72 protein-coding genes and 2 tRNA genes are annotated in these 83203 nt (G+C 68.7%); 42 read left to right on the forward strand and 32 right to left on the reverse strand.

The features are described 5' to 3' along the window. The first annotated feature begins 196 nt into the window (after window positions 1–196). Together LK10_RS11815 and lhgO are read left to right on the forward strand one after the other, a co-directional pair. Complete coding sequence (locus tag LK10_RS11815; protein WP_043123924.1) at window positions 197–2623, forward strand: PEP/pyruvate-binding domain-containing protein; 2427 nt, start codon at window positions 197–199, stop codon at window positions 2621–2623. Continuing rightward, window positions 2620–3819 (forward strand): L-2-hydroxyglutarate oxidase, encoded by a 1200-nt coding sequence (gene lhgO / locus LK10_RS11820; RefSeq protein WP_043123927.1) that lies wholly within the window; start codon window positions 2620–2622, stop codon window positions 3817–3819. The genes LK10_RS11815 and lhgO overlap by 4 nt, the downstream gene beginning before the upstream one ends. 228 nt (window positions 3820–4047) lie before the next feature. Here the strand turns inward: lhgO and LK10_RS11825 are convergent, their stop codons facing one another. After that, window positions 4048–6672 carry an ATP-dependent Clp protease ATP-binding subunit gene (locus LK10_RS11825; RefSeq protein ID WP_052207255.1) on the reverse strand — a complete coding sequence of 875 codons (2625 nt, stop codon included), beginning with the start codon at window positions 6670–6672 and terminating at the stop codon, window positions 4048–4050. A 107-nt stretch (window positions 6673–6779) separates the two neighbouring features. Here LK10_RS11825 and poxB point away from each other — a divergent pair, with 107 nt between their 5' ends. The 3 genes from poxB (at window position 6780) to LK10_RS11840 (ending at window position 10688) form a co-directional block, all read left to right on the forward strand. Then, complete coding sequence (gene poxB, locus LK10_RS11830; RefSeq protein WP_043123930.1) at window positions 6780–8504, forward strand: ubiquinone-dependent pyruvate dehydrogenase; 1725 nt, start codon at window positions 6780–6782, stop codon at window positions 8502–8504. A gap of 434 nt (window positions 8505–8938) precedes the next feature. Further along, a complete protein-coding gene (locus LK10_RS11835) occupies window positions 8939–9667 on the forward strand; it encodes a glycosyltransferase (protein WP_197061922.1) in 729 nt (242 codons plus the stop codon). A gap of 7 nt (window positions 9668–9674) precedes the next feature. After that, complete coding sequence (locus tag LK10_RS11840; protein WP_043123932.1) at window positions 9675–10688, forward strand: acyltransferase family protein; 1014 nt, start codon at window positions 9675–9677, stop codon at window positions 10686–10688. Window positions 10689–10691: 3 nt separating this feature from the next. Here the strand turns inward: LK10_RS11840 and LK10_RS11845 are convergent, their stop codons facing one another. After that, a complete protein-coding gene (locus tag LK10_RS11845) occupies window positions 10692–11036 on the reverse strand; it encodes a winged helix-turn-helix transcriptional regulator (protein ID WP_052207275.1) in 345 nt (114 codons plus the stop codon). A 122-nt stretch (window positions 11037–11158) separates the two neighbouring features. On the opposite strand from LK10_RS11845, the gene LK10_RS11850 reads away from it, so the two are divergent. Then, complete coding sequence (locus LK10_RS11850) at window positions 11159–11770, forward strand: NAD(P)-dependent oxidoreductase (RefSeq protein WP_043123934.1); 612 nt, start codon at window positions 11159–11161, stop codon at window positions 11768–11770. Between the two features lie 34 nt (window positions 11771–11804). On the opposite strand, the gene LK10_RS11855 is transcribed toward LK10_RS11850, so the two are convergent. From LK10_RS11855 to LK10_RS11880, 6 genes are all read right to left on the reverse strand, one after another. Continuing rightward, window positions 11805–13226: an alkaline phosphatase family protein gene (locus LK10_RS11855; RefSeq protein ID WP_156144147.1), complete on the reverse strand. Its 1422-nt coding sequence runs from the start codon at window positions 13224–13226 to the stop codon at window positions 11805–11807. Between the two features lie 108 nt (window positions 13227–13334). After that, entirely contained in the window at window positions 13335–14528 is a 1194-nt protein-coding gene (locus tag LK10_RS11860; protein ID WP_043123936.1) for a globin domain-containing protein, read from the reverse strand. A 116-nt stretch (window positions 14529–14644) separates the two neighbouring features. Then, window positions 14645–15199 (reverse strand): RrF2 family transcriptional regulator, encoded by a 555-nt coding sequence (locus tag LK10_RS11865; protein WP_081998482.1) that lies wholly within the window; start codon window positions 15197–15199, stop codon window positions 14645–14647. 103 nt (window positions 15200–15302) lie between these two features. Then, window positions 15303–15755: a hypothetical protein gene (locus tag LK10_RS11870; protein ID WP_043123938.1), complete on the reverse strand. Its 453-nt coding sequence runs from the start codon at window positions 15753–15755 to the stop codon at window positions 15303–15305. Then, complete coding sequence (locus LK10_RS11875) at window positions 15752–17185, reverse strand: phosphomannomutase/phosphoglucomutase (RefSeq protein WP_231567744.1); 1434 nt, start codon at window positions 17183–17185, stop codon at window positions 15752–15754. Before LK10_RS11875 ends, LK10_RS11870 begins: the two co-directional genes overlap by 4 nt. Window positions 17186–17378: 193 nt before the next feature. Beyond that, complete coding sequence (locus LK10_RS11880; RefSeq protein ID WP_081998483.1) at window positions 17379–19103, reverse strand: thiamine pyrophosphate-dependent enzyme; 1725 nt, start codon at window positions 19101–19103, stop codon at window positions 17379–17381. 151 nt (window positions 19104–19254) lie between these two features. On the opposite strand from LK10_RS11880, the gene LK10_RS11885 reads away from it, so the two are divergent. Together LK10_RS11885 and LK10_RS11890 are read left to right on the forward strand one after the other, a co-directional pair. Beyond that, the gene (locus LK10_RS11885; protein WP_052207257.1) at window positions 19255–21417 is read left to right on the forward strand and encodes a RecQ family ATP-dependent DNA helicase; all 2163 of its coding nucleotides are present in this window, start codon (window positions 19255–19257) and stop codon (window positions 21415–21417) included. Window positions 21418–21564: 147 nt separating this feature from the next. Next, window positions 21565–21653: transfer RNA gene (locus LK10_RS11890), tRNA-Ser, on the forward strand. Between the two features lie 164 nt (window positions 21654–21817). Here the strand turns inward: LK10_RS11890 and LK10_RS11895 are convergent. Continuing rightward, entirely contained in the window at window positions 21818–23914 is a 2097-nt protein-coding gene (locus LK10_RS11895) for a prolyl oligopeptidase family serine peptidase (RefSeq protein ID WP_231567745.1), read from the reverse strand. A gap of 103 nt (window positions 23915–24017) precedes the next feature. On the opposite strand from LK10_RS11895, the gene LK10_RS11900 reads away from it, so the two are divergent. After that, window positions 24018–25991 (forward strand): FAD/NAD(P)-binding protein, encoded by a 1974-nt coding sequence (locus LK10_RS11900; RefSeq protein WP_043123941.1) that lies wholly within the window; start codon window positions 24018–24020, stop codon window positions 25989–25991. Between the two features lie 34 nt (window positions 25992–26025). On the opposite strand, the gene LK10_RS11905 is transcribed toward LK10_RS11900, so the two are convergent. Further along, on the reverse strand, window positions 26026–26826 hold the full coding sequence (locus LK10_RS11905) for a VOC family protein (protein ID WP_043123943.1): 801 nt from the start codon (window positions 26824–26826) through the stop codon (window positions 26026–26028). A gap of 302 nt (window positions 26827–27128) precedes the next feature. Between LK10_RS11905 and LK10_RS11910 the strand changes: the two genes are divergently transcribed. Further along, entirely contained in the window at window positions 27129–28049 is a 921-nt protein-coding gene (locus LK10_RS11910) for an endonuclease domain-containing protein (protein ID WP_231567746.1), read from the forward strand. A gap of 80 nt (window positions 28050–28129) precedes the next feature. On the opposite strand, the gene LK10_RS11915 is transcribed toward LK10_RS11910, so the two are convergent. After that, window positions 28130–28220 (reverse strand) — tRNA-Ser (locus LK10_RS11915). Between the two features lie 84 nt (window positions 28221–28304). Between LK10_RS11915 and LK10_RS11920 the strand changes: the two genes are divergently transcribed. From LK10_RS11920 to LK10_RS21390, 6 genes are all read left to right on the forward strand, one after another. After that, entirely contained in the window at window positions 28305–29288 is a 984-nt protein-coding gene (locus LK10_RS11920) for an NAD(P)H-quinone oxidoreductase (protein WP_043123947.1), read from the forward strand. Window positions 29289–29374: 86 nt separating this feature from the next. Beyond that, entirely contained in the window at window positions 29375–30025 is a 651-nt protein-coding gene (locus LK10_RS11925; RefSeq protein ID WP_043123949.1) for a bacterial proteasome activator family protein, read from the forward strand. 8 nt (window positions 30026–30033) lie between these two features. Further along, a complete protein-coding gene (locus tag LK10_RS11930) occupies window positions 30034–30474 on the forward strand; it encodes a hypothetical protein (protein ID WP_043123951.1) in 441 nt (146 codons plus the stop codon). Window positions 30475–30541: 67 nt separating this feature from the next. Continuing rightward, window positions 30542–31003 (forward strand): very short patch repair endonuclease, encoded by a 462-nt coding sequence (locus LK10_RS11935; RefSeq protein WP_052207259.1) that lies wholly within the window; start codon window positions 30542–30544, stop codon window positions 31001–31003. A gap of 70 nt (window positions 31004–31073) precedes the next feature. Then, window positions 31074–31685, forward strand: a complete 612-nt coding sequence (locus tag LK10_RS20890) for a hypothetical protein (protein ID WP_052207260.1) — start codon at window positions 31074–31076, stop codon at window positions 31683–31685. Continuing rightward, entirely contained in the window at window positions 31682–31975 is a 294-nt protein-coding gene (locus tag LK10_RS21390; protein WP_081998485.1) for a DUF2795 domain-containing protein, read from the forward strand. Before LK10_RS20890 ends, LK10_RS21390 begins: the two co-directional genes overlap by 4 nt. A gap of 156 nt (window positions 31976–32131) precedes the next feature. Here LK10_RS21390 and LK10_RS11950 read toward each other — a convergent pair whose 3' ends face one another. Genes LK10_RS11950 through LK10_RS11975 form a run of 6 tightly spaced genes read right to left on the reverse strand, consistent with a single transcriptional unit; the run spans window position 32132 to window position 38731 of the window. Further along, entirely contained in the window at window positions 32132–33241 is a 1110-nt protein-coding gene (locus tag LK10_RS11950) for an enolase C-terminal domain-like protein (protein WP_043123954.1), read from the reverse strand. Beyond that, complete coding sequence (locus LK10_RS11955) at window positions 33238–35028, reverse strand: thiamine pyrophosphate-requiring protein (RefSeq protein ID WP_043123955.1); 1791 nt, start codon at window positions 35026–35028, stop codon at window positions 33238–33240. The genes LK10_RS11950 and LK10_RS11955 overlap by 4 nt, the downstream gene beginning before the upstream one ends. A 1-nt stretch (window position 35029) precedes the next feature. Continuing rightward, window positions 35030–36730 (reverse strand): GMC family oxidoreductase, encoded by a 1701-nt coding sequence (locus tag LK10_RS11960; protein ID WP_052207261.1) that lies wholly within the window; start codon window positions 36728–36730, stop codon window positions 35030–35032. Further along, window positions 36727–37344, reverse strand: a complete 618-nt coding sequence (locus tag LK10_RS11965; protein ID WP_052207262.1) for a gluconate 2-dehydrogenase subunit 3 family protein — start codon at window positions 37342–37344, stop codon at window positions 36727–36729. Before LK10_RS11965 ends, LK10_RS11960 begins: the two co-directional genes overlap by 4 nt. Then, entirely contained in the window at window positions 37341–37826 is a 486-nt protein-coding gene (locus tag LK10_RS11970; RefSeq protein ID WP_231567747.1) for a hypothetical protein, read from the reverse strand. Before LK10_RS11970 ends, LK10_RS11965 begins: the two co-directional genes overlap by 4 nt. Before the next feature lie 14 nt (window positions 37827–37840). Then, entirely contained in the window at window positions 37841–38731 is an 891-nt protein-coding gene (locus tag LK10_RS11975; protein ID WP_043123956.1) for an SDR family oxidoreductase, read from the reverse strand. A gap of 140 nt (window positions 38732–38871) precedes the next feature. Here LK10_RS11975 and LK10_RS11980 point away from each other — a divergent pair, with 140 nt between their 5' ends. Then, the gene (locus tag LK10_RS11980) at window positions 38872–39852 is read left to right on the forward strand and encodes a DNA topoisomerase IB (protein WP_043123958.1); all 981 of its coding nucleotides are present in this window, start codon (window positions 38872–38874) and stop codon (window positions 39850–39852) included. 174 nt (window positions 39853–40026) lie between these two features. Here the strand turns inward: LK10_RS11980 and LK10_RS11985 are convergent, their stop codons facing one another. Further along, complete coding sequence (locus tag LK10_RS11985; protein WP_043123960.1) at window positions 40027–40353, reverse strand: hypothetical protein; 327 nt, start codon at window positions 40351–40353, stop codon at window positions 40027–40029. Between the two features lie 65 nt (window positions 40354–40418). Next, window positions 40419–40682 carry a GlsB/YeaQ/YmgE family stress response membrane protein gene (locus tag LK10_RS11990; RefSeq protein ID WP_043123961.1) on the reverse strand — a complete coding sequence of 88 codons (264 nt, stop codon included), beginning with the start codon at window positions 40680–40682 and terminating at the stop codon, window positions 40419–40421. A gap of 280 nt (window positions 40683–40962) precedes the next feature. Between LK10_RS11990 and LK10_RS11995 the strand changes: the two genes are divergently transcribed. Continuing rightward, a complete protein-coding gene (locus tag LK10_RS11995; protein WP_043123963.1) occupies window positions 40963–41637 on the forward strand; it encodes an SDR family oxidoreductase in 675 nt (224 codons plus the stop codon). Between the two features lie 22 nt (window positions 41638–41659). On the opposite strand, the gene LK10_RS12000 is transcribed toward LK10_RS11995, so the two are convergent. From LK10_RS12000 to LK10_RS12015, 4 genes are all read right to left on the reverse strand, one after another. Further along, complete coding sequence (locus LK10_RS12000) at window positions 41660–42754, reverse strand: glycosyltransferase family 4 protein (protein ID WP_052207264.1); 1095 nt, start codon at window positions 42752–42754, stop codon at window positions 41660–41662. Beyond that, window positions 42751–43188, reverse strand: a complete 438-nt coding sequence (locus LK10_RS12005; RefSeq protein WP_043123966.1) for a 6-pyruvoyl trahydropterin synthase family protein — start codon at window positions 43186–43188, stop codon at window positions 42751–42753. Before LK10_RS12005 ends, LK10_RS12000 begins: the two co-directional genes overlap by 4 nt. Next, window positions 43176–44222, reverse strand: coding sequence for a zinc-dependent alcohol dehydrogenase (locus tag LK10_RS12010; RefSeq protein WP_408021456.1), 1047 nt, complete (start codon window positions 44220–44222; stop codon window positions 43176–43178). Before LK10_RS12010 ends, LK10_RS12005 begins: the two co-directional genes overlap by 13 nt. A gap of 85 nt (window positions 44223–44307) precedes the next feature. After that, on the reverse strand, window positions 44308–45285 hold the full coding sequence (locus LK10_RS12015; protein ID WP_331377473.1) for a glycosyltransferase family 9 protein: 978 nt from the start codon (window positions 45283–45285) through the stop codon (window positions 44308–44310). Between the two features lie 143 nt (window positions 45286–45428). Here LK10_RS12015 and LK10_RS12020 point away from each other — a divergent pair, with 143 nt between their 5' ends. The 7 genes from LK10_RS12020 to LK10_RS12050 all read left to right on the forward strand — a co-directional run bounded on the left by LK10_RS12020 (window position 45429) and on the right by LK10_RS12050 (window position 52488). Then, the gene (locus LK10_RS12020) at window positions 45429–46025 is read left to right on the forward strand and encodes a D-glycero-alpha-D-manno-heptose-1,7-bisphosphate 7-phosphatase (RefSeq protein ID WP_043123971.1); all 597 of its coding nucleotides are present in this window, start codon (window positions 45429–45431) and stop codon (window positions 46023–46025) included. Beyond that, on the forward strand, window positions 46022–47050 hold the full coding sequence (locus LK10_RS12025) for a glycosyltransferase family 9 protein (RefSeq protein ID WP_043123973.1): 1029 nt from the start codon (window positions 46022–46024) through the stop codon (window positions 47048–47050). The genes LK10_RS12020 and LK10_RS12025 overlap by 4 nt, the downstream gene beginning before the upstream one ends. After that, entirely contained in the window at window positions 47050–48078 is a 1029-nt protein-coding gene (locus LK10_RS12030) for a glycosyltransferase (RefSeq protein WP_052207265.1), read from the forward strand. The genes LK10_RS12025 and LK10_RS12030 overlap by 1 nt, the downstream gene beginning before the upstream one ends. A gap of 43 nt (window positions 48079–48121) precedes the next feature. After that, complete coding sequence (locus tag LK10_RS12035; RefSeq protein ID WP_043123975.1) at window positions 48122–49411, forward strand: glycosyltransferase; 1290 nt, start codon at window positions 48122–48124, stop codon at window positions 49409–49411. Then, window positions 49408–50103 (forward strand): D-sedoheptulose-7-phosphate isomerase, encoded by a 696-nt coding sequence (locus LK10_RS12040; RefSeq protein ID WP_231567748.1) that lies wholly within the window; start codon window positions 49408–49410, stop codon window positions 50101–50103. Before LK10_RS12035 ends, LK10_RS12040 begins: the two co-directional genes overlap by 4 nt. A 1-nt stretch (window position 50104) precedes the next feature. Then, window positions 50105–51487, forward strand: a complete 1383-nt coding sequence (locus LK10_RS12045) for a PfkB family carbohydrate kinase (protein WP_043123976.1) — start codon at window positions 50105–50107, stop codon at window positions 51485–51487. 275 nt (window positions 51488–51762) lie between these two features. Beyond that, entirely contained in the window at window positions 51763–52488 is a 726-nt protein-coding gene (locus LK10_RS12050; RefSeq protein WP_043124034.1) for an SDR family oxidoreductase, read from the forward strand. A gap of 1096 nt (window positions 52489–53584) precedes the next feature. Here LK10_RS12050 and LK10_RS12055 read toward each other — a convergent pair. Beyond that, window positions 53585–54700 (reverse strand): glycosyltransferase family 9 protein, encoded by a 1116-nt coding sequence (locus LK10_RS12055; protein WP_043123977.1) that lies wholly within the window; start codon window positions 54698–54700, stop codon window positions 53585–53587. A 115-nt stretch (window positions 54701–54815) separates the two neighbouring features. Between LK10_RS12055 and LK10_RS12060 the strand changes: the two genes are divergently transcribed. From LK10_RS12060 to LK10_RS12095, 8 genes are all read left to right on the forward strand, one after another. Then, window positions 54816–56300 (forward strand): aldehyde dehydrogenase family protein, encoded by a 1485-nt coding sequence (locus LK10_RS12060; RefSeq protein WP_052207266.1) that lies wholly within the window; start codon window positions 54816–54818, stop codon window positions 56298–56300. Window positions 56301–56302: 2 nt separating this feature from the next. Next, the gene (locus LK10_RS12065; protein ID WP_052207267.1) at window positions 56303–57841 is read left to right on the forward strand and encodes a PfkB family carbohydrate kinase; all 1539 of its coding nucleotides are present in this window, start codon (window positions 56303–56305) and stop codon (window positions 57839–57841) included. Continuing rightward, complete coding sequence (locus LK10_RS12070; RefSeq protein ID WP_052207268.1) at window positions 57838–58743, forward strand: glycosyltransferase family 2 protein; 906 nt, start codon at window positions 57838–57840, stop codon at window positions 58741–58743. The genes LK10_RS12065 and LK10_RS12070 overlap by 4 nt, the downstream gene beginning before the upstream one ends. Window positions 58744–58751: 8 nt before the next feature. Continuing rightward, a complete protein-coding gene (locus LK10_RS12075; protein ID WP_231567749.1) occupies window positions 58752–59144 on the forward strand; it encodes a CBS domain-containing protein in 393 nt (130 codons plus the stop codon). 375 nt (window positions 59145–59519) lie between these two features. Then, window positions 59520–60158 (forward strand): DUF6328 family protein, encoded by a 639-nt coding sequence (locus tag LK10_RS12080; protein WP_197061923.1) that lies wholly within the window; start codon window positions 59520–59522, stop codon window positions 60156–60158. A 17-nt stretch (window positions 60159–60175) separates the two neighbouring features. Then, complete coding sequence (locus LK10_RS22855) at window positions 60176–61675, forward strand: aminotransferase class I/II-fold pyridoxal phosphate-dependent enzyme (RefSeq protein WP_052207269.1); 1500 nt, start codon at window positions 60176–60178, stop codon at window positions 61673–61675. 41 nt (window positions 61676–61716) lie between these two features. Then, window positions 61717–62496 carry an ANTAR domain-containing protein gene (locus tag LK10_RS20895; protein WP_052207270.1) on the forward strand — a complete coding sequence of 260 codons (780 nt, stop codon included), beginning with the start codon at window positions 61717–61719 and terminating at the stop codon, window positions 62494–62496. Window positions 62497–62711: 215 nt separating this feature from the next. Further along, a complete protein-coding gene (locus tag LK10_RS12095; RefSeq protein WP_043123981.1) occupies window positions 62712–63068 on the forward strand; it encodes an SPW repeat protein in 357 nt (118 codons plus the stop codon). A 50-nt stretch (window positions 63069–63118) separates the two neighbouring features. On the opposite strand, the gene LK10_RS12100 is transcribed toward LK10_RS12095, so the two are convergent. Continuing rightward, on the reverse strand, window positions 63119–65074 hold the full coding sequence (locus LK10_RS12100; protein ID WP_043123983.1) for an alpha-amylase family glycosyl hydrolase: 1956 nt from the start codon (window positions 65072–65074) through the stop codon (window positions 63119–63121). Window positions 65075–65264: 190 nt separating this feature from the next. Between LK10_RS12100 and LK10_RS20900 the strand changes: the two genes are divergently transcribed. From LK10_RS20900 to LK10_RS12120, 3 genes are all read left to right on the forward strand, one after another. Then, window positions 65265–67631: a hypothetical protein gene (locus LK10_RS20900; protein WP_052207271.1), complete on the forward strand. Its 2367-nt coding sequence runs from the start codon at window positions 65265–65267 to the stop codon at window positions 67629–67631. A gap of 93 nt (window positions 67632–67724) precedes the next feature. After that, entirely contained in the window at window positions 67725–67928 is a 204-nt protein-coding gene (locus LK10_RS12115) for a cold-shock protein (protein WP_043123986.1), read from the forward strand. Window positions 67929–68096: 168 nt separating this feature from the next. Continuing rightward, window positions 68097–69203 (forward strand): fatty acid desaturase family protein, encoded by a 1107-nt coding sequence (locus LK10_RS12120; protein ID WP_043124052.1) that lies wholly within the window; start codon window positions 68097–68099, stop codon window positions 69201–69203. Window positions 69204–69251: 48 nt separating this feature from the next. Here the strand turns inward: LK10_RS12120 and LK10_RS12125 are convergent, their stop codons facing one another. Further along, a complete protein-coding gene (locus LK10_RS12125; protein ID WP_043123988.1) occupies window positions 69252–69566 on the reverse strand; it encodes a hypothetical protein in 315 nt (104 codons plus the stop codon). Window positions 69567–69624: 58 nt separating this feature from the next. On the opposite strand from LK10_RS12125, the gene LK10_RS12130 reads away from it, so the two are divergent. Next, a complete protein-coding gene (locus LK10_RS12130; RefSeq protein WP_043123990.1) occupies window positions 69625–70758 on the forward strand; it encodes a glutathione-independent formaldehyde dehydrogenase in 1134 nt (377 codons plus the stop codon). 10 nt (window positions 70759–70768) lie between these two features. On the opposite strand, the gene LK10_RS12135 is transcribed toward LK10_RS12130, so the two are convergent. Further along, complete coding sequence (locus LK10_RS12135; protein WP_043124053.1) at window positions 70769–71809, reverse strand: NAD(P)-dependent alcohol dehydrogenase; 1041 nt, start codon at window positions 71807–71809, stop codon at window positions 70769–70771. Window positions 71810–72004: 195 nt separating this feature from the next. Between LK10_RS12135 and LK10_RS12140 the strand changes: the two genes are divergently transcribed. Then, window positions 72005–73450 (forward strand): MFS transporter, encoded by a 1446-nt coding sequence (locus LK10_RS12140; protein ID WP_043123992.1) that lies wholly within the window; start codon window positions 72005–72007, stop codon window positions 73448–73450. Here the strand turns inward: LK10_RS12140 and LK10_RS12145 are convergent. The 5 genes from LK10_RS12145 to LK10_RS12165 form a co-directional block, all read right to left on the reverse strand. Continuing rightward, window positions 73447–74187 (reverse strand): IclR family transcriptional regulator, encoded by a 741-nt coding sequence (locus LK10_RS12145; protein ID WP_052207272.1) that lies wholly within the window; start codon window positions 74185–74187, stop codon window positions 73447–73449. The two genes, LK10_RS12140 and LK10_RS12145, sit on opposite strands and share 4 nt — an antisense overlap. A 109-nt stretch (window positions 74188–74296) precedes the next feature. After that, a complete protein-coding gene (locus LK10_RS12150) occupies window positions 74297–75553 on the reverse strand; it encodes a M24 family metallopeptidase (protein WP_043123994.1) in 1257 nt (418 codons plus the stop codon). A gap of 58 nt (window positions 75554–75611) precedes the next feature. Then, window positions 75612–76955 carry an MFS transporter gene (locus LK10_RS12155; RefSeq protein WP_043123997.1) on the reverse strand — a complete coding sequence of 448 codons (1344 nt, stop codon included), beginning with the start codon at window positions 76953–76955 and terminating at the stop codon, window positions 75612–75614. A 92-nt stretch (window positions 76956–77047) separates the two neighbouring features. Then, window positions 77048–77845 carry a creatininase gene (locus tag LK10_RS12160; protein ID WP_043123998.1) on the reverse strand — a complete coding sequence of 266 codons (798 nt, stop codon included), beginning with the start codon at window positions 77843–77845 and terminating at the stop codon, window positions 77048–77050. Continuing rightward, window positions 77842–79332: a purine-cytosine permease family protein gene (locus LK10_RS12165; protein WP_081998489.1), complete on the reverse strand. Its 1491-nt coding sequence runs from the start codon at window positions 79330–79332 to the stop codon at window positions 77842–77844. The genes LK10_RS12160 and LK10_RS12165 overlap by 4 nt, the downstream gene beginning before the upstream one ends. A gap of 143 nt (window positions 79333–79475) precedes the next feature. On the opposite strand from LK10_RS12165, the gene LK10_RS12170 reads away from it, so the two are divergent. From LK10_RS12170 to LK10_RS22635, 4 genes are all read left to right on the forward strand, one after another. After that, on the forward strand, window positions 79476–81011 hold the full coding sequence (locus LK10_RS12170; protein ID WP_043124000.1) for a PucR family transcriptional regulator: 1536 nt from the start codon (window positions 79476–79478) through the stop codon (window positions 81009–81011). Window positions 81012–81028: 17 nt separating this feature from the next. Continuing rightward, the gene (locus LK10_RS20905; protein ID WP_052207273.1) at window positions 81029–81487 is read left to right on the forward strand and encodes a DUF2087 domain-containing protein; all 459 of its coding nucleotides are present in this window, start codon (window positions 81029–81031) and stop codon (window positions 81485–81487) included. Window positions 81488–81548: 61 nt separating this feature from the next. Continuing rightward, window positions 81549–82481, forward strand: a complete 933-nt coding sequence (locus tag LK10_RS12180) for a helix-turn-helix transcriptional regulator (protein ID WP_052207274.1) — start codon at window positions 81549–81551, stop codon at window positions 82479–82481. A gap of 525 nt (window positions 82482–83006) precedes the next feature. Continuing rightward, window positions 83007–83203, forward strand: a 197-nt coding sequence (locus LK10_RS22635; protein ID WP_231567750.1) for a hypothetical protein, incomplete at its 3' end; no start/stop codon positions are given.

Below are 83203 nucleotides of genomic sequence, written 5' to 3' on the forward strand. Positions count from 1 at the left end.
CCGTCGGGAGGTGACGCTTGGACGGGTGGGCACCGTCGGGAGGTGACGCTTGGACGGGTGGGCACCGTCGGGAGGTGACGCTTGGACGGGTGGGCACCGTCGGGAGGTGACGCTTGGACGGGTGGGCACCGTCGGGAGGTGACGCTTGGACGGGTGGGCACCGTCGGGAGGTGACCCTTGGATGTAGCGTGGGGCCATGGACGACGGCGCCCCCTCCCCGAGCCTGACGCTGCCCCTCGGATCGCTGCGCACCACCGACCTGCCGCGGGCCGGAGGAAAGGGAACGAACCTCGGCGAGCTTCTTTCGGCCGGTCTTCCAGTCCCGCCTGGCTTCGTCGTGACGACGGCGGCCTACCAGGCTCAGGCGGAGGCCGCGGGCGTCGTGCCCGAGAGGGCTGCAAAGGATCCCGCCGCGGCCCGTGCGGCGCTTGAGGGCGAATCGCTCGACCCGGCTCTCCGCGACGCCATCTCGTTGGCGCTCGCCACGCTCGGGCCTGCGGGGACGCGCGTGGCCGTCCGCTCGAGCGCCAACGCCGAGGACCTCCCCGGCGCGGCTTTCGCGGGCCAGCAGGACACCTTCCTCGACGTCGAAGGTGACGAGGCAGTCGTGGACGCGGTCCGTCGCTGCTGGGCATCGCTGTGGACCGACCGCGCCGTCCAGTACCGCGAGCGGCAGGGGATCGCTCCGGCGGACGTGGCGATCGCCGTCGTCGTTCAGCGCATGGTCGACGCCGAAGCCGCCGGAGTGCTCTTCACCGCCAATCCCCTCACCGGTCGCCGGTCAGAACTCGTCGTGGATGCGGCACGCGGACTCGGCGAGGCGGTGGTCTCGGGCCAGGTGACGCCCGAACACCTCGTCCTGAACCGCGACGGCGAGATCCGCACGCGGGTGCCAGGTCAGGACGGGCAGCCCGTGCTGCCCGAGGACTCGGCCAAGGAGCTCGCGGCGCTCGCCGTCCGTGCGGAACAGCACTTCGGCACCCCGCAGGATATTGAATGGGCGATGGCCGGCGGGCGGATCATGCTGCTCCAGGCGCGCCCGATGACGGCGCTTCCGCTCGAGCCTCCCACGCTCGACGGGGTCCAGCGCGTCGTCGCCCCGTTCTTCCTCGAGATGTTCACGGTGCGCCCGTATCCACTGGACATCACAGGCTGGCTCGGTCCCGGCATCCTCCGCATGCTCGATCTCATGGCGGGCAGCGTCGGTGTGCGGTTCCCGCCGCTCGCGGAGCTCCTTCGCGAGCGTGACGGCGTGGCGCTGCAGCTCGTTCCGCCCCAACCACGCCCGACCCTCAGCACAATCGGCGCACCGCTCGCCCTGATCCGACGGGTTCGGCGGTACCGGTCTGAGCGCTGGGCCGAAGACCCGATGGTCCGGGACTTCGCCAGGGCGGTCGAGGAACTCGACGCCGAGGATCCCTCGAGCCTGACCTGGCGCGAGCTCCTCGACCGAGTGAACAGCTGCAACGAGGCGATGGTCTCGGTCGGCCTGCTCCGCGCGGCCTATCTGCCCGGCGCACTCCTACCGCTCGCCCCGCTGCGGGCCCTCCTCGCCGTCATTGGGCTCGGCCGGCTTGCCTCGGCACTCGTCGCCGGCGCTCCGACGAGCACCCGTGCCGGCAACGATGCGCTCGAGGCGCTCGCCGCCGTCGTACGCGGCGACCCGACGCTCGCGGACGCGGCCCGGGACCTCAAGCCGAATGAACTCCTCGAGGCGATCCGCACGCGTCCCGAGTTCGCGGGCTTCAACGCCCAGTTGACCGCGTTCCTTGCCGAGTACGGGCACCGGGAGTCGGTGAGCGTCGTCATCGCGACGGCCCCGTCCTGGCGGGACGACCCGACGCCGGTCGCGGCCCTCATTCAATCCCTCGCCCAGACGCCACCCCCCGAGCCCGCGGCGCCGGGGGAGGAGGCCCTCCGTGAACTCCTCGCGCACCCCCTCATGCGAGGCCCCGCAGCCCGCTTGGCGAAGGAGCTCGTCGAAGCCTCGCAGCGCGGGTTCGCCTTCCGGGAGGACACTCACGCCCTCGCGACCAAGGTCATGCCTCCCCTGCGCGCCACGTTCCTCGAGCTGGGGCGCCGGCTGTCCGATGTCGGAGCACTCGCCGCACCTGAGGACGTCTTCCACCTCCGGCTCGAGGAACTCCGGGCACTGCCGGAACCGCAGGCGACGGACGACGGCGACCGGTCCCGTGTGCGCGAACTCGCCGCGCGCCGCGCCGCGCTTCGGCGAGAATACGCGCATGTGCCGCTGCTCGATCTGGCGGCCGTCCTTCCCTGCGGGGCCGGGCAGGGCAGTGCAGGCGCACTTCTGACGGGCACCGCCGCGAGTGGTGGGGTCGCGGAGGGGCCGGTTCGGATCATTCATGGGCCAGCGGAGTTCGGCGAGCTGCGTTCGGGCGATGTGCTTGTGTGCCCGAACACGAACCCGTCCTGGACGCCGCTGTTCGCGCGGGCGGCTGCCATCGTCGTCGACACTGGCGGGCTTGGCTCACACGCGGCGATCGTCGCGCGAGAGTACGGGGTGCCAGCGGTCATGGGAACGGGACGGGGAACATCTGTGCTCACGGACGGGCAGCGGGTTCGGGTGGACGGAAGCAGAGGAAGGGTGGAAGCCGCATGACGGAACGCATCGGGGTGGTCGGGGGCGGCATCGTCGGCATGGCGATCGCAAGGGCGCTCGCGCTCACAGGCGAGGCCGACGTCGTCGTCCTCGAGAAGGAGCGCCGGGTAGCGGCGCACCAGACGGGGCACAACTCCGGCGTCGTGCACGCGGGCCTGTACTACCAGCCCGGCTCGCTCAAAGCCGTGCTGTGCGCGCGCGGCCGCTCGCTGACTCGCGAGTACTGCCAGGACCGTGGGCTCCCGTACCGGGAGGTGGGCAAGCTCGTCGTCGCCGTGACGCCGGAGGAGGTGCCGCGGCTCGACGACATCGAGCGCCGAGCCCGCGCCAACGGCGTGCCCGACCTCGCTCGGATCGGATCCGAGCGGATGCGGGAGATCGAGCCGCATGTCGCGGGAGTGGCCGCCGTGCATTCGCCGCACACCGCCGTCGTCGACTACGCCGCAATCACCGAGGCGATGGCCGACGACGTCCGCCGCTCGGGCGGCCAGGTCCTCCTGGGCACCGAGGTCACCGGAGTTCGGGCGGGGGAGCGCACGACGGCGGTCGCCACCACCGCGGGGAGCCACACCTTCGATCGCCTCGTCGTGTGCGCGGGGCTGCAGTCCGATCTTCTGGCGCGCATGGTCGGAGCCTCCCCGTCACCCCGGATCCTGCCCTTCCGCGGCGAGTACTGGACGCTTGCGCCGTCCCGCACAGACCTTGTGCAGGGGATGATCTACCCCGTGCCGGACCCGCGCTTCCCGTTCCTCGGGGTTCACTTCACGCGCGGCGTGTACGACGACGTGCATGTGGGCCCCAACGCCGTGCCAGCTTTGGCGCGCGAGGGCTACGGGTGGGGCGACGTGTCGGCGCGGGACACCTTCGGCTCCCTCGCGTGGCCAGGGGCGCCCGCGCTGTTCCGCCAGCACTGGCGGATGGGAGTTCGGGAAATCTCCGCGTCGCTGCTCAAGCCTCTGTACTTCCGGCAGGCTCGCGCGTTCGTGCCCGAGCTTCGGCCCTCGGATCTGGCGGAGAAAGCCGGCGCCGGGGTCCGCGCACAGGCGTGGGCGGCCGACGGCGCACTCGTCGACGACTTCGCCGTGGACCAGGTCGGTTCCGTGACGCTCCTGCGCAACGCGCCCTCGCCCGCCGCGACGTCGTCGATGGCGATCGCCGAGTACGTGCTGCGCGAGCACCTCGGCCTCCCCGTTTGATGGTCACCTTCCGCGGGTGCGTAGAGGCGGAAGGTGGCTCTTGGATGGAGCCCACTGTCGTTAGGTGACCAACGGACGACGACGGCGCCGCGCCCTTCTCGCCGCCCTTCCATCCATTGGTCACCTTCTGCGGGTGTGCGCTCGTTCAGACGTCACCTCCCGCGGGTTGAACCCGCGGAAGGTGACGTCTGGATGGTGGGGCACCGTCGGGAGGTGACCCTTGGATGGCTAGGCGGCGGGGGCCAGCTCCTCCGCACGGACGGCGAGCTCGCCGCCGTCGGAGCCATGCTCGACCGTGACGGCGACCCGTCCGCCGTCGCCGACCGCGCCCGCTACGAGGAGGTCCGCCACGCGGTCCTCGAGCTCGCGCTGGATCACGCGGCGCAGGGGCCGCGCCCCGAACTCGGGCTCGTAGCCGCGCCCGGCGATCCAATCGACGGCGGCCTCATCGACGTCGAGCTCGATGCCCTGCGCCGCGAGCCGCGCCTCGGTCCCGCGGAGCTGGAGCCGCACGATCTCGTGCAGCTGCTCACGCGTGAGCTTCCGGAACAGCACGATCTCGTCGATGCGGTTGAGGAACTCTGGCCGCATCGTCTCGCGCAGGCGGCCCATGATCCGCGCCCGCAGCTCACTGTCCGAAGGCCCGCCGTCGGCCCCGCCCGGAGCGAAGCCGAGCGAAGCGCCGCGGGTCGCGAGGAACTCGGAGCCCAGGTTCGAGGTCATGATCACCACGGTGTTGCGGAAGTCCACGGTGTGGCCTTGGCCATCGGTGAGCCGCCCGTCGTCGAGCACCTGCAGGAGCAGGTTGAACACGTCGGGGTGCGCCTTCTCGACCTCGTCGAGCAGCACCACGGAGTACGGGTGACGCCGCACGCGCTCGGTGAGCTGCCCGGCCTCGGAGTAGCCGACGTACCCGGGAGGGGCACCGACGAGCCGGCTGACCGTGTGGCGCTCGCCGAACTCGCTCATATCGAAGCGCACCATCGCGGACTCGTCGCCGAACAACGACGCCGCGAGGGCCTTCGCGAGCTCAGTCTTGCCCACGCCCGTCGGGCCGAGGAACAGGAAGCTGCCCACCGGGCGACCGACGTCGCCGAGGCCGGTCCGGTTGCGCCGCACGGCCTTCGCGATCGCGGTCACGGCGTCATCCTGCCCCACGACGCGCCCATGGAGCTCGTCCTCGAGGCGCGCGAGCCGCTCGCGCTCGCCTTCCGTGACGCGCGCCGCCGGAATGCCCGTGGCGCGGGCGACGACGGCGGCAATGTCCGGCTCGTCAACCACGGCGTCCGCTTGGGGCGCCTGAGATTCGGCGGCGTCCGCAATCTTGAGCGCGACCGCCTCGATCGCGTCGCGAAGCCGCGACGCCTCCTCGTAGTCCTCGCTGGCCACCGCGGCAGCCTTCTGCTCTTCGAGGCGAGCCGCCTCGGCGTTCAGCGCCTCGAGGTCGTTCCGCGGTCCGCGCGCGAGGCTCTTCCGGGCACCGGCCTGGTCGATGAGGTCGATCGCTTTGTCGGGCAGGTACCGATCCGTGATGTACCGGTGGGAGAGTTCGACGGCGGAGCGGATCGCGGCATCCGTGTAGGTGATCCCGTGGTGCTCCTCGTACCGGGACTTGAGCCCGTCGAGGATCGCGACGGCGTCCTCGACGTTCGGCTCGCCGACAGTCACGGGCTGGAACCGGCGCTCGAGGGCCGGATCCTTCTCGATCTTGCGGTACTCGTCGAGCGTGGTCGCACCGACGAGGTGCAGCTCGCCCCGGGCAAGCCGTGGCTTGAGGATGTTGCTCGCGTCCATGCCGCCCTCGCCGCCACCGCCCGCGCCGACGACCGTGTGCAGCTCGTCGACGAACGCGATGACATTCCCGTCGGCCGCGATCTCGTCCATGGTCTTCGTGAGGCGCTCCTCGAAGTCGCCCCGGTACCGGGTGCCCGCAAGCATGGCCGGGAGGTCGAGCGAGATGACGGTCTTGCCGTGCAGCTGCGCCGGGACGTCTCCGGACGCGACGGCCTGGGCGAGGCCCTCGACGATCGCGGTCTTGCCGACGCCAGCTTCGCCGATGAGGACGGGGTTGTTCTTCGTGCGCCGAGCGAGGATCTCAATGGCCTGCTCGATCTCGGAGGCGCGACCGATCACGGGATCGAGGCGCCCCTCGCGGGCGAGTGCCGTCAGATCGGTCCCGAACTTGCCGAGCATGCTCTCCTTGCCGCGCCCGCCCCGGCCTTGGCCGCGAGCGCCCGGCGCATCGGTCCGGGCGCGCCGGGCGCGCTGACCCGCAGCGGGGGCTGCGTCGTCGTCCGCGGGCTCCGGCTCCGCCCCGCCGTCGCCGGCTTGGAACGACTGCGGAGTGATCCCGTGAGCCGCGAGGATTTGGCCCGCGGGAGCGTCCGAGGCGAGGACGAGCGCAAGGAAGAGGTGTTCGGGGTCGATGTAGGTCGAGCCGAGCGAGCGGGCGACCTTGTAGGCGTCGAGCAGTGCGTGCTGCGCGGATTGGGTGAGCTGCGGCATCGCGCCGTCCTCGTCGCCTGTGGAAGCTCCCTCAGGGAGCCGCTGCTCGGTCGCGGTGACGATATCTTCAGCGTGAATGTCGGCTGCGGCACCGGCGAAGTCGATCATGCCCGCGACGGACTCCGTCTCGGCGAGGGCGCGCAGGAGGTGCAGCGCGTCGACTTCGCGGTGCCCATGTTCGAGCGCGTAACGTCCAGCGGCGCTCAGGACCTGCTGACTTCCGCGGCTCAAGAGCCGTGTGAGGTCGAGGGGACGACCAGTCCGGCGCGACCCCTGGCCCTGCAGGTAGCGGGCAAGGAAGTCGTCGAACGAACCGTTGCCAGCAGTCGGGCCGAAAAAGATAGGCAAACTATCCTCCAGAAAGTTGAGTGACTGTCACTCAAGTCTAACGCTGTGGCGAACGAGATATTCCCGAGAGCTATCCCCGGGCCACAGACCCGGGCTAGCGTGACGGAATGACGACCATCGCGCAGAACATCGTCGATACCCTCGCCGCCAACGGAATCCGCCGCGTCTACGGCCTGCCCGGAGACTCGCTCAACGGCTTCACCGACGCCCTCCGCGGGACGCCGAGCATTGAATGGGTCCACGTCCGCCACGAGGAGGCCGGCGCCTTCGCCGCCGCCGCCGACGCCGCCCTCACAGGGGAGGTCGCCGTGTGTGCCGGCTCCGCTGGCCCGGGAAACCTCCACCTCATCAACGGCCTCTACGACGCGAACCGTTCGCGAGTACCGGTCCTCGCCATCGCCGCCCACATCCCAAGCGGTGAGATCGGGTCAAATTATTTCCAGGAGACGCACCCGCAGGAAGTGTTCCGCGAGTGCAGCGTCTACGCCGAGCAGGTCACCGACCCCGCCCAGATGCCGCGGATTCTCGAGATCGCGCTGCGCACAGCCATCGAGAAGCGCGGCGTCGCCGTCGTCGTCCTCTCGGGCGACGTCGGGCTCACCCAGGTCGAATCGGAGCGCATCGCCCTGGTGCGCCGCACGACGCCGCATGTCGTCCCGAGCGACGACGAGCTCCGCGAGGCCGCGGGGATCCTCAACCTGGCCGGGAAGGTGACGATCCTCGCCGGGGCGGGGGTGGAGGGCGCGCATGACGAGGTGATCGCGCTCGCCGACGCACTCGGTGCGCCGATCGTGCACGCACTGCGGGGCAAGGAGTTCATCGAGTACGACAACCCGTTCGACGTCGGCATGACCGGCCTGCTGGGGTTCAGCTCCGGCTACCGGGCGATGGAGACGTGCGATGCGTTGCTCATGCTGGGGACCGATTTTCCGTACCAGCAGTTCTATCCGGACCACGCCAAGATCATCCAGGTCGACCTGCGCGGCGACCAGCTCGGACGGCGCACCAAGCTCGATCTCGGGCTCGTCGGCGACGTCAAGGACACCGCGACCGCCCTCCTGCCACTGCTCAAGCGCAAGCACCGGCGCACGCACCTCGAGGCGTCGCTCAAGCACTACGCGAAGGCACGCGCGAAGCTCGACGACCTCGCCACGCCCACCAAGAAGGGGCAGGCGCTGCACCCGCAGTACATCACGCGGGTCATCGATCAGCTCGCCGCCGACGACGCGGTCTTCACTGCCGACGTCGGCACGCCCGTCATCTGGGCGGCGCGCTACCTCACCATGAACGGACGACGGCGGTTGGTCGGCTCATTCACGCATGGCTCCATGGCAAACGCCCTCCCTCATGCGATGGGTGCGCAGGCCGCCTACCCGGGGCGGCAGGTCGTGGCGCTTGCGGGAGATGGCGGTCTCTCGATGCTCATGGGCGAGCTCCTCACGATCGTGCAGAACAAGCTCCCCGTCAAGCTCGTGGTGTTCAACAACGCCTCGCTCAACTTCATTGAGCTCGAGATGAAGTCCGTCGGCTTCGTGAATTTCGGGACGGGACTGGACAACCCGAACTTTGCCGGGGTGGCCGAGGCGCTCGGGATCAAGGGGGTAAGGGTCAACGACTCGTCCGAGCTCGAGCAGGGGCTCAAGGAGGCGTTCGAGCACGATGGGCCGGCGCTGGTCGACGTCGCCACCATCCGCCAGGAGCTCGCCATGCCGCCCACGATCACTGCACAGCAGGCCGGGGGCTTCACGCTTTACGCGCTCCGGACCGTGCTCTCGGGCCGTGGGGACGAGGTGCTCGACCTCGCCAAGACGAACTGGCGGCGGGTCTTCTAGCTCCTCTTGCCAACCCCGATCGGTCTCGGTGCCCGAACACCGAGACCGATCGGCGTCTCCACGTACTCCGCTTCCCCTCTGGTCGACTAGAGCAGTTGGCGGGGTACCGGTGGAGGATACGTATGGGTTTGCAGGCTCGCATCAAGTTGGCACGCGCCGAGCGCCAACGACGCCGAATGCGCGAGGGCCGTCAACCTCCAAGCCTCGAGGTACTCCCGCTGAGCGGCGCTCCTTCCATCTACTACCTTTCGCCTCACTCCGAACGGCCGACTGGGGGCATTCGGGTGATCTACAGGCACGTCGACCTTCTCAATGCGCTCGGAATGAGCGCCGCAGTATTGCATTCTGAGGGCTATGCCCGGATGACGTGGTTCGAGCATGAAACGCGGATCGAGACGCCGAGGAGCATACGTCTAAAACGCGATGATTTGCTGGTGGTTCCGGAGTACTACGGTCCGGGACTGGACTCGCTGCCGAAGGGCGTCGGCAAGATCATCTTCAACCAAGGCGCTCACCATACGTTCGACAGACTCGACTTCGAGGCGACCGCGCCTGGGGCGCCCTACCGAGACTTGCCGGATCTGCGAGGGATTCTGACCGTGTCCGAAGATTCACGGCGTCTTCTCTCGCTCGCGTTCCCGGATCTCTCAATTTCGATGGTCCGCAACGTTGTCGACCAGAAGATTTTCCACGCTGGTGCCCAAGAGCGAAAGCGCCAGATAGCCTTCGTGCCCAGCCGGCGCTTCGAGGAATTCGAGCAACTGCGCCATGTGCTTCGCTCGCGTGGGCTGGGCTGGGAGCTCATGCCTATACGTGGGCTTGCGGAAGTCGAAGTCGCCCGAGTCCTTCGCGAGTCCGCCATCTTCCTGAGCCTGAGCGACAGGGACGGCTTTGGACTACCAGCGGCCGAGGCGATGGCGTGCGGCTGCTACGTGGTCGGCTACACGGGCGGGGGAGGAGACGAGTTCTTTGATCCGGCGTTCTCAGCACCGGTTTCCGGATTCGTCGAACTCCTCGAGAATCTCATCAGGGCCACCGAGCAGCCTCTCGAGGTGCTTGCGGATCGCGGCCTTCAAGCTTCTGCCGCAATCCTCTCTCGGTATACCGCGGAGGGGTTGAGGGGCGACTTGATGGAGTTCTACGGCCAGCACCTTGGGAGCTGATCGCGCCATGGCCTATGTTCCGGCCTTGGACGGGCTGCGTGCGGTCGCGGTCACGCTGGTTCTCATGGCCCATATCATCGGGGACGACTGGCACGGCGGAATGCTCGGAGTTGACATCTTTTTTGTGCTCTCGGGATTCCTCATCACGCGAATCCTGCTGCGGAGCCTCGAAGCAACCGACACTATCCGGCTTGGCCGGTTCTACCTTCGCCGACTCGTGCGCCTGTATCCCGCATTGCTCGCCAGCTTGGCAATTTTCGCTGTCCCGGGACTGATGTTCGCCCCGCTTGCACGATATTTCGTGCTGGAGAACGTGTTTGCGCTCAGTTACACGACACCGTTCTTCATGGAGGCGGGCTGGAATGTATCGAAGGCATGGAGTCACACGTGGTCGCTGGGTGTCGAGGAATTGTTTTATCTTGCTTGGCCAGCGGCATTGCTCATTTGGCGAAACACGCTCTTGTGGTCAAAGGCCCCCGCCGTTCTTGCTGCGATTGCGGGAGCGATGCTGACCGTGAACGTCGTCGTCGATTCGCTCGATTACCGCGCCTCGTGGTTCCTCCGGGCGGGTGGTCTTCTGCTCGGTTGCGCTCTCGCGATTGCCCAGAATCGAGGGTCTCTCCTTCGCGTGCCCGTGCAGGGAGCCATCTGTGGGACCGCTCTCCTGATCGCGGGGTTTGGGTGGGCGTCCTCGTCGCCGACGAACGAGGTTGGGGGCCCGGCCCTGCTCGGCGCATTCGGTGCAGTATTGTTCATCGGCCATGTGGGCTCGGCGGAGTCGGGCCCACTGGTAGGCCTGCTGGGCTGCGCGCCGCTGGTCTTCCTCGGCACGATTAGCTACGAGTTGTATCTCGTGCACTACCCCTTGGTGATCATCGTCGAGTGGGCCTTCGGTTGGGATGCTCCGTTGCCGTGGCTGGCAGGAGTCTCGGTCGTCCTTGTTTCCGTTCTGCTCGCTGCCCTCGTGCATAGGGTTCTGGCTCGGAGCGTTGAGAATTGGAAGGCCCGATTTGCTTCCTGAGGCCTAGTCCGTCGCAGCGTCGAAGGCGTCCCGCGCCGCGAGGATCTTGTCGGCGTGGCTCTCGGCCCATTCCCGGACGGCGTTGAGGGGGTCGAGGAGGCTTTCGCCGAGCGGAGTCAGGCGGTACTCGACCCTCACGGGCACCTCCGCGAAGACCTTGCGGAGCACGAGTCCGTCGCGTTCAAGGGCGCGGAGCGTCTGGGTCAGGACCTTGGGCGTGATGCCGCCGACCGCGACGCGTAGTTCGCTGAAGCGAAGTGGCCCGTCCTTGAGAGCCTGGACGATGAGAGGGGTCCACTTGTCGCCGATCCGCTGGAGCACGACGCGTGAGGGGCACGCGGGATCCATGACGTCGAACGGGATGCTTTCCACCGGGTAACCATAACACTTTGAAGTACTTGGTATCTTTTGGATACTCTGACGGACACCAGCATCGAAATGGTGCACAACGGGATCGACAGGGAGCTTTCATGAAGATTGCCGTCTACGGGGCCACCGGCATGGTCGGGAGCCAGATTGTTGCCGAGGCAGGGCGCCGTGGTCACGAGGTGACCGCTCTCAGCCGGAAGGGCGCCACAGTGGAGGGCGCCGCCGTCGTCCGCGCCGCTGACCTGGCCGACCTCGAAACGTACCGTTCCGTGGCCGAGGCGAATGACGCCGTCGTGCTCGCGACGTCTCCTGACCGCGCCGGCGGCTCCCGCGAGCCCTATCTCCAGGCACACCGCGCGATCGCGGAAGTCCCGACCGATGCACGCCTCTACCTCGTGGGCGGTTTTGGGAGCCTGCAGGGCCCGGATGGGGCTCGGATCAAGGACCTCCCGGACTTCCCTGCGGAGTACAAGGCCGAATCGGACACGGTCTTCCGGGCGTATGAGGCGCTGCGTGATTCGTCCGCCGGTCTCAACGTCACCGTCCACGCACCGGCCGCGGTCATCCAGCCGGGCGAGCGCACCGGGAAGTACACGACGGCCGTAGGCGTCCCTGCTGGGGACTTCATCTCCGCCCAGGACTACGCCGTCGCCGCGGTCGACGAGCTCGAGAAACCCCAGTTCCAGGGGAAGATCTTCACGGCTGCGAACTAATGCCGAGAACTAGCCCGCCTGAGCTAGCGCGTCGCTAGTATGTCGTCGCATTCGGCAGGATGAGCGGCGGCGAGGGCTTCTGGCTGAAGTCGAAGTCGTTCGCGAGGTTCCCCAAGAGCGGATTGTCCTCGCGCACGTCGGGGCGGGGATCTGGGCGGCCGTCGGTCGCTGGGTCGAGGCGCTGGCCGTGGAGGAAATCGTCTTCGATGAACTTCACGTACGCGTCTTGGCTCAGCGTCTGATGATCGATGTATCCCTTTTTGGCATACGGGCTGATGACGATGCCTGGGACGCGGAGCCCGTAGCCGTTCTGATCGACGACGGGAGGTGCCACGTGGTCGTAGAACCCGCCCCAGTCGTCCCACGAGACGAAGATCGCGGTGCTGTTCCAGTCCGGGCCTGACATGATCGAGTTGATGAGTCCGGTCACGTAGGCCTGCCCCGAGCTGACGAGCGCCGGCGGGTGCTCGCTCACGGCGCTCGTCGGGTCGATCCAGCTCACCGAGGGGAGCGTGCCGCTCTTAGCGGCCGAATAGAAGTTGGTCAGCGACTGGATGTTCCCGAGCTGACCGTCCTGCTTGACGGTATCGAAGTACGGGAGCGGGTTCCAGATGCCCGGCGTCTTCGCGTTCTGCTTGACCGGCGCGCAGGTCATGGCTGAGTCGTTCTCGCAGTCCGGCTCGGTTCCGTTGAACACGTAGTAGCCCCACGAGACCTTCTGCTGGTAGAGGAGGTAGGTGAGGTCCGTCCAGGCGTAGTCGGGTGCTGGCCTTGGTGGGGCTGTCTTCTTGCCGAAGTCGGGTGGGAGCTGGGGGCCCTGAGGTGCGTTGGTGCAGGACTCGGCATCGCCGGGGATGCTGCACTTGGCGGACCACTCGGAGACCATGTAGAGGTGCGAGGGCAGGCTCCATGAGGCATCGGACTGGAACAGGTGGTCCTGGAGCGTGAAGTCCTTCGCGTACGTCCAGTAGTTCGGGATGTCACGGGCGTCGTGGTAGCCCATGACGTCGGTGCCCTTCGTCCCGGTGCAGTTGGGATCGTTGGCCGCGCAGTTCGACGACGCGTGCTCGGCCTGCGCGATGAACCCGTTCATCTGGCCGCCGTTGACGTCCGCCTTCGCGTTGGACTGGCTGTGCGGACCGCCGGCGTTGCGGTCCGCCGGATCGTAGTACGGGCGGACACATGCGTGCTTCTCTGGGTCAGGGACGCATACGGTCGGGACGCCGTTCTGCATCGGAATGCCATCGGCTCCCGGGAAGGTGCCGAAGTAGCTGTCGAACGAGCGGTTCTCCTGCATGATGATCACTACGTGCTTGATCTTGGAGATGCCTGCAGGCGTAGCACTTTGGGCAGGGCGCCCGACGGCGCTGCAGGCGGCGGCGATGAGAAGGACGACGACGGCGAGTGCGGCACTGACTGCGAACCAGCGGCGCATTGCCACAGCCTGCTCCTCCATCACTCGCATCCGAGGGGGCACCTGCCGATGAGGGCACGATACCCCCTCGGAGCGAGGGCAAGCTGTGACTTTGCTCCGGCCCGATTGGCCGAGCTCGCCTCGGCCGGCTCAGTTGGCCGAGGCGAGCCAGAGGTCGGGGCCGAAGACCTCGTAGTGAATGCGCTGGGCGGGAATCCCGAGCGCGATCGCCTCGGAGCGGATCTTCTGCATGAACCCGAGCGGGCCGCACAGGTACAGGTTCGCGTCCGCCGGTACGTCCACCTCGGACAGGCTCATGTAGCCTTCTCGTGCCGCGGTCGCGCCCTCAACGGGCCCGGCCGCGGGCTGCTGGAGCCAAAGGTGAAGCTCGGCGTCGTCGATCTTCTCGATGTCGCCCAGCATCTGGTCGCTCAGGGCCCACGCTTCGAGGCTGCGCTCGGCATGCAGGACGAGGACTTCTCGGTCCGAACCCGCGTTTGCGAGGGAGCGGAGGATCGACGCGCTCGGGGTGCAGCCGATGCCCGCCGAGGCCAGGACGAGGGGGCCGTCGCTGTCGTCGAGCGTCACGTCCCCGTAGGGGTTGGAGAGCTCGACGACGTCGCCGACCTTGACCTTCTCGTGCAGGATCGGGGAGACCTCGCCGCCGTCGTTGTACTTCGTGGTGAACACACGGCGCTCCGTGGACTCCGCGTCGGCCGAGAGGGAGTACTGGCGAACCTGGAGGAGGCCGTCCTCGACGGGCACGCGCACGCTCAGGAACTGGCCGGGCTGGCCGGGAGTGACGGGGCTATCGTCCGCGGGCTCGAGGACGAAGGTCACCGTGGTGGCGCTCGAGGCCTTCTTCTCGACAACCCTCCACGGTGCCCACATGACGTTGTTCGCCTGCCGTGCATAGAGGCCCGACTCGATCTTCATGAGGGCCTCCGCCATGAGCCAGTAGACCTCGGACCAGGCCGCGGCGACCTCGGGCGTGACAGCCTCGCCGAGGTCCTCGGCGATGGCCTCGAACAGGTACTTGTAGACGATCTCGTACATGTCCGGTGTGATGCCGAGGGACGCGTGCTTGTGCGCGATGCGGGCCAGCACGGCCTCGGGGAGCGTCCCGGGGTTCTGGACCAGATGCGTTGCGAAGGCGGCGATCGCCCCCGCGAGGGCCTTCCGCTGTTCGCCGTTGGCCTGGTTCGCGCGGCTGAACATTCCGTTCAGGAGCTCGGGATGGGCCGCGAACATCTTCTCGTAGAAGAGCGGGGTGATCTCCCCGATACGGCTTCCGACCAGCGGGAGGGTCGCTTCGATGATGGGGCGGGCTGTGTCCGAGAGCATGGGGACTCCTCAGGGTTGGAGGTTAATCAAGCATGATCCGTACTTGATTAACTCCAAGTCTTCTACGTGTCGTAGAAAACGCCAAAACGAGGAGGAGTGGCGTTGGCCACAGATGTCTAGACCGGGTCGGGCTGAGGATCGACGCTGTGACATGCCGGGGCGGCAGGAGCGGTCGTGGCGCTCTCCTCGGAGGGCCCGAACGCCGCAGGCTCGTACGACGCGGCAGACGGCGGCAGGCCGAGTTGCACTAGAACTGGCCCCATCTGGCGGGGGTTCGGAAGGGAGGAGATCTTCACTGCGTCGAGTTCCCGGTAGAACGCCTCTCGCGCTCGGCGCAGGGCAGAGCGTAGGCCGCACTGGGCTATGAGCGGGCAGTCGCCCGCTGCTCCGCCCTCGCAGTCGGGGAGATCCCGGCGCGTATCGAGCGCCCGCAGGACAGAACCGATCGTCGCCTTGCGGCCCGCGTCGCTGAGTTGGACGCCCCCGGACCGCCCGCGGGTCGCCTCGATCAACCCGAGCTCACGGAGCTTGAGCACCGCCTTGCTGACGTGGTTGTAGGGCGTACCGACGCCCTCGGCAATGGCACGCGTCGCGAGGGGCTCGGAGCCGTCAACAGCGCTCAGGAGCATGAGGGCTCGAAGGCTGACGTCCTCGAAAGCGGTCATGCGCATTTCGCCAGTGTACGCCGAAATACCAAAACATCCGTTCGCCGAATCGGCGTCTCAGTGGCGCCCTCAATCGCGGCGGCGGACGCCAGTAGCTCGGGGGCCCGGGCTAGGCAGTGAAAATGAGAGCCTCGTGCCCGTCGGGTTCGATGTCTCCGTAGACGTAGCCGGTCGCGGTCATCTCGTACGGGAGGACCGCGGCGAGAAGGCCCTCGTCCCGGTGCTCTGCCGCCGCATGGATGCCGTCCGTGCCGTTCTCGGGGAGGGTCACATCGCTTGCGATGGCGAAAGCCCGGATCTGTTCCCGGCCCTGCTTGAGGAGCTCGACGAGATCCTCAAGCATCGTCTCGGCGTCGAAGTCTGCTTCGGAGTCGAAGTCCTCCGATGACGGTGGTGTGACGAGGACGAGCCGCAACTCGCCGTCGTCGTCCAGCGTCACCGCAAACGGGAGGAAACCCCCGTTCTGTTCGAGGTGCTCCTGGGCCATGCCCAGGGCCGTGCCGAGAACGTCGTGGAGCTCACGGAGGATGGACTCGCCGTCCGAACCGGTGCCTGCGTTCATGCGCGCACGATCGCAAGCACGCTGTCACGCACCGAGGCGAGCGTCTCGCGGTCCTTGGCCTCTCCGTTGAACCGAAGGTACGGCTCAGTGTTGGACGGGCGAAGGTTGAACCACCACGAGCCGTCGGCGGCCGAGAAGGTCGTGCCGTCGAGCTCGTCGATCGCCACGTCTGGGCCCTCGTAGGCCTCCCGAACGCGCGCCACGGCGGCCGCCTTGTCCTCGATCTCCGAATTGATCTCCCCGGACGAGACGTACGGTTCGTATTCGGCGCCGAGCTCGGAGAGCGGTTGGTCCTGCCCACCGAGCGCGGCGAGAACGTGCATGGCTGCGAGCATTCCCGTGTCAGCGTTCCAGAAGTCGCGGAAGTAGTAGTGGGCGGAGTGCTCGCCGCCGAACACCGCGCCTTCCTCGGCCATGACCGCCTTGATGAACGAGTGGCCAACGCGCGTGCGGACGGGCCGGCCGCCGTCGTGCTCGACAAGCTCCGGCACCGCGCGGGAGGTGATGAGGTTGTGGATGATGATCGGCTCGTCCTCGCCCGCCGCCCTCGCGCGGGCGATCTCGCGCCGTGCAACAAGCCCGGTGATGGCCGACGGCGAGACGGGGTTCCCGTTCTCGTCGATCACAAAGCAGCGGTCGGCATCGCCGTCGAACGCGAGTCCGATGTCGGCACCGTGCTCGACGACGGCCTTCTGGAGGTCGCGAAGGTTCTGCGGCTCGAGCGGGTTGGCCGGGTGGTTCGGGAAGGTGCCATCGAGCTCGAAGTAGAGGGGCACGATCTCGAGGGGGAGCGCAGGCAGGAGCGAATCGCCCAGGACCGCCGGCGTCGTCATGCCTGCCATGCCGTTGCCGGCGTCGACCACGACCTTGAGGGGGCGAATCCCCGAGAGGTCGACGAGGCTCCGGAGGTGGGCCGCGTAGTCGGCGAGGACGTCGCGCTCAGCGACCGTGCCCCGGTTCTCGGCCTCGGCAACGGATCCGGCGGCGAGATACGCCTCCGCCGCCTTCTGGATCTCCTTGAGCCCTGTCTCCGATGACACGGGCTGTGCCCCGGGCTTGGCGAGCTTGATCCCGTTGTACTGGGCGGGGTTGTGGCTCGCCGTGAACGTTGCGCCTGCCGCCTTGAGCGCGCCGCAAGCGTAGTACAGCTCGTCGGTCGAGATGAGCCCGATCTTCTCGACGTTCCCCCCACGCGCCGCCGCTCCACGCGCGAATGCCTCGATGAACTCGGGCGACGAGGGGCGCATATCACCGCCCACGAGTACGGTCTTCCCGGCGAGGCCGAGGACATCCACGAACGCGGCCCCCACCGCCTCCACGATGCGCGCATCGATCGTCTCGCCCACAATCCCGCGCACGTCGTACGCCTTGAAGGATGCCGAAAGGTCGATCTGGGGCGCCTGGCCTGCAGGGGTGCTCACGTTGCTCACGGGCCGATTATGTCAAATGCCGGCGGACAGAGCGTCAGCTGATTGTTGGCGGGCCTCAAATCCGGGGCGTGGCTCCGCCGACGGGAGGCATTTTCGCCGGTGGTCGACAAGCGGACGACGGCGCGTCCCCGCTCACGTGGGGAACGCGCCGTCGTCCGTCATTGCCTGGGTGAAGGGATCTGCCGAGCCGGCCTCAGTAGGCCTTGACCCGCTGTTCGACGATGAGGTGGATGAGGGCGAAGGTGCCGTCCTGGTCGATTGCGCGGAGGGCGGCGTCGATCGCGGCGGGAACGTCTGCATCGCGCTCGACGCGAACCCCGTAGCCCCCGAAGGCCTGGGCCATGAGCGCGAAGTCCGGGTTCCTCAGCTGAGTGCCGGAGACGCGGTGGGGGTACTGGCGCTCCTGGTGGGAGCGGATCGTGCCGTACTCCTGGTTGTCCATGACGATCACGAGCGGGGTTGCGCCGTACTGGGCGGCGGTCGCGAGCTCCTGGCCGTTCATGAGGAACTCCCCGTCTCCCGCGATAGTGACCACGCGTCGGCCCGGGTTGGCGAGCGAGGCCGCGATCGCGGACGGGATCGAGTAGCCCATCGAGCCGTTGCGCGCGCTGATCATGGACGCATAGCGCTGCGTGGGGAAGTAGCGGTGCGCCCAGTTCGTGTGCTCGCCGGCGCCGAGGGTGATCATCGCGTCCTCGGGCAGGGTGGGGACGAGGTTGGCCATGAGGGTGTCCATGCGCGCCGGCCCGTCGGTGGGGGCCGCGGGCGGGAGGGCAGCGAACTTCTCCTGCTCGCCCCGCATGCGCTCGGTCCAGGCGGTCCACTCCTCGCGCACGGGCAGGTTGATCATGACGAGGTCGCGGACGAAGACGTCCGGCTTGGCCACGATCTGGTACGAGACGGGGCCCGAGCGGCCGCGCAGGGACGGATCGATTGTGACGAGGAAGTTCTTCTTCCCCCAGTCCTGCCGCACGAGGAACCCGTCCGTGATCACGTCGCCTGGGACCGTGCCGACGAAGATCAGGAGGTCGGTCTCCTCGAGGAGGTTGTAGGTGGGCTTGGGGCGGCCGTAGCCGATCGGGCCCACATACGAGGGCGAGTCGAAGGGGATGGTGCCCTCGCAGCGCCATTCGGCGGCCGCGGGAATGTTGTGCTCCTCGAGCCAGTTCGTGAGCGCGGTCGCGCCTTCCTGGGTCCAGTCGTTGCCGCCGACGACGAACAGCGGCTTCTCCGCCGCCTGCAGGGCGGCCTTGAGGGCCTTCCAGTCCGTGACCGTCATCCCGCCGGTCGCGACCGGGATCTTGGGGTGGATGGTGGCATCGATCTCCTGCTGGATGATGTCCTCGGGCAGGCCGACGACGACGGGGCCGGGCCGGCCGTTCATCGCGGCGAACATCGCCTCGGCGACGATCTCGGAAGCTCGCTCGGCGTGATCCAGGACCATGACGCGCTTCGCGCCCGTGTCGAACCAGGACTTGATGTCGAACTCCTGGAACGCCTCCCGGTCGCGGTGCGCGAACGGGATCAGGCCCACGAACAGGACCATCGGCGTCGAGTCCTGCCACGCGGTGTGCAGGCCCACGTGCGCGTTTGCGGCGCCGGGGCCGCGGGTGACCATGGCGATGCCGGGGAGCTGGTTCATCTTGCCGTCGGCCTCTGCCATGTACGCCGCGCCACCCTCGTGGCGGCACACAATCGTCTCGATCGGCGAATCATGCAGCCCGTCCAGCACATCCAGGAACGACTCGCCCGGAACCACGTAGCTGCGCGTGACGCCGTGGGCTACGAGCGAGTCGACGATGACGTGACCCGCGGACTTCTTCGTGGGACTTGCGGCCGGAGCCTGCGCGGCATCCGGAGCAGAACTCGATTCTTCGGGCAGGTTCGATTCAGAGCGGGGCGGCGCCGTTGCCGTCATGGAGAGACATCCTTCTGTTGGCACTGAGAATGGGTGTGTTTCCACCGTATCGGGCCGCCGGAACTCGCGGGAGCCAGAAGTGTCAGACGTCACGGGGATACTTGAAAGCATGGTCCGGAGTTCCAGTCACATCGCGCCCGCCGAAGGTTCTATGACGTTTTCTGACAGCGACGCTCCCGGCTCTGGCGAGCTGCGCGCCCAGGCGCTCGAGGTGCTCCGCAAGCTTGTGGGCCGCGAGGACGCCGCATTTCATCCGGGGCAGTTCGAGGCCATCGAAGCGCTCGTGGCGCATCGTCGTCGGACGCTCGTCGTTCAGCGGACTGGCTGGGGCAAGTCGGCCGTCTATTTCGTCGCCTCGCTGCTCCTGCGGGCCCGCGGCGCTGGCCCGACTCTCATCGTCTCCCCGCTCCTCGCGCTCATGCGGGACCAAGTCGAGGCAGCCGCCCGCGCCGGGGTACGCGCCGTCGCCATCAATTCCGCCAACCGGCTCGAGTGGGACGAAGTGCACGCCGCGCTCGCCGAGGACACGGCCGACGTCGTCCTCATCTCGCCCGAACGCCTCACCAATCCAGCGTTCCGCGAACAGCACCTCCCTGAACTCCTCGCTCGGACCGGCCTGCTCGTGGTGGACGAGGCGCACTGCATCTCCGACTGGGGGCATGACTTCCGGCCGGATTACCGGCGGATAGCAGCGCTCATCGAGGAGCTTCCGCCGTCTATTCCGGTGCTTGCGACCACGGCGACAGCGAACGCGCGCGTGGTTGCGGACGTCGAGGAACAGCTCGGAGCAGACGTGCTCACACTCCGCGGTCCGCTCGGCCGGGACTCGCTGCGGCTCGGGGTGCTGCGGATGCCAGACCCGGGCCACCGGCTCGCGTGGCTTCTTCAGCACCTCGGTGACCTGCCCGGGAGCGGCATCATCTACACGCTCACGGTCTCGGCCGCCGAGGACACCGCGCGGCTCCTGGCCAATGCGGGATACCGCGTTCTCGCGTACACCGGGAAGACCGATACCGGCGAGCGTGAGGAAGCCGAGCGGCTCCTCAAGGGCAACGAGGTCAAGGCCCTCGTGGCGACGTCCGCGCTTGGGATGGGGTTCGACAAGCCTGACCTCGGCTTCGTCGTGCACTTGGGGGCGCCGTCGTCGCCCGTCGCCTACTACCAGCAGGTGGGCCGCGCGGGCCGCGGTGCAGTGCATGCCGATGTGCTCCTCCTCCCTGGTGCCGAGGACCGGGAGATCTGGCGCTACTTCGCGACCACGTCGATGCCCGATCGTGCCAAGGCCCAAGCCGTCCTCGATGCACTCGCGGCGGCCGCGGGCCCACTCTCGACCGTGGCGCTCGAGGCGCAGGTTGAGCTCCGCCGCACGCAACTCGATCTCCTGCTCAAGGTGCTCGCGGTCGACGGGGCTGTCGAGCGGGTCGGCGGCGGATGGCGGCACACCGGCGCGCCATGGAAGTACGACGACGAGCGGTATCGCCGGATCGCTGCTGCCCGGGAGGCGGAGCAGGCTGCGATGGTCGCGTACGAGGAGACGACCGCGTGCCGGATGGAGTTCGTGACGACGCAGCTCGACGACGAGACGGCTGCTCCCTGCGGGCGGTGCGACAACTGCGCCGGCCGCTGGTTCCCCGAGGAGGTGGAGCCAGGGGTACTTGAGCGGGCGGGTGAACAGCTCCGGCATGCAGGTGTGCCTATCGAGCCGCGTGCCCAGTGGCCGAGCGGGATGGACAAGCTCGGCGTTGCCGCCAAGGGCCGGATTCCTGCTGGTGAGCAGCTTTCGGAGGGGCGGGTCCTCGCGCGTCTCACTGACCTCGGGTACGGGGGAGCGCTGCGCGAGCTCTTCGCGCCGTCGGCCCCAGACGGGGAGGTGCCAGCGGGGTTGCGGCCCGCCGTCGTCGAGCTCCTCGCGGGTTGGGCCCGCGGGGACGGGGCGGCCGGGCCTTGGAGCGGGGCAGGTCGGCCGGCGGGCGTCGTCGCGATGCCGTCTGCCACGCGCCCTCGGCTCGTTGATTCGCTCGCGCGGGGCATTGCGCAGGCTGGCCGCCTGCCGTACCTCGGCGCCGTGTCCAGGACGGCTTCCGCGCGGCCGGGCCAGGCCGGTGGCAATTCGGCCTTCCGGCTCGCATCGGTGTGGTCCGCGTTCGACGTCGGGCCCGAGCTAGCGGCGGCTTTGGCCGGCTTGGGAGGGGCTCCCGTGTTGCTCGTCGACGACCTCGTGGACAGTCGGTGGACCCTGACGGTCGCGGGGCGGCTCCTCCGCCTCGCCGGCGCCGGTCCCGTGCTGCCCCTCGCCCTTGGGCAGGCGGGCTGACCTTATGCCTTGTGTGGCTTCTGGGGTGGCCTCTGGGTAGGGGTTGCGCCGGCTCGCCGGTTGCGCGCGCCCGCTTGCGCGGGTCCGCGGGTTCGCTTTGCGTCCGTCCGGTCGTTCTAGGTACGCTTGGGGAGCTAGCGATAGCAAGGAGACGTGCCAGAGCGGCCGAATGGACTTCACTGCTAATGAAGGGTCCGGGGAAACTTGGACCGGGGGTTCAAATCCCCCCGTCTCCGCCGTGTGAACGCCCCCGGTCTTTGAGCCGGGGGCGTTCTACTTTTCTTCGGGCACCCACGTGAAGTTTTTCTTCGGGCACCCACTTGAAGTGCGGTTCTCGCCAAGCAGTTCGCTGCGAGTGCACTTCTCTGCGAGGAGGGGCTACGGTTCCTCCGCAGTCCGCCTATAGGGCGAGCGACCTCCACAGGAACGCTTGGCTCCGCGCCTGGAGGGCGGCGGCCTGGCGGTTGTCTGAAGCACCGGCATGGCCGCCCTCGAGCGCCTCGTGGTACCAGACGTTGGGGATGCCCATTGCGAGCATGCGTGCCGCCATCTTGCGTGCCTGCACGGGCCCGACTCGATCGTCCGACGTCGCGGTCCAGATGAACGTGTCGGGATAATCCACGCCGTCGCGGAGGAGGTGGTACGGCGAGAACGTCTTGATGAACTCCCACTGCTCGGGGACGTCCGGGTCGCCGTACTCCGCGATCCAGGAGGTCCCTGCGGACAGCTTCGTGTAGCGGCGCATGTCGAGGAGCGGAACTCCGCACGAGATCGCTCCGAAGAGGCCGGGGTAGCTCACGAGCATGTTCCCGACGAGCAGGCCGCCGTTCGAGCCCCCTGTGCAGCCCAGATGTGCGGGCGAGGTCACCTCGCGGCGGATGAGGTCGCGCGCGACGGCGGCGAAGTCCTCGTAGGCGCGGTGCCGGTTTTCCTTGAGGGCCGCCTGATGCCAAGCCGGCCCATACTCGCCCCCGCCGCGAATGTTGGCCACGACGTACACGCCCCCGCGCTCGAGCCAGGCTCGGCCGATCACGCCGCTGTACGCCGGGGTGCGCGAGATCTCGAAGCCGCCGTAGCCGCTCAGCTGGGTGGGGTTGCTCCCGTCGAGCTCGAGGTCCTTGGGCCCGACTTGGAAGTACGGCACCTGCGTCCCGTCCTCCGAGACCGCAAAATGCTGCTCGACGGTAAAGCGGCTCTCATCAAAGAACGACGGCGCCCGCTTGACCTGCTCGTGGCCCCCGCCGATGCTGCCGCGAAGCAGGGTGGTTGGCGTGAGGAAACCGGTTGCGATCAGCCAGTAGTCGTCGCCCGCCTCGGGGTCCTCGTCGTCGACCGCGTAGCTCTCGACGAGGTGCAGCGGCGGGCACGCGTCAAGCTCCTCGGCAGCCCATTCGGCCTGAGGAGAGGCCGGCGGCGTGAGGACGCGGATCTCCGACGACACGTCGCGGAGCAGATTCACCAGCAGATGATTCCGCGTCCAGCTCCACGACTGAAGGGACGTGTGCGCATCCGGGGAGAAAAGCAGCGTGACGTCTCGAGAGCGGCCCATGAAGGCCTCGAAGTCGGCGGCGAGCAACGATCCAGCGCGATGCACTGTCCCCTCGAGGTCCCAGTCGCGCTGCGGCCGGAAGAGGAGCCACTCGCGGTGGAGGTCGATATCGACGTCGGTCGGTACAGGAACGAGCTGCCACCCGCCGTCGCGCCACACCGAGTGCTGCACATCGAAGAAGCTGATCCGGTCGCTTGCGAGGAGCCGTTCGAACCCGGGCGTGTCATCGAAACCTGCACTCGCCATGAGGTGGTCGGCAGGCACCTCGAAGATCACCTCGGCGTCCTCGAGCGCCGTTCCGCGCGGCACCTTCCGCACGATCCGGGGGTACGAGGAGGTTGTGACGGCATCGGCGCCCAGCGTCGACGAAACGATGAGGGTATCGGTGTCGAGCCAGTCGGCGCCGCCCTTCGCCGCGGGCAGCGAGAAGCCGCCGTCGTGCGGGGAGACAAAGGCGCGGTCTTCGACGTCGTACTCCCGCAGGGCGGACGCATCGCCGCCGTCGGGGGAGAGCCGCACGATGCAACGCCGCCACGACTTCCCGTCGGCCGGCCGGAGGAAGCTCGCGCCGCCCCAGACCCACTCGACTCCCTCGCCCGCGGCGAGCGCATCGACGTCGAGCAGGACCTCCCACTCAGGCGATGCGGTCGCATAGCTCTCCCACCGCGTGCGCCGCCACAGCCCCTTAGGGTTCTGGGCGTCGCGCCAGAAGTTGTAGTACCAGTCGCCCCGCTTCGTGACCATGGGAATGCGGTCCTGCGAGTCCATCACCTCGAGGATCTCGGCCTCGAGTTCGGGATAGTCCCCGGTCTCGAGGAGTTCCTCGGTCCTCGCGTTCTGCTCCCGCACCCAATCGAGCTGCTCGGCCCCGTGGATGTCCTCAAGCCAGAGGTTCTCGTCCACCGGTTCCTTGGGGACAGGGGTGAGGGTCTGCGCCGGATCCGTCATGCTGCTCATCCTCGCACGGGGCACCGACAGCGCAAGAGGTGCGGCCTATGCATCGCCTGTGACGCCCGGAGGAGCGGCCTGACGAGCGGGCTAAGCTCGAAGGATGATCCGAGGAGGTGCACGAAGGCAGCTGCGCATCGCCGTCGTCGGCGGGGGCCCGCGCGGTGCGTCCGCCGTCGAACGCCTCCTGGCGAACTGGGCGACAGCCGATCTGGCCTCCCGAGGCGAGCGCGACCGCGAGCTTGAAATCGCGGTGTTCGACCCGTTCGAACCGGGTCCGGGCAAGGTCTGGCGGACGGAGCAGCCGCGCGAGTTCCTCATGAACACGCCGTCCTTCTTCCCCACGCTCATCCCGTCCGAGCCAGGGCTCGCCGAACCGCTCGCTGGCGCCAGCTTCGACGCGTGGCGGGAGGCACGCCAGACGGAACTTCGCCAGGGGGTGCCGACCGGGCTCGACCCCCAGGAGGAGGCCGAGCTGGCAGCCCTCGAACAGGCCGACTTCCCGCCGCGCGCGCTCTACGGGCGCTATCTCGCCGACACATTCGCCGCCGTCGTCTCCGGAGCCCCGCCCGGTGCGAGCGTCAAGCATGTCCGCGAGGAGGTCGTGCGCCTGGGCCGCACGCCCCACGGGTGGGCCCTCACCACCCGCGACGGCCGCGCGCGCGAGGCGGACGCGGTTGTCCTCGCGCTCGGCCATGTGCCCTCAAAGCTGAACCAGACCCAACACGCCCTCGCCGAAGCCGCAGCTCGGCTCGGCCTCATGTATCTGCCGCCTGCAGCCCCTGCCGACGTCGACTGGGACGCCCTTCCGGGCGGCAGCACCGTCCTCGTGCGGGGGATGGGGCTCAACTTCTTCGACGTCATGGTCCGGCTCACTGAGGGCCGCGGCGGGCGGTTCAAGGAGGCGCCAAACGGCCAGCTTGAGTACGTCGCGTCGGGGCGGGAGCCCCGCCTTGTTGCTGCCTCACGACGCGGGGTCCCGTACCGGGGCAAGGCCGAACTAGGGGCCTACTATGCACCCGGCGTCCGCCTGCGCTGGCTCACCCGGGCCGCCGCGCTGGCCCCCCGCGAGGCGGGCCTCACGCCGTCGTTCGACGCCGACCTCTGGCCCCTGCTGCACCGAGACACGCTGTGGGCGTACTACTCGACGCTCGCCCGGGTCTCCCCTGAGGAGGTCACGCCCGGTTTCCTCGATGCCCTCGACGCCGCGCTCGCAGTCCCGGGACCCGCCTGGGAGGAGCAGACCGAAGCGGTTGTCGAAGGCGCCGTCCGCGCGGAGCTCCGCCTCGACCTGCGCGGCCTCGGGGCCCCACTCGCCGGCCGTCACTTCGCCGACCGTGCCGAGCTCGACGGTGACGTCCTCGCGTACCTAGACGACGACGCCGCAGGCTCGGCCCGTGGCGAGGACGATCCCGTAAAAATGGCGATCGCGGCTTTGCATCGCGGCCGCGCGGTCCTCAAGGAGGCAGTCGCGGACGGGGGGATCACCGAGGAATCGTGGGTCGCCGGACTGCGGGGTTGGTTCGAAGGCCTCGTGGAGGGGCTCGCGAGCGGCCCCCCGCCCCTGCGCATCCGCCAGCTCGCGGCGCTGATCCGGGCCGGCGTGCTGAGCACCGTCGGCCCCGAACCCCGGTTCCGGGTGGATCGCGGGGCGGGCTGCTTCGTCGCCGAATCGCCTTGGGTCGGGGGGCCGCCCGTCTACGCCGCGGCCATGGTCGAGGCCCTCGCGCCAGCGAATGTCGTGGCTGCAGCGGACTCCCCGCTGCTCGCGGGGCTCCTCGCGGACGGGCTCGTGCGCCCCAAATATCTCGCCGGAGCCGACGGCGTTCCCCGACCGGCGAGCGGCCTCGACGTCACGACGCCGCCGTATCACCCCCTCGACGTCAACGGCCACCCCGTCCAGGGCCTTTACGTCCTCGGGCTCCAGCTCTCCGCCGTCCAGTGGGGCACCGCCATCGCTGCCGAGGCGCACCCTTTCGGTGCTCCCGGCGAGGCGGACGACGGCGCCCCTTACCCCAGCGCGCAGCGCACCCTGCGTGATGCGGACGCCGCGGCGAAGGACATTCTGGGGATCTAGGCGGCCCTCCTTGGCAGGACGTTTGGCCTACCGCTTAGGCCTGGCCCTCCGCCGAGGCCTGCGAGAGGTCCTGATGGATGAGGAAGACGGCGCCGAGCGGGTCGGTGAGCGTCGCGATGCGGCCGAATGGTGTGTCCTCGGGGTTGCGGACCACCTGCCCACCGAGCCGCTGCGCCGCCTCGACGGCCGCGTCCGCGTTCTCCACGCCCCAGTAGATCTGCCAGTTCGAAGGGACGCCCTCCGGCAGGATCCCCTCCGCGTCCATGACGCCGGCTTTCGCCTCACGGCCGCCCCCGAGCGTTGTGTAGCGGAAGTCGTCCGTGTCGCTCATCGTCTCGGTCTCCCAGCCCAGCACGTCCTGGTAGAACTTCACGGTCTGGGGGTAGGCGCGGGAGAGGACCTCGAACCAGACCGGCGAACCGGGCTCGGCGAGCTTGCCGAAGCCCGTGTGTGCGGTGGGCTGCCAGCCCCCGAAGGCCGCGCCGCCGGCGTCGCCGAACATCGCCATGTGCCCCTGCTCAGGGACCTCCATGGGCGGCATGAAGACCTGGCCGCCGCCTTCCTGCACCATGACCGCGGTCTTCTTGATGTCCTCGGTGAGGAGGTAGACAGTCCACACGTCCGGCATGGTGTCCTGTTCAGGCATCTTCGGCATGATGCCGGCTACCTGCTCGCCGTCCTTGAACGCGGTCGTGTAGCCGCCGTACTTCTCGGGATCGCTGCCCTCGAAGGTCCAGCCGAAAAGCTCGCCGTAGAAGGACTTGGCCTTCTCGAGGTCGCTTGTCATGAGGTCGGCCCAGCACGGGGCCCCTGGGGTCAGATCTGGCTTCGGCATTGCTGCTCCTTGCAATGGTTTTTGCAATGGTTGGTGGTGGTGGATGGCGTGTGCTCCCGACCTTGCCGACGCTATTCGTGCCCACCGACAGTTTCAAGGGGCGGCTTCAAGGGGCGGCTTCAGGGGGCGGCTTCAAGGGGTGGCCGGGCCGTAGGAGGCGCACCCTGCTCAGCGAGTGAGCAACAGACGAGGCTTCAGCGGCTCCCTATTCGCATTTGCTGCTCACTCGTGGAGGCTGTGGATAACTTCCGACGCCATCTGCTGAAAGCTGGCTCAATGAGCTCATGACTCGAAAACACCCTTTGCCCCCAAGATTCGCCTCGGCTTCGTTCACCGTGGCCGACGCGAAGGCCGCACAGTTGTCGCCGTCACGTCTCCGCGCCAGTGACCTCAGCCGCCCGAGTCGTGGGGTCCGCGTCCCCCGGGGCGCCCGTCAGAGCCTGGCCCAGCGGGCGGCGCCCTACCTCCGTCTCTCGCCGTCGGCGGTCCTTTCGCACGGCACTGCGTTACGGTTGCTCGGGTTGCCGCTTCCAAGGGTGATTGGCGATGATCAGCGCCTCCACCTCGCGACCCCGGGGGGCCGAGCGCAGATCCGGCGTCGGGGAGTGGCTGGCCATCGCGCGACCCTCGATGGAGGAGACATCCAGCAGTGTGAGGGGCTTGCAGTCACTTCGCACAGTCGAACCTTCCTTGACATCGCAGCTACCGACGGCGTGCTGCCAGACGAACTCGTCGTGCTCGGGGATGCCCTCGTGAATGAGCATCGCAGGTACGCCCATGCCCGAGAGCCGAAGATCTCGCTTGAAGAGCTCAAGGCCTATGTCGAAGCGGCTCGAGGGCGGCGGGGTGCGGCGAAGGCTCGAGCGGCGCTTGCGCTGGTCCGCGTCGGAGCCGACTCGCCGATGGAGACGCGGCTTAGGCTAGCTGTCCAGCGGGCCGGACTGCCCGATCCTGAAGTCGATTACCCGGTGATCGACGAACTCGGTCAGCCTGTCTTCGTCGAGCTTGCATTTCCCGAGTACCGTCTGGCCGTGCAGTACGACGGCGGCCATCACCTCACGCCTGAACAACAGCGTTTCGACGCCCTCAGGGCGCAACGTCTCGCCGGCGCGGGGTGGCGGCAGGTGATCATCACGAAGCTCGACATGGGCCGCGGAGCTGAGATCGCCGTCGTCCGTATCGCGGAGGCGCTCCGGCGGCTCGGGTGGGAAGACCTCCGGTGACTTGTGAGTGAGCAGCAGGCGCGAGTCGACGTTGCTGTCACTCGCGCCTGCTGCTCACTCACGAACCCTACGGAAGGGTGTGGCGGAAGGTAAGGGATTTGAACCCTTGGTACGGGGTTACCGCACACTGGTTTTCAAGACCAGCTCCATAGGCCGCTCGGACAACCTTCCTTGTGCCTAGTAGTGTTTCATAGGCATCAGACTTGACGAAACCGACGGCATCCGGAACCGATGCCGGATGCCTCGGGAGGAAGCATGAAGGCCGTGTACATCGCCGAGCCCGGCGGCCCGGAAGCGCTGCAGGTCCGCGAGGTCGAGGACCCCGTGCCCGGACCCGGCGAGGTGCTCATCGACGTCGTCGCCGCGGGGATCAACCGGGCAGACGTCCAGCAGCGGCGCGGTTTCTACCCTCCGCCCCCGGGCGCCTCCGAAATCCCAGGCCTCGAAGTCTCGGGCCGCATCTCAGCATTCGGGCCCGACGTCGTCCGCCCATTCTCGGCGGGGGACAGGGTCGTTGCGCTTCTGTCTGGCGGAGGGTACGCGCAGAAGGTCGCTGTCCCTGCCGAGCAGGTGCTCCGCATCCCCGAGGGCGTGGACCTCGTGACCGCGGCGAGCCTGCCCGAGACCGCAGCGACCGTGTATTCGAACCTCATGATGACGGCGCAGCTCCAGCAGGGCGAGCTCGTTCTGATCCACGGAGCCACGGGCGGGATCGGCACGATGGGGGTCCAGATGGCGAAGGCCTTCGGTGCGCGGGTTGCGGCGACGGCCGGCAGCGAGGAGAAGGTCAGCACGGCGAGGGCCTTCCTCGGCGTCGACGTCGCGATCAACTACCGCGAGCAGGACTTCGTCGAGGCCGTGCGCGACGCGACGGACGGCCGCGGCGCGGACGTGATCCTCGACGTCGTGGGTGCGAAGTACCTCGAGCGGAATGTCGAGGCGCTCGCCCCGTACGGCCGCCTCATCGTGATCGGGCTCCAAGGCGGGGCGAAGGCCGAGCTCAACCTGGGTCTTCTCCTCAACAAGCGCGCGGCGATTATCGGCACGGCTCTGCGGCCGCGGCCTGTGGAGGAGAAGGGCGTCATCATGTCCGCGGTGCGGGAGCACGTTTGGCCGCTCATCGCGGACGGCCGGATCAAGCCCCTCGTAGACAAGACCTTCCCGCTCGCCGATGTCCAGAAGGCCCACGAATACTTCGACTCGGGAGAGCATGTGGGCAAGGTCCTCCTGACCATGTAGGCCCGGCATTTCGACCTGAGTTCGTTCGCTTCGCGCGAAGCCTTCCGGCCCTTGGCCCGTCGGAGCGTCATGAGAGGATGGGCAGCATGAGCGAAGCGCACGGGAGCACGGCGCCACACGGCGGCCCACACGAGGAGCCTTTTGTGGGAACCACGCTTGACGACGACGGCGCCCAGTCCGATGGCCGTGCCGGCGACGGCGCCGCTCATCACAGCGAGCAAGGCGAGCGCCCGAAGCGGACGAGCGTTCAGGAACTCGTCGACGAGCCCGCGAAGGTCATGCGGATCGGGACGATGATCCGGCAGCTCCTCGAAGAGGTGAAGGGAGCCCCGCTCGACGAGGCCGCCCGGACCCGTCTGGCCGAGATCCATGACCGCTCCATCCACGAACTAGAGGACGGACTCGCTCCCGAGCTCGTGGACGAGCTCCACCGGATCTCCCTGCCGTTCTCCGACGACGCCGTCCCCTCAGAATCGGAACTCCGCGTCGCGCAGGCCCAGCTCGTGGGGTGGCTCGAGGGGCTCTTCCACGGCATCCAGACGGCCATCGCTGCGCAACAGGCCGCGCACCAGCTCGCGGCGGCGCAGGTGCAGCTCCGGCAGCTCCCGCCCGGGACGATGATCGCGCCTGGTGTTGTGATCGGCGAGAATGGCGAGCCCCAGCGTTCCCCCGTGGCCCCTGAACACGAGCGCCCGCGTTCCGACCGCCCGGAACACGGTCCGGGCCAATACCTCTGAGTTCTTAGGTGGGAGTTCTCGGTAACGTTCTGCGGGGGCGGCGGGACGACGCAGAGCTAGGCAAGGGCCTGTGGCGGCGTGCGCACGACCGCTTCCAGCGCGGGCTCGATCGTTACCACCAGGTGCTCGAAGGGGTCGACGACGACGCCCTCTACGCCGAGCTCGTGGTCATTGCAGACGCGCTATCGGACCTGCTGCCGCGCGTGCGCACAGTGTGCATGACGTGCCAGCGGCGCGCACCGAGCGACGGATTCGAGGTGCCGGGGGAGCTGGCGCCCGTCCATCGCGCGCTCTCGAAAGCGGGGAATGCGTTGGCGACGACGGCGGAGGCGGCCGCGATGCTCAGCCTCGCCGTCGGACCCGTGCCCGTCGGCGCGCTGTCAGTGCAGCGGCGCGCGGCGAGCGTTCTGGAGCAGGTTGAGCTGGCCGAGCGGTACGTTGCCGAGTGACTGGCCGTAGGTTGGCGGGGCTGTGCCTGAGGGGACGCTGCCTGTGGAGCCGCGTAGGCTGGCAATCATGAGCGAGGAGGCCGGCCCGGCTCAGGCCGGTGGTGAGGGGGCCGGCGTCGTCCTCTCTTGGGCCTCGACGCCGGCGATCAGGAAGACGATGCTCGGCAACCGCTCGCGCGACACCGCACCAGAGCTTCTGGTCCGCCGCGCTGTGCACGCCATGGGGCTGCGCTACCGCGTAGCGGCGCGCCCCGTTCCGGAGCTCCGCCGCACGGCGGATCTCGTCTTCACACGGGCGCGAGTCGCCGTCTTCATCGACGGCTGCTATTGGCACGGCTGCCCCGAGCACTACATCGAGCCCAAGCGCAACGTGGACTACTGGCGGCCCAAAATCGCGCGCAACCGTGAACGGGACCTGGAGACGACGGCGGAGCTGGCCCAGCGCGGATGGCGGGTGCTCCGCTTCTGGAGCCACGAGGATCCGCTCGTGGTGGCCGAGGCAATCCGGGACACGGTGACTGGCCGGTAGAAGGACCTTCACGGTGGTTAGAGGGCCTTTCGGCGGGTAGTGGGGTGATACCCGATCGAGGAGGGTTTCCGTGAACACCAGTCAGATCGTGTGGCTCATCGTGGCGATCGTTGTGTTCATCGCCGTGATCGTCGTGGCGCTGACCTTGACTCGCCGCCGCACCGCACGCCAGCAAGATCAGATGAGGGAGCGAGCCCGTAGCATGCGCGACGAGGCGGCTCAGAACGAGCTGGACCTCCGGGAGCGCGAGGCCCAGGGTCTTGAGGCTCGCGCCCGGGCCGAGAAGGCCCAGGTCGAGGCGGAACGACTGCGCCGTGAGGCTGAGGAGAAGACGGGCACGGCGCGCGAGGGCCGCGAACGCGTTGAAGAGCAGCGCCGCCGCGCCGACGAGCTCGACCCCGACGTCGAGGACCGCCCGGGCAGGAACAATGACTCGCGTGACGAGGGTGTGCGTGACGGCGGCGCTCGTGACGTGACCCGTGGTCGTGATCGCGGAGCCCACGTGCGCACGGAAGGCGTGGAGGGAGAGGCGGCCGGTTCCCAGGACGGCGATCAGAATCTGCGAGATGCGCAGTACCCAGACACACAGTACCGAGATGCCCAGTACCCAGACACACAGTACCGAGACGGGCAGTACAGGAACGCGCGGGATGCGCAAAACCCGAGTGAAGGAAGGTCATGACCGACACTGTCAACCCGATCCAGATCCAGAAGTTCCTCCAAGGCGTGGACTACCCCGCTGACAAGCAGGCCCTCGTCTCCGCGGCAAAGGACAACGGGGCAGACAGCAACGTGGTCCGCGCCGTCGAGGGTATCCCCGACCGCACGTACGAGAAGCCGACCGAGGTGAGCGAGGCGATCGTGGAGGCCGGGCGCCATCCCGAGGGCGGCAGCATGGGCCACGGCGGGGCGCCCGGCGGCGACTCCGATGACGACGCCGAGCGCGGGGACGAGCGCTTCGACGCCGGGTAAGCCACGGATCACCTCGTTCACGAGGATCGTCCAAATTCACGAGGATCCATCCAAAAGTCACGTCCCGCGGGTTGAACCCGCGGGACGTGACTTTTGAACGAACGAGAACCGTCGGGAGGTGACCATCAGACGGTGGGGGGCGGTGGGGCTCAGGGGTCAGGCGACCCGGTATTGCTCGGCATCCGCAGTGCGGAGTTCGAGGCCGTTGCCGGGTCGTTCGGCGTCCGGGGTGATGGTGCCGCCTTGGGGGTCGAGGGTCCCCTCGAAGAGCATCCCCTCGAGCCGGACGTGGTCGTGGAACCACTCGAGGTGCCGCAGGCGTGGAGCGGCGGCGGCAGGCGCGGCCGTGATCGCCGGTGCGCAGTGCCCCGAGAAGTCGATGCCGTGGGCGTCGGCGACGGCGGCCGCGCGCAGCCAGCCCGTGATGCCGCCGCAGCGGGTCACGTCGGCTTGCAGGCAGTCGACGGCGCCGGTAGCGCACATGCGTTCGACGTCGGCGGGCCTCGTGAGGTACTCCCCGGCGGCGACGTCCGCGGCGACCGATTGACGCACAAACCGGAGCCCCTCGAGGTCCTCGCTCGAGACCGGCTCCTCGAACCACGTGAAATCCGCGTCGCGCGCGGCCTGGGCGACACGGACGGCCTGTTTCGCCGAATAGGCGCCGTTCGCGTCAACGAACAGCTCGGCGTCAGGCCCCACCGCCTCGCGCGAGATGAGCATCCGTTCGATGTCCCGGGACTCGTCAGTTCCGCGGTCCTGGCCGATCTTGATCTTTGCGCGGGGGATGTTCTGCCCCAGGACCCACCCCGTGAGCTGCTCGGTGAGCCGCTCGTAGGAATAGGTCGTGAAACCGCCGCTCCCGTACACGGGAACCTCCGACCGGGCGGCCCCGAGGAACTGGTACAGCGGCAGGCCCGCGAGCCGTGCCGCGAGGTCCCACAGGGCGCAGTCGACGGCGGACGCCGCGTAGGAGGCCGCGCCCGACTGGCCGGCGTTGCGGAGCGCGCGGGCCATCGCCTCGGCGCTCGCCCTGACCATGAAGGCGTCGGTCCCCTTGACGGCGGGCTCCAACATGTCGGAGACGAGGCCCACGAGCGCCTTCGGCCCATAGGTGTAGCCGATTCCCGTCTCGCCGGCCGCCTCTGCGTGGACGACGACGATCGTGGTCGAGTCCCACGCGAACGTGCCGTCGCCTTCGGGCCCGTCGGTCGGCACTGTGTACGCCGCGGCGCGGATCGCCGTGACGGGAGACGTTTCGCCGCTCACTTCCGATGCCCCGGCAGGATCTCCTGGGCCTTCGTCTTGAGGCCTTCCTTGATGTAGCCCCATCGATGGGGATCGCCGTGGACGACGCTCTTGGCAGCGTTGAGCGCCTGTTCGAACGTCGCATGCGGCGGGATGGGCGGGACGTTCGGGTCCGTGCGGACGTCGAGGACTGTGGGCCGCGACGCGGTGAGCGCCTCGTCCCACGCCGAGCCGAGGGCATCCGGGTTGTCGACCGAGATCCCGCCTAGGCCGAGCCCCGCGGCGAAGCCCGCGTAGTCCACGCTGGGAATCGCCTGCGTCATCGGGACCGTCGGCGAGCCGCTGAAGGCCCGGAGCTCCCACGTCACCTGGTTCAGATCGTCGTTGTGGAGCACGACGACGACGAGCCGGGGGTCCTCCCACTCCTCCCAGTAGCGGGCGATGGTGATGAGCTCGGCCATGCCGTTCATCTGCATCGCGCCGTCGCCCTCGAAGGCGATGACGGGCCGGTCGGGATTCCCGAACTTGGCGCCGATCGCGTAGGGGACGCCGGGCCCCATCGTCGCGAGGTTGCCGGAAAGGCTTCCCCGGACGCCGGAGGGGAACCGGAGCTGCCGCGCGTACCAGTTGGCGGCGCTTCCCGAATCGGCGGCGATGATGGCGCTCGCAGGCAGCCTCTCGGAGCACTCGGAGAACACGCGGAGCGGATTGATCGGCTCGGCCTCGACGAGGGCCTCGTCGTGCATGGTCTCCCACCACCTCGAGACCTTGTCCTCGAGGTCGTCGCGCCAGCCGCGGTCCTCCTTGCGGACGAGGAGCGGGATGAGCGCTCGGAGCGCAGCGCCGGCGTCGGAGACGAGGTTGACCTCGTAGGGGTACCGGAGGCCGATCATCGTGGGGTCGACGTCGATCTGCACCCCGCGGGCCTGCCCCGGCTCGGGGAAGTAGTTTGCGTAGGGGAAGCTCGAGCCGACCGTCAGGAGCGTGTCGCAGTCCCGCATCATCTCGTAGCTCGGCCGCGTGCCGAGGAGCCCGATCGAGCCTGTGACGTAAGGCAGCGTGTCGGGCAGCGCGTCCTTGCCGAGAAGTGCCTTCGCGACACCCGCTCCGAGGAGTTCCGCGACCTGCTGGACCTCGGCCGCCGCGTGCCGGGCGCCCTGCCCGATGAGCATCGCGACCTTCTTGCCCTCATTGAGCACCTCCGCGGCCCTGCGCACCGCTGCCATGTCCGGCTGGATGTCAGGCCACTCGATGCCGAGGCTCGAGGGGACCATCTTCATGGAGTGGCTCGGCGCCGAGTATTCGAGCTCCTGGACGTCCGCAGGGATGATGACGGCGGTCGGCGCGCGCCGGGCGCACGCGACCCGGATCGCGCGGTCGATCACGTTCGGGAGCTGCTCGGGCACGCTGACGAGCTGGACGTAGTCCGAGGCGACATCCTTGAACAGGTTCGGGAGGTCGATCTCCTGCTGGAAGGATCCGCCCATCGAGGTCCTCGCGGCCTGCCCGACGATCGCGACAACCGGCACGTGATCGAGCTTCGCGTCGTAGAGGCCGTTGAGGAGGTGGACGGCTCCCGGGCCCGACGTGGCCATGCAGACGCCGACCCGGCCCGTGAATTTCGCATAGCCGACGGCCTCGAACGCAGCCATCTCCTCGTGCCGGGCCTGGACCAGCCGGGGCCCTTCGCCCTTGCCGAGCGCGGTCACGATTCCGTTGATGCCGTCGCCGGGATAGCCGAACACCGTCTCGATGTCCCATGCTCTCAGACGCTCGAGCAGAAATTCGGCGACCTTCTGTGCAGCCATATCAGCTCTCTTTCTGGAGTGTGAACGCTTCGGTCGGCCGGCGAACACCCTGACGGGCGCCCGCTGCGAGCCGTGCCGCCGTCCTCGCGGCGAGGGCCATGATCGTCAAGGCGGGGTTGGCGCTACCCTGGGTGGGGAAGACGCTTCCGTCCGTGATGAAGAGGTTCGGAACGGCGAACGTACGGCAGTCGGCGTCGACCACGCCGTGCTCCTCATCCGCCGCCATCCGGGCGCCGCCCACGAGGTGGGCATAGCGCTGGATGGTCATCACCTCGCTCGCGCCCGCCGCGTGGAGGATCTGCTCCATCGTCTCTTGGGCGGCCTTCATGAGGCGCTTGTCGTTGCCGCCGCGGCTGTACGTGACGTGCGCGACGGGCATCCCGCGCCGGTCCTTCTCCGAATCCAGCGTGACCCGATTCTCCGGAAGCGGCAGGAACTCGCACAGCGCGCCGAGGCACGCCCAGTGAACGAAGTCGCTCATGCGGCGGCGCAGATCCCTGCCCCAATGGCCCTGTGCAGCGATGTGCTCGGCCCATGTGATCGGCAACGGCGAGACCGTCTGGATCGAGAAGCCGCGCTTGTACGGCTTGGACGGATCCGTCTCGTAGAACTGCTCGGTGCTGACCTCGGGCGGCGGCGCCTTGTACATGCGCACCTCGTCCTCGAACCTTCCGCCGGTCTGCGGGGCTCCCTGGACCATGAGGTAGCGGCCCACGAAGTCGAAGTCGTTGCACAGCCCGTTCGGGAAGCGCTGCGACGAGGAGTTCAGCAGGAGCCGCGGCGTCTCGATCGAGTAGGCCGCGACCGCGACGTTCCGGGCGCGCTGGAAGCGCTCGACGCCGCCATGGACGAAATGCACGCCCGTCGCCAAGCCGGTGCGCTCGTCGACCTCAATGCGGGTCGCGGTCGAGTTGGCGCGGATCTCCGCCCCGTGCACGATTGCGTCGGGGACGTGGGTGATGAGCGGGGAGGCCTTCGCATCCACCTTGCAGCCTTGGAGGCAGAACCCTCGGTAGATGCAGTGCCGCCGGTGGCCGAAACGGCCGTTCGCGATAGCGACAGGGCCGACTCGGGCCTCGATCCCACAGTTCTCCGCGCCGCGCAGGAACACTTCGCCGTTCCCGCCGACGGGGTGCGGGCTGTGCGGATAGCTGTGGGGCTCGCCCCACGGCCAATCCTGGCCCGCGACCGGGAGCTCCTCTTCCATGTCCTCGTAGTAAGGACGGAGATCCTCGTAGTCCAAGGGCCAGTCGGCGCCCACGCCGTCGAGCGTGTCGGTGTGGAAGTCGCTCGGGTGCAAACGCGGCGCGTAGCCGGCGAAGTGCACCATCGATCCGCCCACGCCCCGGCCCGAGTTGTTGGAACCGAGAGGAACGGGGTCCTCGCCGTCGATCACTCGGGGCTCGGTCCAGTAGAGGTGGTGCGACCCGGCCTCGTCGCTCACCCAGTCGCGCTCCGGTTCCCAGAACGGCCCTGCCTCGAGGACGACGACGGACCACCCTTCACGCGCGAGCCGCTGCGCGACGGTGGACCCGCCTGCCCCGCAGCCGACGATCACGAGGTCCACCTCGTCGTCGTCCTCGTAGCGCCGCATGCGCTCGGTGACATCCGGGCTCGAGACGGGAAGCAGCCACGCGGACTCGTTGCGCGCCTTGATGCTCGCGAGCGTCCGGGCGGTCGTGAGCGGGTTCGGGCCCCTCATGCCTGCTCACCGGGATGTGCATCCCGAACCTCGAAGTGCTCGCGTCGGCCGACCCCAAGGTTCGAATAGCCGCGGGGGTAAGCCGGCCCCGGGAAGCCGATCTCGTCCCACGCCCAGGGATGCGCGTAGAAAGCGGTGCACGCGTAGCGAAGCCAGAGGTTCCACACGTGGCCGGCCGGCATTCCGTGCCATTGGCCCTCGGTCCGATGGACCGCCTCGAGCACGGCTTCCTGCTGGGCCGCCGTCGCGTCCGCGAACCCGACTCCGTAGCGCTCGCGCGCGTCCTCGTCGATGAAGCGGACAGAACGGCGCCACACCTCCCCGTCCTCGGGCAGGTCCGCGTAACGCCAGCCGTCCGTCTCTCCGGCAGCGAGCCGGGCGTCGACGACGTTGACGAGCGGCACACGCGGCTCGCCTTCTTGACCTACGAGCTGATCGAGCATCGCCGCCGCGATCCCTTCCTCCTCGGCGTTGAAGAAGCACACGTCCGGCGGCCGCCCCACACGGGAAAGGATGAGCGAGGATGTCGCCTCGTCCCAGTGGTCCCTCAGCTCAAGCGTGCGCAGACCCGGAAAGCGGCCGCCGCCGTCGTCCTCTGGTAGTGGGAGGGTCACGATTCCCTCCTCAGAACCGACGCCAGAAGCCCCATTCCCCCGACGAGCGTCACGAGCAGCGGTGCGAGAAGCGGCGGCCCCATCTCCGAGTTGTAGCGGAACTCCTTGAAGCCGCCGGGACGCTGGGCGATCCCGCGCAGGTGGAGGTACGTTCCCTGGAGGCCGTTGGCGATGATCGCGACGCTCGCGAGCGGAAGCGCGGTGTGCGCCATGCGGGTGCTCACGACGCCGGCGACCCCCGCCGCTGCCCCTACCGGGCCGAGCACAACGGGAGCCCACATCCACGGGTCGCCGAAGCTCGCTCTGTCGTGCTCGAGATAGATCTCCGCCGCGGTCACGAGAGCGCCGGCGGCCGTGAGGCCGGAGAGCGTTCGCTCGAAGCGCCCCGTCTCGACGTTGCGGACGAGCCGTTGGATCCCTCTGGGTGCGGGCGTTTGGGCAACCAATCGGCTTGCGGGACCCCGGGAGGGGATGAGCTTCATGGGCTTCCTTTCTTCTAGAAGGGCTGTCCTCCTGTTACCGGGACGACTGCGCCCGATATGTACGACGCTTCGTCCGAAGCGAGCAGAACGTAGGCGGGAGCGAGCTCCGCAGGCTGCGCGGGGCGGCCCAAGGGGCTGTCCTTGCCGAACTCCGGCACGTGGCCCGGCCAGCCCGTGGACGGGATGAGCGGTGTCCAGACCGGCCCCGGAGCGACGGCGTTGATCCGGATTCCCTTCTCGCCGAGTTCGGGGGCGAGAGCCTTGACGAGCGCGACCTGGGCGGCCTTGGTCATGGCGTAGTCGAAGAGGCTCGGCGAGGGCTGCGCAGCCTGGATCGAGCTCGTGATGATGATCGATGCGCCGGGCTGGAGGTGCGGAAGCGCTGCGCGCAGGATCCAGAACTGGCTGTAGAGGTTCGTCTTGAGCACGCGGTCGAACTCCGCGGTCTCCACCGTGTCGATGCCATCGCGCGCCTGCTGGTAGGCGGCGTTGAGCACGAGGACGTCCAAGCGGCCGAACTCGTCGAGGACGCGGCGGGGGAGTGAAGCGGCGTAGTCCTCGTCGCGGAGATCGCCGTCGAGCGTCAGGGCCTTGCGCCCCGCATCCTGCACGAGCGAAGCCGTCGACTCGGCGTCCTCGCGCTCCTTCGCCACGTGCGTGAGCGCAACGTCCGCACCCTCGCGTGAGAACGCGATCGCGACAGCCCGCCCGATACCTGAGTCGCCACCAGTGATGAGTGCTGCGCGGCCTTCGAGCCTCCCGTGCCCCTCGTACGTCTGTTCGCCGTGATCCGGGCTCGGCTCGGTCTCAGCGGTGGTGCCGGGGGCGTCCTGGTCCTGCGGCGGCTTCTGCTCAGCCGGGTGCACTTCTTGGGGGTTGTCGGGTTCGTTGGTGCGGTCGGACATGCGTGCGGCCTCCAGAATGGTGGAACGCGGACATGGACCAACGGCTTGATCCACGGCTCACGATACGCCCGGGGACGGGGTCGCGGAACCCGCCGTGCGCCCTCCGCGCAAAGTGGTTGAACCGCGAAAATCCGGGGTAAATGCGGCCAGTGGCTCGCACTCATAGATCACTCCGCACCGCTTGGACGCGGCGCCGCGCGGGCCGTGGCTTCAGCTATTTGGACGAGAACGGGGAGCGTCTTCCGCCGAGCGAACTCGAGCGTGTCCGCTCGCTCGCGATCCCGCCTGCGTGGCGGAACGTCAGGATCGCGGCGTCGCCCAAGGCGAAGCTGCAGGCCATGGGCGTCGATGCGGCGGGGCGAACCCAGTACCTCTACAACGCCGCGTGGCGCGCTCGGCAGGAGGCCCGCAAGTTCGACCGTGCACTCGCGCTCGCGCAGCGGCTGCCGCACATCCGGCGCGCCGTGACCCGTGACCTGCGGGGTGACCGCGGAGCTCGCATCCAGGCCCTTGCGGCCGCAATCCGGCTCATCGATCGGGCCGGGGTGCGCGTCGGCAGCCGGCGCTATGCGCGGGAGAACGGCACGTACGGCGTCACGACCATCCAGCGGCGGCACGTCAAGGTCGACGAGGGACGGATCGCCTTCGACTTCCCCGGGAAGTCCGGGAGCACGTGGCGCTTCGAGCTGAGGGACCGGGAACTCGCTGCCTACTTCGAGAGCCTTCCGCGCCGGCGCCCGGGCAGGCCGGCGATGGGGTACGACGACGGCGGGGGCTTCCAGCGCATTGGCGCCTCCTCGGTCAACGAGTATCTCCGCGACATCGCGGGGATGGAGGCGAGCGCGAAGGACCTCCGCACGTGGCGGGGGACCGCCACGGCCGCCGCGTCGCTCGACGCGAGCCACGCCGCGGGGCGGAACGCGGAGGCGGCGTGGAAGAAGGCGATCGACGACGCCTCGAGCTGGCTCAACAACACGCCCGCTGTAGCGCGGGGATCCTATGTGGACCCCCTGCTCCTTGAGGCTTACCGCGCAGGCAGGACGGCAAGGACCGACGCCGCTGCCGCGCGCTTGCTCACCGAGATGCGGGAGCGCAGTACGTCCTTGGCCCAGCGCGCCTGAGCTGGCCCCGCACATAGGCCGGGCGCACATGAGCTGGCCCCGCACGCTCAAGCGGCGGGGCCAACGAGGCTGTTTTTCAACTGGGCAAAAGGTGACGGCGGAGGGAGCCCCAGCCTCCGCCCCGCCGTCTGTCTTAGGGATCCCGGAATGTCCGGGTCGTCCTGCCCTGGTCTCCTACCCGTGGTCGGGGAAGTCGTCCTTGGTGGTTCCTTGCTCATCCTCCGCGTCCTTGGGCTCGAGGTATCGCTCGCCCTCGTCCGTGCTGACGACGTCGTATTCTGCGGCGACTGCTTCCATCGCTGCCTGGTCCGTCTCGTTCGGGGCCTGAACCGGGCCTGGGTGAGGCGTCCGTTCGGCGTCTCCCCAAATCGCGCCGACGCCTTGCGAACTTGGGGTGACGTCATTGCGGGCGGGGGCGCCCTCGTCTTCGGGCTCACGAGGCACCGGCTTGCCGGGCTCGATGTGGTGCCGGTCCTCGAAGCGCTTATCGCGTTCGGTCATGTCAGACCTTTCATGTCAGAGGCCTCTGAGCATGCCCTCTTTGAAGCACGTGGGGGAGCTTTGAATCACGTGCGCGAGCGGCGGGTCACTGCACCGTAGATGAGGAGCACGATGACCGAGCCCACGATCGCGACGATCCACGTCTGGATGCTCCAGAAGTTCTGGAGTCCGACGCCGAACAGCGCACCGCCGATCCAACCGCCGAGAATCGCGCCGACGACGCCGAGCAGGAGGGTAATGAACCATCCGCCGCCTTGCCGTCCTGGAATCAATGCCTTAGCAATCGCTCCGGCAATCAAACCGAGAATGAGAAAAGCCAGGAAGCTCACAGTTCTCACCTTTCGTTGCGGACCGGACTGTCTTTCCGACCCTGCTGCCGGGTCTGTTACCCCACCGACCTGCCCCAAAACGCCGGACGATACCTTTCGTGAGAAGCGTTATTTTCTGCCGCCGGGGGGTAACGGCCGGATGACGTGAGGAGGACTATCCTTCGTATTTTCGGTGTACGAAATGCTAAATTATTTTCTTGACCCTGCTTGCGGTGGAATACCGAGAGCGGACATCCCTGACCGCACAGTCGCAGAGACTGTTGACCGACGGAGTGGATCGATGCCTGCTAATGCCCGGCTCAGTGGCCGGCGCGTCCTGATCACCGGCGAAGACGAGATTCTTACGCAGCGGCTCGGGAGAGTGCTGACCTTCTCGGAGGCGGTGGTTGCGATCAGCCCCGCCGACGGTCCCGACAGCACCCGAATCGTGAGGTCCGCGGTCAGGGAGCTTGGCGGCGTGGATGTGCTCATCAATACGGGCCCGCCATGGATTCCAGAAGAAGGCCCCAATCCCTGGGCCGTGCGGCGGGGCGTCGAAAAGGCCCTCCAGCGTTCGATGTCCGTCCTCGTGACCGCAACCGAGGCGGCCCTTCCCTCGTTGAACGAGAGGGCCAGCATCATCAACACCGTCGCGTTCTCGACTCCCGGGCTGCTTCTCACCCGCGGCCAGGAGGCCCTCGCCACTGCCGTCCTCGAGACCACCCAAGGCTGGGCACAGACACTCGGACCCCGTGGGATCCGCGTCAATGCGGTGGTCGGCGGCCCCCGGTGGGATCCCGAGCTGGAGCCACTTTTCGACGGCGGACACCACCACGAGCCCGCCATGACCGATTTCGAGGAGCTCGACGCGTTCGTCTATCTGGCTTCTGAGGAGTCGTGCCACGTCTCCGGCTCGGTACTCGCCGTCGCACGGCCCTTGGCTCCCGAGGAAGTTGGGCCCGGCTCCCGCGGGTAAGTCCGCTAGCCGTGGGAGTTGGCTAGTCCTCGGGATTCGCGCTGACTCCTACCCCCGCGGCGACTGCCGCCGCGGTCGCCGCCCACGTCGGCAGCGCGGGCCGCGCCGCTCGGGCCGCCGCCCCGAACGCTTCCCGCTCATTCGCATCCGTCAGCCACGACCGCAGCAGTTCGCGGAGGGCTCCGACGTCGCGCAGCTCGCCGACCGTGCCAGCCAGTCCCGCGCCGCCTGCAAGCGAGAGCGCGAGCGCCTCTTCCGCGCCCGTTCCCGCCGGAACGAACGCTGGCACGCCGTGGGCGAGGGACTCGACGACGGACATCCCGAACGTCTCGTGCGCGCTGGGGAGGACACTGAGATCGGCGGCGTCCCACGCGGCTTCGAGCGCAGGGCCCCGCAACTCGCCCGTGAGATGGACCCGCGCCGAGAGCTGTGGTGAGGCGGCGGCCTGCCGGACGGCGCGCGCATAGGCCCGATCCGCCTGGTCCGAACCGACGAGAGAGGCAGTCCACGGGAGGTCGACGAGGCTGTCGAGCGCCTCGAGGAAGACGAGCTGCCCCTTGGCCGGGAGCAGCGCCGCGACGCATACGAGATGCGGGGGCTTCGACCCGCGGGCCTGCGGTGCGTGATCCACCCCGGGACGGGCGACGACGGCCTCCACCCCATAGCGCGCGACCAGGGTGGCCGCCGCGAATCGGCTCGGGGCGAAGGCCCCGGAACACGCCTCGAGGGCGGCCCGTTCGAGGCCGGCGAGCCGGGCGGCCTCGGATGCGGGGACCGAGTGGGTCCCCACTGCGAGGTCCGCGAGCGAAACGTGCACGAGGAGCCAGACGGCAACGCCTGCGCGCTCGGCCTGCGCGATCTCGTCGGGGCAGCCCAAGCCCACGAGGCCGTCGACGATGACCACGCGCCCGGCGTCGCCCGCAAGGCCGAGCAGGAGGCTCGCGAGCCGCTCCCGATCCGCGGCGCTTCCCTCGGGCCAGTCCCCTGTGAGGCTGTAAGCGTGAACCGTGATGCCGGAGCCCCGAAGCGCGGCGATGAGCCGCTCGTTGTACATGCTGCCGCCCGAACTCCAGCCCAGCGGCGCCGCAGCGACGAAGTCGATACGCGCAGGGGTCACGGGAGGTCCAGGCTGTAGCCCGCCCACGCGTCGGGGTGCTCGCGGAGAACGACCGAGAGCCCCACGAGGCGATCGGCGGTGCCCCCTGCCGCGGTGCCCCCAGCGCCAGCGCCAGCGCCCCCAGCCCCTGCACCCGTCAGCCGCCCCGCGACGTCCTCCGCGAGGTGCCGCGCAACGGCTTCGGTGGTCGAGAGCTTCCCCTCGAACGCAGGGTGCTCGTCGAGGTTCTGGTAACGCAGGCCCTCGAGCGCCTCGCCGAGCACACCCGAGAGCGCGCCGATATCCATGACTGTCGCGTTCTCGTCGAGTTCGCGTGCGCGGACGGTGAGTTCGACGACGAACGTCGCCCCATGCAGGCCTTGGGCCGGGCCGAAGGCGGCGCGCGGCAGGCTGTGGGCGATCATGACATGGTCACGGACGGTCAGCGAATACATAGTCTCCCTTTGCTCCCGGATACCGGATACCGGATGACGTGGCACAGGCCTGTCTGGATCCCCGCGCTCTCGGACTTCTCCGAGGCTAGCCCGTCCATCGCCTCGGGAAGGTCCTCGAAGTCGGTGGGGCCGCCGAGGAACGCGTCGAAGATGGGGTCCTCGAGCAGCTCGAGGGCGAGCGCGAGGCGTTGCGCCGTGGTGCGCCGATGCCGGCGGGGGAGCGCGACTTGGCCGACTTGGCTAGCGCGGAGCGAGAGCCTGCGCGCGTGGAAGTCCGCGCCGAGGGGAACGCTCACCGGCTGCTCGCCGTACCAGGAGAGCTCGATGATCTCGCCGTCGTCCCCCACGAGCTCAAGGCACCGCGCGAGGCCCGCTGCGCTCGCGGAGCAGTGGACGACGACGTCGCAATCGTCGTGCGCCTCGTCCGGGGACGCGAAGTCGACACCCAGCCGCTCGGCGAAGCTCGCCTTCGCGGGGTCGGCGTCGACCGCTTCGAGTCGCGAAAGAGGGAAGCGGCGCAGGAGCGCGAGGACCGCCCCGCCGACGAGGCCGCAGCCGACGACGGCGATCCGGTCACCGATGCGCGGGCTCGCGTCCCACAATGCGTTGACCGCCGTCTCGATCGCCCCGGCGAGCACGGCCCGGTGCGGGGGCACGCCGTCGGGGACGACGGCGAGCTCGGACGCGGGGACCACGTACCGGTCCTGATGGGGGTAGAGGCAGAAGACGGTGCGGCCCACGAGCTCCGCAGGCCCCTCCTCGACCACCCCGACCGAGAGGTACCCGTATTTAACAGGGCACGGGAAGCTGCCCTCCTGATGCGGGGCCTCCATGAGGCCGGCCACACGCTCGGGCACGCGGTTGGCGTGGACGAGGCGTTCCGTGCCTCGGCTCAGTCCGGAGTACAGCGTCCGGACGAGGGCCTCGCCCTCCCGCGGCGGGGCCAACTCCTCGCGCCGCAGCTGTCCCTGCCACGGCCCGACCGTCCAGTATGCGGTTGCGAAGCGGGGCTCCCCAGAATCCAGACCGACCACCTCCTCGCAACTCCTCCTGAACAGGATCCTTCACCGTAGGATCCTTCACCGTCGGCCCGTACCCGTCCAGAGAAGCAGCCAAACGCTACGGCGCCGCGAGGTGCCTCGGCGCCTCGGCCGTCCCGCGCTCCTCGAGGCGGGAAACGGCGTCGAGCACGTGCCCGGGCCACACGGCGAGCATCGCCGGGTCCGGGAGATCAGCGAACGGGTCCCCGTGCCGCACAGCCGGGTCGGTGAGCACGACGTGCGGGCCGTCCTCCGGCGGACCCCACTGCTCAGGGGCAGCGGGGCCGAAGATGACGACGGACGGCGTCCCGTACGCCGTCGCGATATGCCCCGCGGACGTGTCCGCAGTGACCACGAGGCGCGCGGCGGCCACGGCCGCAAAGAACTCGGAGAGGGTCCAGCGGCCCGCGACGACGGCGGAATCCGGCAGCCCGGCGCCGTGGGCGACGGCGGCGGCCCGGCCCCGGTCTTCCTCGCCGCCGGTCAGGAGCACGTCGTGGCCCTTGAGGCGGAGCTCGTGGGCGACGCCGGCGAAACGCTCGACGGGCCAGCGCCGGCTCCCGTAGGCAGCACCCACGTGGACGAGCGTCGCGCCCTCGACCGGTGCTGGGACCTCAGGAAGGAGGAGGCGGTAGTCGTCGGCCCGGCCGGGGAGCCCGTGCCAGGTCAGCAGCCGCACCCAGCGCTCACGCTCATGAAGCGCGTCGTCCCACTCCGGGCCGGCCCAGCCGGGGGCACGGTGCCCGATGCGATGCTCCGGGGCGAGCTCCTCGAGCCGCGTCCGGCTCTCGATCCCCTTGCCGTGGAAGTTCACGGCCACATCCACAGGCCGTCCGGTGTAGGGGATGGGTCCGTCGAGGCCGGGGGTCGGGAGATGACGGTTGACGGCTCCTATGAGCGGAATGACCGGCTCAAGCCACTGGGGCGCGGCGAGCACTAGCTCGTGGTCGGGGAACCCCGCGCGCAGGCCGCGCAGGCCTGGCACTGAGACGAGCAGATCGCCGAGCTTGAGCGCTCGGAGCACGAGCAGGACAGGCCGTTCTGAACCCGCTGTCACGGCAGCCTCCATGATCGAAAGCGACGATGCCCTTGGCTTGAGCTAATCGAAAGTCCTCCCGCGGCCGAGGGAAATGGCCCCGGGGGAGAAGTTGCAGGAGAAAAGAAAGTTTATTGTAGCTTCTCCCGGGGCAGATTCCCGTCATGGAAGCAGACCGTCTTGACCAGCCACGGACGCCCTTTCCGGCCGCCGTGCTCTTCGACCGGGACGGTACCCTCGTGGACGACGTCCCGTACAACCGAGACCCGCGAAAGGTCCGCCCGGTGCCCGGGGCCCCAGAGGCCCTGGCCCGGCTGCGCGCCCTCGGCGTGCGGACAGGGGTCGTCACGAACCAGTCCGGTGTCGGGCGCGGCTTCATGGGCTCCGTCGACGTATACCGGGTGAATCGGCGTGTGGACGACCTGCTCGGGCCGTTCGACGTGTGGCGCGTGTGCCCGCACCATCCGGAGCAGGGCTGCCGCTGCCGCAAGCCGCGGCCGGGCCTCATCCTCTCGGCTTGCCGCGCGCTCCGGGTTGCGCCGGCGGACGTTGTCTTCATCGGGGACATCGGTTCCGACATGGAGGCGGCTCAGCGCGCGGGAGCGCGTGGCATTCTCGTTCCGACTCCCGTGACCCTCCCCGAGGAAGTCGAGGCCGCACCCGCCGTCGCCCCCGACCTGCTCTCCGCCGTCCTCTTCGCCCTCGGCGAATCGCTCGAACCGGCGAGCGTGGGGCCCGCAAGCGCGGGGACCGGGCCGTGAGGCGAGTCCTTGTCGCGCGGCTCGACAGCCTGGGCGACGTCGTGCTCTCGGGGCCCGCGATCCGCGCGGTCGCGGCCAAGGCGGAGGTTGTCCTTCTGACCGGCCCCCGCGGCGCGGCGGTCGCGACGATGCTCCCCGGCGTCACCGAGCACCTCGTATGGGACTGCCCTTGGATCGCCAACCCGGCCCCGGCGGCAACCCCTCGGCACGTGCGCCGGCTTGAGCGGCTGCTCGACCACGCGGGCATCGACGAGGCCATCATCCTCACGTCCTTCCACCAGTCGGCGCTTCCGCTCGCGTTCGAACTGCGCCTGACAGGCGTCCCACGCATCACCGCTCTCTCCGAGGACTACCCTGGGAGCCTCCTCGACGTGCGGCTCACGAGCCGCGACCTCCCATGGAAGCTCCACGAGGTGGACCGTGCGCTCGGAATCGCCGCGGCTGCGGGCTTCCCCCGCCCAGCGGACGACGACGGCCTGCCCGCCCTCCTGCCTCAGCCGAGGACTTCGGCGCGGCCCTCGGGCGAATATGTCGTGGTCCACCCCGGGGCTGATGCCCCCGCGAGGACCTGGCCCGCCGAGCACGCGGCACAGCTCGTCTCGATGCTCGCGGCCGAGGGCTTCCGCGTCGTCGTCACCGGGAACGACGACGAGCGGGAACTGACCGCGCGCGTCGCAGGCTCCCACGGGATCGACGCGGGCGGCGCAACCGACCTCCGGGGCCTCGTCGACCTCCTCGCGGGTGCGAGCGCCGTCGTCGCCGGGAACACCGGCCCCGCGCACGTGGCCGCGGCCGTGCGAACTCCCGTCGTCAGCCTCTTCTCTCCTGTTGTCGCGGCCGGGACGTGGGCCCCTCGGGGTTCCGCCGTCGAGGTCCTCGGCGACCAGTCGGCCGCCTGCGCCGGCTCGCGTGCGCGTATCTGCCCCCTGCCTGGGCATCCGTGCCTCGCCGGGGTCACCCCGCACGAGGTGCTGCGCGCCGTCGAACGACTCGTCTCACACAACACGAAGGCGGTGCCCGTCTGATGCGGATCCTTCTCTGGCACGTCCATGGCGGCTGGACCGACGGCTTCGTCCGCGGAGAACACGAATACGTGCTCCCGGTCGACGCCGAGCGGTCCGCATGGGGCTTGGGCCGAGGCGGACGCGAGTGGCCGAACGCCGCCGAGGTCCCGCTCGAGGACCTCGCAGCCATCGCGGGCACGCTCGACGCCGTCGTCCTCCAAAGGCCGGACGAGGCGAAGCGGGTCCACGAGCTCACCGGCCTGCGCCCGGGGAAGGACCTCCCCGCGGTCTACCTCGAGCACAACATCCCGAAGGGCGCAGTTCCCGAGACGCGGCACCCGCTCGCGGATCAGGACGAGATCCCGATCGTGCACGTCACCCACTTCAACGCCCTCATGTGGGACAGCGGCAAGGCGCCGGTGTACGTCGTCGAACACGGCGTCGTCGACCCGGGGCTCTCCTACACGGGCGAGCTTGAGCGGCTCGCCGTCGTCGTCAATGAGCCCGTGCGGCGTTGGAGGGTCGCCGGCACCGATCTGCTCGGCCGCTTCGCCGACGTGGCCCCGCTCGACGTCTACGGCATGGGCGGAGACGGCCTGGTCGAGGCCACCGGGATCGAGGCCGCGCGCTTGCGCTGGGCGGGCGACGTCCCGACAGCGCGCCTCCACGCCGAGCTGGCCCACCGCAGGGCGTACCTGCACCCGTTCCGCTGGACCTCGCTTGGGCTCGCGCTCATCGAGGCCATGATGGCCGGTCTGCCGGTAGTCGCGCTCGGGTCAACAGAGGCCTGGCGCGCGGTGCCCCCGGCGGCTGGCTGCGTGAGCTCGGACATCCATGAACTCGTCGCTGCCGCGCACCGCTTCATCGCCGACCCTTCTGCGGCGCAGGAGGCCGGGCTCGCCGCGAGGGAGGCCGCGCTGAACCGCTACAGCCTGCACCGGTTCCTGAGGGACTGGGACGAGGTGTTCGCGGACGTGCGGGGCGGCCCCTTGGTGGCGGCTGGCGCAGCACGGGAGGCTCCGACAGTTCCGCGAGGGACCGTCCTGTGAAGGACCGCCCAGTGAGGACTATTCGATGAGGAGAGAGAACACAATGAGAATCTCGATGGTGTCCGAACACGCCAGTCCGCTCGCCACCGTGGGCGGAGTCGATGCAGGCGGGCAGAACGTGCACGTGGCCGAGCTCTCCGCCGCTCTCGTGCGACGAGGCCACGACGTGACGGTCTTCACCCGGCGCGACAGCGAGCGGCTCCATTGGGAGCAGACGCTCCCGAACGGAGTGCGGCTCGTGAACGTCGACGCCGGGCCCGCCCACGCCGTGCCGAAGGACAAGCTCCTGCCGTACATCCCCGCGTTCGCGGAGCAGCTCGCCAACTACTGGACTGACAACCCGCCCAACATCGTCCACGGGCATTTCTGGATGTCCGGGATCGCGAGCATCGAAGCCGTCGGGAAGCTCCAGAAGCAGCTTCTCCCGCCGCCAGTCGTGGCCGAGACGTTCCACGCGCTCGGCGTCGTGAAGCGGCGGCATCAGGGCACGGACGATACGAGCCCGGCCGAGCGCGAGTTCCTCGAGCCGTGGGTCGCGCGCAGCGTGGACCGCGTGATCGCAACGTGCCCGGACGAGGCGTTCGAGCTCCGGCAGCTCGGCGTGAACCGGCGGCGGATCTCGGTCGCGCCGTGCGGCGTCGACGTCGAGAAGTTCACGCCGGAGGGCCCGGCGCGGGCGCGCGGCAAGCGGCTCCGACTCGCCGTCGTCGGCCGTCTCGTACCGCGCAAGGGCGTTGACATCGTGGTCTCCGCGCTCGCGCTGCTCGCCGCCTCCGGACGGCGGGACATCGAACTCCTCGTGGTCGGCGGCACGAGCGGCAAGGACCGCATCGCGTCAGACCCCGAGGCGCGCAGGCTCCGCGAACTCGCCGATTCGCTCGGCATCGGCAGCCAGGTCATCTTCGTCGGCCAAGTCCCACGCGACGAGATGCCCGAACTCTTCCGGAGCCTCGACGCCGTCGTCTGCACGCCCTGGTATGAGCCGTTCGGCATCGTCCCGCTCGAAGCGATGGCATGCGGCGTGCCCGTCATCGTCTCAGCCGTCGGCGGGCTCCAGGAGTCGGTCGTCGACGGCGTCACGGGCATCCACGTGCCGCCCAAGCACCCAGCCGCGCTCGCGGACGCGATTGCGATCCTCGCGGATGACCCCGAGCTGCGGGCGCGCTTCGGCGCGGCGGGGGTCGAGCGGACTCGCACACGCTACACCTGGGACCGCGTCGCGTCCGATACGGAGAGGATCTATCGCGCCATGCTCGATCACTGGGACCAGCCCGAAGCTGATGTGGCGGCGTCCAGGAGCCGCCTTCGGCGCGTCGGAGAGGGGGCTCGATGAAGATGACCCGCGCGCTCCGCGAACAGTCCCTCACGGCCACACCCGCCGGAGGACTCACCGCTATCCGCTCCGGCGGCCCCCTAGGCCCCGGAGGATTCCGCGTACTCCCGCACGAGCGGCTCTCCGACGGCGTGCTCGAGCACATCGACGATGCGAGCCAAGCGCTTGAGTCGCTGCGGCTGCAGTCCGCCGTCCTCGCGCGCTGGGCGCAGACCCTCGCGCATCGGCTCGCCTCGGGCGGCCGCCTGCTCGCGGCCGGCAACGGCGGCTCCGCTGCGGAGGCGCAGCACCTCACCGCGGAGCTCGTCGGGAGGTACGACGGCGAGCGGCGGCCCTTCTCGGCGATCGCCCTCCACGGGGACACCTCCGCGATGACCGCAATCGGCAACGACTACGGCTACGACGAGGTGTTCGCCCGCCAGGTGCGCGCGCACGCCCGGCCCGGCGACGTCGTCGTCCTGCTCTCTACGAGCGGCAAGAGCCCCAACCTCGTCGCGGCCGCCCAGGCCGCCCACGAGGTCGGTGCGCTCACCTGGGCCCTCACGGGGCCCGGGCCCAACCCGCTCTCGGCCGCCGTCGACGAAGCGCTCACGCTCGAGGGCCGCAACTGCCACGTCCAGGAAGCCCAGCTGATCGCGATCCATGCCCTGTGCGAAGGCTTCGACGCGTGCGTGGCGGAAGAGGAGGACTGATATGAAGATTGCCGTTGTCGGCGACACCCTGCTCGATATCGACCTGGTCGGCCATGCCGACCGCCTCTGCCCTGATGCCCCCGTGCCAGTCCTCGACGTCGACGACCGCCTCGAACGTGCGGGCGGTGCCGGCCTTGTCGCGACGCTCCTTGCGGACGACGGCCACGAAGTCGATCTCGTCACCGCCCTTGCGGACGACGACGCCGCGGCCCGCCTCCGCGCGTTGCTCGGACCGGTTCGCGTTCACGCCGTCCCGCTCGGCGCGCCGACTCCGGTGAAGATGCGGCTCACGGCAAGCGGCCAGAGGATCGCGCGCGTGGACGAGGGCTGCGGGACGCCCCCGTACGCCGAGGTCGACTTCGCGCTGCTCTCCGTGCTCGAGGAAGCGGACGCCGTCGTCGTCGCCGACTACGGGCGCCGCTTCACGAGCGTCCCGACGGTCCGCGCGGCCCTCGAGACGGTAGCGCGCCGCATCCCGGTCGTGTGGGACCCGCATCCCCGCGGGGCGCGCCCCATCTCTGGGGCGGCGGCCGTCACGCCGAATCTGTCCGAGCTCCTAGCGTTCTCGGGCCGTCAGGTTGACGAACCGGGCGCCCTCGCCGTCGCGGCGGGACGCTTGCGGCAGCGCTGGGGCGCGCGCGCCGTCGTCGTGACTCTCGGCGAGCGAGGCGCGCTGGTGTGCGAGCCCGACGGCGATACCCACGTTGCGGTGCCGTCCGCCGGGTTGCGGATCGAGGACCCCTGCGGCGCTGGGGATCGCTTCGCGTCGTCGCTCGCCGTCGCGCTCGCCCACGGTGAGCAGCTCGGCGCGGCGACCGAGGGAGCCGTTGCGACCGCCGCCGCGTTCCTCGCGGCCGGTGGCGTCGCGTCCCTGCGCCGCGGCGGGCAGCCGGGGTTCCCGGAAGCGGAGGGAACGGGTGCCGCTGGGGTGTCCTCGGCCGTCGCCCTCGCGCGGCGCGTCCGCGCTGCGGGCGGCACGGTCGTCGCCGCGGGCGGTTGTTTCGACCTCCTGCATGCGGGGCACCTTCACCTCCTGCAGGCTGCCCGCGCCTTGGGCGACTGCCTCATCGTGTGCCTCAACTCGGACGACTCCATCCGCCGGCTCAAGGGCCCCGAGCGGCCCGTCATGAACGAGCACGACCGCGCCGAGCTGCTCCAGGCCCTGAGCTGCGTGGACGCCGTCGAGATCTTCACGGAGGACACGCCCGAGGCTGTGCTCGCGACCCTGCGTCCCCACGTGTGGGTCAAGGGCGCGGACTACAACCCAGATGAGCTCCCCGAGTCGAAGCAGCTCCGTTCGTGGGGCGGCGAGGTCGTAACCGTGCCGCTTCAGCCGGGACGCTCGACGACGGGCCTTGCTGCGGCGATCGCGAGCCTCGGCTAACGCCGTTTGTTGGTCACGTCCCGCGGGTGCGGCGCCGTTTGTTGGTCACGTCCCGCGGGTGCGGCGCCGTTTGTTGGTCACGTCCCGCGGGTGCGACGCCGTTTGTTGGTCACGTCCCGCGGGTGCGACGCCGTTTGTTGGTCACGTCCCGCGGGTGCGGCGCCGTTTGTTGGTCACGTCCCGCGGGTGCGACCAGCAGGAGGTGACTCTTGGACGAACTTTTGGACGACGAACTTTTGGACGACAGAGAGAGGAACGGATTGATGACACAGAGCATGGACACCATCCCCCAGACGAGGACCGACGAGAGCCATCCCCTCAAGGGGGCGCGGGTCCTGGTGACGGGCGGCGCGTCGGGACTCGGTGCGGCCGTGGTCGAGGCGCTTGTCGCCGAGGGCGCTCTCCCGCTCGTGCTCGACCGTCAACCTGTCGAAGCGCCTGCGCGTGGTTGGGTCGTAGACCTCTCAGGACGTGAGGCCGCCGAAGCAGCCGTCGCGCAGGTGGCTGAGGAAGCCGGTGGGATCGACGCGATCGTGTGCGCCGCCGGCATCGACCGCTGCGGTGAGCTCACGGAGGTTCCTGCCGAGGAGTGGGAAAAGGTGATCTCGGTCAACCTGCTCGGCACGGCCGCCGTCGTTCGCGCGGCGCTCCCGCACCTCCTGCGGAGCCACGGCCGGGTTGTGACGGTTGCCTCGACGCTCGGGCTGCGCGGTGCGGGTGGGGCGACAGCCTACTGCGCCTCGAAGTTCGGCGTGATCGGCTTCACCCGGGCTCTCGCGGCCGAACTGAAGGGACGGGTCGGGGTGACGACGCTCATCCCGGGCGGCATGGACACCGCGTTCTTCGACGACCGGCCCGAGGAGTACAAGCCCCACGATCGGACCAACCTCAACCGGCCCTCGGACACCGCGCGATCGGTGATCTTCGCGCTCTCCCAGCCTCGCGGCTGCGAGGTCCGCGAGCTTCTTGTGATGGGTTCGATGGAGGACTCCTGGCCGTAAGCTCGGGGCCCGCGAGGTAAGGGGCGGGAGCCGACGGCGGTGCGAGCCGAGCAATCGGTGCGCTCGTGCCACGAGATGACAGCTAACGGACGAGACCGCAGGTGAATCCCTGCGGTCTCGTCCGTTTGCTGTGGTCTCGCGGGGAGGGAGCGGGATTCGCGCGGTGCGGCGGTGCGAGGTGGTCGCGAAGGCGGACTCTCGTTCCGAGTGTGGACGTTTGTGCCGAGTGCGGACGTTTGTGCCCGAGGGCGGACGTTTGGGCACGCAGAAACGTACGCGTTCGCACCGAACGTGCGCCTTCGGCAAGGCGTGGGGGCGCCGTGGCCGGGCTGAGTCGAGCCTCGGGATCCGGGTGGCGCCCGGGCTGCGTCGAGCCTCGGGATCCGAGTGGACGGCGGAGGTCGCGAGCCACGAGGGCCGAGCCAGGCGACGGAGCATCGGACGAGGGGGGCAACTGCCGCGGGGGCGCGTGCCGCGAGAGCCGAGCCAGGCGACGGAGCATCGGACGAGGGGGCACTGTCGCGAGGGTGCGAGCTGCGAGACCCGAGCTAACGGACGAGACCGCAGGTGAATCCCTGCGGTCTCGTCCGTTTGCTGTGGTCTCGCGGGGACGGAGCGGGATCCGCAGGATGCGGCGGTGCATGTTGGTCGCGAAAGCGGACTGTCGTTCCGAGTGCGGACGTTTATCCCGAGGGCGGACGTTTGGGCGCGCAGAAACGTACGCGTTCGCACCGAACGTGCGCCTTCGGCAACGTTTGGTGGCGCCCGGGCTGCGTCGAGCCTCGGGATCGGAGCGGACGGCGGGGGTGCGAGCCACGAGAGCAGAGCCAGGCGACGGAGCATCGGACGAGGAGGCGCTGCCGCGAGGGCGCGGGCTGCGAGACCCGAGCTAACGGACGAGAGCGCAGGTGATTCCATGCGGATTCGTCCGTTTGCTGTGGTCTCGCGGGGACGGAGCGGGATCCGCGGGGGGTCGCGGGGCATGTTGGTCGCGAAACCGGACTCTCGCCCCGAGTGCGGACGCCCCCGCGACCTCACCGCCCCCCGACTCAGTCGCCCGCGACCTCACGCCCCGCGACCTCACCGCCCGACGGCTTTACCGCCCCGCCAAGAGGTCCTTCGCGTCCTGGAGCACAGCTTCGGTCGGCACCGCGCCCACCCAGGTCACGGCGTGATCGCAGTGCCGGCCGAACGGGTTCGTGCCGTCGGAGCCGCACACGGGGCAGTCGCCCCGCCACGCGATCTGGACGCGGTGGCGGCGCCGGCCCTCGGGCCCCGCGTTGATGAGGTTCCCCACCCAGTAGACGGACGCCGTCGGGGTCCCGAGCGCCTGAGCGAGATGCCGCGGCCCGCTGTCGTTCGCGACGACGAGGCGCGCGTGCGCAAGCAGCCCGACAAGCTCCCTCACGCTCGTGCGTCCGGCCGCGGAGGAGATGAGCTCCCTGGCGCCCGGCGCGAGATCCGCGGCCTTCTCCGCGATCCCGTCGGCAAGCTCACGCTCGCTCGGGTCGCCCACCACAATGACCTGCCAGCCGTCGATAGCCAGTTCCGCGGCCACGGCGGCGAAGCGCTCCGCGGGCCACCGGCGGCGCGGGTCGGTCGCGCCCGCATGCACGACGACGAGCCCCGGCGCCCCGGGCACGAGCCACGGTTCGGCGGCTTCCGCATCTTTTGACGTGGCGATGAAACGCGGTTCATGGTCGACGGCGTCCGCTCCGGCGAGCGCGACGACCTCGAGCCACCGGGCGGCTTCGCGCTGGTAATAGAGGTGCGGGAGGACCCGCTCGAGCGGCTCCGCGTCCGGCGTTGCGCAGCCCACCGTGTGGCGAGCCTCGAGAGCGTTCACGAACGGGTTGGAATTGCGCCCACCGCCGTGGAGCTGAAGCGCGAGGTCTATGCCCTCGGCCCGCAGCTTCTCGATGACCTCAATGGTCTCCGGGTGCTCGCGCCAGCCGCGGCCGTCGGGGGCGGTTGCGTCGGGGAAGACAGGCACGACGACGGTGCGGTCCACCGGCCCCGGCCGATCCTCGAGGAGGCTCGCGAGGAGCGGGGTCGTCAGCATGATCTGCTCGGCTGTCGGGTAGACGGCGCGGATCGACTCGAGGGCGGGCAGCGTCGAGAGCAGGTCGCCGATCCCGCCTCCGCGCAGGATCGCGATGCGCTCGACGTTGTCGAAGAGCTCCGGGGGGCCTGTCACCGGGGTGTCTGTCATGGTGGAGGGCTACCCTCCGGGATGACGCGGGAAACGGCGCGCGGGTAAACGCATCCCCATGCTTGGGGCGACGGTGCGCGGGTAACCCCTCGATGCACTCAATCAGGAGGATTTGATGAGTTCCGCTTTGCCCGCCCGGGCAGCCCAGTCACAGCCTCTCAGCGAGGCCACCACCCCCTCACCGGCCCAGACTTCCTCACCGGCCCAGACTTCCTCACCGGCGCTGGCCCCCGCCGACGGAGGCCAGCGCCGGGACCCCCGCACTGGCGGCCTGCTTGCGTCCGTGCCGTTCAGTGGGCCGGACCGTGCGGAGGCGGTCCTCCGTACAGCGCGTCAGGCGTGGATCGAGTGGCGGCGCTCGCCCCAGGCCGATCGGGCGGCTGCCCTGCGGGAGCTCGCCGCGGCGGTTGACGACGCCGCCGAGGACCTTGCCGATCTCAACGCCCGGGAGACGGGGCGCGTCTTCGCGGACGCGCTCGTCGGGATCCGAGCCGGTGCCGAATCGCTTCGCCGTTACGCCGAGCTGAGCCTCCTTCGCTCCGGTCCGAGCCTCGCAGGCGTTGTCTCCGGCCTCGACTTCACGGTTTTCGAGCCGTACGGCGTCGTGCTCGGCCTCACATCGTGGGACGATCCCGTCGCGACCGCGTGCGCCGTCGCGGGGGCCAGCATCGCGGCGGGCAACGTCGCAGTCCTCAAGCCGAGCGAGCGGTGTCTGCTCGTGGCCCGCCGGCTGGGGGAGGTCTTCGAATCGGTCACCCCGCCCGGCGTCCTCAGCACGGTGCTCGGCGATGCGGAGCTCGCGGAAGCCCTCGTACGCGACCGGCACGTCGACGCCGTCGTCCACGTTGGGGGAACCGACATATCGGGGAGCCTCGCCGAGGCCGCCTACCGCTCCGGAGCCCGCCTAGTGCGCGTCCCGGCAGGGAATGGAGCCGTGATCGTAGACCGCGGCGTCGACGTCGAGTGGGCGGCTGCGTGCGTCGCCGAATCCGCGTTCCAGCACGCTGGGCAGCTCCGATGGTCGGCGGGGCGGGTGTTCGTGATGGACGACGTCGAAGAGTCCTTCCTGGGGGCGCTCGCCGGCCAGGCGCTCGCCTGGGGCGATCCTCGGCGCGTGGGACCGCTCGTCGACGATCAGGCGCGTCGCTCCGTCCACGCGTCGGTGACCGCCTCCGTGGACGGTGGAGCGATTGCCGTCACGGGAGCGAGCATCCCCGAGGGGCCGGGCTCCTACTACCCTCCGACGGTCCTCGGCGCGTGCACGCCCCTCCTTCCCGTAATGCACGAGGAAGTGCGCGGGCCGGTTGCGGCCGTCATGGGCGTGCACAGCTTCGAGGAGGCGCTCGCCGAAGCCGCCGAACCGCCGTCGGGCCCCGCGGCGACTGTTCTCACCCGGGATATCGGCCACGCCCAGCTCGCCGCGGCCGAGCTTCCCGTAGCCGCACTGACTATCAACGGGATCCCCTCCGGCTCTGACGCGCCGAACGTCCCCCAAGCCGGGATGCCTGCGGGTTTCGGACCGAATCTTCTCGACGAGCTGAGCCGGCCGAAGGCCGTCCACCTCGAACCCCCTGTCACTGCGCGAGCAAGGAGACACTGAGTATGGGAGCGGAGCACCTGATCGAGACCCTGCGCGGCAAGCGCCCGAGCGTCCTTGTTGTAGGGGACATCCTGCTCGACCGGCGCTGGGAAGGCACGGCCGAACGCCTGTGCCGCGAAGGCCCGGTCCCCGTGCTGGACGTGGATCGCACGCTGGACGCGCCCGGCGGTGCCGCGAACACCGCGATGAACCTCGCGGCCCTGGGGGCGCGCGTCCGGCTCCTGGGCGTAGCGGGCGACGACGAGCCCGGCGATGCGCTCGTCGCGAGGCTTGCGGAGGCAGGGGTCGAGACGGAGTCGATCGTCCGGTTCCCCGGGCGCACCACCTCGGTCAAGGCCCGGCTCGTCGCCGACGGCCAGCTGCTCCTGCGCTCCGACTTCTGCCGCCCGGCGGACGACGACGAGTCCCGGGAGGCCTGCGACCGCGCCCTCGCCGCGTTCGGCGAGGCAGACGCCGTCGTGCTGTGCGACTACGGTCTCGGTGCGCTCGCGGCCTTGGACCGCCCGGCCGCGCGCGAGAGGGCCCGCGCCCTCGTGGTCGACGCCCGCCACCCGGCGGGCTGGGCGAGCCTGCACGCGGATGTTGTGACGCCGAACGCGAGCGAGGCCGCCGAGCTCCTGGGCTCGCCGGTACCCCGCGTCGACCGGGCCGCGTGGGCGGCCGAACACGCCGAGGAGATCAGCAGGGCGACCGGGGCTCGGCACACTCTCGTGACCCTCGACCGCGACGGCACGGTCCTGCTGAGCGCCGACGAGACGGGCCCTGTCGGCCACACGACACGCGCACGCCCCGCGCCGGAGCAGAATGCCGTCGGGGCGGGGGACACTTTCGTCGCCGGCCTCGCGCTCGGCCTCGCCGCCGGGCTTGCGATCGACGAGGCGGCCGACGTCGGCCAGACCGCCGCCGACGTCGTCGTCGAATCCCCGGGGACTTCGATCTGCACGGCCGAGCGGCTGCTCGCCGAGCTCGCCGGTGCGCCAGTCCCGGAGGCAGCCCGCGGTACGGGCAGCGACATGCGTACGACGGCGGGTGAGGAGCGAGCGCTCAAGCGGCCCACCGCTGTGCGCACGTGGGAGGAGACCCGACGCGCGGTCGAGGAGGCGCGCGAGGCGGGGTTCGCCGTCGTCCTCACGAACGGCGTCTTCGACGAGCTGCACCGTGGGCACACCGCGTTCCTCGACGAGGCAGCACGCCACGGTGGCCTGCTCGTGGTCGGAGTCAACTCCGACGAGTCCGTCCGCCGGCTCCGCGGCGCACCGCCGGTGGTGGGCGAGGAGGACCGCGCCGCCGTCGTTGCGGCGCTCGGCTCGGTTGACTGCGCCGTCGTCTTCGACTCCGAGACCGCGGTGCCGCTCATTCGCGAGCTTCGCCCTGACGTCTATGTAAAGGGCGGCGACTACCTGCCCGGGATGCTCGCGGAGCAGTCGGCCGTGCGCGAGGTGGGAGGGCGGCTCGAGGTGCTCGGCTACGTCGAGCGGAAGACCGCCCCGCGCGGGCGCCATGCCCTCAGCAACTCCGCCGATCGGGGCGAGCTCTCATGACGGCCCGCGGCCCGGAGGCCTGGGGGGAGCGGCCGGGACGCACGTGGCCCTCGCCGCCTCCGCTCGAGATCCTCATCCCGACGCGCAACCGACCGGCCGAGCTCGCGACCACGCTCGCGGGGCTCGCAGCGCAGACCGACACGGACTTCGGCGTGATCGTGAGCGATCAGAGCGACGCCGAAGCGAGCTGGGAGCACCCCGCCGCACAGGCAATGCTCCGGGTCCTCGAGGCGCAGGGCCGCCGGGTCGCGTTTCATCGGCACGAGCCGCGCAACGGGTTGGCGGAGCACCGGCAGTTCCTCCTCGAGCAGTCGGCCGCGCCCCTCGTGCTGTTCCTCGACGACGACGTGTGGCTCGCCCCCCACGGCGTCCGCACGCTCCGGGAGGCCCTCGAGGGGACGGGAGCCGGGTTCGTCGGCATGGCCGTCCAAGGTCTCTCCTACCTCGACGATCGGCGGGAACGGGAACTGGAGCCCTTCGAGCCTTGGGACGGCCCTGTGGAGCCCGAGCGGCTCGGGCGGGACGAGCCCGGCTTCGAGCGGTGGACACTGCACAACGCCGCCAACCCGGCGCACCTCGCCGCGCGCGCACGCGCCGACGGCCGGCTGCGCCCGGGTGGATGGCTCGCCTACCGCGTGGCATGGGTCGGTGGCTGTGCACTGTTCCGGCGGGACGCGCTCGTCGAGTGCGGCGGCTTCGAATTCTGGCGTGACCTTCCGCCTTCGCATGCGGGGGAGGACGTCGTGGCCCAATGGCGCGTTATGGAACGGTACGGCGGGGCGGGCGTGCTGCCTTCGCACGCTGTTCACCTCGAGAGCCCGACGACGGTCCCGGACCGTGACACCGAGGCCACCGAAGTCTTGGGCAGCGGGGTGGGATCGGGGGAGCGATGCCAAAGGTGAGAGACCTGATGACACGCCGCGTCGAGTGCATCGGTGCGGACGAGACTCTCGAGGTCGCGGCGCGGAGGCTCCGCGACCTCGACGTCGGCGCGCTCCCCGTGCTTGCCCCTGATGGGGACCTGGCTGGAATGCTGACGGACCGAGACATCGTCATCCGAGGAATCGCCGAGGGCTCGGACGCTCGCTCGGAGCGGGTCGGCGCGATCGCCGCGCGTCCGCCCGTCACGATCGATCCCGAGGCAACGATCGAGAACGCGATAGCCCTCATGGAGGGACGGCGCGTGCGCCGGCTCCCGGTCATTCAAGAGGGCCGCCTCGTCGGCATCCTCGCGCAGGCAGACGTGGCCCGCTACTACGCGACCTACCGGGTCGGGGAGCTCATCGCCTTCATTTCGCAGTGACGTCATGTCTGGGACACCTCGAATCGGGAAAGAACTGAGTGTCCGAGTAACCGAGACGCCGTGAGGAGGACCATGTCTGCAGTCATGACTGTGACGTCCGAGACCACGCTCCCACCGGAGGAACGACCAGAACCTTCACCTGACCCCGTTCCGGGGTTGCCTCCGGAGCAGCCGGAACCCGGCCGCGGACCCGACGGGCCACCTGACCCCAACCAGCCGTTCCCGGGCCCGGGAGGACCCCCGGACCCGTTCGGCCCAGGTGGTCCAGCTATACCGGACGACTGAAAGGAATCGACCGGACCGCTGGCGGCACAGCCGCCGGCGGTCCGGGCGATCCAGCGGGTCAGGTCCAGCAGGAAGGAGTGGCGGAGTCCGATGTCATCCGACACCACCGATCTGGACGGGAAGGGCGAAGGCGACCGGAACGGCGTGCGCTACGCGCTCTACCACCGGAACGAGACGTATGCCGAGAAGCTCGACAGGAACTGGGCCGAAATCCTGCAGGAGCTCCGCATCCTGCAGACGGGCCTCCAGCTCATCGCGGGCTTCCTTCTGACCCTCCCGTTCCAGAACCGCTTCTCGGTGCTGGACTCCTACGAGAAGACCCTGTACTTGGGGCTCGTCATCATCGCGGCGACCGCGCTCTCTGTCGTCCTCATGCCGCTCGCGGTCCATCGCCGACTGTTCCGTCGGCAAGTGAAGAACCGCCTCGTGACGAGTGGCGCGTGGGCAGCGAAGGTCGGCCTAGGGCTCGCGGCACTCCTCATCGTCGGGACGGCAGCACTCATCTTCGACGTCGTCCTCGGCCGATTGGAGTCCTGGATCGTGGCGGGCGCCCTCGCCGCGCTGGTCGTCGTCATGTTCCTCGCCGTGCCCGCCGTCGTCGTCCGCACCCCCGAGCCCGCGCTCCTGCCGGAGCCGGAGGAAATCTCCCACGGCCCGGACCAGCCGGTCCCGGAGGACGCCCACGGCGACCTCGTTGTGGAGGCCAAGAAGAGTCCCGAAGACGAGTGAAGACTGAAAGAGAGCGAATGGACCAGAGCGAAGCACCCCTTCTCGCCGCACTGGAGGAATACAAGAACTGGGATCACTACGGCTTCACGCCCCCAGGGCACCGCGAGGGCCGTGGGGTGGACGAGAAGACGCTGCACGCGATCGGCGCGGAGGCGTTCCGCTCGGACGTCCTCATGACGGGAGGCCTCGACGACCGCAAATCGTCCCGCGGAATCCTCAAGCAGGCCGAAGAGCTCATGGCGGAGGCGGTCGGCGCGGACCAGGCGTTCTTCTCGACCTGCGGCAGCTCGCTCTCCATCAAGGCCGCGATGCTCGCCGTCGCAGGAGGCAAGGGCCAGCTCCTGGTCGCGAGGGACGTGCACAAGTCGGTCGTCGCGGGCCTCGTGTTCGCGGGCCTCATGCCCCGATGGGTCTCGCCCTCGTGGGACACCGAGCGGCACATCGCGCACCCGCCGTCGCCCGAAGCGGTCGACGAGGGCTTCGCCCGCTACCCGCGCGCGGCGGGCTGCCTCATTGTGAGTCCGACGCCGTATGGCACGTGTGCGGACATCGCCGGCATTGCCGAGGTCTGCCATCGCCACGGCAAGCCGCTCATCGTCGACGAGGCGTGGGGCGCTCACCTTCCGTTCCATGAGGACCTCCCGCGGTGGGCCATGGACGCCGGCGCCGATGTGTGCGTCGTGAGCGTCCACAAGATGGGGGCGGGCTTCGAGCAGGGCTCCGTCTTCCATCTGCAGGGCGATCTGGTGGACAGCTACCGCCTCTCGGCGTGCGCCGACCTCCTCGGCACCACGAGCACGAACGTGCTGATCCTCTCGGCGATCGACGGGTGGCGGCGCCACATGGTCGGCGAAGGGCACCGCGTCCTAGGGGACGCGCTCGACGTCGCCCGCAAGCTCCGCCGCGAGATCGACGCGCTCCCTGGCTTCCATGTGCTCGAGGACGAACTGCTCGGCGCAGAATCCTCGCACGACCTCGACCGACTCCAAATCCTCATGGACATCTCCGGCCTCGACGTGAGCGGCTACGACGCGGGGGACTGGCTGCGCGAGCACGAGGGCCTCGATCTGAGCCTCTTCGACCACGACCACATCCAGGCGGCGCTCTCGCTCGCGGACACACCGGAGACGGCGGATCGCCTCCTCGCCTCGTTGGGTCGCCTCGCCGATGCGGCGCCGACTCTCCCGCGCCCCAAGCCGGTCGACTTCCCGTCTCCCCATGAGCTCGAGCTGGAGCCCGCGATGCCGCCTCGCGAGGCCTTCTTTGCCGAGGCCGAACTCGTGGACGCGCAGGACGCCGTCGGCCGGATCGCCGCCGAACAGCTCACGCCCTACCCGCCGGGAATTCCTGTCGTCGTGCCGGGGGAGAACATCAACGAGGCTGTCGTCGACTACCTGCGCAGTGGCGTCGAAGCCGGGATGGTTGTCCCCGGCGCTCAGGACCCGTCGATGCAGAAGATCCGCGTTGTCGCCCACACCCGGCTGCCGTGGGCGGACCAGCGGGCGCCCAGGATCTAAACCCGTGCTTAGCATGCGTTTTTTTTGGGTACACCCTAGGCATGGAGTCAACGAGCCCTACAAACCGCCGGCAGCCCGGGGCGGAGGCTCGGAACGACGATCTCGGACCGGAGAACTCCGAGCTGGAGTACTCCGAACTGCACCGGCTGCTGCTTGAGCACACAAGCTTGGAGGACGTGGCCTACGGCTTGGCCCAGTGGGCCTCGGACTCGCTAGCCGAGCACGCGGTGGCGTGCGGAATCGCGGTGCAGCGTCGTCGTCGTCCGATCCTCGTCGCCGCGAGCGACAAGTCCACCGAGCACGTCATGCACACGTGGCTCGCGCGCAAGTCGAGCCCCCTCCTCTCCGTGCTCACCGAGTCGGTCTCCGTGATCGGCCCGAGCCCGGAGGGTCCCGCCAACCCTGCAGCAAGCCCCAGCAAGCCGGCAACCGATCAGCTGCTGATGGCCCTCCCAGTCCCTCTCGAGGACGAAGCTCAAGCCGCGCTCGTCCTCCTCGGGGCGGAGGCGGAGGCTGGCTCGCATGCGCTCCTCGGCGCCGTCGGCCGCTGCCGGCGCGGGGTGTCTTGGGCCCTGCGGCTCGCAGCACGGTACGCGCACCAGCAGGAGCTCGCCGAGCACCGGGCGGCCGCAATGCAGAATCGCACCGTGATCGACATCGCGATGGGCGTCGTCATGGGCCAGAACCGCTGTTCGCCCGAGGAAGCGTTCGAGATCCTCAAGCGGGCGAGCAACGCCCGCAACGAGAAGCTCGCGGACGTGGCCCGTGGCGTCATAGCAAGCGTGACGAACTCGGACATCGAGACCAAGTTCGACGCCTGAAAGTCCGGCGCCTGAAAGTCCGGCGCCTGAAAGTTCCACGCCCGGAAAATAACGCCCAGTCCGTTACCTTATGTGCCCTTTACAGCATGGGTTCGTGCGTCGTGTACTGGAAGTGGCCAGCGGCCTCGGCGCGCCGGCGCGGAAGCACCGACCACCAACCACTGACCGGCTCCTTCGGGAGGCCGGAGGAGCAAGTTGTTGGGAGGAGTAACCAAATGACAAAGTGGACACGCTGGGAGGACTACGTAGCAGGGCTATGCGGCTTGTACGCCGCGCTGGCGATCTTCTGGACCAACCAGACCAGCTCGTCAAAGTCCCTCATGCTCATATTCGGCATCCTGTTGATCGTCGCGGCGGTTCTCAATCTGTCCATGCCGGGCACTCCGTGGCTCGAGTATGCACAGTGCGCCTTGGGGATCCTGCTGTTTATCTCTCCGTGGATGGGCGCCTACTACGACCACACGGGCGCAGCCTGGACTTCATGGATCGCAGGGATCATCGCAGCCGGAGTCACGGCAGCGGCGATCAAGCCCGCCATCGACACGCATCACAGGACGATGCCGTCGCACTGACAAGAAAGTCCACTCGATCCGGCCGCGGCGCAGAGAGCGCCGCGGCCGTTCTATGGCTTCTCGACCCTGAGCCACGCGAAGGACTGCGGCTCGAGGGTGAGCCCCCCGCTGAGCGGCACCCGTGCCCCGGTGAAGAGGTCGACGGCGGTGCCTCCGAGCCCGGAAAGCGTCGCCGCTTCGACGTGCTGGGGTGAGTCGCCGAAATTCGCGAGGACGACGACGACGCTCGCCTCGCCGGGCCGCTGGTCACCGGGCCGCTGGTCACCGGGCCGTTGGTATCCGAGCACGTGGGGGTTGTGCGTCTGGAAGTCGACAAGGCGGTTGCCTGCGAACTCCGGCGTCCGCCGGCGCACTTCGAGCATTTTGCGCATTCCCGCATAGACCGCGCCCTCGGGCGTCGACGGATCGTTCCGGTGCTCATAGCGCTCCGCCGGCAAATGGGGGCGGTGGACCCAGCGGCTGTCCGCCTCGTGTCCGGGCTCCTGACCGTACGAGTAGTCGTTGAGCTGCCCCACTTCATCGCCCAGGTACAGGAGCGGGATGCCGCCTGTGCTCATCGCGACCGAGTGGACCAGCAGGATGCGGCGGATCGCCTCCGGCGAGCCGTCCTCGAGGCCGCACAGCGACGCCGTCGTGCCTGAGATCCGGCAGTCGCCTGTACGGGGGTTGTCCTGGAAGGCGACGCCCCGCGCGAAGCTCCCGGGGAAGCGGTTCACGTAGAAGGCGTTGAGGAAGCGGCGATGGTCGAAGCCGTTGATCCCGAGTTCCGCCGCGTCCTCATCGGCAAAGGTCCAGCCGATGTCGTCGTGGCTGCGCACATAGTTGACCCATGCAGTCCCTGACGGGAGGTTGTGGCGGCGCTCAAGCGCCTGGGAGAGGAGCCGCGCGTCCCGGGTCGCAAGCGCCTCCCATGTGAGGGCCATTTCGAGGGGGTTGTACGAGAGCTGGCATTCGGCGGGATCGATGTACTGCACCACCTCGTCGGGGTGGACGATGGCCTCCGACTTGAAAAGGAGCGACGGCGCGGCGAGGCGGCACACCGCGTTGAACGCGCGGAGGAGTTCGTGCGCTTGGGGCAGGCTCTCGCACGCAGTCCCGAGCTGCTTCCAGATGAAGGCGACGGCGTCCATGCGCAGGATCTCCACGCCTTGGTTCGCGAGGAACAGCATCTCGGCGGCCATGGCGCGGAAGACGGCGGGGTTCGAGTAGTTGAGGTCCCATTGGAAGGTGTGGAAGGTGGCCCATACCCAGCGTCCGTCAGCGAGCTGAACGAACGAACCCGGGTGGTCGTCGGGGAAGATCTCGCGGACGGTGCGCTCGTAGGCGTCCGGCATGGTGCGGTCCGGGAAGATCCAGTAGTAGTCCTCGAACTCGGCCTCGCCGGCCACAGCACGCTTGGCCCACTCATGCTCGTTCGAGGTGTGGTTGAAGATGAAGTCGACCACGAGGCTGATGCCGTGTTCCCGGAGTTCCGCTGCAAGGTCCCGGAGCTGCTCCATCGTGCCCAGACGGGGGTTCACCTCCCGGTAGCTGGAGACGGCGTAGCCGCCGTCCGAGTTCGGCTCGGGCGCGAGGAAGAGCGGCATGAGGTGCAGGTAGGTCAGGCCGAGCTCTTCGAAGTAGGGGATGCGCTCGCGCACCGCGTCGAGGTTGCCCGCGTAGCGGTCCACATAGCAGACCGCGCCCAGCATCTCGCGTGACTGGAACCAATCCGGCTCCGCCTCGCGGCGGGCGTCCAGGGCCTTGAGCTCGGCGGGGCGTTGCTCCCACGATCTTGCACACTCGAGGATGAGCGCGGTGAGTTGTTCAACCCAATCGCCCCGCGAGCCGTAGAGCGAGTTGAAGAGCTGTTCGAGGTCGGGGAAATGGCGATCGAATCGGCGCTCGAATTCCTCGCGGTCGGGGCCGCTCAGGCCGAGTTCAGGCTCCCCGTCCAACGCTTGAAGGACGCTTGCCCTAAGGGCGCGATTCCGGGTTTCCTGGTCGCCGCTCGCAATATCCGGCACGGGGCCCCTTCCGCAGCGTGGCGTTCACGGTCCAAGTGAACCGTGACACATAGGTTAGTGCTGGACGCTGGCCCGAGGTACACGTTGACTCTTTAGTCTCGGAGCGTGACCCCCTAATTAGTGGGGTTTCTTTGGCGTGTCATATACCAGTAATATTGGCGCTGACTTGCGTCAAGGGGAGAGGACTGGCATGGCCAAGCGGATAAACAAGGCACCTCGGGGCCGTGCAGCGATCGTCTCGGCGCTAGCCGCTGTCTTCCTCGCCGCCCTGCCGGCGACGGCGGCCGTCGCGTCTCCAGGTGCTGCACCGGCCGCGGTTGCCGCCCCCGCAGCGGTCCAGCCCGCGCTTTCGTATCCGCAGCGCACAGCCCAGATCAGTGTCACGCTCGTGACGGTCCAGACGACCGATCATGCGACCGCGACTTACGACACGACGGCGATGCAGAATTCTTTCCAGTCGGCCGTCAGCTACTGGCAGACAGTCTCCGCGGGGCACATTTCACTTGTTCAAGCGGGAGCCGTGCAGAGCACCTCGATTAACTACGCTTCGACCGCGGATTTCTCGACCATCATGAATGCGGTCGCCGCGAACCTTCATTGGACGGACGCGCCCGACAAAGTGCTCATGATGATGATCCCGAACGCGAATGTCTCGGTGAGCGGGGTCTCGGGCGCCCTCGGCGTTACCTGGCAGATGGGCAACGCGTTGGGCAACGAGTACGGCCGGATCATCGTGGCCCAGCAGTCAAGCTTCACGGGCCCGGTCATGACCCACGAACTCGGCCACATCCAAGGCCTCGGCCACTCGAACATCCTGCAGTGCACTGATGGTGCGATGGACTCGCAGATCGTGGGCAGCGCCTTCACCGACTCGGCGTGCTCGTCCCGTGAATACGGCGACAACAACAGCATCATGGGCATCTCCCAGTACAACTGGCCCTACCTCGACTCGGTCCTGTTCCAGTACGGCGGGTTCGGCAACGGCAACGAGATCCAGAACGCCGGGACCGCGGGTACCGCGAAGACGTACACGCTCACCCCATGGGCCGGCACGGGCGCGAGTCGCGCAGTCCAGTTCACCGACCCGGCAACGGGCGAGGTCTACTACCTCCAGTACAAGGCCCCCGTCGGTTACGACGCCCCCACGGCCACGGGCGGCAACGAGGGGATCCAGATTCTCAAGACTGACATCGACCCGGCAGAGTCGCTCCTGATTCCGCCGAGCACCCAGCCGTACAGCGGCTACTACTCGTACAACCTCTCGTGGCAGCCAGGGCAGACGTTCACGACAGACGGCGGAACCCGGGTCACCGTCAATTCGGTCTCTTCGACTTCGGCGACGGTGACCATCACGGCGATGGCAGCGATCATCGGCCCGCAGATGGACGCAAAGGCCGCGCAGTGGGGCCTCGGATCGGCGACGGGTTCGATCACTCCCATCCGCGATGGCGGCTACTACCGCAACTACCAGGGCGGCGCCGTCATCTGGACGCCGGCAAACGGCGCGATGGTCTCGCATGGAGCCATCCGCTCGCGGTGGTCTGCCCTCGGATTCGAGAATGGTGCCCTGGGCTACCCGACCACCGACGAGGTGGGGGGCCTCCGGAACGGAGGCGTCTACCAGAACTACGAGGGCGGAGCGATCATCTGGTCTCCGTCGACCGGTGCTCATTCGTCCATGGGCGTGATCCGCCAGCGGTGGCAGCAGCTAGGTTTCGAGGGCGGTGAGCTCGGTTACCCCACGACCGAGACGGTCACGGGGCTCCGCAACGGCGGCTCCTACCAGAACTTCGAGAACGGCGCGATCATCTCCTCGCCAACCGCGGGGACGCACGAGTCGCTGGGGGCGATGCGGACCCGGTGGCAGCAGCTCGGCTTCGAGGGAGGAATCCTCGGCTACCCGACGACCAACGTCGTGGCGGGCCTCGTCAACGGGGGCTCGTACCAGAACTACGAAGGCGGCGCGATCATCTCCTCCCCGACGGCCGGGACCCACGAGTCGTACGGTTTGATCCGGCAGGAGTGGCAGCAGCTCGGCTTCGAGCGAGGAATCCTCGGCTACCCAACGAGCAACATCGTCGCGGGTCTCATCAACGGCGGCTCGTACCAGAACTACGAGAACGGCGCGATCATCTCCTCCCCGACGGCGGGCACGCACGAGTCGTACGGGCCCATCCGCCAGGAGTGGTCGACCACCGGCTTCGAGACGGGCGTGCTCGGCTACCCGACCACCGAGGTCGTCTCCGGCCTCGTGAACGGCGGGACCTACCAGAACTACCAGGGCGGCGCGATCATCTGGTCGCCGACCACGGGGGCGCACGAGTCGTACGGGCCGATCCGTCAGGCCTGGCAGTCGACCGGCTTTGAGCGCGGCAAGCTCGGGTATCCGACGAGCGAGGTCTACACCGTCACGACACCGGCCACGCCCACCCCCACCCCAGGGGCCACGACCGGAACAACCACGACCGGAACCACGACAAGCGCGATCGAGCAGGATTTCCAGGGCGGCAAGATCGTCTACAGCAACGGCGCCGCGACGATTAGCTATAACTCTTGATGACCGTGTAGACTGACCAGAATGCCTTCACGGGCATATCATGGCTGCTGGCGGTTTCCGGTGGCCGAATCAAACAGAAAGTTAAGACTGACTATGGCCACTGGCACCGTCAAATGGTTCAACTCTGAGAAGGGCTTCGGCTTCATCGCTCCCGATGGCGGTGCTCCCGATGTGTTCGCGCACTACAGCGCGATCGTCGCCCAGGGCTTCCGCTCGCTCGAGGAGGGCCAGCAGGTCGAGTTCGACACCGAGCGTGGTCCCAAGGGCCCGCAGGCCACGAACATTCGCCCTCTCTGAGCGAATAACGACTTGAGGGGTCAGTCGTCGTGAACGACTGATCGACGGAGCCGGCAGGCGGATCGTCCCCAGGGGCGCCGCCAGCCGGCTTCCACTCTAAATGGGGTGACCACAATACAGCGTGGGTAACCCGCAATTCGCAATTTACGTCCAGTGAACAGGTGCCTGATCGCCACAGTCTCTAGCCCCGCACTTCCTTCCTCTTCCGGTCGTCAGACCTACGCGGGCACGGAGACCTACCCTCCGCTGACCAGGGCCTACCTCAGCCTCTCCCAGACGGTGCGCCAGTCGGGCCTCTTGCGCCGCGCGCGATGGTTCTACGCGCTCGTCGGCGGAATCCTCCTGATCGGCTTGGCAGCCTGCACTGCGGGCTCGGTACTGCTCGGGCAGAGCTGGTTCCAACTCCTCATCGCCGCCGCACTCGGCATCCTCTTCACGCAGGTGGCCTTCCTTGCACACGAGGCCGGGCACCGCCAGATCCTGGCGGGCGGACCCGCGAATGACGTACTCGCCCGAGCCCTCGCCGTCGTAGCCGGGGTGAGCTTCTCGTGGTGGGACTCCAAGCACACGCGCCACCATGCCAACCCAAACCGGGTGGGCCGCGATCCTGACATTGAGGTTGACACCATCTCCTTCCTCCAGGAAGACGCGGCGAAGGCAAGGGGCTGGCGCGCCCTCATCACGCGCAGGCAAGGATGGCTGTTCTTCCCTCTGCTGACGCTCGAGGGGATCAACCTCCACTACCTAAGCTTCCGGCACCTGTTCTCCCGGGGCCCTGTCAAGGCGCGTTGGACAGAGCTAGGGCTGCTCGCCCTGCGCTTCGGCCTGGTTCTGGTACCACTCTTCTGGTTGCTGCCCCTCGGAATGGGGTTCGCGTTTCTCGGTGTCCAGCTCGCGGTGTTCGGGCTCTACATGGGGGCTACATTCGCCCCGAACCACAAGGGCATGCCCGTCATCGCGCCGGATGCGAAGCTGGATTTCTTCAGCAAGCAGGTGCGCACGTCGCGCAACATCTCAGGCGGCTGGTGGGCCACTTGGCTTATGGGGGGCCTGAACTACCAGGTGGAGCACCACCTGTTCCCTAGCATGCCTCGGCCCCACCTCGCGAGGGCTCGGAAGCTCGTGCGCGAGCAGTGCACCGAGCTCGCGGTCCCCTACGCGGAGACCAGCATCTGGCGCTCCTACGGGATCGTCATCTCCTACCTCAACCGGGTTGGGCTCGCTGCCCGGGACCCTTTCGACTGCCCCGTCATCGCTCGCTTCCGGCGCGTTTGAGAGCATCCTGGAGAGCATGCCTGAGTCGACCGCATTCCAGCGCGGTACTCAGGCGGTTGCCTCCTCCAGCCCGCGGCGGGCGGTGACCAGACCGCCGTCGTTCCTTGCGCCGTCGTTCGTTGCGGCATCGTTCATTGCGTCCTCCATCGGGGCGCTACCTGCCCCGGGCACCCTGAGGACCACCGTGAGCCGGGGGTCCACGCGGAGCGCCGCGCCGTTTTCCTTCTCGGCGAGCAGGAGCGCGCCGTCGCCGCTGGGCCCGATGACGGTGCCGAGCGCGTGGGAGCCTTGGAAGAGGACGACGACGGCGTCCCCCGGCTCGAGCGCGTCAGCGTCGGTGACCCGGTGCGTGCGGGGAGGCATAGACGCATTGTACTTGTCTAATGGTGTGGGGCCCGGGCGCCGGGGGTAAGGCGCGGCCATGAAGGCTGTCGTGTACCAAGGTCCGTTCAACGTTACTGTCGAAGAGGTCGAGGATCCTCGCATCGAGGAACCCCTGGATGCAATCATCCGCATCACGACCTCCAACATCTGCGGTTCCGACCTCCACCCCTATGAAGGCCGGGCAGAACTCGAGGCCGGCATGGTGATCGGCCACGAGAACATGGGGATCGTCGAGGAGGTCGGGCCAGCGGTCAACCGCATCAAGGTCGGCGACCGAGTCTCGGTGCCCTTCAACATCGCGTGCGGGACGTGCCGCAACTGCAATGAGGGCTTCACGTCCGCTTGTCTGCGAGCGAACCCCACCGGTACGCCGGGCGCGGGCTACGGCTACCCCAACATGGGCGGCTACTGGGGCGGCCAGGCAGAGCTTCTGCGCGTCCCTTGGGCCGATTTCAACCTGCTCAAACTGCCGGAGGGCAAGGAGCACGAGAGCGACTTCACGCTGCTCTCCGACATCTTCCCGACCGGCTACCACGGCTCGGAGCTCGCAGGCGTGAGCCCGGGGCACTCGGTCGTCGTCTTCGGCGCGGGTCCCGTGGGCCAGATGGCCGCCTACAGCTCCCTCATCCGGGGAGCCTCGCAGGTCTTCGTCGTCGACAAGGAGCCGGATCGGCTCGCGCTCGCGGAGCGTCTCGGAGCGAAGGCGATCAACTTCGCGAGCGAGGATCCCACGGAGGTCGTCATGGAGGCGACAGGCGGCTTGGGCGCGGACTGCGGGATCGAGGCCGTGGGCTACCAGGCACACGACGCGACCGGGCAGGAGCACCCCGAAATGGTGCTCGACAAGCTCATCGAGGCGGTCCGCGCGACGGGCCACATCGGCGTCGTCGGCGTCTACATGCCGGAAGATCCGGGGGCGGCGACCGAGCTCGCGAAGCATGGCCGCGTCGCCTTCGACTACGGCACGGCGTTCACGAAGGGCATCAGCATCGCCGGGGGCCAGTGCCCGGTGAAGAAGTACAACCGGTACCTTCGTGATCTCATCATCGCGGGCCGCGCCGAGCCCTCCCTCATCGTTTCGCATGAGGTCGGGCTCGACGAGGCGCCGGATGCCTATGAGAAGTTCGACAAGCGCGTCGACGGCTACACGAAGGTGCTCCTGCACCCCTAGGCGGAGCTCGTCAGAGGGTCGACGTGTCGATCACGAAGCGGTAGCGGACGTCGCTCGCGACAACCCGCTCCCAGGCCTCGTTGATCTTCTCCGCTGGGATGACCTCGATCTCTGCGCCGAGCCCATGCTCGGCGCAGAAGTCGAGCATCTCCTGGGTCTGGCGGATGCCGCCGTTCTTCGTTCCGGCGAGGCGGCGGCGGAAGCCGACGAGGGAGCCGGGGCCGAAGCTCATCGGGTTCTCGGGCAGGCCGGCGGCGACGAAAGTCCCGTCGAGCGCCAGGAGACCCAGGTACGCGTCGAGGTCCAGATCGGAGGAGACGGTGCTCACGATCAGGTCGAAGCGGCCCTTGAGGTCCTCGAACGTGCTCTCGTCCGAGCTCGCGTAGTAGTGGTCCGCGCCGAGCCGGAAGGCGTCGTCCTGCTTCTTGAGGGACTGGCTGATCACCGAGACCTCGGCGCCGAGCGCGTGGGCGATCTTGACGCCCATGTGCCCGAGGCCGCCCATCCCGACGATCGCGACCTGCTTCCCCGGCCCGGCTTCCCACGTCTTCAGGGGTGAGTAGAGCGTGATGCCCGCGCACAGGAGCGGCGCGGCCACGTCGAGGTCGAGCCCGTCTGGGATCCGCAGGACATAGTCCTCCTCGACGGTGATATGCGTGCTGTACCCGCCAGCGGTGGGCTTCCCGTCCCGGCCGATCGCGTTGTAGGTGCCTATCTCGCCCTCGAGGCAGTACTGCTCCTCGCCGGCGAGGCAGTTGACGCACTTGCGGCACGAGTCGACATAGCAGCCGACGCCGACCCGGTCACCGACGGCGTACTTCGTCACCTCGGAGCCGACCGCCTCCACGACGCCCGCGATCTCGTGGCCAGTGACGATGGGGTAGGAGATGGCGCCCCACTCGCCGCGGGCAGTGTGGATGTCGGAGTGGCAGATGCCGGCGAACTTGATCGCGATGAGGACCTCATGCGGGCCCGGCTCGCGGCGTTCGATCGTGGTCGGGACAAGGGGTTCGGTCGCGGACGGAGCCGCGTAGGCACGTGCTGTAGGCATGCTTCCACCGTAGGGACCGGTCCCAAGCATGTCAGCCTGCAGCCCACCCCCTGCTCTTCCTAGGACTCACAGACCTACCCTGCACGGGAGATTGAACTACAAAACGGGACTAATCGGGCGCCGCTCGTAGTTCACCGTTTAGGACACGTTGGCCATTCGCGCCACTCACCCCTTTCACAGAAGAGAACGAAACACATGACGAAGACGCACGCCGAAGGAGTGGGCTTCCGCTCTGAGCGTGGCCCCATCCTCATCGCGCTGATGCTCACGACCGCCTTGGTCGCGATTGATTCGACGATCGTTGCTACTGCGGTGCCGTCCATCGTGCACGACGTGGGCGGATTTTCGTCCTTCCCCTGGCTCTTCTCCGGCTACCTGTTAGCGCAGGCGGTCTCGGTGCCGGTCTACGCGAAGCTTTCCGACATGGTCGGGCGCAAGCCGATCGTCCTCGCCGGCATCGGCCTCTTCATGCTCGGCTCGATTCTCTGTGGCGTCGCGGTCAGCATGCCGGCCCTCATCGCGTTCCGCGTCCTGCAGGGCCTCGGGGCTGGCGCCGTCCAGCCCATGGCGATTACGATCGCGGGCGACATCTACTCGCTCGCCGAGCGCGCGAAGGTCCAGGGCTATCTCGCGAGCGTGTGGGCCATCTCCTCGGTCGTCGGCCCGACGCTGGGCGGCGTCTTCTCCTCGCTCGGCATCTGGCGCGGCATCTTCCTCATCAACGTCCCCCTGTGCGTGCTCGCGGGGTGGATGCTCATCCGGACCTTCCACGAGAAGATCGAGCGCGCCCGGCATCACATCGACTACGTAGGCTCCGCGCTCCTCACGGGGGCGATGACGCTCATCATCCTCGGAGCCCTCGAGGGCGGTCAGGCTTGGGGCTGGAACTCGCCAGTGGGCATCGGCGTCTTCGTGGTCGGCGTGGTCCTGCTCGTGGCCTTCGTCTTCGTGGAGCGGCGCGCTAGCGAGCCGGTCCTTCCCCTCTGGGTCGTCTCGCGCAGGCTACTGCTCACCACGACGCTCATCTCCTTCGGCGTCGGCGCAATCATCCTCGGCCTCACGTCCTACGTTCCGACGTTCCTCGAGGGAGCCCTCTCGGTCTCGCCCGTGCTCGCGGGCCTCGCACTCGCCGCGTTGACGATCGGATGGCCCATCAGCGCGTCCCAGTCCGGGAAGCTCTACCTGCGCATCGGGTTCCGCAACACGGCCCTCATCGGGATCGTGATCTCGGTGGTGGGCGCGAGCGTCCTCGCCATCACGGCTCAGACCCCGAACGTCGTGCTCGTCGCGGTGAGCTGCTTCGTCGTCGGCCTCGGGCTGGGGCTCGTGGCCACGCCAACCCTCATCGCCGCCCAGTCGAGCGTCGAGTGGAACGAACGCGGAGTGGTGACGGGCACCAACATGTTCGCCCGCTCGATCGGGAGCTCTCTCGGCGTCGCGGTGTTCGGCGCCGTCGCAAACGCGATCTACGCGCGGACGGCGAATGGCAGCACGAACCCCCACACGATCATCTCGGCCTCGGACACCGTGTTCTTCGCGGTCCTGATCGGAACCCTGCTCACGGTCGTCGCCGTCGTCGGCATGCCTCGGGTGGGGCGCGAGGTCGCGGCGCCAGCGGAGCAGGCCGCGGCCACCTCCTAGGAGGCGCGCGGCGAGCCGCCGAGCCTCCGCGTCACATCCGCGGCGGTCTCGGCGCAGGCCTTTCCGAGGTCCGTGACCTGCTCGGGGGAGATGCGGAAGCGCGGGGCCGAAATGAGCACTGCGGCGACGATTTCGCCCCGGTGGTCGTACACGGGCGCGGCGACCCCGACTTCCTCTGACGATGTCTCGCCATAGTTGACGGCGTATCCCCGCTCCGACACTTCGGCGAGCCGGGCGAGGTAGGCCTCGAGCTCCTCATCGGTACCCCCGAGCGCCTCACGCACGCGCTCGGCCGTCTCGGCCGCGAGGAAGACCTGGACGGAGGCGGAGAGAGTGGTCGCGTAGCGCGTGCCGAGGGTCGTGGTGTGCTTGACCTGATGGCGGCTCGGAATTTGTTCCACGGACACCGCCTCGCTCCCGTTCCACAGAAGGAGCGCGCTCGTCTCGCCCGTGCGCTCGGCGAGTTCGCGCAGCGCGGGGTAGGCCACGCGGCGCTCGTCGAGGTCGGCGAGGAGAGGGCCGGCGATTCCGATGATGCCGAGCCCCAGCCGGAAACGGCGAGTCGGCTCGTCGCGCTCGACGAGCCCCTCCGATTCGAGAATCGCGAGGATCCGCGACACGGAGCTCTTGTGCAGGCCGATCCTGGCGGCGATGTCCGTGACGCCGAGCAGCGGTTCGTCGACGCTGAAGCAGCGCAGCACGGCCACGGCGTTCGAGATGGGGGAGGGGCCAGTCATGAATTCCACCTTAGGGGCGGGGTCCGTCAAAAGGGACGACGGCGGCGCGGCACCACGGGTGTCGTGGCGCCGCGGCGTCGGGGCGGGCAAGGAGCCTGTCAGCGTCCTGTCAGGCCTCGATGATGTTGTTCTCGGGCCCGAAGCCGAACTTGGTGATGTTCTCGGCCCCGTCCTCGCCCACCACGAGGATGTCGTGCTCACGGTAGCCGCCGGCCCCCGGCTGGCCCTCCGCAACGGTGATCATGGGCTCCATGGAGACGACCATGCCCGGCTCGAGCACGGTCTCGATGTCCTCGCGCAGCTCAAGGCCCGCCTCGCGGCCGTAGTAGTGCGAGAGGACGCCGAACGAGTGGCCGTAGCCGAAAGTGCGGTTGGGGAGCAGGCCGTGGCCGATGTAGATCTCGTTGAGCTCGGCCGCAATGTCCTTGCACACCGAACCGGGCTTGATGAGCTCGAGGCCGCGGCGGTGCACCTCGACGTTGATCTCCCACAGTTCGAGCGAGCGGGCGTCCGGCTGGCCCAGGAACATCGTGCGCTCAAGGGCGGTGTAGTAGCCGGAGGTCATCGGGAAGCAGTTGAGCGAGAGGATGTCGCCCTTCTGCAGCTTGCGCGTGGTGGCCCAGTTGTGCGCGCCGTCGGTGTTGATGCCGGACTGGAACCACACCCACGTGTCGCGGATCTCGGAGTGGGGGAACGTGCGCGCGATCTCGTGGACCATCGTCTCGGTGCCGATGAGCGCGACCTCGTACTCGGAGATGCCCTCGCGGATCGCGGCCTTGATGGCCTCACCGCCGAGGTCGCCGATGCGGGCGCCGTGCTTGATGACCTCGATCTCCTCGGCCGACTTGATCATGCGCTGCCGCATCGCGGCCTGCGAGACGTCCACGAGAGCCGCGCCCGGGAAGGCCGCGGCGATGCGCTCGCGCTGGAGCTGGGCGACGGTGTCGTCCTCGATCCCGAGCCGCTTCGCCGTGATGCCGCGCTGACGCAACGCCTCCTGAAGCCCGAAGTAGAAGTTGTCGCGCCGCCAGTCCGTGTAAACGATGTTCTCGCCGTAGCTCCGGCGCCATGGCATGCCCGCGTCGATGTTCGCCGTCACCGTGACCTGGTCGTCTGGCGTGACGACGAGAGCGTACGAGCGGCCGAAGTACGTGAAGAGGAAATCGGAGTAGTACTTGATGCTCTGGTAGGAGGTGAGGACGACGGCGTCCAGCTCCTTCTCGGCCATGATCTCCCGCAGCCCGGCGAGGCGGCGCTCGAACTCGGCATCCGAGAACGTGAGCGGCTGCTTGGTTCCGTTGTGCAGGACCTTGAGGCGCTCAAGCTCGGAAACCGAGGTCACGGCGGAAGTCGTGTCGATGGACATGGTTCTCCTTAACTAAGGGGTTGTTGTGATGGTTCAGAGGAAGTAACGGGGCCCTCGGCTACTGCGCGAGGGGCTTCCTGAACGTCTCCTTCGCGCACAGCACGGCGATGAGCGAGACGAGCGCGGCGGCCACGAGGTACCACGCGGGAGCGAGCTTCGTGTGCATGACTCCAATGAGGAGCGTGGCGACGAACGGCGCGGTGCCGCCGAAGAGGGCATTTGCGACGTTGAAGCTCACCGCGAAGCCCGAGTAGCGGATCCGCGTGGGGAACAGTTCGGCGAGGAAGCTCGGCAGCGTCCCGTCGTTGAGCGTGAGCATGCCGCCCAGGAAGATCTCGACGAGCAGGATCACCCCGAAGTTGCCGGCATCGAGGAGCATGAACGCGGGGACCGTGAGCACGGCGAACAGCACGGACGCCGTGATGAGCACCCGCTTCCGGCCGAAGCGGTCCGACGCGAGGCCGGTCAGGAAGATGAAGCCGATGTACGTCACGAGCGCGATCGTCGTCGCCACGAAGGACTCCGTGGCGCCGAACCCGAGCTCGGTCGAGAGGTACGTGGGCATGTACGAGAGGATCACGTAGAAGCCGACGGCGTTGAGCAGTACAGCGCCGACCGCGAGCACGAGCGCGCGCCAGTGCCGCGTGAACATGTCCTTGACCGGGGCGTGATCGACCTTGTCCTCATGCGCGAGTTCGCGGAACACCGGGGTGTCCTCGAGCTTCGTCCGGATGTACCGCCCGATGAGGCCCATCGGCGCGGCGAGGAGGAACGGGAGCCGCCAACCCCAGTCGGCCATCTGCTGAGCGTCCAGGACGACGGAGAGCACCGCTGCGAGGAGCGAGCCCAGCAGGAGGCCGGCTGCCGTCGAAGCGGGGACGACGGCGGCGTACATCCCGCGGCGATGGGCCGGGGCGTACTCGACGAGGAACGCCGAGGCTCCCGCGTACTCCCCGGCCGCCGAGAAGCCCTGGATGACGCGGATGACGAGCAGGATGATCGGCGCCCCGACGCCGATGAGGCTGTACGAGGGGATGAGCGCGATGCAGAACGTTGCACCGCTCATGATCAGGATCGAGATCGACAGGGCCGTGCGGCGGCCGAGCCGGTCGCCGATGTGGCCCCACACGAAGCCGCCGAGGGGCCGGACGAAGAATGAGATGGCGAAGACCGCGAACGTTGCGAGCAGCGCCGTCTGCTTGTCCGAGTCGGGGAAGAACGCCGACGCGATCGTCGAGGCGAGGTAGCCGTAGACGGCGTAGTCGAACCACTCGACGAAGTTGCCGATGAAGCTGCCCCAGAGAACACGGCGGCGGGCGTCTTTGCCGAGGCCGGAAGAGGGGGAGAACTGGCTGTTGGAAGAGATATCGGGTGCTGCCAGAGGAGAGTCATCAGTGCTCATGGGAACCACCAGGGGGATCTGGGTTGCTGTAAATGCAACGCTGTTGCATCAGGATACGAGTGCCCCAGATCACGGTCAAGGGCTAAACTCGCTCATTGCAACATCGTTGCGCTCATTCTGTTCGCGAAGGCGGACTCGACCGCTTCGGCGAGCGCCGTCGTCGTCCGTTCGAGCAGGAGGCGACCCGCTTGGGCGGAGGCTCGCGCCGCCGAGGAGAGGCAGCCCGAGGCGGGCGTGAGCTCGGGGCGGACTGGCAGCAGATCGTAGGGCGGCAGCTCCGCGGGCGGGAGGTCCATGACGCGGCCGAGGTCCACGAGCTCCGGGTGGAGGTGCAGCATGAGCGACGTCTCGAGGACCCCGCCGTGCTCCACTTCCCACCCGGGGAAGCTCCCCGCGTACACCTCGTCTAGAGTCGCCGCGTCCACGAAGTCCCAGTAGGAGACGAGCATGGCCTCGAGGTCATTGCCCTGGGCCGCGAGCTCCCTCGTCGCGAGCTCGACCCCCTCGTACAGGAACTGGTAATTCTCGAAGTGGCCGTTGAGGAAGACGACACGTTCGGCTCCATGCCGCGCAAACTCGTGGGTGAGGGTGCGGGCGATGGCGATCATCGTCGTCGCGTCGAGGCTCGTCGTGCCTCCGAGGTGGTTGCCGCCGCCCGAGCGCTGCTGCGACTTGTAGCCGTAGACGATCGGCGCGGCCACGAGCGCGCCAACCGCCTCCGCGAGCCGGCCGCTTACTGCCCGGGCGAGCAGGACATCCGTTGTGAGCGGAAGGTGCGGGCCGTGCTGTTCGACCGATCCGACGGGGACGATCACGAGCCGACTCCCCGTCGCGAGGCGCTCGCGGTAGGTGAAGGCGTCGAGGTCTTCCATGAAGACGCTGGCGGTCATGATGCCTCCTGAAGGGTGGATGCGGCCATGAGAGGGGCGTCATGCGCGATGCGGGACCGGAATCGCGCATACCCGAGGGCGAAATAGACCCCTGCCGAGGTCACGGTGCCCGCAAGCCACGAGAGGTCGACGCCGCCCATGGCCGTGGCGATCGGACCCTGGAAGATCGGAAGCGTTCCGTACATGAACATCCACGTCATGACGAGGCCTGCCCCGAAAGCGATGAGTGCCGACGCGTTGACCGCCTTGAGGCGAGTGTCCCGCGGGCTCACGAACAGGTAGCTGTAGTCGGTGTGCCTGCGTTCGAAGATGAAGTAGTGCACGGCCATGATCCCGCCCCACGTCGCAACCCAGGCGACGATCGTCCCTAGCCAGTTGTCGAGCAGGGTCGCGAAATCCTGGGCGAAGAGGAAGAGGACGACGGCGGCCATCGACAGGCAGCCGACGAGGATCGAGAGCTTCTTGCGGGAGATCCGGATGTCGAGAGCCTGAGTCGCGACGCCGAACGTGTACAGGTTGATGATGTTCGTTGCGACCGGGCCGTGGATGACGAGCAGGATCACCGGGACGGCGAGGACGCCGAAGCTCTTGACCACGAGTTCGCCGGGATCGGCCGTGCCGTTCATCGTCGCGAGGCTCGCTCCGAGGAGGCCGAGCCACACGACAGGCAGGAACTGGCCGAGGACCGAGGTGAGGTAGAGCTTTGACTTGGGGATGCTCTTCGAGACGAATCGGGAGTAGTCCGGGGCGTAGGTGAACCACCCGATGCCCCATCCAATACCGATGACGGTCATGATGCCGGACATCGCGGCGAAGCGGGCATCGCCGGTGAGGATGTGGCCGGGCTGCCCCTGGTAGCCCCAGTCGATGTGGAGCTGGGTCCAGGCGATGACGGACATTGCGACCAGGACGAGGAGCGTGGGCGGCATCGTGATGCGCTCGAACTTTGCGATAGCCCCATAGCCGCGATAGCAGATCGCGACCTGGACGCTCATGATGATCGCCGCCACAATGACGCGCCAGACGAGGTTCTGCTGGTTCGGATCGACCCAGCCGAGCTGGCCGAAGAGCGCCATGACGAGGTCGAGGATGACCCACGTGTTGACGGCGGACCAACCGACGGCGACGATCGCCTGGATCGCGGCCGGGAGGTAGGCGCCGCGCCGGCCGAATGCCCCGCGGGCGAGGATCATGCCGGTCGCGCCGGTCTTCTGGCCGAGGAGGACGAAGAAGCCGAAGCCGAGCATGCCGATCACGTTGCCGATGACGAGGACCGTCATCGTGTCGGCGAGCCCGAGGCCGAGTTGGATGCCAAGGGCGCCCAGGATCCAGTTGATCGGGGCGACATTCGCGCCTGCCCAGATCCAGAACTGCCCCGACACCTTCGTCGTGCGGGCGGACTCGGGGATAGGCTGCAGGACGTCTTCGACGCTGTGCGTCGCGCTCTCAGAGCGCTGGTTTTCTAAGCTCTGGGGTTCGAGGCTCATGAAGGATGCCACTTTCTGGGGGAGTCAAGCGGGGGAGGGCCGGCCTGAGATCCAGCGTAGATGTGGTGGCGGACACACCCTAGACTCATTTCGTCACCCCTTGCTCCTCTTGTGGGTGACGGACCGTCACCCTCGGAGGCTCTGTGTCCATCCCCCTCGATGAAATCCTCACCGGCGAGGCATTGCGCTTCGGCGATCCCGCCGTCGTCGGCGGCGCCTCGACCGTCCCCCTGCGCCGCGTGCGCTGGGTGCACTCGAGCGAGGTCGTGCAGATCGCCCCGCTCCTGCGCGGCGGCGAGCTCCTCCTCACGGGAGGCCAGGCCTTCCTCGCGCTCCGGCCCGGCGCCCAGCTCGAGTACGTTCGCAGCCTCGCCGAGCGCAGCGTGGCCGGCGTCGCCGTCGAGACCCTCGGCGGTCGCCGCCTGCCCGACGAGGTGCTCGCGGCCGCCGACGAACTCGGCCTCCCGCTCATCGAGCTGCGCCGCGTGGTGCCATTCGTCGAGGTCGCCGAGGCCGTCAACCGCAGGATCGTCTCCCGCCAAGTCGAAGCGCTCCAGACTGCTGATGCCCTGTCCCAGCAGCTCACGGAGAAGATGGCCGTCTCCGGCTCGTCGCTCGGGCCGCTTCTCGCCCTCGCCGCCGAGGCGCTCGGTGCGGCAGTCGTCGTCGTCGACACTTCCGGCGCTGTGCTTGAGGCTGCGGGGCTTGAGGCAGCGGGACTCGAGACTGCCCGGGATCCCAGCGAGCAGGGCGAGAGCGTCGTCGCTAGCGTCCCGCTCGGCGTGGGCGGAGTGGACGTGGCGCGGCTCGAGTTCCGTGGCGGTGCACGCGTGGACGCCTCCCTGATCGAGACGGTCGCCCCGCGCGTCCGCGGCATCCTGGCCCTTGCGCTCGCGCAGCACCACCGCCCGAGCCTCGCGCGCATGGCCGACGACGCGCTCCTCCGCATGGTCCTCGCCGGCGGGGGCGGCGATCAGCTTCTCGAGCTGGCGGAGGCCACCGGGCTCGGGCTCGAGACCCCTGTGGCCGCCGCCATCTTCCGGTCGTCGTCGGGCGCGCCGCCGTCGGCCGCCGTCGACCGCGCGCTACGGGGCCTCCGTGCAAGGGCTCGCCTCCATGCGGACGGCGACACCGTCGTCGCGCTCCTCGCCTTCGCCCCGGGGCAACAGGCGGTCGAGCGGGGCGAACTCGTGATTGCGCTCCGCGACGCGCTTGCCCGCACCGGGACAGTTGGGGCGCTCGGCCCGACCATGCCGAACATTCGGGGTGCGTCGGCGTCGCTCGTCGAGGCCCGCACGACGCTCCGCCTCGGACGTGCCTCCAAGTGGGACTACGCGGTTTACGACAGTGCGGACTTCGTCGTCGAACGCTTCGCCGAGCGCGAGCTCTCCCGTCAGGCGGCCCAGGCCTTCGTGCAGGAGACCCTCGGCCCGCTGATCGAACTCGAGCAGAAGAGGGGAGGCGAGCTGGTCCGGACCCTCGACGTCTGGATCACCGCGGGCTGCAACACGGCCGACGCCGCGCGCACCCTCTTCCTTGAACGGCAGAGCCTGCACAAGCGGCTCGCGCGGATCTTCGACGCCCTCGGCGGCGACCCGCGCGGCACCGGGCGCCTCGGCGCGCTCGCGTTCGCGGTCAAGCTCGCGCGGGGGAACGCCCAGCTGCGCGACGGCGCCTGATGAGTCACAGTGGATCCATGCAGCCTCAGCTCATCCAGTTCCTAGCCGCGCTCGTGAACGGGCGCTCGCGGGCTCGCTTCGCCGAGATTGTCGGGGGAGGGGACGACGGCGTCGCGGCGGACGAGCGTCAGGACCGCCTTCTGAGCGGGGCGGGAGTGCTCAAGCAGCTTGTTGACGGGCGGGTGGCGGTCGACGACGCCGCCCTCCGCGCGCTGCTCGACGGCGCCCGCGCGGCGTTGCCGGAAAAGCCCGGGGGCAAGCTGGAGCAGCTCCCGCGCCAGCACCGGCTGCGACTCGAAGTGCTGCGTGGTCTCGGCACGGAGCTCTTGGGCGCGGACGAGGAAGTCTCGGAGCCCGAGTTCAATGCCAGGCTCGCGGAGCGGGTCGACGACGTTCCAGGGGTGCGACGCGCTCTTGTCGACGAGGGCGTCGTGGACCGCAAGCGCGACGGCAGCAGGTATTGGCGCGCTTCCTAGGAATGCGAGTCCTACCCTTGTGCGTGGAACGCCACGCCTCGGTGGGGCCAGAATGGAACCCATGGGTCAAAGCGCTGAGTTCGGTCGGTTCCTCAAAGCGATGCGGTCACGGCTCACGCCGGAGCAGGTCGGGATCGCTGTGACTGCGGGCGGACGGCGCGTGCCCGGGCTCCGCCGCGAGGAGATCGCGCTGCTGGCCGATGTGAGCACGGACTACTACACCCGCCTCGAGCAAGGGCGCAACATCCACCCCTCGCGCGCGGTCCTCGACTCGGTGGCCCGCGCCCTCCGTCTGGATGCGGCCGAACGCGCCCACATGATGGACCTCCTCGAGCATTGCGCCAACTCGCAGCGCTCCCCCTTGCCAGCCCAAGGAGTCCGCCCGGCGCTTCGCCAGCTCTTGGACGCCGTCGGCACTGTTCCCGCCCTCATTTTGGGGCGCCGAACCGACGTCCTCGGGGGAAACCGGCTCGCGTTCCTTCTGCTCGCTGATTTCCCGAGCATGCCAGTGCACGAACGCAACCTCACCCGCTGGATCATCCTGGACCCGCGCGCCCGCGAACTCTTCTCCGACTGGGCGGCGGTCGCGGCCGAGGCCGCCGGAACGCTCCGCGTCGATATCGGCCGGCATCCGAGCGACCCGCAAGCCAACCAGCTTGTCGGCGAGCTTGCCGTGCACAGCGAGCACTTCCGTCAATGGTGGGCCGGGCACCGCGTCGTGACCGAACACGCCGGCACCATCCGGATGCGGCACCCCGTAGTCGGCGAGCTGGAACTCAACTTCGAAGATCTCGCGCCGCGCGACGACCCCGACCAGACCCTGCGGCTGTTCACCGCGAAGCCGGGATCGCCGTCGGCCGATTCGCTCTCGATGCTCGGAAGCTACGGCGCGGAGGAATCGTTCAGTGAGCCTCCGTCGTCGACCACGGATCCGGCTCAAGCGACCATGCGAGGCGATGAAGGGCATTCGCGAGCCCACCGCGGGCTTTCCTGAGCCTCTCGCCTCGGTTGGCCCTGCCATCGTCGACGATCGGTGCATTCGGTAGCGCACTGCGGCTCTCTGGGTTGGCGATGCCGACGAGTGCGATGGCCATCAGGGCCGTCTGTTCCATGTTCCTCTTCTTGCTTCTCACTTGTTCCCGAGCGGGTCGCGGGGACGCTGTGCCTCTCTGGAGGCGGCCGCGGGTGCGGGCGCGACTGGCTGCACGCTCGGCATGGGTGGGGGGTGGGCAGCGAGTCGAGGGGGTACTCGTCGGGCGACGGTCTCTCGGTCCTGCCGCCCCGGTGCGGTACACACCTAAGGCTACTCGAAGTCGACTCTCAGCTCGCTCCGTCAGACGTGCCCTCTGCGTCCTAGGAGCGGGAGGCCTAGGTTGCACTCCTCGCCTGGCGAACCTGCCTTCGAGGGTTCTTCGTGCTCCGGGTTCGCCTCGGTCTTATTTTGTCGGAGGCCCTCCGTAGGCTCGGATCAGGGTTTCGGGGAGCGGGACTCTCGGGCCGATGAGGGGGTGACGGGCTGATGGACGAACCGCTGGATGCGGGCGGACCCGGCCTGTCGGAGGACCGGCCGGCGGCCTTGCCGGCGGACTTGCCGGACGGGTGCCCTGCGCCGTGGACGGAGGGCTGGGCCGAGGCGGGCGGCTGGGACGACGGCGCTGTCGGCTCGGGGGGTGTGGCTGGGGTGGGGGATGGGGGGCCTGGGGTTTCGCTTGTGGT

Source organism: Sinomonas humi (assembly GCF_000802235.1).
GTDB lineage: Bacteria > Actinomycetota > Actinomycetes > Actinomycetales > Micrococcaceae > Sinomonas > Sinomonas humi.

Coding starts and splice junctions, on each gene's coding strand:
- LK10_RS11815 (WP_043123924.1), top strand. CDS start 197: ATGGACGACGGCGCCCCCTCCCCGAGCCTGACGCTGCCCCTCGGATCG.
- lhgO (WP_043123927.1), top strand. CDS start 2,620: ATGACGGAACGCATCGGGGTGGTCGGGGGCGGCATCGTCGGCATGGCG.
- poxB (WP_043123930.1), top strand. CDS start 6,780: ATGACGACCATCGCGCAGAACATCGTCGATACCCTCGCCGCCAACGGA.
- LK10_RS11840 (WP_043123932.1), top strand. CDS start 9,675: ATGGCCTATGTTCCGGCCTTGGACGGGCTGCGTGCGGTCGCGGTCACG.
- LK10_RS11845 (WP_052207275.1), bottom strand. CDS start 11,036: ATGGATCCCGCGTGCCCCTCACGCGTCGTGCTCCAGCGGATCGGCGAC.
- LK10_RS11850 (WP_043123934.1), top strand. CDS start 11,159: ATGAAGATTGCCGTCTACGGGGCCACCGGCATGGTCGGGAGCCAGATT.
- LK10_RS11855 (WP_156144147.1), bottom strand. CDS start 13,226: ATGGAGGAGCAGGCTGTGGCAATGCGCCGCTGGTTCGCAGTCAGTGCC.
- LK10_RS11860 (WP_043123936.1), bottom strand. CDS start 14,528: ATGCTCTCGGACACAGCCCGCCCCATCATCGAAGCGACCCTCCCGCTG.
- LK10_RS11865 (WP_081998482.1), bottom strand. CDS start 15,199: ATGCGCATGACCGCTTTCGAGGACGTCAGCCTTCGAGCCCTCATGCTC.
- LK10_RS11870 (WP_043123938.1), bottom strand. CDS start 15,755: ATGAACGCAGGCACCGGTTCGGACGGCGAGTCCATCCTCCGTGAGCTC.
- LK10_RS11880 (WP_081998483.1), bottom strand. CDS start 19,103: ATGACGGCAACGGCGCCGCCCCGCTCTGAATCGAACCTGCCCGAAGAA.
- LK10_RS11885 (WP_052207257.1), top strand. CDS start 19,255: ATGACGTTTTCTGACAGCGACGCTCCCGGCTCTGGCGAGCTGCGCGCC.
- LK10_RS11895 (WP_231567745.1), bottom strand. CDS start 23,914: ATGACGGATCCGGCGCAGACCCTCACCCCTGTCCCCAAGGAACCGGTG.
- LK10_RS11900 (WP_043123941.1), top strand. CDS start 24,018: ATGATCCGAGGAGGTGCACGAAGGCAGCTGCGCATCGCCGTCGTCGGC.
- LK10_RS11905 (WP_043123943.1), bottom strand. CDS start 26,826: ATGCCGAAGCCAGATCTGACCCCAGGGGCCCCGTGCTGGGCCGACCTC.
- LK10_RS11920 (WP_043123947.1), top strand. CDS start 28,305: ATGAAGGCCGTGTACATCGCCGAGCCCGGCGGCCCGGAAGCGCTGCAG.
- LK10_RS11925 (WP_043123949.1), top strand. CDS start 29,375: ATGAGCGAAGCGCACGGGAGCACGGCGCCACACGGCGGCCCACACGAG.
- LK10_RS11935 (WP_052207259.1), top strand. CDS start 30,542: ATGAGCGAGGAGGCCGGCCCGGCTCAGGCCGGTGGTGAGGGGGCCGGC.
- LK10_RS21390 (WP_081998485.1), top strand. CDS start 31,682: ATGACCGACACTGTCAACCCGATCCAGATCCAGAAGTTCCTCCAAGGC.
- LK10_RS11955 (WP_043123955.1), bottom strand. CDS start 35,028: ATGGCTGCACAGAAGGTCGCCGAATTTCTGCTCGAGCGTCTGAGAGCA.
- LK10_RS11960 (WP_052207261.1), bottom strand. CDS start 36,730: ATGAGGGGCCCGAACCCGCTCACGACCGCCCGGACGCTCGCGAGCATC.
- LK10_RS11970 (WP_231567747.1), bottom strand. CDS start 37,826: ATGAAGCTCATCCCCTCCCGGGGTCCCGCAAGCCGATTGGTTGCCCAA.
- LK10_RS11975 (WP_043123956.1), bottom strand. CDS start 38,731: ATGTCCGACCGCACCAACGAACCCGACAACCCCCAAGAAGTGCACCCG.
- LK10_RS11980 (WP_043123958.1), top strand. CDS start 38,872: ATGCGGCCAGTGGCTCGCACTCATAGATCACTCCGCACCGCTTGGACG.
- LK10_RS11985 (WP_043123960.1), bottom strand. CDS start 40,353: ATGACCGAACGCGATAAGCGCTTCGAGGACCGGCACCACATCGAGCCC.
- LK10_RS11995 (WP_043123963.1), top strand. CDS start 40,963: ATGCCTGCTAATGCCCGGCTCAGTGGCCGGCGCGTCCTGATCACCGGC.
- LK10_RS12005 (WP_043123966.1), bottom strand. CDS start 43,188: ATGTATTCGCTGACCGTCCGTGACCATGTCATGATCGCCCACAGCCTG.
- LK10_RS12020 (WP_043123971.1), top strand. CDS start 45,429: ATGGAAGCAGACCGTCTTGACCAGCCACGGACGCCCTTTCCGGCCGCC.
- LK10_RS12030 (WP_052207265.1), top strand. CDS start 47,050: ATGCGGATCCTTCTCTGGCACGTCCATGGCGGCTGGACCGACGGCTTC.
- LK10_RS12035 (WP_043123975.1), top strand. CDS start 48,122: ATGAGAATCTCGATGGTGTCCGAACACGCCAGTCCGCTCGCCACCGTG.
- LK10_RS12040 (WP_231567748.1), top strand. CDS start 49,408: ATGAAGATGACCCGCGCGCTCCGCGAACAGTCCCTCACGGCCACACCC.
- LK10_RS12045 (WP_043123976.1), top strand. CDS start 50,105: ATGAAGATTGCCGTTGTCGGCGACACCCTGCTCGATATCGACCTGGTC.
- LK10_RS12050 (WP_043124034.1), top strand. CDS start 51,763: ATGGACACCATCCCCCAGACGAGGACCGACGAGAGCCATCCCCTCAAG.
- LK10_RS12055 (WP_043123977.1), bottom strand. CDS start 54,700: ATGACAGACACCCCGGTGACAGGCCCCCCGGAGCTCTTCGACAACGTC.
- LK10_RS12060 (WP_052207266.1), top strand. CDS start 54,816: ATGAGTTCCGCTTTGCCCGCCCGGGCAGCCCAGTCACAGCCTCTCAGC.
- LK10_RS12065 (WP_052207267.1), top strand. CDS start 56,303: ATGGGAGCGGAGCACCTGATCGAGACCCTGCGCGGCAAGCGCCCGAGC.
- LK10_RS12070 (WP_052207268.1), top strand. CDS start 57,838: ATGACGGCCCGCGGCCCGGAGGCCTGGGGGGAGCGGCCGGGACGCACG.
- LK10_RS12075 (WP_231567749.1), top strand. CDS start 58,752: ATGACACGCCGCGTCGAGTGCATCGGTGCGGACGAGACTCTCGAGGTC.
- LK10_RS12080 (WP_197061923.1), top strand. CDS start 59,520: ATGTCATCCGACACCACCGATCTGGACGGGAAGGGCGAAGGCGACCGG.
- LK10_RS22855 (WP_052207269.1), top strand. CDS start 60,176: ATGGACCAGAGCGAAGCACCCCTTCTCGCCGCACTGGAGGAATACAAG.
- LK10_RS20895 (WP_052207270.1), top strand. CDS start 61,717: ATGGAGTCAACGAGCCCTACAAACCGCCGGCAGCCCGGGGCGGAGGCT.
- LK10_RS12095 (WP_043123981.1), top strand. CDS start 62,712: ATGACAAAGTGGACACGCTGGGAGGACTACGTAGCAGGGCTATGCGGC.
- LK10_RS20900 (WP_052207271.1), top strand. CDS start 65,265: ATGGCCAAGCGGATAAACAAGGCACCTCGGGGCCGTGCAGCGATCGTC.
- LK10_RS12115 (WP_043123986.1), top strand. CDS start 67,725: ATGGCCACTGGCACCGTCAAATGGTTCAACTCTGAGAAGGGCTTCGGC.
- LK10_RS12125 (WP_043123988.1), bottom strand. CDS start 69,566: ATGCCTCCCCGCACGCACCGGGTCACCGACGCTGACGCGCTCGAGCCG.
- LK10_RS12130 (WP_043123990.1), top strand. CDS start 69,625: ATGAAGGCTGTCGTGTACCAAGGTCCGTTCAACGTTACTGTCGAAGAG.
- LK10_RS12135 (WP_043124053.1), bottom strand. CDS start 71,809: ATGCCTACAGCACGTGCCTACGCGGCTCCGTCCGCGACCGAACCCCTT.
- LK10_RS12140 (WP_043123992.1), top strand. CDS start 72,005: ATGACGAAGACGCACGCCGAAGGAGTGGGCTTCCGCTCTGAGCGTGGC.
- LK10_RS12145 (WP_052207272.1), bottom strand. CDS start 74,187: ATGACTGGCCCCTCCCCCATCTCGAACGCCGTGGCCGTGCTGCGCTGC.
- LK10_RS12150 (WP_043123994.1), bottom strand. CDS start 75,553: ATGTCCATCGACACGACTTCCGCCGTGACCTCGGTTTCCGAGCTTGAG.
- LK10_RS12155 (WP_043123997.1), bottom strand. CDS start 76,955: ATGAGCACTGATGACTCTCCTCTGGCAGCACCCGATATCTCTTCCAAC.
- LK10_RS12160 (WP_043123998.1), bottom strand. CDS start 77,845: ATGACCGCCAGCGTCTTCATGGAAGACCTCGACGCCTTCACCTACCGC.
- LK10_RS12165 (WP_081998489.1), bottom strand. CDS start 79,332: ATGAGCCTCGAACCCCAGAGCTTAGAAAACCAGCGCTCTGAGAGCGCG.
- LK10_RS20905 (WP_052207273.1), top strand. CDS start 81,029: ATGCAGCCTCAGCTCATCCAGTTCCTAGCCGCGCTCGTGAACGGGCGC.
- LK10_RS12180 (WP_052207274.1), top strand. CDS start 81,549: ATGGGTCAAAGCGCTGAGTTCGGTCGGTTCCTCAAAGCGATGCGGTCA.